Genomic DNA, 113,994 nt, shown 5'->3' on the forward strand with positions numbered 1-113,994 from the left:
TCGCCGCCGTCGCCGCGCCCCCGCCGGAGTCCGCCCTCGCCGCGTCCTGGTCCCGCCCGCGCCCCGGCGTCAACGGCGCCGACCCCGCCGTACCGGCCCCGTCGTCCCCCGCGCCCCCGGAGGCCTCGCCGGCCGGGTGGCGCCCCTGGCGGTTCCGGATGTCCAACGACGTCTGGGGCACGCCGCGGGTCGCCGAGGACCTGGTCTACGTCACCTCCTTCGAGGTGCACGCCCTGGACGTGGGCACCGGACGGCGCCGCTTCAAGACCCGGGACGTCGCCTGGTCGATGGCGGTCGCGGACGGCCGCATCCACGCCTCCGACGGACCCACCCTCTTCGCCCTGGACGCCCGCGAGGGCGCCGACCTCTGGCGCGTCCAGACGGACGCCTGGGTGTACTCGCTCCAGGCCGACCGCGGCACCGTCCTCACGGCCACCCGCGGCGGCGGCGTCCAGGCCTGGGAGGCGTCGGCCGGGCAGAAGCTGTGGGAAGTCACCGGTGCCCAGAGCGACTTCGAGTCCTCCGAGGCGGGCGCCGCGCTGCACGACGGCACGGCCTACGTCTGGCAGGACGCCCGCCTGCGCGCCCTGGACGCCCGGACCGGCGAGGAGCGATGGTCGTACCCGATCGGCGACGCGGCCTCCTGCGGCGGCGTCCCGGTCCGCCTCGGCCACGCCGCCGACGGCTATGTGTACGTCGCGGCCGGCACCCGGGTCCTCGCCCTGGAGGTCGCCTCCGGCCACGTCCGCTGGCACTTCGAGGCCCCGGCGGTCTTCCTGGCCCCGCCCACCTTCGTGCCGGGCCCGGCCGTGACCGGCGGCGGCGTCTACCTGGCCGACTACCTCGGCACCGTCTACGCCCTCGACGCCACCGACGGCCGCGACCGCTGGCGCATCGCGACCGAGGCCCGCTCCTCGACCGACCCGGTCCTGGTCGCCGCCGGACACGTCCACGTGGGCAGCGGCAAGGGCCTCTACACGCTGGACGCGGTCACCGGCACCCCCAAGTGGCGCTTCCAGGCGGGCGGCGACATCGTGGGCGCGCCCGCGGTCGCCGAGGGCCGCATCCACTTCGGCTCGACGGACCACCTGCTCTACACGCTGAAGGCCGACGACGGCCGGCTGCGCTGGAAGCTCGCCACCGGCGGCGAGATCACCGGCTCCCCGGTCGTCCGCGACGGCATCGTGTACGCGTGCAGCAAGGACCGCTGCGTGTACGCCCTGGACGCGGAGAAGGGCACGGGGACGGCTCGCACGACCTGAGTGTGCCGCGCCCGTACGGCGTGGGGGGCCGTGCCCGGCCGGTGACGTGTCCGTGACATCCGCGCACTAGCGTGATCTTCATGACGACACGGGGGCGAGCACTCAGGTTCACGGCGATCTCGGCACTGGTGGTCCTCAGCCTGACCGGCTTCTCGACCGGCCGCCACGGCCACGGTCACGGCGGCGACGGGGGCGGCGGCTGCAGCAGCTCCGGCCAGGACCACGACAGCTCGTCGTCCACGTCGGGCGGCGGAGACGCCTACAAGGACGACGACGACACCTACGGCACCGGCGGCAGCGGCTACCACGACGACGACACCTACGGCGACGACACGGGCAGCGGCGGCACCGGCGGCGGCGCCGAGGCCCAGGCCGCCGTCCTGAACCTGGTCACCTGCGTCAGGGAGGACCAGCCGTGGTCCACCGTCGAGGTCACCAACCCGAACGCCACCGGGTACACGTTCGCCGTCACGGTCCTCTTCAAGGACGCGGACGGGACGACGATCGGCGAAGGCACCGAGGAGGTCACCGTCCCCGCGGACGGGGAGACCGCCGTCCGCGTCCCCTTCGACGGCTCCGGCATCCCGGACCACTGCGAACTGGACACGACGGCGCCCGCACCGGTGTCCTGACCCCCCTGCGCGCACACGTCGGCCGCGGCGGCTCCCCTCCGCGCCGCCGCGGCCGATCCCCGTGTGGAGGAAGGTCTACTTGCCGTCGCCGTCCAGGTCCAGGGCGGGCGGGGCCGGCATGTTGTTGTCCATCGTCGTGATGGTGTCCTTGGCCGGCGGCGCGGGCATGTTGTTGTCCATCGTGGTGATGGTCTCGTCCTTGACCGGCGGGGTCGGCATGTTGTTGTCCTGCGGAGTGGCCACCACTTCCGCCTTCTTGTCGCTCATGCGTGCTCCTCTGCGATGGTGAACGAGTGTCGAACGCCCGTCCGGTGACTCCCCCGTGGCTCACCGGACGGGCGTTCGGAGCCGCACACTAACCCGTCGGCTCGCTGGTCACCCGTCTGCCCCCCGTTGCGACGGCGTGACAGGAACGAGTGTGCCGAAGGCCGATAAACGAACGCTGAACGCCTCCCGCCGTCCGCGTCAGGCCGCCGTCGCCGGCTTCAACAGGGCGCGTACGGCGGCGGCTTCGGGAGCGTCGTTCGCCTCGTAGAGGTTGAGCGCCTCACGCCAGCAGGCCCTTCCCCGGTCGACCTGTCCGAGTTCGCCCAGGGCCTGCCCCAGCAGCTTCAGCACGTTGCCGCGCATGCGGTCGCCGCCGATGCATCCCAGGGCCAGGGCCTGTTCGGCGTGCTGCGCGGCCGGCCCGGGGCGCCGCGCCGCCAGATGGGTCTCGGCGATCCTGAAGTGGGTGGTCCCCGCCCACAGCCGCTGCCGGTGGTCGACGAAGATCGTCAGGGCCCGGGAGAACTGCGCCAGGCCGTCCCGGTGCCGTCCGGCCGACGTCAGGGCCACGCCCAGGGCGTAGTGCCCGTTGGCCAGGCGCATGGTGCTGCCGACCCGGACGTGTACGGCGAGGCCGTTCTCCGCGAACTCGACCGCCTTGGCGGTGTTCCCCATCCCCATGTAGGCACGCGAGAGATTGCACAGGGCGGTCGCCTCGCACAGGCCGTTCCCGGCCGCCCGGAACCCCTCGATGGCCTGGTCGAAGAAGACCTTGCCGTCGGAGTACCGGTGCTGGTGGAGGGCGATGAGACCGCAGTCCTGCGCGGCCCAGCTCGCGGCCGTGGGGTCCGCGGCGGCACTCGCGCGCTCCATGGCGAGGCCCGCCTCCTCGGCGGCCTGCTGGATGCGTCCCGACACCAGCAGGAACCCGGTGAGGGCGATCCGCGCCCTCCCCTCCGCCCGGGTGTCGCCCACGGCCTGCGTGGCATCACACATGGCCAGGGCCGTCGCCTCGTACTGGCGGGAGTTGGCGCCCGACTCCGCCAGATCCCGCGAGGCCCAGAGCAGGTCGACGGCCCGGCGCAGTCGCGCGGTGCCGGCCGCCTGGCGGACACACGCCAGCAGGGACGACGACTCCGTGTACAGCCAGTCCAGCGCCGCGGGCCCGTCGGTGAAGCGGAGGCCGGGATACCGCGTCGCCTCCAAGTGGTCCACCAAACGGTCCCCGGGACGCTCGATCGCGTAGACCCCCGCCGCCGTCGCCAGGTAGAAATCCAGCAGCCGGGACAGCGCCGCCGCCCGCTCGCTCGGCGGGTTCTCGTCCCGTTCCGCGCACGCACGCGCGTAGAGGCGGACCAGGTCGTGGAAGCGGTAGCGGCCCGGGGCCGCCGATTCGAGCAGCGAGGTGTCCACCAGGGACTCCAGGAGGTCCTCCGTGTCCGCCACCGGGAGGTCCAGGACGGCCGCCGCCGCGGCCAGGGAGATGTCCGGGCCGTCGGCCAGGCCCAGCAGGCGGAACGCGCGGGCCTGGGCCGGTTCCAGCTGGCCGTAGCCCAGTTCGAAGGTGGCCTCGACCGCCTGGTCGCCCGCCTGCAGCTCGTCCAGCCGGCGGCGTTCGTCCGCCAGCTTCGCGGCCAGCACCGAGACGGTCCACGTGCGGCGGGCGGCCAGCCGGGAGGCGGCGATGCGGATCGCCAACGGCAGGAAGCCGCACGCGCCGACCACGTCCAGCGCCGCCTCCCGTTCCGAGGCGACCCGCTCCTCGCCCACGATCTTCGTGAAGAGGGCCAGCGCCTCCTCGGGCGACATCACGTCCAGGTCGACCAGGTGCGCCCCGGCGAGGTCCACCATCCGCACCCGTGCCGTCACCAGCGCGGCGCAGCCGTCCGTGCCGGGCAGCAGCGGCCGTACCTGGGCGGCGTCGCGGGCGTTGTCCAGCAGGACGAGGACGCGGCGGCCGTCCAGGACGGAGCGGTAGAGGGCGGCGCGCTCCGCCAGGGAGTCGGGGATGGCCGAGTCGGCCGTGCCCAGGGCCCGCAGGAAGGAGCCGAGCACCGCCTCCGGCTCCGCGGGCCGCGCGCCCGCGCCCTGGAGGTCGACGTACAGCTGACCGTCCGGGAAGGCGGCCCGTGCCTGGTGGGCGACGTGTACCGCGAGGGTCGTCTTGCCGACGCCGCCGATGCCGGCCAGCGCCGAGACCGCCATCACGCGGCCCCTCGTCGGCCCCCCGGACGCCGCGGACAGTACGCCGCTCAGCTCACGGACGAAGGCCGCGCGGCCGGTGAAGTCGGACACCGTCGCCGGGAGTTGCGCCGGGCGGACCGTCGCCGTCGCCGTCTCCGCGGCCGGGGCCGAGGGCTCGGCCAGGCCCGGGTCGGCCCGCAGGACGCGCTGCTGGAGTTCCTGGAGGCCGGGGCGCGGGTCGACGCCCAGCTCCTCGGAGAGCAGGCGGCGGGTGTCCGCGTAGACGGCGAGGGCCTCCGCCTGGCGGCCGCTGCGGTACAGGGCCAGCATCAGCAGCTCGCGCAGGCGTTCGCGCAGCGGGTGGGCCGCCGTGAGCGCCGTCAGTTCCGAGACCGCCTCGGCGTGGCAGCCCTGTTCGAGGTCCATGTCGAGGCGGGCCTCCAGGAGTTGGAGCCGCCATTCGTCGAGCCGCACGCGCTGCGTCTGGGCGTAGGGCCCCGGCACCCCGGCCAGTACCTCGCCGTCCCACAGGGCCAGCGCGCGGCGCAGCAGGTCACGGGCGTGGCAGAGGTCCCCGGCGGTCCTGGCCTTCTCGGCCCGGGCGGCCAGCTCCTGGGCCGCGGCCAGGTCCAGCGCCCCCTCGGCCAGGCCCCGTACGGCGTACCCGCCCGACTCGCTGACCAGCACGCCGGGGTCGAGGACCTTGCGCAGCCGGGACGCGTAGGTGCGCACCGCCGCCAGCGCCTGCGACGGCGGTTCCTCGCCCCACAGGGCGTCGATCAGCTCGGCCGCCGTGGCCGTACGACCCTCGCGCAGCAGCAGGGCGGCCAGCAGCGCGCGCTGCTGGGGGGAGCCGGTGGCCAGCGTCTCCTCGCCCCGCCAGGCGCGCACCGGCCCGAGCACACCGAAGCGCAGCGCGCCCGATTCCTCCCCTTCCGCCGGGAATCCGGGACGCCGCTGCTCCGGAACCCGCGGTCCACCGTCCATGCCGTCCCCCTAGACATCCTGAGCAACCACGTCAGTTTGCCTTGTTCATGCCGACCACGTCAGCCGTGGGAGACGCCGATCACAGGTTCTTCATGAGCTTGCCCATCCCTGCCCCTCCAGCTCCACCCGTACCGTCAGGTGCCCCGTCCCGACGCCCATCGCCCGTACCGCCATGCTGTTGAAGCGGGGGAGGCGGCGCAGGCGGGCCAGCGGGTCGTCGTCGGGGAGGAGGTGGGCCGTGCCCGGGTACCAGCGGCCCCGGATGCGCACCCGTACGCGCGGGTCGGCCCGGATGTTGCGGATGTACTGCGAGCGCTCGCCGAACTCCGAGACCAGCCAGAACGAGTCGCCCTCCCGGCGGCCGCCGACCGGTGTGCGGCGGGGGAGACCGGAGACGCGGCCGGTGGTCTCCAGGAGGGTCTGGCCGGGCAGCCGGCGCACGACGGCGTTCAGCCGGCGCTGGAAGGCCGTGACGGTCCGGTACTTCCGCTCGGGGTTCGGCGGTTTCGGCATCGTGGGTCCGCGCTCCGTCTCGCTCGGGGGCTCCGCGGTCGGTCCCGGGAGTCCGGTGGCCCCTGGAGACTAACTCCCCAGGAAGACCGGGTTGGTGAACGCCGCCAGCGCGCCCGGCACCGGGCCCGCCGCCGCCTCGTGCCGCACCTCCGCCCGTACGTAGGCCGCGTACGAGGCGGTCGTGCGCCACTCCACCACGCCCGCGCCGGACACCGGCAGCGGACCGCCGGTGAACAGCACGCCCTGGTCCGTGACGAGGCGCACCGTGCAGCGCGGGGCGCCCGTCACCTCCAGGCGGACGGTGACCGGGGTGTCGGCGGCCACGCGCAGCCGCTCGCCGATCCCGGCGTGTTCGCCCCGGCCGCCGGACGCGGTGAAGGACAGGGACACCTTGGAGGACTCGGCCACGTACGACCGGCCCGCCCGGATGCCCTCCTGGATCGCCTCGCGGGTCAGGTCGTCGGCGAGGACGACGGTCTGCGGGCGGCCGATCACGTCGGGGGAGCGGTGCGAGTCGCTGCTGCCCATCGCCGGGATCCAGTCCCGCCGCCCGTCGCGCACCGAGGCGACCAGCATGCCGTCCCAGTCGGCCAGCGCCACCTCGTCGTCGGGCGTGTAGGCGCCGTTCCACACCTCGACCGCGTCCGCCTCACCGAACCCGAACTTCCAGTTGCAGCCGATGCAGGTGGCGTGCGGGTGGGCCGGCACGACCAGGCCCCCGGCGCGGCGGATCTGCCGGGCGAAGCGGCCGAAGCGGTTGTCGCGGGCCCGGTAGCGCCAGTCGACGAAGGTGCCGGGGTCGGTGCCGAGGGCGACGACGTGGCCGTTGCGGGTCGTCACCTCCTCGCCGAGCAGGATCAGCAGGTCGTCCCCGGCGAGGCCGGCCCAGTGCGCGTGCGCCGAGTGCGTGTTGTGCTCGGAGGAGTTGATGAAGTCCAGGCCCGCCGCCCGCGCCAGCTCCGCGATCTCGGCGAGGGTGTAGCGGCCGTCGGAGTACTCGGAGTGCAGGTGGCAGTCGCCCCGGTACCAGGCCCGGCCCCGCCCCTTGGCCCGCTCGGGCGGGTAGACCGGCCGCGGGGCCTCGCCCTGCTCGCCGTAGGTCAGCGTGATCGTGATCTCGTACGACAGGCCCTGCGGGGCCACCGTGTACGGGCCGAGCGCGATGTGCCAGGTGCCCGCCCGCACCGGCCCCGGGAGATATCCGGGGGTGGCCTCGTCCGCGCGGACGAAGAACTCCGTGCGCGCCCCGCCCGACCAGCCGCGGAAGCCCCGGCCGCCCAGCTCGGTGCCGCGCTCGTCGAAGAGGCCGATGTCGAGCGCGTTGCCCTGGGTGCCGGCCGGGACGGCGGGGCGGTCGTAGGTGTAGGCGACGTGGATCTCGCGCACGCCCCGGGGGACTTCGACCGGGACGTACACGAAGTCGGGGGAGCCGGGCGGCAGGGTGCCGCGCACGGTTGTGGTCCGCTGTTCCCGGGGGGCCGCCGCGGCGAAGCTCACGCTTCCCAAGGTAAGCGCGGCGGCGGCGCCCGTCACGAACACCGCGCGTCTGTCGATCCCGGCGCGGTCGTGCCCGTGGTCGTGGCCGTGCCCGTTGTCGTCCTCGCACATGCTGCTGCTCCCAGTGTCGTCGGTGACATGACATCGGTGACATGACATCGGTGGTGCAGGGGGTGGTGCGTGCAACCCTCGTATTGAGCCGTGAACTCCCGGGCAAGGAAAGGGGTTCGACGCATAGCGGGCCGGGAACCGTGCGGTGGGCGGCCGGGACGGGACGCCCGGCTTGATCACGGCGCTCGTATGCTCGAAGGATGACGACTTCCGCGACCTCCGGAACCGGACCCGCCGACCCCACCGGCCCCACCGAGAACTCCATGCGTCGCGCCCTCAAACGCGCCCGGGACGGCGTCGCCCTCGACGTGTCCGAGGCCGCCGTGCTGCTCCAGGCGCGCGGCGAGCACCTCGACGCCCTCACCGCGTCCGCCGCCCGGGTCCGGGACGCGGGCCTGGAGGCGGCCGGGCGGCCCGGGGTCATCACCTACTCGAAGAGCGTCTTCGTCCCGCTGACCCGGCTGTGCCGGGACAAGTGCCACTACTGCACCTTCGTCACCGTCCCCGGCAAGCTGCGCCGCGCCGGCCACGGGATGTTCATGTCGCCGGACGAGGTGCTCGACATCGCGCGCAAGGGCGCCGCCCTCGGCTGCAAGGAAGCCCTCATCACCCTCGGCGACAAGCCCGAGGAGCGCTGGCCCGAGGCCAGGGAATGGCTGGACGCGCACGGGTACGACGACACGATCGCCTACGTCCGCGCGATCTCGATCCGCGTCCTGGAGGAGACGGGGCTGCTCCCGCACCTCAACCCCGGCGTCCTGACCTGGACGGACTTCCAGCGGCTCAAGCTCGTCGCGCCGTCCATGGGCATGATGCTGGAGACCACCGCGACCCGCCTGTGGTCCGAGCCCGGCGGCCCGCACCACGGCTCCCCGGACAAGGAGCCCGCCGTACGGCTGCGCGTCCTGGAGGACGCCGGGCGCTCCTCGGTCCCCTTCACCTCCGGCATCCTCATCGGCATCGGCGAGACCCACGAGGAGCGGGCCGAGTCCCTGTTCGCGCTGCGCAAGGTCTCCCGCGCCTACCACGGCGTCCAGGAACTGATCATCCAGAACTTCCGCGCCAAGCCCGACACCGCGATGCGCGGCATGCCGGACGCGGAACTGGACGAGCTGGTCGCCACGGTCGCCGTCGCCCGGCACATCATGGGCCCGTCCGCCTGCCTCCAGGCCCCGCCGAACCTGGTGGACGCCGAGTACGAGCGGCTGATCGGCGCCGGCATCGACGACTGGGGCGGGGTCTCCCCGCTCACCATCGACCACGTCAACCCCGAGCGCCCCTGGCCGCAGATCGACGAACTCGCCGCGAAGTCCCGGGCGGCCGGGTTCGAGCTGCGGGAACGTCTCTGCGTGTACCCGGAGTTCGTCCGGCGCGGCGAGCCCTGGCTGGACCCGCGGCTGCGCCCGCACGTGGCGGCCCTCGCCGACCCGGAGACCGGCCTGGCCCGCCAGGACGTGGTGGTCGAGGGGCACGCGTGGCAGGAGCCGGACGAGGCGTTCACCGCCACCGGCCGCACCGATCTGCACGCCACCATCGATACCGAGGGCCGTACGTCGGACCGCCGCGACGACTTCGACGAGGTGTACGGCGACTGGGGCGCCCTGCGCGAGGCCGCCGCCCCCGGCATGGCGCCCGAGCGCATCGACACCGACGTGCGCGCGGCGCTGGCCACGGCGGCCGACGACCCCACGAAGCTGACGGACGACGAGGCCCTCGCCCTGCTGCACGCCGACGGCCCGGCGCTGGACGCCCTGTGCTCCGTCGCGGACGACGTCCGCGAGAGCGTCGTCGGCGACGACGTGACGTACATCGTCACCCGCAACATCAACTTCACCAACGTCTGCTACACCGGCTGCCGCTTCTGCGCCTTCGCCCAGCGCCGCACGGACGCCGACGCCTACACGCTCTCCCTGGACCAGGTGGCCGACCGCGCCCGGCAGGCCTGGGAGGTGGGCGCGGTGGAGGTCTGCATGCAGGGCGGCATCCACCCCGACCTGCCCGGCACGGCGTACTTCGACATCGCGCGGGCGGTCAAGGAGCGCGTGCCCGGCATGCACGTGCACGCCTTCTCGCCGATGGAGGTCGTCAACGGCGCCACCCGCACCGGGATGTCGATCCGCGAGTGGCTGGGCGCGGCCAAGGAGGCGGGCCTGGACTCGATCCCGGGCACGGCGGCCGAGATCCTCGACGACGAGGTCCGCTGGATCCTCACCAAGGGCAAGCTGCCGACGGCCACCTGGATCGAGGTGATCGAGACGGCCCACGAGCTGGGCATTCGGTCCAGCTCCACGATGATGTACGGCCATGTCGACCAGCCCCGCCACTGGCTGGGCCACCTGCGCACCCTCGCCGGGATCCAGCAGCGCACGGGCGGTTTCACGGAGTTCGTGACGCTCCCCTTCATCCACACCAACGCGCCGGTGTACCTGGCGGGCATCGCCCGGCCCGGCCCCACCCTCCGGGACAACCGCGCGGTGACGGCGATGGCCCGCCTCCTCCTGCACCCGCACATCCCCAACATCCAGACAAGCTGGGTGAAACTGGGCACCGAGGGTGCGGCCGAGATGCTCCGCTCCGGCGCCAACGACCTGGGCGGCACCCTCATGGAGGAGACGATCTCCCGCATGGCCGGGTCCTCCTACGGGTCGTACAAGTCCGTCAAGGACCTGATCGCGGTCGCGGACGCGGCGGGCCGCCCGGCGAAGCCGCGCACCACGCTCTACGGCCCGGTGTCCGAGGAGCGGCAGCGCGCGGCGCGGGACTCGGACGGACACCTGCCTCAGCTGCTGCCGGTGCTGGACTGAGGAGCGGTGGGCGCGGGCGCGCGCTTCGGGGGTGCGGCGGGCGGGCAGTACGATGATCGGGCCCCCGGTGTGTCGGGGTTCTCGTAGCTGAGGAGATGCGTGCCCGTGCCTGCCCGACTTCCCTCATGGGCGTGGGTCTCCGGTCTGACCGTAGGCGCGATCGCGGCGGTGACCGTCCTGGCCGTGCAGGCGGACCAGGGGCCCCACCCCACCGCCGTGGCGACGAAGCCGAAGCCGTCGGCGTCGGCGGACGCGCACCCCACGCCGAAGGAGACCGCGCCCGCCCCGGTACCGGAGGGCTCCGGCACCGGACGGCGCGTCGTCTACTCGGTCGGCCAGGACCGGGTGTGGCTGGTCGACGCCAGCGACGCCACCCGGCGGTCCTTCAAGGTCTGGCCGGGCACGGTCGACCCCGACCCCGGCAAGTACAGCGTCGGCACCCGCCGCCAGGACCCGACGACCGGCTCCGACGGGGTGCGGATCGAGCAGATCCTGTACTTCACCCAGGAGGACGGCGTCTGGGTCGCCTTCTCCAACGCCGTGGACGGCTCCTCCCCGCCGCCGCCCGCCGGCGGCGCCAAGACGGGCGGCATACGGCTGCCCAAGGCGGACGGCGACGCGCTCTGGGAGTTCGGCACGTCCGGCACGACGGTCACCGTGGTCGCCTAGGTCACTGTGGGCGCGTAGGTCACCGTGGTCTCGTGGCCTCCGCCTCGCCGGACGGCAGGTGCGCCACGATCAGCACGACGCCGCTGAACAGGAGCACCCGGGTCGCCGCGTCCAGCCCGTTCCAGTCCTCCGACTGCCACATCGCGAACCACTCCCCGCCGATCGCGAGGAACCCGGCCCCGAACAGCAGCATCAGCATGAGCGTGCCGTACGTGGTGAAGCGCCGTGCGGGAGCGTGCTGCCGGCGTATCCAGAGCCAGGTCGCCCAGATCAGCACGAGCGCGGCCGCGGTCTCCCACACGATGATCGCCACGTAGGCGGTGTCCTGGAGACCCTTGCTCGTGATCGCCCGCCACATCAGGTCGTCGTCCTTGAACGTGGTGTCCATCGCGAGGACGTGCCGCACGTACTGCTGGTTGTTGTCGAAGTCGGTGATGTTCCCGAGGGCGACGAGGGCGATGTAGAGGGCGAGGACCGCGGTGAGCACGGTGGAGGCGAGTAACAGGGTGTTGCGGGGGATGTTGGTCATGGCAGCACTATCCCCAAGCCCGGAACCCCGCGAGTAGGTAGGGTCCGCGAACGTGATCTCTTCGAAGCGTTCCGGGCTCCCCGCCCGTGGCGAGGGAACCCTTCGCGGCCGCCCGCCCGTGCCGCGCGGTGTGTGTCGGCTCGTGAACGTTTCCACACCGTTCCGGCCCTGACCGACCACTTCCGTTCGCATACAGTGCTGGACGTCGTACATACGGACAGTGCCGAGGGGGGGTCCAGGTGGGCGGGACAGCCGGCGCCGTCTGGGGGCGTGCCGAACAGCAGGACTTCCGCAGCCGGGTGCGCGGGACGCTGCTCGGCGTGGCCGTCGGGGACGCCCTCGGCGCACCCGTCGCCGGCCTCGGCCTCGACGCGATCCGGGAGGAGCACGGCGCGGAGGGACTGTCCGACCTCGCCGCCGCCTACGGCCGGCGCGGTGCCGTCACCCACCTCACCCAGCTCACCCTGTTCTCCGTGGACGGGCTGATCCGCGCCCAGGTACGGCGGGACACCGGCGCCTGGCACCCGCCGACCGACCTGCACCGGGCCTACCGGCGCTGGCTCGCCACCCAGCGCGACTGGGGACCCGACCTGCGGCGCAAGGACGACGGCTGGCTGGCCCACGAGGAGTGGCTGTACGTCCGCCGGGACCCGCCGCGCGCGCTGCTGCTCGGCCTCGGCGACGAGACGATGGGCACCCCCGAGGCGCCCAAGAACCCCGGCGAGCGCGGCCCCGAGGCCGCCGCCCGCTCGGCGCCGTTCGGGCTCCTGGTCGGCTGGGAGCCGCAGCTGGTCGCCCAGCTCGCCGTGGAGTGCGCGGCGCAGACCCACGGCCACCCGACCGGCTACCTGGCGGCGGGCGCGTACGCCGTGATCGTGCACGGGCTGGCGCGCGGCGAGAGTCTGGACGCCGCCGTGCAGCGGGCCCTGGCGCTGCTCGCCGCCCGGCCGGGACACGAGCCCGTGACGGACGCCCTGCAGCACGCCCTCGGCTCGGTACGGCAGGGGCTGCCGGTCCCGGCCCGGGTGACCGGGCTGATCGGCGCGGGTACGGCGGAGGGCCTGGTCGCCGCCGCCGTGTACTGCGCCCTCGTCGGCGAGGACGTACGGCACGGGCTGCGGCTCGCCGTCAACCACGACGGCCCCTCGGCCGCGGCCGGCGCCCTGACCGGCGGCCTGCTCGGCGCCCTGCACGGCGAGACGGCCCTGCCCCCGGCCTGGCTGGCCGAACTGGAGGGCCGCCCGACCCTCCTGGAACTGGCCGACGACTTCGCCATGGAGATGACCCAGGGCCCCGCCCTGCACGGTCCGGCGGGCTCGTCCCCCGGGTGGCTGACGCGGTACCCGCGGGCGTAGCCCCTGCGAAGGCCCCGGCGGCGACGGTCAGGTTTCGAGAAGCGCCGCCCCGCGGGCCGCGGCTAGCGTGGCAGCCATGGACATCAGCATTCACACCACCGTTCTCCCGCACGACGACCCGGAGGCGTCTGTCGCCTTCTACCGGGACGTCCTCGGCTTCGAGGTCCGCAAGGACGTCGGGAACGGCAAGATGCGCTGGATCACGGTCGGACCGGCCGGCCAGCCGGACGTCTCGCTGCTCCTGTCGCCGCCCGCCGTGGACCCCGGCATCACCGACGCCGAGCGCCGCACCATCGCCGAGATGATGGCCAAGGGCACCTACGGGTGGATCCTCCTGGCCACCGAGGACCTCGACGGCACCTTCGAGAAGGTGCGCGCCGGACGCGCCGAGATCGTCCAGGAGCCGACCGAGCAGCCGTACGGCGTCCGGGACTGCGCCTTCCGGGACCCGGCGGGCAACCAGATCCGCATCCAGGAACTGCGCTGACCGGGGCGGCCGGTGACCACGAACCGTGGCCACCGGCCGGACACCGGTCGCACGCCGTCCGGGCGGGGGCTCAGTCGCCCACCCGGCTGCGCCCCACCGCGTCGTCCACCCCGCCCGCGGGCGCCGGGATCGCGGCCGCCGCGCCGGAGGCGTCGCCGTCCCCGTCCGTGTTGACGCGCTCGATGATCGCCAGCCGCTCCGGGGTGTCCTCCGGCTTCAGGTAGCCGACCAGGACGTAGAGAATCAGCGAGACCGCCAGCGGGACGGAGACCTGGTACTCCAGGGGCACCCCGCCGTCCACGTTCCAGTTGATCGGGTAGTTGACCAGCCAGAACGCGACCAGGCCCAGACCCCAGCTGGTGAGCGCCGCCGTCGGGCCCGAGCGGCGGAAGGGCCGCAGCAGACCGAGCATCATCGGGATCGCGATCGGGCCCATCAGCCCGGCGACCCACTTGATCACGACGGTGATGATGTCCTTGAACGTCGGCGAGTCGACCTGCGTCGCCACCGCCATCGAAAGACCGAGGAAGATCACCGTGGTCAGCCGGGCCGCCAGCAGCCCGGACCGCTGCCCCCAGCCGCGCGCCCGCTTCGACAGCACCGGCGCCACGTCACGGGTGAACACGGCCGCGATGGCGTTCGCGTCCGAGGAGCACATGGCCATGGTGTGCGAGAAGAAGCCGACGATGACCAGGCCGAGCAGCCCGTGCGGCAGCAACTGCTCGGTCATCAGGGCGTAGGAGTCGGAACCGTCCGGCTTCTGCGACTCCACCAGCAGCGGCGACATCCACATCGGGAAGAACAGGACCAACGGCCAGACCAGCCACAGGATGGCCGACAGCCGCGCCGACCGCGTCGCCTCGCGGGCGTTGGCCGTCGCCATGTAGCGCTGGGCCTGGTTGAGCATGCCGCCGTTGTACTCGAAGAGCTTGATGAAGAGGAACGCCAGCAGGAACACCGTCCCGTACGGGCCGACCAGCGGTTTTCCGTGTCCCTGGAGGGCGGGTTCGTCCCAGACGCCGAAGAAGCCGCCGTGGTCGCCGAGCTTCATGACGACGGCCACGAACATCGCGACGCCGGCCAGCAGCTGGATGATGAACTGGCCCAGCTCCGTCAGCGCGTCCGCCCACAGACCGCCGATCGTGCAGTAGAAACCCGTGATGACGCCGGTGATCAGGATGCCCTGGTTGAGCGTGATGCCGGTGAAGACCGACAGCAGCGTGGCGATGGCCGCCCACTTCGCGGCCACGTCCACGATCTTCAGCAGCATGCCGGACCAGGCCAGCGCCTGCTGGGTGGGCAGGTTGTACCGGTTCTTGAGGTACTCGAGCGGCGAGGCCACGTGCAGCCGTGAGCGCAGCCGGTTGATGCGCGGCGCGAACAGCTTGGAGCCGATGGCGACGCCGAGCGCGATCGGAAACGACCACGTCACGAAGGACGTGACGCCGTACGTGTAGGCGATGCCCGCGTAGCCGGTGAACATCACCGCGCTGTAGCCGGACATGTGGTGCGAGATGCCGGACAGCCACCACGGCATCTTGCCGCCGGCCGTGAAGAAGTCGCTGACGTCGTCGACGCGTTTGTGCGACCAGACACCGATCGCCACCATGACGGCGAAGTAGCCGATGAGCACGGACCAGTCGAGACCGTTCATGTGCCCCCTTCCGGGGTCCGCCTTGTGAACTCCGCTCAGCTGGCTGGCACTTCGCACGAGCGGGGTAGGGGCGTGGCAGGCCGCGAAGCGCCCGCTCATCGTGGGTGCGACGACGTGGGCACGACAAGGAAGCGGAAGGTCAAGAGGGAGTAAAAAGGTTCGACTTACTGACCTGTGTTCATCTACATGAACATCAGCGGAGGCGGCCCGCGAGGGCCGCCCGGTCCGCTACTTCAGCTCGTCGGGACACGGAGTGCCCCGCTTCAGCCCGTACGGCGAGGCCAGCCGGTACGTGCCCGCCTCGGGGGCGACGAGCGTGGTCCACACGTCGCCGTCGGCGGTCTCCTCGGTCTCCGTCAGACACCCGTTGACGTTCTCGTACGTCTTCGGCGTGCCCTCCGGCGCGTCCTTGGAGGCCTCCGTCTCCTGGGGCGGCTCCAGCTTGTTGCCCTCGTCGTCGACGAGGCTCAGCCACGGCGAGTACGGCATCCGGATCAGGACGCGGCCGGGCCGCCGCACGTCGATGACCCACTCGTCCTGCTCGGCCCGCTGGACGACCGCGTCGGGCTCCGCCAGCGGCGTCGGGTCGGTCACCTGGAACAGCTGCCAGTTGGCGTCGCCCCAGATCTGCTTCAGGTACGGCAGGCCGCGCTGCAGCAGCTCCCGCTCGCGCTTGCCGCCGTCGCCGTCCGGTTCGCCCTTGGGCAGCACCACGTAGTGCACCGCCCAGCGCTTCAGCCACTCGTGGTAGTTCGCCGAGTTGAGCGTGTCGTCGTAGAAGAGCGGGTTGCGCTCCATGTCCGCCTGGCGGGTCCAGCCGCGGGCCAGGTTCACATACGGCGCGAGCGCCGAGGCCTCCCGGTGGGAACGCGCCGGGACGGCCTCCACCCGGCCCTGCTCCGCACCGACCTCCTGCAACTCGTTGACGAGCGGCGCCAGCTCGCGCGCCCAGGACGCGGCGGGCGTGGTGTGCACGATGTCGTCGGCCGACTTGAAGCCGATCCAGCCCACGAAGCCGACGATCGAGACCACCAGCGCGTACCACTTGCGCGACTTGGGCACCGTGAACGGCAGCGCCGCCACCAGCGCCACCCCGGCGAACAGCATCGGCAGGCGCGTGATGTTGGAGCCGATCTGCGAGCTGATCAGCCAGACCAGCAGCACGGACAGGCCGTAGACCGCCGACGTGATCCGCACCGTCTTCCAGGTGCTCGGCACCAGCCAGTAGATCAGGCCCGCGTACAGGATCGGCAGCACCGCCGAGCCGAACCCCATCGGCTGCGTGCCGGAGAAGGGGAACAGCACCGCCGACAGCGCGACGACCACGCTCGGCGCCACGCCCAGCGCCCAGGCCCCCGGGCGGCGCTTCTGCAGGAACAGGGCGACCGCCACCAGGCCCACGAACAGGCCCGACACCGGCGAGGCCATGGTGGACAGCGCGGCCAGCGGCGCCGCGCACAGCCCCTTGGCCCAGCGCTCGTGCCGCCAGCGGTACGGCCAGCAGAACACGGCGGCGACCGCGCCCAGACCGAACATCATGCCGAGCCCGAACGTCACCCGCCCCGACGCCGCGTTGCCCAGCAGCGCGAACAGGCCCGCCAGCGACGCCCACAGCGGATTGCGGACCACCCGGCTGCGGATCAGGACCATCGTCAGCAGCCCGGCCGACACCGTCCCCGCGATCATCATCGTGGTGCGCACGCCGAGCACCGACATCAGGTACGGCGAGATCACGCTGTACGACACCGGGTGCATGCCGCCGTACCAGGCGAGGTTGTACGCCGAGTCCGGGTGCCGGCCGACGAACTCGGCCCACGCGTCCTGCGCCGCCAGGTCGCCGCCACTGTTCGCGAACGTGAAGAACCACGCTATGTGGAGCACCCCGGCCAGCGCGGTCACGGACAGCACGGGGTGGCGCAGCATGCGCTCGCGCAGGGCGAGGAAGGCGGCGTTCACCGCCGAGGGCGGCTTCGGCTCGGCAGGCCGGTGCCCGGCGGGACGGGGCTCACCGTCGTCCCTGCGGGGCGCGGGTACGCGTGGTCGCGGGCCGGCTCCCGAACCCGGATCGGCGTCGTCGGCGCGTGTCGGCTCCGCAGTGGCCACCTGAAGGCACTCCCCGTGTCCCGTCTTCTCCTTTGGGCCGTGTCCCGTTCCCGCGACCGGCGACTGCCCCGTTTGGCGACGCTAGCACGCGCCCCCGCACCGTCGCCTCCTCCCTTTCGCGGCCCCGCGGGAGGCCGCGGCACCGCCTAGGACGCGAAGGCCCCCGCGGCCGGGTGACCGCGGGGGCACGGGGCGTCGCTGCGGCCCGGACGGGCCGTCCGTCAGCCCACGCGGGTCAGCTTGTCCGACAGGGCCGGCTCGACGAGGTCGTCCCGCAGGGCCACCGGCACCTTGACCGCGCCGCTGGTGCCGCCGTCGCCGACGGTGAGCGTGCCGACCTTGGTCCCGGCCTTCGCCGTGTGCGGCACCTCGTCCGCCGTGAACGTCAGCTTCACGGTCAGCCCGCCCCAGCCGACGGCCTTGACGTCCTGCGTGGCGACGACCGGCGTACGGCCGCCGAGGCCGTCGTCGACGTACCCCACGACGCTGCCCTTCTTCAGGATCGTCGACGACTTCAGGGTGTCCTGCGCGGCCCGGATCAGCTTGTCGCTGGAGTCCAGCGCGGCACCGAGGATGGTGTTGTCCGCGCCGCCGGCCGGCTGGCGCACCACGGCACCGACGACGGTCCGGGTCTCGCCGCCGACCTCCTTCTTCGCCGCGAAGACGAGGTTGCCGAGGGCGGAGGTGGTGGTGCCGGTCTTGATGCCGACGACGTTGTTGTGGCCGACCAGGTGGTTCCAGTTGGAGTGGTTGACACCCTTGTAGTCGTCGTACGACATCATCGCGGCGACCTCGCGGAACGCGGGCTCCTTCATCGCCTCCTTGGCCAGCTTCACCTGGTCCACGGCCGTGCTCACCGTCGTGTTGTTCAGCCCCGACGGGTCGGTGTACGTGGTGTTGGTCATGCCGAGGTCCTTCGCGGCGGTGTTCATCTTCTCCACGAACGCCTTCTCGGACCCCGCGTCCCAGCGTGCGAGCAGCCGCGCCACGTTGTTCGCGGACGCGATCAGAATGGCCTTGAGTGCCTCGCGCTGGGAGATCGAGTCGCCCTCGTAGACGTGGACGGTCGACTCGTCACCCGCCTCCGACTGCTCCTCCGCCGCCCCGTCGATCTTGATCTTCGGACCCTCGGCGCCGCTCTTGAGCGAGTGGTCGCGCAGGATGACGTACGCGGTCATGACCTTGGCCACGCTCGCGATCGGCACCGGCTTCTGGTCGCCGGACGAGCCGAAGGAGCCGATGCCCTGCACGTCGAGCGCGGCCTGCCCGCTGGACGGCCAGGGGATCTCCGGCTTGCCGCCGTCGAACGTGAAGCTGTCCTGCGCCGTGAGGTCGAGGGTGGGCGCGGGCAGCGGGCGCATCGACTGCACGACGCCGAAGACGATCAGCAGCAGGATGACCAGCGGCGTCCAGATCTTGACCCGGCGCACCGTCGTGCGCAGCGGCGTCTCCGGCGGCGGCGGGGTGTTCGTCAGCTCCGCCAGCAGGTCGAGCGGCGGCTTGGGCGGCAGCGGCTGCTGGGTGGTCCGGTCGGGCCCGACGTGCGGCACGGGCGTGGTGGGGCCGGTACGGGGCGCCTGCGACGCCCTGGGGGCGTCGGCGGGGGGCGTCTGCCCCGGCGGGGGCTTGCGGGTCGCCGGGTCGTCCGGATTCCGCAGCGCCACGAACTTGCTGGTCCGCTCGGCGTCGTCGCCCGGTCCGGCCTTCCCGGCCTTCCCGGCCTTCTTGGACGCGGCGGCGGCATCGCCCAGCTTCAGCATGGTCGTCGGCTGATCCACGGCGGGCCGCGGCGCCTTGAACACAGCAGTGGGCTGATCAACCGGCGCCTCACCGTCCCCGTCGTCGCCATCGCCGGTGTCACCGTCGTCGCCACTGTCGTCTCGCCCGGCCCCGGCCCCGGCCCCGGCCTCCGGGTCCGCTTCCGCGGCCGGCTTCGGCTTCGCTTCCGCGACCGGCTTCGGGTCCGGGCCTGCGTCCGAGTCGGAGCCGGAAGCCGGGCCGGAGCCGGAAGCCGTGCCCGTGTCGGCGCCCGTGCCCGGGGCTGCGTCTGTGTCGGGAGCCGTGCCGGAGGCGGTGGCCGTGTCGCCGTCCGAGTCCTTGGCCGAGTCCGTGTCGGTGGTGCCGTCGGGGGACTCGGGCTTCTCGTCGGCCTGTGGGTCGTCCTTGGTGCCCTCGGCGGTCTGCTTGCCGCCGGGCTCGTCGTCGTTCCGGGACGGCTCCTCCGCGTCGTCCTGCGGGTCTTCGAGCCGTGCGTTGGCGGCGGCGCGCTCGTCCGCCGTGGCCACCCAGGCCGCGACGGCGTCCCGCAGCCGGCCGTCGTTGCCGGGGGCGGGCGCCGCACGGCCGCCCTCGGACTCCTCGGACGTGCCCGACGACGTGTCGGCCGCCTGGGACGTCCCGGTGTCGTCGCCGTCGCCGTCGCCGTCGCCGTCGTCGTCGCCGCCGGAGGCATCCGCCTCCGTCTCGCGGACCGACAGCACGCGGGTCGCCGTGTCGACGCCGCCGGGGGACCCGGCACCGGACCCCGCGGAGCGCTTCGCGTCCTCCCGTGCCACCGCCAGCCGCGGATCACTCCGCTCGCTCGCCTCGGTCCTGGCTTCGGGAACCGGACCCGCGCTCCCCGACGTCGGTTCTTCCGACGACTCGCGCTGCTTCGACCTGTCGGGGGACTCGCCCGCCACCGATGCCTCCTCCATGCGCCGCACGTCCGTGCGCGCTACCGAACCCGTACCGAAACCATTTACCAGTGTCCTGTGTACGGGTGGAACCCACGCGGTAGACGAGAACGACATACCTACTGGTTCCACTACGAAGCGGTCACGCACCCTCGACAGACCAATGTGAGAGGGGTCACCCTGTCTGTCATCCACGCGGGGAGGCATGGATGGGCAGGAGCCGCAGAACACTTCCGGAGGAGCTTCTGCTGCTGGCGTTGGACCCGACCACGGGTACCACCGCACAGCCGCAGTCGCTCGACCTCGGTCTGGCCGGAGCACAGCTGGTGGAGCTGGCGCTGGCCGGACGGATAGCCCCAGACGGGGATCGTATCGCCGTGGTGGCCCCACGGCCGACAGGAGATCCAACACTGGACTGCGCGTTGGAGTTGCTGCGAAGGCGTGGCGCTCCCGTACGCGCGGTCAACTGGATTGGCGGGCCCCGCCTGGGGCTGCGCCAGACCTACCTCTCGCATCTGGAGCGATGCGGCATGGTGCATGCCGTGGAGGGCCAGATGTGCGGGGTGCTGCCGACGACTCGCTACCAGGCGACGGAGACGGCGATCAGCAGGGAGATCAAGGCCCGGCTGGACTCGGCGATCCGCACCGGCGTCCCGCCGGACCCGCGGACCGCGGCGCTCGCCGCGCTGGCCCACGCGGTCGGACTCGGCAAGCACCTCTATCCGGGCAACGAAGGACGCTCGTCGCGGTCCCGGCTGCGGGACCTCATCAGGCACGACCCCATGGGCGGCTTGGTGGCGCACGCGGTGATGGACGTCCAGAACGGCGCTGCGGCACAGCCACGCCGCAGTCCGGCCCCGGTCGGCCGCCAGGCCCCGGGACCGGGGGGCAGGCCCGCCCCGGAACCCGCCCGCGGTGTTCCGGCGCAACCGCGCCACGGATCCATGGCGCGAGCGGTGGCCCACTAGCCCGAAGACCGCACCGCATCACAGCACCACGTCGCATCACAGCACGACCGCACCACAGCACCGCCGCACCACCAGTCCCCAAGCCCGGTCACGGGAGCCGCAGGTCCGCGCGGGGCGGCGGAACCGGCCGCGGGTCCGGCCCACCCGGACCCGCGGAAAGGTTCCGCCACCCCGCGCGGCCGCATGTGAGGGTGGCGTCCCGAACTGGCGTGTACGCGGCGCATATCGACCGTTTCCCAGCGGTAGAAAGCACCTTGGTGGCAGTCTGCTCAGCAGCAGATACACAAAGTGGCAAGTATGAGTCACGCAGCCGGAGGTGCACGTCCCGTGGCGTCGAGTGTCAATCCCACCGTAAGGCGGCGTCGGCTGGGCCAGGAGCTGCGCCGGCTCCGTGAGCTCAAGGGCATGACGGCCGAGGAGGTCGCCGAGCGGCTGCTGGTCTCGCAGTCGAAGATCAGCCGTCTGGAGAACGGCCGGCGCAGCATCAGCCAGCGGGACGTCCGCGACCTGTGCGGGGTGTACGAGGTCGAGGACCAGCGGATCGTCGACTCGCTGATGCAGATGGCGAAGGACTCGCGCCAGCAGGGCTGGTGGCACGCCTTCGGGGACATCCCGTACAGCGTCTACATCGGCCTGGAGACCGACGCGGAGTCGCTGCGGACCTACGAACCCCAGATCATCACCGGCCTGTTGCAGACCCGGCCCTACGCCGAGGCGCTCATCCAGGGCGCGTTGCCCGAGACGTCGGTCGCTGACGTGGAGAAACGGGTGCAGGTCCGCATACGGCGGCAGGAGCGCATCTCCGCCGACCACAACCCGCTGCGGCTGTGGGTGGTCCTCGACGAGGCGTGCCTGCACCGGGTGGTGGGCGGCAGGCAGGTGATGCGGGAGCAGCTGGAGCACGTCGCCGAGATGTCGCAGCTGCCGCACATCACCGTGCAGGTGCTGCCCTTCGACGTCGGGGCGCACCCCGGCATCAACGGCCAGTACTCCATCCTGGAGTTCGCCGACACGGCCGACTCCAGCGTGGTGTACATCGAGGGCGTGACCAGCGACCTGTACCTGGAGAAGGCGCCGGACGTGCAGAAGTACACGGTGATGTACGAGCACCTGCGGGCCCAGGCCCTCAACGTGGAGCAGTCGCGGCAGCGCATCGAGGACGTGGCGAAGGAGTACGCGCGCTGAGCCGCTGAAGCCCGAGAAACCGGGCGAACGCGGAGAGTACACCCCTGCCACGTTGTACTGGAAGACTCACCTGGAATATGCCACCCGGTCGAGTGAATGGCTGCTCCGTACGGGAAGGCCAGCGAGTAGCGTCGATCACGCCAAAGATCAAACGTCATTGGCGTAAACCACACTCGCGACTCGCCATCGGAGCAGACATGGCAATTCTTCAGGGCGCCCAGGAATCGTGGACCAAGTCCTCCTACTCCGGAGGGAACGGCGCGTGCGTCGAGGTCCGGTCACCGGTCGTGGCGGCGCTCGCCGTCCGTGACTCCAAAGTGACCGGCGGCCCGGTCCTCGCGTTCCCCGCCGACGCGTGGACCGCCTTCGTGACGTCGGTCAAGGAGTAGCGCCGCCCCGCACACCCGCCGGGACCACCGGCGGAGCCCTCTCGACCAGTTCGCCGACCTTGCCGAGAGGGCGCCCGCCGGCCGGCTCAGCTCAGCTCACCGGGAACGCCACGTCGCACACCGGGTCCTCGGGACCCGCGGCGTCCCAGTCGGCGAAGTACACCTCGCGGCACGGCCCCGCCACCGTCAGTCCCCGCGCGGCGATCCACTCCTCCACCGCCCCGAAGGCGGCCAGGATCTGCGGGTACGCCACCTGCGCCTTGGTGATCCGGGTGTAGGCCAGCCGCCCGGCCGGCTCCACCCGCACCCGCGTCTGCCGGGCCCGCCCCCGCTCCTCGCTCCAGGCCCGCGCCGCCGCCTCGTCGGCGACCGGCACGCAGGACTCGGCCGGGCCGTCGCTCTCCATCGACACGTCCGAGTGGTAGACGACGTACGGCGCCGCCGTCACGCCCCCGCAGCCCCGGGCCGCCTCCTCCAGGCGGCCCAGCGACGCACCGATCCACGCCGGCAGCTCACTCGCCAGCGTGTGCCGGGTCTCGCTGATCACCACCTGCTCGGGCACGTCCACCGTCTCGACCACGAACTTTCCGTACACGTCGGAATCCCTTCCCGTCAGCCGTCCACGGAGGTACGCGACGAGCGTGCGCTGTCCGGCCAGCCGGGCCTCCACGTCCGCCCAGTAGACGTCGAGCAGACCGGCCGCCCGGTCGCCGTCCGCGCCGACCACCTCGGCGACCCGCGCGAGCGGCATGTCCAGCCGGCGCAGCAGCGCCACGAGCCGGGCGCGTTCGGCCTGCCCGGCGCGGTAGTAGCGGTAGCCGGTGGCCTCGTCCACGTGGGCCGGGGCCAGCAGGCCCAGCCGGTCGTACAGCCGCAGGGCCTTGGCCGACAGCCGGGCCCGCGTGGCGAACGCGCCGATGGTCAGCAACTCGTCGTCGCCCACCTCGTCCACGCCGCCGCCCCCGTAGTCGTCCGCGTAGTCGTCCACGCCGTCATCCTCCGTCGCCGGGCGGCCGTTCCGCCCGGCGACGGAGACGCTGGGCCTTCCCCCAGGGGCAAGGTCAACCGGCGAGGCGCTCCTCGACGGCCGCCACGACCTCGGCCGCCTCCGGCTCGGTCTGCGGCGAGAAGCGGGCGGCGACCTTGCCGTCCCGCCCGATCAGGAACTTCTCGAAGTTCCAGCGGATGTCGCCGCTGTGGCCCTCGGCGTCCGCGAAGCCGGTCAGCCGGTCGTACAGCGGGTGCCGGCCCGCGCCGTTGACCTCGGCCTTCTCGGTCATCGGGAAGGTGACCCCGTACGTCGCCGAGCAGAACTCGGCGATCTCGTCGGCGCTGCCCGGCTCCTGGCCCATGAACTGGTTGCAGGGCACGCCCAGCACGGTGAACCCCTGCTCGGCGTACCGCTCGTGCAGCCGCTCCAGGCCGGAGTACTGCGGGGTCAGTCCGCACTTGGAGGCCACGTTGACCACCAGCACGACCCGGCCGGCGTACTGGGAGAGGTCCGCGGCCCCGCCCTGGAGGGCGCCGATCTCGACGTCGAGGGGAAGGCTGTCGTCGTTCCGCGTGTTCGGTGAGGTCGTCATGCACCGGATGCTAGTCCGGGCCCCTGCCGCCCCCGCCGCCCGCCTCGACGAGCACCTCCCCGGCCGGTGTCCGCGAGTACAGCACCGAGCGACCCGCGCGCCGCCGCTCCACCAGACCCGCGTCGAGCAGCACCCGCAGATGCCGTCCGACCGACCCGAGGCGCTGCCCGGTCACACCGACCAGCTGGCTGGTGCTCATCGGGGTGCCGAGCAGCGTCAGCACGCCCGCGCGGGCCGGGCCGAGCAGCGCGCCGAGGGCGGCGGGCGCGCGCCGGGCACCGTCGTCCGCGAGGGCACCCGCGCACGGGTAGACCACCGCGTACCGCTCGGGCTCCTCCCACGCCACCCAGCCGTGCCGCTGCGGGGTGATCGGGACGAGGATCAGCTCCGCCCCGGACAGCTCGCGCGGCGGGTAGGGGTTCAGGTTGATCTGGAGCCGGTTGTCGCCCAGCCAGCGGGTGCCGGGCCGCAGGGCGTCCAGCACCGTCGCCCAGCCGCCCCGGCTCACCTGCGCGGTCCGCGCGACGACGTCGGCCTCCAGGACCCGGCGGCGCCGGTCCCAGTCCGGCCGTACCGCCTCGGCCCAGACCTGCTCGAGGAGCGCGGCGGCCCGCTCCGGCAGGTCGTCGCGGTCCAGGGCGGCCGGCAGCGTGCCCCCGAGGGAGACGGCCAGGTCGGCGCGCGCCACCTCGGGACGGGTCGCCCGGATCCGCGCGACGCCCTCCGCGAAGCTCTGGCCCTCGGCCGGAGTGGGGGTGAGGAAGTCGGCGTTCCACTCCCGGCCGAGGCCCGCGGCCACGAGCAGCGCGGTGACCGGGTCGGCCGCCATACGGCGCAGATGGGCGGGCCGGTGGGTGGCGAGCCAGGTCCGCTCACCGGGATGCCCGGCCACTCCCGCGTGCAGCATCTTCAGACAGGCGACGGTCTCGTCGAGCGGCGAGACGACGAAACGGCTGCGCGCGAGGGTGTCGGCGTTGATCTCCCACCAGCCCATCCGGCCCCCGCCCCCCTCACCTTTCGCCTCCGCGCGAAACAATAACGACCGCGCCCGGCACCGCCCCAGACTCCCCGCATGCCGGACACACCGCGCAAGACCTACGCGGACCTCTTCCGCACCCCCGAGTTCAGCCCCCTCTTCCTCGCCTCCGCCGCCGGCATCGCCGCCCAGACGGTCAGCGGCCTCGCGCTCGGCACCCTGGTGTTCCGGGCGACGAACTCGCCGCTGCTGTCCGCGGTCAGCATGTTCGGTCCGGCGCTCGCCCAGGTGCTGGGCGCCACGCTCTTCCTCTCCGGCGCCGACCGGCTGCCGCCGCGCGCGACACTGGCGGGCCTCTCGCTCTCCTTCGCCGCCGCCACCGCGGCCCTCGCGCTGCCCGGCCTGCCGGTGTGGGCGATGCTCGTCATCGTCCTCGTCGAGGGGCTGATCGCCTCGCTCGGCGGCGGGGTCCGCTGGGGCCTGCTGACCGAGATCCTCGCCAAGGACGGGTACCTGACGGGGCGTTCGCTCTTCAACATGATGAGCGGCGTCATGCAGATCGCCGGTTACGCGACCGGGGGCGTCCTGGTGACCCTGCTGTCGCCGCGCCTGTGTCTGCTGCTCGCGGCCGCCCTGTACGGCACCTCGGCCGCCCTCACCCTCCGCCTGAGCCACCGCCCGCCCCGGGTCTCCGGCCGCCCCTCCGTCACGGCCACCCGGCGGGCCAACGCCCTGCTCTGGTCGGCCCGTCCGCGCCGCCACGTGTACCTGGCCCTGTGGATCCCCAACGGCCTCGTCGTCGGCTGCGAGTCGCTGTTCGTCTCCTACGACCCGCGCGCCGCGGGCACGCTGTTCGCCTGCGGCGCGCTGGGCATGCTCGCCGGGGACGTGACGATCGGGCGGCTGCTGCCCGCCCGGCTGCGCCCGCGCCTCGGCGTCCCGCTCCTGGCGCTGCTGGCCGCCCCGTACCTGGTCCTCTTCCTGCGCCCGCCACTGCCGTTGACGGCCGTACTGGTCGCCCTGGCGTCGGTGGGCTTCGGCGCGAGTCTGGTGCAGCAGGAGCGCCTGGTGGCCCTGACCCCCGACGAACTCTCCGGGCACGCACTCGGGCTGCACTCCGCGGGGATGCTCACCCTGCAGGGCCTCGCCGCGACCCTGGCCGGCACGGTCGCCCAGTTCACCTCACCGGCGACGGCGATGTCGGTGATGGCGCTCGCCTCGCTCGCGGTGACGCTCACGCTGACGGTCGCGAGCCGGCGGGACGCACCCGACGGCGGGCTGCTGCCGACGCGGGCGGCGGCACGGTCGGCGTGAGGTGCAGGTCCGAGGGGCGCGACTCGGCCTCGATTGGGTTGAGGACCGCTCGGGAACTCCTGCGCGCACCGCCCCTTGCCTAGGGTGTGAAGCTGGGGAGGGCGCCTGAGGACAGGGAGAGGGCGGCTCTTGAGCGCTGCGACACCGGAGTAGTAGTCATGACCGTCAAGAAGTCGCCGTCCGGTTCCGCGGCAGTCCTTTCCTGGATGCCCGTCGCCGCCATGGCCGTGATCGCCGTCGTGGACGTCACGATGGGACCCGGGGTCGGCCTGCTGCCGCTGGTGTCGCTGGGCCCGGCCTTCGCCGGACTGGTCGGCGGCTGGCGGCGCACCGCGGTGATCGGACTGGCCGCGCTGCTGCTCTGCGTCGGCCTCGGGATGTACAACGGGCTCTTCGACCGCCCCCGCGGGTACACGGCCATGCTGTCGGTGGCCGGTGTGACCGGCGTCGGCATCGCGGCGGCCGTGATGCGCTCGCGCCGCGAGGCGGAGCTGGCCAGCGTGCGCTCGATCGCGGAGGTGGCCCAGCGGGTGCTGCTGCGCCCGGTGCCGCTGACCGCGGGCCCGCTGCACGCGGCGGTCTCGTACACCTCGGCGGTCGCCGAGGCCCGGATCGGCGGCGACCTGTACGAGGTGGTCGCCTCGCCGCACGGCGTCCGCGTGATCGTGGGCGACGTGCAGGGCAAGGGCCTGGCCGCGGTGGAGACCGCGGCCCGGGTCCTCGGCGCCTTCCGGGAGGCGGCGTACGACGAGAAGGACCTGGTCAAACTCGGTGAACGGCTGGAACGCAGCGTCGCCCGGGAGCTGAAGGAGGAGAAGTTCGTGACGGCGATCCTCGCCGAGATCGGCTACGACCACCGGGTCGTCCTCCTGAACTACGGCCACCCGGCGCCGCTGATCGTCCACGCCGACGGCACCGCCGACTTCCCGGAGCCGCCCGGGTACGCCCTCCCGCTGGGCCTGGCCGCGGACGGCGGCCCCGGCCCGGACCCCTTCCCGGTGCCCTTCCGCCCCGGCGACCAACTGCTCCTCTACACCGACGGCGTCACGGAGGCCCGGGACGAGCGGGGCGGCTTCTACCCGCTCGCCGAGCGAACCCACCTCCTGAAGGAGCCCGACGTCCACCGCGCCCTGGAGGCCCTGCGCGAGGACCTGGTACGGCACGCGGCGGGACCCCACCACGACGACGCGGCGATGCTGCTGCTGCGCTACCAGGGCGGGGACGGCGGCGCGTCGGGCGCCCCGAGCCTCCCGAACGCTCCGGCGTGACGGCGGTCAGTCGTGGCGGCGGTCAGGCGTGGCGCGCACCGGCCGACGCCATGCCGAGCCAGGGGTGCGGGTTGCCCTCCCAGCACCAGCCGAGCTTCGGGGCGCGCTTGCTGGTCCAGAGCGCCGGGACCCGGCGGTCGCCGCACCGTGAACCGCCCAGTGAGAAGCACTTGTTCTTGACCAGGACCTCCGGGACCTGGGTCAGCAGGGCGATGCCCTCCGCGACGGTGAGCAGCGTGCGCCCCCGCTCCGCGGCGGTGGCCAGCGCGTCACCCGGCACGGCCCCGCAGAACTCCTCCCCGCGCTCGACGTCGAACAGCAGGTGGACACCGTCCGGTCCGGGCGGCCGGGTCGACTCGGTGCCGACGACCGTTCCAGGGAACCCGGTTCGAAGCTGCGGTCGACGAACCCGGGCAGCCGGCCGCCGTGCGGCGTGGTCAGCTCCATGGTCCGTTCGACCGGGGCGAGTTCGCGCCCCACGACCAGGACGAAGGGGATCCGGCCGCTGACGGCAGGCTCCCGTCCCGCGTACGGGCCTGCCGTGGGGCCGTTCGCGTGACGATCCTCGGGACCATCGGTGGTCAGGGGCGCTCCTTCGTGGCGATCGCCTCGATCTCGGCCGGGGTGCCCGACATGATCGTCCGTACGTGGCGGGTGACCAGCTCGACCGGCCAGTCCCACCACGCGGCCCGCCGCAGCCGCGCGACGTCCTCGGCGTCGTACCGGGTACGGATCGGCCGCGCCGGACTGCCGCCGACCACGGTGTACGGCGGTACGTCGGCGGTGACCAGCGACCCGGCGGCGATGATCGCGCCGTCCCCGATGCGCACACCGGGCATGACGGTGGCGCCGTAGCCGAACCACACGTCGTTGCCGACGACGGTGTCGCCGCGGCTGGGCATGCCGGTGACCAGATCGAGCGTGGCCTCGCCCCAGGCGCCGCCGAACATGGTGAACGGGAACGTCGACACGCCCATGGTGGGGTGCTCGGCCCCGGCCATCAGGAACCGGGTGCCGGTGGCGATCGCGCAGTACTTGCCGATGATCAGCCGCTCCGGGCCGTAGGCGTAGAGCACGTTGCGGGTCTCGAAGGCGGTGGCGTCGTCGGGATCGTCGTAGTAGGTGAAGTCGCCCACCTGGATCCGCTCGTCCGTGACGAGCGGCTTGAGGAGGACGACGCGCGGGTGCTGCGCGAGGGGGTGCAGCACGCCGGGGTCGGGGACGGCACCCGGATCGGGCGCGGGACCGGTCAGGACGGGACCTCGATTCTGGCCAGGGAGCCGGTTTCCAGGGCACACCACAGGGCGCCGCCGTGCGCGGCGATGCCGTGCGGTTCGCCGTCGGCACGGGAGAGCGCGTACGAGGTGAGGCGGCCGTCGACGGTGATCCGGCCGACCCGGCCACTGCCCCACTCGGTGAACCACAGCGCCCCGTCGGGCCCCGCCGTCACCGCGTGCGGCTTGGCCGCGGGGTCGGACAGCGGGTACTCGGTGATGTCTCCGGCCACGGTGATCCGGCCGATCCGCCCGGCGCCGATCTCGGTGAACCACAGGGCGCCGTCGGGCCCCGCGGCGATGCCCACCGGCGCGGCGCCCTCCGTCGGCAGCGGGTACGCGGTGCCGCGGCCGTCGGTGGTCAGCCGTCCGACGGCGTTTCCCTGGTTGAGGGTGAACCACAGGGCGCCGTCCGGTCCGGTGGTGAGGGCGGACGGGAAGGCGCCGGGCGCCGCGTACTCGGTGACGTCGCCGTCCACCGTGACGCGGCCGACGCGGTCGGCCGAGGAGAGCGTGAACCACATGGCCCCGTCCGGCCCGGCCGTGATCCCGAACGGTCCGCCCTCGGGCGTGAGGGGTGCGAAGGAGGAGTAGTCGCCGTCCGGGGTGATCCGGCCGATGCGGTGCGTCCGGTACTCGGTGAACCACAGGGCGCCGTCGGGTCCCGGCGCGATCACGGTCGGTCCGTCGCCGACCGGGTGGACGGTGACCCGCCCGTCGTCCGGGTCCCTGCGGGCGACGGCGCCCCGGTGGACGAGCGTGAACCACAGGGCGCCGTCCGGACCCTCGGCGAGTGCGTAGGGGCCGGCGTCCGCGTCGCTCACAGTGAACTCGCGTACGGAGTCGGTGCTGTCGTACCTCTCGGTGAATTCGTTCATCGAGAGTAAGTTTATCTATGGGCTATTCTTACCGTCAACGTAAAAATATCACCGAGGTAAGTTTTTCCCATGGACCCGAACGACACACCGGTTCTGGGCCTGCGCGAGGCCAAGAAGCGCGAGACGCGGCAGCTGGTCTCCGACCACGCCACCAGGCTCTTCATCGAGCGCGGCTTCGAGCAGACGACGATCGCCGAGATCGCCGACGCCGCACGGGTCGCCAAGAAGACGGTGACGAACTACTTCCCGCGCAAGGAGGACCTGGCCCTGGACCACCAGGACGAGTTCGTCGCCGCCCTGGCCACCACCGTGAGGGCGCGCGGCACCGACGAGACCCCCCTGACGGCCCTGCGCCGCGCCTTCCTGGCGGCGGTGGCGGCCCAGGACCCGGTCGCGGGCTTCGCCGGCCGGGCCTTCACCCGCATGATCGCCGACAGCCCCACCCTCACCTCGTGCCTGCGCGGCCTCCACGACCGGCGGGAGGAGGAGCTGACCGCGGCCCTGGCCGACACGACGGACACCCCGCCCGACGACATCACCCCCCGCACGGCCGCGGCCCTGCTGGGCGGCGTCCACCGCGTCCTGTTCACCCGCATCCAGGAACTGACCCTGGCGGGGCGCACCAACCCGGAGATCGCCGAGATGCTGGCACGGGAGGCTCCCCGGGCCTTCGGCCTGCTGACCCCGGCCCTCGCGGAGTACGGACGCCGGGCCTAGGAGTGTCGTACGGGGGCCGGTACCGTCCGGAGGCGGTCACCGGCGACGCGAGTTGAGGCGGGCGGCCTGGCGCGTGAGGTGGTCGCGTTCGGCGAGGTCGGGCGCCTTGTGGGCCGCCTCGGCGTACAGCCGCGCCGCCGTGTCCAGGTCGCCGTCGCGCTCGTGCAGGTACGCCGCCACCGCGGTGTGACGGGGCAGCGCGTCGTCCAGCGCGGCGAGCGCCGCCAGCCCGGCGCGCGGGCCGTCGGCCTCCCCGACGGCGACCGCGCGGTTGAGCCGGACGACGGGGTTGTCGGTGAGGCGCGCGAGTTCGTCGTACCACTCCACGATCTGCACCCAGTCGGTCTCCTCGGCGGTGGGCGCGTCGGCGTGCAGGGCGGCGATGGCGGCCTGGGCCTGGAACTCGCCCAGCCGGTCCCGCGCGAGCGCCGCCTGCAGGATCCGTACGCCCTCGGCGATGGACGCGGTGTCCCACCGGCCGCGGTCCTGCTGGGCGAGCGGGACCAGACTGCCGTCGGGCGCGGTCCGGGCGGCCCGCCGCGCATGGTGGAGCAGCATCAGCGCCAGCAGCCCCGCCACCTCCGGGTGGTCGACCGAGGCCGCGAGCTGCCGGGTGAGCCGGATGGCCTCGGCGGCGAGGTCGACGTCACCGGAGTAGCCCTCGTTGAAGACGAGGTAGAGGACGCGCAGCACGGTGGCGACATCGCCGGGCCGGTCGAACCGGACGCCGGAGACGGTGCGCTTGGCCCGGCTGATCCGCTGCGCCATGGTCGCCTCGGGCACCAGGTACGCCTGGGCGATCTGCCGGGTGGTCAGCCCGCCGACCGCGCGCAGGGTGAGCGCGACGGCCGAGGACGGCGTCAGCGAGGGGTGCGCGCACAGGAAGTAGAGCTGGAGCGTGTCGTCCACGTCGGGCGCCGGGCCGGGCACCGGCTCCTCCTCGACGCGGTCCTCGCGCCGGCGGCGGGCGGTGTCGGCGCGGGCCGCGTCGAGGAACCGCCGCCAGGCCACGGTGACCAGCCACCCCTTGGGGTCCCGCGGCGGATCGTCCGGCCATCCGCGGACCGCCTCGACCAGCGCGTCCTGGACCGCGTCCTCGGCCGCCGCGAAGTCGGCTCCGCGGCGGACGAGGACGGTCAGCACGCTGGGCGTGAGGCTCCTGATCAGGGCCTCGTCCATCGGTGGGTCACTCCGTGACGGTGGAGTGCGCGCCCATGAACGGACGCAGCTCCAGCCACTCGTGGATCGGCTTCCCGCCCGCGCCCGGGGCGGCGGACAGCTCCCCGGCCAGCTCGACGGCGCGCTCGTAGCTGTCGACGTCGATCACCATCCAGCCGGCGATGAGGTCCTTGGTCTCGGCGAACGGCCCGTCGGTGACCGGCGGCCTGCCCTCACCGTCGTACCGGACCCACGCCCCCTCGGGGGCGAGCGCCTGCCCCTCGACGAACTCGCCCGTCTTCTCGAGCCGGTCCGCGAAGTCCTGCATGTACTGCATGTGGGCGGAGATCTCCTCCGGCGTCCACTGGTCCATCGGCACGCCGTTGACCGACTCCGGGGCGCCTCGGTAGTGCTTGAGCAGCAGGTACTTGGCCATGATCGTCTCCTAGGTGCTGATGCGGCCCATTGTGGCCTCGTTCACCCCTGGGACGGAGCGGGGCGCGCGTTCTCGACACGGCGGGACGGCCGGACGGAATTTTTTTCCGGAACTTCCTCAGCCTGCCTCCGGGACGGGTGCCGAGACCTCCCTCAGCACCCCTTCCACGCCGTGCAGGAAGGTCTCGGACACCAGCTCCGGATCGAAGAGGCACCCGGCGGCCATCGCCCCGTCCCGGAGCATGACGAGGTGCCGCCCGGCGGCGTCGGCGGGCACGTCCCCGTCGCCGGCCCGTGCCAGCAGCTCCGTGACGGTCTCCAGGAACCACTGCCGGTGGGCCAGTACCGCCCGGTGCACCGGGTGGGCGGGGTCGGGGTACTCGGCCACGGCGTTGAGGAAGGCGCAGCCGCGGAAACCGGGGGACCGGATCCCGTCGACGAGGGACCGGGCGACGGCCCGGACCTGCCCGGCGGCCGAGGGAGTACTGCCCACGGCCGCGGCCACCTGCCCCCGGATGCCCTGGTCGGCCTGGCCGAGGTAGGCGAGGACGAGGTCTTCCTTGCCCGAGAAGTGCCGGTACAGCGTGGCCCGGGTGACCTGCGCCTCGGCGGTGATCCGGTCGATGCCGACGGAGTGGATCCCCTCGGCGTAGAAGATCTTCGTGGCCGTGCCGAGCAGGCGGGCTCGCGCTGCGGAGGTGGGGCGGGCTGCTGCGCTCGGACTCATGCGGCCACCGTACCAAGGTGGCGAGGTAGAACGTTCGGTCTTGACAGCGGCGGCGGGGAGGCCGTTGACTGCGTGAAGAGACCGAACGTTCTACCTCATCGCCTGCCGCATCACGTGTCTCCTCACGTGTCTCCTCCCCTTCCTCATCGCACGCCGCATGCACGCCTCACCGAAAGGCACTCCCGTGGACACCGTCGTCGTCGCACCGCCCGCCAGCGTTCCCGTCACCCTCCGGAAGCTGTACTTCCGCCGCTTCGCGTTCGCCGCCGTATGGGCCGCCCTGCTCTTCGCCACCGCCGACGAGCTGGGCCCGCTGAGCACCGCACTGCTGCTGGTCTACCCGCTGTTCGACGTGGCGGCCGCGGTCGTCGACGTCCGGTCGGCGAAGGCGAACGGCGGCCCGGTCACCCTCCTGTACGCGAACATCGCGATCAGCTCCCTGACGGTCCTCGCCCTGGCCCTCGCCGCGACCTCGGGCATCCCGGCCGTCCTGCGCGTCTGGGGCGCGTGGGCCGTCACCGCGGGCATCGTCCAGCTCGTCGCGGGCGCCGTCCGCCGGCACCTGGGCGGGCAGTGGCCGATGATCGTCAGCGGCGCCATCTCGACGCTCGCCGGCCTCTCGTTCGTCACCCAGGCCGGCGCCGACGACCCGTCGCTGGGCAGCCTCGCGGGCTACGCCTTCCTCGGCGGCGTCTTCTTCCTGGCCGCCGCCCTCCGTCTGGCCCGCGGGGCACGTCACCCGGCCTGAGGACGCGTGGTGTGACTCCGCGCCGGTCGAGCACTCGTGCGGTACGGGGGAGCCGCGAGCGACGGAGGGAGCAGACCGTGCCGCACCACTCACCCGCCCCGCAGAGCCGGCCCGGACCGCCCGAGGGCGCCGCGGACATCCAGTTCATCGGTAACGCCACCCTGCTGATCCGCTACGGCGGCCTGACGCTCCTGACCGATCCGAACTTCCTCCACCGAGGACAGCGGGCCCACCTCGGCTACGGACTGGTCTCGCGCCGGGTCACCGAACCGGCCCTCGACGTCACCGAGCTGCCGCACGAGGACCTGGACGCCGTGGTCCTCTCCCACCTCCACGGCGACCACTTCGACCGGGTGGCCCGGCAGGGGCTCGACCGGGGCCTGCCGTTCGTGACCACCCCGCACGGCTCCCTCCTCCTGCGGCGCCTGTACGGCTTCCGGCACGTCGCCGGCCTGCGCACCTGGCAGAGCCACACCCTGCGCCACGGCGACTCCACCGTCCGCATCACCTCGCTCCCCGGCCGCCACGGACCCGGCCCGGCCCGGTTCCTGCTGCCTCCGGTGATGGGCAGCCTGCTGGAGTTCGGCGACCGCGGCGGCGAGACCCGGCTGGTGCTCTACCTCTCCGGCGACACCCTGATGTACGAGGGTCTGCGCGAGATCGCCGTACGCCACCCGGACATCCACCTGGCCGTCCTGCACCTCGGCGGCACGACCCTGCCCGGGGGACTCGTGGTCACCATGGACGCCGAGCAAGGTGCCGACCTGCTCGACCTGCTGCGCCCCCGCCGGGCGTTGCCGGTCCACTACGACGACTACACGGTGTTCCGCTCCCCGCTGGAGGACTTCCTCGCGGAGGCCGACCGCCGGGGCCACGGCGCGCGCCTGGTGCGGTGCGCCCCGGGTGAGCACGTGACGGTCGGCGCCGGGGCGACGGCCTCACGGCGGGGCGCAGGACACCGGGGTTGTCCGGCCCGGGGTCGCCCCGGGAAGATCGTCACTCGTGCGCATCGACGAACTCAACGCCCATGAACGCCGGTTGTGGGACGCCTTCCCGCAAGGCCGCCCCGTCGACGTGTCCACCGACCCGGCCCCACCGGACTCGCCGCCTCCGCCGCCACCGGTGATCCGGTCCGACGCCGTCGCCGCACTGCTGCTGGGCGCCGCCCACGCCGAGCCCACCCCCGGCGACCGCCCCGCACTGCGTCTGACCGGTGCGCACATCACGGGCCGCCTGGACCTCGGCTTCACCGACGTGGCGGCACCGATCCTGCTGACCGGCTGCCGGTTCGACGAAGCACCGCTGCTGCAGGGCGCCCGGACCCGCCAGCTGGTCATGACGGACTGCGCCCTGCCCGGGCTGGTGGCCGACACGGCGCAGATCGACGGACGCCTGGTCGTCTCCCGCTGCCGCCTGACCGGCCCCCTGGTCCTCAACCGCACGCAGATCAACGGGGACCTGGACCTGCGGGACACGGCGGTCGGCTTCCCCGAGGGCGAGGCCATATCGGCCGTCCACGCCCACGTGGCCGGCGACGCCCTGTGCACGAACCTGGCGGTCGAGGGGACGTTCCGACTCTCCGGAGCGTCCATAGACGGCGAGTTCGACCTGGAGGGCGCCGCACTCCGCGCCCCCGGCCGGCACGCCCTGGACGCCTACCACGTCCGTGTCGCCGAGGACTTCACCTGCCACCCCGGTTTCAGCGCCGAGGGCCGGATCATCCTCTCCGGGGCCACCGTCGCGGCGGGCATCGGCTTCTGCGGGGCCCGGCTGAGCAACCCGGGCGACGTCGCCCTGGAGGCGGTGGACGTCACGGTCGACCGCAACTTCGACCTGGGCCTCGGGCTCACGGTCGACGGCGCGGTGAAACTCGACGGCACGCGCGTCGGCACCGAACTGAGCTTCCGCGACGCCGAACTGACCCACCAGGACGGCACCGCCCTGTCCCTACGGGCGACCCAGGCCCGCGAAACCGACCTCCGCACCCGCCGGCCGATCGACGGAGTGGTGGACGCACGCAACGCCCGGCTGGGCACGCTGTACGACGCCCAGGACACCTGGCCCACCGACCTGCGTCTGGCCGACGCGACGTACGAGACCCTCGCGTACCCGCTCCCCGCGGCGGAACGAGTCCGCTGGATCCGGCGCACGACCGTCGACTACCTCCCACAGCCGTACGAGCAACTGGCGGCGACCTACCGGCGTCTCGGCCACGAGGACGAGGCCCGCACGGTCCTCCTGGCCAAACAGCGCCACCGCCGCGCGACCCTCCCCCCGCACATCCGCCTGTGGGGCCACGCCCAGGACCTCTCCGTCGGCTACGGCTACCGCCCCCTCCGCGCCGGCCTGTGGCTCCTGGCCCTACTCGCCTGCGGAGCCCTCTACTTCGCCTTCCACACCCCCGCCCCCCTCGACCCCGGCAAGGCCCCGCCCTTCAACGCCGTCTTCTACACCCTCGACCTCCTCGTCCCGATCATCACCTTCGGCCAGGAGAGCGCCTTCGCCCCACGCGACACCGGGCAGTGGTTGTCCTACGCCCTGATCGCCTCCGGCTGGATCCTGGCCACGACGGTCACGGCGGGCATCTCCCGCGCGGTGACCCGACAGTGACCGAGCGCCCGTTCGGCTACCTCAGGAGGGAGGCGGATGCCTGCCGTGTCCTGGAAACGCCTCCTCCGCGTCCGCCCGGTGGGGCAAGATGAAACTGCTCCCATCGACGGGGGATGGGGCGCCGCGCATGCCTGCCGTGGACTCGCCATCCTGGTGCGTGCGATCACCGGTGTCCCATGAATGACGGCCAGGCCTGTATGGCCGTAAAACGCGTGGGTGTCGGGCCGGAGCCCGAAGCTCCGTGACCAGGAAGGAACCCTGCGCATGGCGAGCGCAATCGACCCGTGAGGGCGGGGCCGCTGCTAGGCCTGGTATCAGGAGGTCTCCTGGTACCCGTCACAGTGGCCTATCCGTGGATCGGCGTGATCGCGGTCCTCATCCCACTCGCCCTCCTGTGCTGCGTGGTCCTGCCCGGCGTGTGGTCAGCGAGCCCGACCCGCCGCCGCGACGCCCGCGTCATGGCCGAGCTACTGCTCGGTTCCCCCAGGCGGAGAAGGCAGTGACCCATCGACACCGGTGCCGCGCGCCTCCGAGCCGTACGGATCGGGTCGCCTCGGGCCTTCACCGCCGTGCCCGGGCAGAGGCGCCTGTCGGCAGTACCCGGCGCTCCCCTGGGCAGCGCCTGGTCAGACCTGCCCGAGGTCGACCTGCACGGGGAACGGGGCCACTACCTTGAGGACGCCGGTGAACACGTCTCCGTCCCGATAGCTCTTCGTCGCGGGGTCGAGAACGTAGGTGTACACGAGAGGAACGCCCGTCGCGGCCTGCTCGATCCTCCAGTAGAAGCCGATGCCTGCCTTGGCGTACTGGTCGACCTTCACGATCCGGTCGGTGGTCTCCGAACCCGGCGACACCACCTCCACGACCAGCAGGACGTGCTCAGGGCGGGTGGGGGTGATGTCGAGGGTGTCTGCCCGGTACACGACGACGTCCGGCCGGCGATTGGTGAGCGGGACGTCCTGAAGCCGGACGTCGAAGTCGGTGTCGGCATTCCACTCAGGGCCCGCGGCGGCATCCAGGGCGTTCGCCACAATCCGGGCCAGCCGGTTGTGCCGCTTGGACGCACTCGGGCTCACGACGACCATCCCGTCCACGATCTCGATACCGGCGCACTGTTCCTCGGACCAGGACTCGTACTCCTCCGCCGTGATCTGCTCATGCATCCACGCCGGGGCAACCATCTCGGCCGTCATGAAGCACCTCCCGGACAGTGTGGTGCGGGCCCGATCCCGCTGGCTTCAGCGTACTGTCTGCCGTCCGTACGGCACGCCCGTCCCGCTCACGCAGCCTGTGCTGGCACCGGATGCGGTAGGGGCTGCTCGGGCCAAGGCAGGGGGAGCAGTGCGCCTGCTGCGGCCTCAGCACGGGCCGGATGTACGCAGCGACCTTCTACTCCGCCCACGAGGTCAGCGGACGCTGCTGCCCGTGGTGCTGTCAGACGTGGATGTCAGAAGGGGCCTGCCTCCGAAAACCCGGAGGCGGGCCCCTTCTGAACCGGTGCCCCCGGCAGGATTCGAACCTGCGACACCCGCTTTAGGAGTTTTTCCTGGGCGGGGCCCTGACCTGCGAAATCGTCGGGCAGGTGTGCATGGCCTGGGAAAACACCCCTCCGTAGTTCTCACATGCTCGCGGTGCTTCCCGTCCTCGTGTGTGCCGAATGTGTTCTGCAGGGATGCCTTCCTGGCAAGACGTCAGTTGCCCATGCAGCGGCGCGGAGGCGGTGCCTGTTCAGGCGGCCCGAAGGGTCATACCCAGGTCTGACCCTGCAGTTCAGCTCCTGGTCCGACGCCCCGCAGGGATGGCGAAGGCATCGTCGTCGGCATGACGAACCCGACGACATCCATGGCCACCCCGGTCACAACGATCGGCGCCCGACTGCATGGCGCACTGCCTGTGGAGCAGTGGGAGGCCACCGGCTTCCCGGGACGTTGGGTGGGCGGCACTGCCATGGTGCTCGGCCCACTGCTGATGCTGGCCGGAGCGTTACTGCGGGCCCGTTTCCATTTCTTTTACCCCGATCAACTCGCCGCGTACGAGCGGCACCCCACCCTGCTGGCCACCGCATACGGCCTCTTTGCGGCGGGTAGCGTGCTGCTCTGGCCCGCCGTGGCCTTGGTGGCCGCGCGGATCGGGGCCCGCAGCGCCGGTTGGGGCCTGTGGGGCGGGGTGCTGGTGATGTTCGGACTGTTCGCCCGTGCCTTCCACGCGGGGGTGGACCATCTGGCCTTTCAGCTGGTGCGTTCCCAGGGGGTCGGGCCCGCCACCGACGCGGTCTCCGCCGGCTACGGTGCCTTCCACGTCTTCGCCACGCTGAACCTCGCCATCCTCGCCGGGTGGATCGTCCTTGCCCTCGGCGCCTGGCGCACCAGGTTGCTCGGCCCGGTCCGCGCCGCCGCGCTCGGCCTCACCTCGGCACTGCCTCTCGGAGTACTCAAGGGGACCACCCCTCTGTCGCTGGTGGCCCTGGCCGGACTGTGCGCCGCACTGGTGCCGCTGGGCCTGGCACTGCTGTGTGAAGCGCCCCGCCCCAGCCGGGCGGCGGTGCTGCGCTGGGTGCCGCTGACCCTGGTGACGCTCGGCCTGATGGTGCTGCTCGGACAGGCCGGTTGAGTGCACACGGACAGATACGGTCGGGCTATGAAGTCTAAGGGGCAGCGCCATCTCTACGCCCTCGACGCCGGCGTGGCCGTGGCCCTGACCGTCGTGTACATCGGCTTTGCCCGGCTTACCGCCGCCGACGACGGCCAGCCCGTCTACGCAGGACCGCTCTGGCTCAGCTGTCTGATCGCCGCCACGGTCGGCCTGCCCATAGCCGTACGCCGACGTTGGCCGCTCGCGGTCCTGGTGGCCGTGCTCGCCGCCCTTGCCACGGCATCGCTCCTCGACATCCCCCGCGAGCCGTACGCCGCCGCCGGGCTTGCGGCCTACCTCGTCGGACTGGCCGAGCCTGCCCGCCGGTCCGTGCCCGCCCTCGCGGTGGCGCTGCCGGTGGCCTGCGGTGCCGTCTATCTTGGCGAGGCCGTGGTCACTCCCGCCGAGGACTGGCGGGGCGCCGTCGGGGTGGCCGGGCTCGTACTCCTGGTGATCGGCGGGGCCTGGGGTCTGGGGTTCAGCGTGCGCGGCCGCCGGGCCGAGGCCGCCCGGGAACAGCGGCGCCGGTCGGAGCGCGCACTGGACGAGGAGCGCCTGCGGATCGCACGTGAGCTGCACGACATCGTCTCGCACAACCTCAGCCTGATCGCCGTCAAGGCGGGTGTTGCCGGGCATGTGGCGGAGGCCGACCCGCGCGAGGCGCGGGCCGCCCTCAAGGTCATCGAGGAGACAAGCCGTTCCGCGCTGGCCGAGATGCGGCGCACGCTCGGTGTGCTGCGCACCGAGGGCGCGCCCCTGGGACCCATACCGGATCTCGACCGCCTCGGGGCGCTCGCCGCGGAGGCACAACGGGCAGGGGTGGACGTCGACCTGACGGTGCACGGCACGGAGGGCCTGGCCGAGGGGACACAGCTGACCGTCTACCGAATCGTCCAGGAGGCCCTCACCAACGCGGTCCGGCACGCCGCCCCGACCCGCTGCCAGGTCACGGTGGAGGCGGATGCGCGAGAGATCCGCATCGACATCGCGGACCAGGGACGACCCTCCGCGCCCGGACAGCCCGTCCGCGCACTGCCGGGCGGGCACGGCCTCTTGGGAATACGTGAACGGGCGATGATGTACGGCGGCAGCTTCGAGGCGGGCCCCCGAGCGGAGGGCGGCTTCGCGGTCTCCGTCCGCCTGCCCGCCGAAGGGAACCAATGACCATGACCGAGGTGCGCCCGGTCCGGGTACTGATTGCCGACGACCAGGCGATGGTGCGAGGCAGCTTCCGTGTCCTCGTCGACCACACGCCCGGCATGACGGCCGTGGGCGAGGCCGCGAACGGAGCGGAGGCCGTCGAACTCGCCCGCCGCGAACGGCCGGATGTCGTGCTGATGGACATACGCATGCCGGACCTCGACGGCATCGAGGCGACCCGGCAGATTTGCTCGGACCCGGCCCTGTCCGGCGTCCGCGTCCTCATCCTCACCACCTTCGACCTCGACGAGTACGTCTACGCCGCCCTGCGTGCCGGCGCCGCGGGCTTTCTACTCAAGGACACCCCGCCGAGCGAGGTCCTCACCGCCGTCGGCGTCGTCGCCGCGGGCGAGGCGCTACTCGCTCCCTCGGTGACCCGCCGTCTGATCGCGGAGTTCGCCCGCCGTCCGGAGCCTGCGCGCCCGATCAGCCGCTCGCTGGACGGGGTCACCGACCGGGAGTTGGAGGTGCTCGGCCTGATCGCGCGGGGTTTGTCCAACACCGAGATCGCAGCGCACCTCCACCTGAGCCTGGCCACGGTCAAGACCCACATCGGGCGCCTGCTTGCCAAGCTGCGTGCGCGCGACCGTGCCCAGCTCGTGATCGTCGCCTACGAGACCGGGCTTGTGGACGACCACCGACGTGGAGTGTGAGGTGCACAGACGGGCAGCCCTCATCAGGAAGCCAAGACGTCGACCAGGACCTCATGTGTGCCGCAGGACCGAAAGCCCTGCCGCCCGCTAGGACGGCAGGGCCTCTGACCAGGCGTTTCTCTGTGCCCCCGGCAGGATTCGAACCTGCGACACCCGCTTTAGGAGAGCGGTGCTCTATCCCCTGAGCTACGAAGGCGTGCCGTCGCTGGGCGGCGGTGACAACAGGTTAGCGGATCGGGGGCCGGGGTGGAGGTGGAGGTGGGCGTCGGTCCGGGTCACGTCGGGGGGACGTGGACGAAGCGGCCCGCCACCGACAGGTCCGCCTCGATGTGGGTGGCCGTCCGGGACAGTTCCGGGAGGATTTCCGTGCGGCAGGACAGTGCCGTGCGGCGGGCCGCGTGCATCGCGACGTTCAGGGCCGCCACCACCCTGCCCGTGCGGTCGCGTACCGGGACCGCGAGGGAGCGCAGGCCGGCCTCCAGTTCCTCGTCGACCAGGGCGTAACCCTGCGTCCGGGCCTCGGGGAGGACCAGCAGGACGTGGCCCAGTGCCGTCGCCCGGGCCGGGAGACGGGTGCCGACCGTGACGCGGGCGCTCAGGACGCGGGTCGTGGACGCCCGGGCCGTGTACTGGATCTCCTCGCCCGACTCCGACAGGACGGCCAGCGACGTCGACTCGTGGACGCGGTCGGCCAGAGCGGTCAGGTGGGGCTGGGCGATCTCGGGGAGGGAGGTGCGGGAGAGGGGCGGGAAGCCGAGGGAGAGGACCCGGGGGGTGAGGGTGAAGGTTCCGTCGGGGGCGGGGGACACCAGGCCCGCGTACGTGAGGGTGATCAGGGCCCTGCGGGCGGTGGCCCGGGCCAGGCCCGTCGCCTTGGCGACCTGGGTCAGGGTCAGCGCGGAGCGGCCCTCGCCGAAGGCGGTCAGTACGGTCAGGCCGCGGGCGAGGGACTCCACGAACTCCCGGCCCAGTTCCTGCTTCGACGCGCCCGTCCAGGTGGCGAGGCCCGCCCTGGGCGGTCCCGGTTCCGGCGGCGGGGCGGTGCGCAGGTCGTCCTCCATCGCCGCGACCGCCGTGCGCAGGCGGGGGAGCAGGGCCGCCCGCAGGTCCGGTGCCGTGTGGCGGCTGGTGTGGCTCACCACGCTCGCCACGCAGGCCACCCGGCCGGTGCCGGGGTCCCGTACGGGGACCGACAGTGCCACCAGGCCCGGTTCGATGAGTTGGTCGTCCAGTGCGCAGTCGTCCGCTGCCGCCCTCGCCGTACGGAGGGTGAAGTCCTCGTCCGGGGTGAGGTGTTCGCGGGGCGGTACGGCGGGGAAGGTGTGGTCCGCCGGGTCCGCGGCCCGGCGGCTCCGCCAGCGGTGCCAGTCCGGGTCCGTCCACTCCGTGGCGAAAAGGGGGCCGGGGGCCGTGCGTTCGGCCGGGAGCAGGTCGCCGATGCGGAAGCTCAGGGACATGGCGCGGCGGCGGGTGGCCTGGTGGATGAAGCGGATGCCGTCCCGGTCGCCGACCGCCAACGAGACCGACTCGTCCAGTTCGTCGGCCAGTTCGTCGGCGCGGGCCGAGAGCAGGGCGGGGAGGCGGAGGGCGGCCAGATAGGCGTTGCCCAGTTCCATCAGGCGGGGGGCCAGGGTCACGTCGCGGCCGTCCAGGCGGACGTATCCCATGCGGGCGAGGGTCGCCGTGAGGCGGTCGACCGTGGAGCGGGCGAGGCCGGTGGTCTTCTCCAAGGCGCTGAGGCTGAGGGTCCCGTCGCTCGCCCCGGTCAGCCGGCGGAGTACGGCGATGCCGCGGAGGAGCGGGGTGACCGCCTCGGCCGGTGCGACCGTCTCCGCCGGTGCGACCGTCCCGGCCGGAGCAACCGTTTCGGCCGGTGCGGCCGTCCGCGTCGGTGCGATCGCCTCGGCCGGGGGGACCGGCTCGGCCGCGACGCCCGCGTCCTGCGCGGCGGCGATCCCGTCCCGGGCACCATCGGCACCGGGGGAGCCGTCGGCCCCGTCACGGGGGGCGTCGTGAGTGGTGTGGGCGGGCATCGACTCTCCGGTACGGCGATCACGGCAGGGCGCCTACGGTAGCCCGACACCCCGAGCGTCCACGTCCCGGTCGGTGCCCTGGGAGGTCCTCTCCCGCCCCGTCCGTCACTTCCGGGTGACGCGTACCCGGACGTCTCCCCTTCCGTCCTTCTCCGACACCTCGATCGCGACCCCCTTGCGCGGGTCCTTGAAGGTCTCGCCCGAGGCGAAGGTGGCGTCCGAGAGTTCGGCGTGGACGTTGGGGCTGCGGGTGCAGCCGCCGCTGTCGCGCCGGGAGTCGTAGACCCGTACCGGGCCCATGCCGGTGTCGACGTCCGCGTCGACCTTGTAGATCAGTACGCCGGGCCGGCACACCGTCTCGTCGTTGCCCTCGCGGGTGCGCAGCTCGACCGCGTAGCCGGACGTGCCGCTCAGCGGGAGGACGACCAGCTTGTCGCCGCCCTTGCGGGCCAGCGGCGTCAGCGTGTACTCCGTCGTCCCCGGCGCGGACGCGCAGTGCACCTGGGACGGGTCGAGCCAGCCCAGCTTCCACTTGTGCCAGCCGAGGAGGTCGTTGTTGGCGCCCCAGTCCTCGCTCATGATGTCCCAGTGGCCGACGGCGCCTCCGCCCTCCTGGGTGTAGAGGTCCGGGAGGCCGAAGACGTGGCCGTTCTCATGGGGGAGTACGCGGTAGCCGGTCTCGTCGTAGGAGCCGGAGCCGTCGTCCTGGCGGGAGTAGACGAAGGAGGCGTTGGCCACCGGGACGCCGTCGGCGACCGGGGCCTCCTGGTTCCCGGCGAAGGTCACGGACAGGACCGTGTCCAGGGCGGAGGGGCCCGCGTTCGGGGTGACCAGGACGTTCAGGAGGTCGTACGAGCGGAAGTCGACCTTCGCGTCGGCCGTCGCGACCAGGTCCTGGACCAGTTTGCGGTAGCCGGGTTCGAAGGGGGCGCCGCGTTCTATGCCGTACTCCGCGAAGGACTTGGGCATCCTGAGCCAGTCCCGGATCGGGGTCTCGGGGTGGTAGTCGAGGCGGCCGTAACTGCTGGTGCGGAACCACTTCTCGGTCTGCGGGAAGAACTCCGCGTACCGGTCGAGCGCCCTGCCCTCGCCGGGCGCGTCCGAGAAGTCGACCATCAGGTTGAGGGCGCGGACGGTGCCGGTCGAGCGGGCGTAGCCGGTCGAGGTCGGCACGCCCTCGGACATCTGGATCTCGGCGCCGCCGCTGATCATGCAGGGACCGTGCACGGAGGAGCGGGAGAGGGCGGCGGGGCCGGAGCCCGCGGTCGAGGTGCCGGGCGCGAGCCGGCCGGTGCCGGCCGAGGTGCTGAGCGCGAGGGTCAGGACGGCGACGGTCCCGGCCGCGGCCAGTCTGCGCGGGCGTATGCGACGGCTCGGCGGCTGCGCCTGCGGCGGCTGCATGCGGACCTCCCCGGCCACGGCAGCCGCCCGACACCGGCTGCACCCATGCGCTCACCCTGTGCCGAGGGGTGGGCGGGCGCGCGCTGGAGCGGCCGATCGTGGGTTTCTCGCCGGTAGCCGCCGACCGGGGGACGGGCCGGGGCCGCGATGTGACCCAGGTCACCAGAAAGTTCTTCGGGAGCGGGAAATAACCGGGGATCGTTTCCCCGTTTAGACCTGTGTCCGAGCGAAACGGGGATTCCCTCCCCGGATCGTGAACCCAGTCGTCACAACCGTGACAGACACCCTCACAGACACCACCGACATGGAGGAGTACGCCGTGCAGACCGCGATCCCCGATCAGCGCAAGGTGGCCCGGCCGCGCGCCGATGCTCTGCGCAATCGGGAGCGGATCGTCACCGCCGCCCGGGAGATGTTCGTCGAGAACGGGCCGGACGTGCCGCTCGACGACGTCGCCCGCCGGGCCGGCGTCGGCAACGCCACGGTGTACCGCAACTTCCCCGACCGTGACGCCCTCGTCCGCGAGGTCGTCTGCTCGGTCATGGATCGTACGGTCCGGGCGGCCGAGCTGGCCCTCGCGGAGACCGGTGACGCGTTCGAGGCGCTGGAGCGCTTCGTGCACGCCTCCGCCGACGAGCGGATCAGCGCCCTGTGTCCCATGGTGGCCAGCACGTTCGACCAGCACCACCCCGACCTGGAGGCGGCGCGCGGACGGTGCGAGCGACTCGTCGCCGAGGTCATGGACCGGGCGAAGGCGGCCGGTCAGCTCCGCGACGACGTGGGGGTGGGCGATCTGATGATCGCCGCGGCCCAGCTCAGCCGGCCCCCGGCCGGTACGGGGTGCGTGAGCGCCGACCGGTTCGTCCATCGCCATCTACAGCTGTTCCTGGACGGGCTGCGGGCTCCCGCCCGTTCCGCCCTCCCGGGTGCGGCCGTGACTCTGGAGGACCTGCGCCGGCCCTGCGACCAGTAGTTCAGCGACCAGTAGTTCAGCCAGTTCAGCCAGAGCGGCCAGTTCCGTCAGATCAGCCAGGTCAGCCAGATCCGTCAGGTCAGCCAGATCCGTCAGGTCAGCCAGATCCGTCAGATCAGCCAGATCCGTCAGTTCCACCAGTTCCACCAGTTCCGTCACCGAGGCCGAGCCGTCAGCGATGTGGCTGACGGCGGGCCGTCGGCGTGGGTTCAGTCGTCCCTTTTCTCGTCTTTTTCCGTCACGAAGTCCGAAGTGGGTATCCCCATGTCTCAAGCAGCCGTCAAGGCTTCCGGCGTCGCCGACGCCCCGGACGCCGGTCGCTGGAAAGCGCTGGTCTTCATCGCGCTCGCCCAGCTGATGGTGGTCCTCGACGCCACCATCGTGAACATCGCCCTTCCCTCCGCACAGCAGGACCTCGGCATCTCCGACGGCAACCGGCAGTGGGTCGTCACGGCCTACGCCCTCGCCTTCGGCGGTCTGCTGCTGTTCGGCGGCCGCATAGCCGACCTGTGGGGCCGCAAGCGCACCTTCGTCACCGGCCTGGCCGGCTTCGCCGTCGCCTCCGCGCTGGGCGGCGCGGCCACCAACGAGGCGATGATGTTCGGCTCCCGCGCCCTCCAGGGCGTCTTCGGCGCCCTGCTCGCGCCCGCCGCGCTCTCGCTGCTCGCCGTGATGTTCACGGACGCCAAGGAGCGCGCCAAGGCCTTCGGCATCTACGGTGCGATCGCCGGTGGCGGTGGCGCCGTGGGTCTGATCCTCGGCGGTTTCCTCACCGAGTACCTGAACTGGCGCTGGACGTTCTTCGTCAACATCCCGTTCGCCATCGTCGCCGCGGCCGGCGCGTACTTCGTCATCCGTGAGCCCAAGGGCGGCCGCAACCGCTCGCCGCTCGACATCCCCGGCGTGATCCTGTCCACCCTCGGCCTGGTCGCGCTCGTCTACGGCTTCACCCGCGCCGAGTCCAACGGCTGGAGCGACGCCCTGACGGTCGGCATGTTCGTCGGCTCGGCCGTGCTGCTGCTGGCCTTCGTGCTCGTCGAGTCCCGGGTCAAGGCTCCGCTGCTGCCGCTGCGCGTGATCACCGAGCGCAACCGGGGCGGGATCTACCTCTCGCTGGGTCTGGCCATCATCGCGATGTTCGGCCTGTTCCTCTTCCTGACCTACTACCTGCAGATCGTGAAGGGCTACACGCCGGTGAAGACCGGCTTCGCCTTCCTGCCGATGATCGCGGGCATGATCACGGGCTCCACCCAGATCGGCACGCGTCTGATGACGCGGGTCGCGCCCCGGCTGCTGATGGGCCCCGGCTTCCTGGTCGCCGCCCTCGGCATGCTGTTCCTCACCCAGCTGGAGGTCGACACCTCCTACGCCGCCGTGCTGCTGCCCGGCATGCTCCTGCTCGGTCTCGGCATGGGTACGGCGTTCATGCCGGCCATGTCCCTGGCCACCATGGGCGTGGAGCCGCGGGACGCGGGTGTCGCCTCCGCGATGGTCAACACCTCGCAGCAGGTGGGCGGTGCGATCGGTACGGCGCTGCTGAACACGATCGCCGCCTCGGCCACCACGTCGTACATCGCCGACCACATCGGGGGCGCGTCCTCCCGCTCCCAGCAGCAGCTGGTCCAGCTGCAGGGTCAGGTGCAGGGCTACACCAGCGCGATCTGGTTCGCCGTCGGCATCCTGGTCGTGGCGTCCGCGATCGCCCTGACCTTCGTCAACGCCGGGCGGCCGGGCAGCGGCAACGCCGTCGCCGGTTCCGGCGCGGGCGACGGGGCCGAGGACGAGCTGCGGGTGCCGGTCGTCGCCCACTGACGCCGCACCCGGTACCCGCTCGGGCCCCTGTTCCACCCGTGCGTACGGGGAGGGGACGCCCCGTACGCACGGTTCCCCCGGACCTGCCCCGGCCGCGCGCTCAGCGCAGCCAGGGCAGGTCCGCACCCGCTTCGCTCGGCTGAAGTCCCTCGGCGACGATCCGCATGATCTCGCCGAGGGACTTCTGCTGTTCCGGGGTGAGCCGGTCGAAGACCGCCTGGCGTACGGCGTTCACATGGCCCGGAGCGGTCCGGCGCAGCACCTCGTACCCCTCGTCCGTGAGGATGGCGAACTGGCCGCGCTTGTCGGAGGGGCAGTCCTCGCGGCGGACCCAGCCGTTCTTCTCCAGGCGGGCCACCGCGTGCGAGAGCCGGGAACGGGTGATCTTCGCGTACTTGGCCAGCTCCGTCATCCGCAGCCGCCGGCGCGGTGACTCGGCCAGCTTCACCAGCAGGCCGTAGTAGACGTGCGGCATGCCCGCGTCGCGCTGGAGCTGCCGGTCGAGGTGGTCCTCGAGGAGGGTGGCGGCCTCGATGTAGGAGCGCCAGACGAGCTGCTCCTCGGCGGTGAGCCAACGGGGTTCGTCGTTCATGGGTCCCACTGTACGAAACGACTCCTTGAATGTTAAACAAACTGCGCGTAGATTGGTGGCACGTAAAGATTGAGAGTTCAAGCATTGGAGTAGTGGCCATGACCGCCGCCCCGGAGCGCATGCCCGCCCTCTACCTCAGCCACGGCGCCCCGCCGCTGGCCGACGACCCCGTCTGGCCCGGCGAACTGGCCGCGTGGGCCGCGGAGCTGCCGCGCCCGAAGGCGATCCTCGTCGTCTCCGCCCACTGGGAGGAGGCCCCGCTCGCCCTCGGCGCCACCCGGACCGTCCCCCTCGTCTACGACTTCTGGGGCTTCCCGGAGCACTACTACCGGGTGCGCTACGGAGCGCCCGGCGCCCCCGCGCTCGCCGAGTCCGTACGCAAGCTGCTGCGCGCCCCCGGCACGCCCGTCCAGGACGTCCCCGACCGCGGCCTCGACCACGGCGCCTACGTCCCGCTGGTCGAGATGTACCCGGGCGCCGACATCCCGGTCCTCCAGGTCTCCATGCCGACCCTCGACCCGGCGCGGCTCATGGAGATCGGCCGCAGGCTCGCGCCGCTGCGCGACGAGGGCGTGCTGATCATCGGCTCCGGGTTCTTCACCCACAACCTCGCCGCACTGCGCCAGGGCGGCATCCCCTCGTGGTCCGCGGAGTTCGACGACTGGGGGCGGCACGCGCTGGAGGGCGGGGACGTGGACGGGCTGCTCGACTTCGCCCACAAGTCCCCGGCGGGACGGCTCGCGCACCCGCGCACCGAGCACTTCGCCCCCCTGTTCGTGACCATGGGCGCGGCGGACGCGGCCGGCGAGCTGGACTCGCGGCGGTCGGTGATCGACGGGTTCTGGATGGGACTGGCCAAGCGGTCGGTGCAGTTCGGCTGAGCGCGGGCGGGGGGCGTCCCGGTGGCGGCCGGTGGGCTACGGCCGGCCGCCGGTGGGCTGCAGCGGCTTCTCGTACCAGGCCACGTCCCAGTACCGCCCGAACTTGCGGCCCACCTCGCGGAAGGTGCCCACGTGCCGGAAGCCGAAGCGCGCGTGCAGCCGGGCGGACGCCTCGTTGGGCTGGGCGACGGCCGCGTAGGCGCGGTGGAGGTCCTCGCCGGCCAGGGCGTCGAAGAGGGACGTGTAGAGGAGCGAGCCGATGCCGCGGCCGCCGGCCCCCGGAGCGACGTAGACGGTGGTCTCCACGGAGGTCGCGTAGGCGGGCTTCGCGCGATAAGGGCTGGATGTGGCGTACCCCAGAATCTCCTGTGAGTCCGCGTCCGTGGCAACCCTCAGCCGGTGCGGACCGTCTTCAGGGTGGGAGAGCAGCCAAGGGCGGCGCTCTTCCGGGGTGAACGGTTCGGTGTCGAACGTGATGGGCGTCTCACACACGTAGTGGTTGTAGAGAGCGGTGAGGGCCTTGAGATCGTCCTCGCCTCCCGGTCTGACCTGGACCTCCGCAGTTCCCGACGGCATCGCCCCTCCTCATGTGGCGGCACAGGGTACTGCATGATCAGAAAAATTGAGGGGCGGGTTGGGAATTCTGTCCGGATTCCAGTCGTTGTTTCCATCGGATGCAGGGCACCCGAGGAGAGTCCCGAGAGGGGCTGGGGACACGGAGACAACCCCGTAAGGCGCCCGAGCGTCCACCGGACCACCCGCTGAACCACCATCGCAAGGGAGCACGCATGGCAACCCGTGCCGTCGCCCGTCGTAAGTCCGCCGCCGGCGAGACCTCCGGCTCGGCAACCAGCGTCCGCGCGAACGGCGGCGAGCTCGCCGACCGCGATCTGGTCGGCATGTACCTCGACGAGATCGCCCGGACACCGCTGCTCGACGCCGCCAAGGAGGTCGAGCTGTCCCAGACCATCGAGGCGGGTGTGTTCGCGCGGCAGGTCCTCGAAGGGTACGAGGAGACCGGGGCGGACGCCACCCGTGAGGAACTCCAGGCTCTGATCGACGAGGGCGAGCGGGCGAAGGACGTCTTCATCCGCTCCAACCTCCGCCTGGTCGTCGCGGTCGCCCGCCGCTACCCGCGCAGCGGTCTGCCGCTCCTCGACCTGATCCAGGAGGGCAACGCCGGCCTGGTCCGCGCGGTCGAGAAGTTCGACTACCGCAAGGGCTTCAAGTTCTCGACGTACGCGACCTGGTGGATCCGTCAGGCCATCACCCGCTCCATCGCCGACCAGTCGCGCACCATCCGGCTGCCCGTCCACCTGGTGGAGGAGCTGGGCCGGATCCGTCGTGTGCAGCGCGAGTTCAACCGGGAGCACGGCCGCGAGCCGGAGCCCGCCGAGATCGCAGCCGAGCTGGGCTCGACGCCGGAGCGCGTCACCGACGTGCTCGACTGGGCCCGCGACCCGGTCTCGCTGAACATGTCGGTGGACGACGAGGGCGAGACCCAGTTCGGCGACCTGCTGGAGGACACCTCGGCCGTGTCGCCCGAGCAGTCGGTGCTGACCCTGCTGCGCAGCGAGGAGCTGGACGACCTCATCGGCCGCCTCGACCCGCGCACGGCCTCCATCATCAAGATGCGGTACGGCATCGACGACGGCCGCGAGCGCACGCTGACCGAGGTCGGCAAGGAGCACGGCCTCACCCGTGAGCGCATCCGCCAGATCGAGAAGCACGCGCTGCTGGAGCTGAAGAAGCTGGCCCGCGACACCGGCTTCGAGGCTGCGGCGTAACGCGGCCGGGACGACGGCCGGGTGTGCGGCCCGGCCGCCGCGTGACGCGGGGGCGTGACGTGGCGGATGGGGCGTACGCCGGTGGTCGCACCCCGCGCGAACATGGCTGTACAACGCTGCTTCAACTCGCGGCGGCCGGGAACAAGACGTTCGGGGCCCCTCGGTCAGAAGCCGGGCAACGGCCCCGCACCCCCGCACCCGCGCCACCACCGCAGCGCACTGGACCACGTCCCGACGCACTCCCCCCGGCGCCGGGACTTCCCGAGCCGGGCTGCGGCGCCCCTCCCCCCGGGGTGCCGCAGCCCGGCTCCACTCCTTCTCCTGCGAGCACCAGGCCGGCCGCGAGCCGGGGCAGAGCGGAAGGCGGGCCACCCCGAACCTGAACCCCGGGGTGGCCCGCCGGATGGCAGATTCTGCCACAGCGGCATAGCCTGCCGAAGTGAGCAGCACGGTTCCAGCAACCCCCGCCCCCGGGCCGGGGTCGGTCCCGCCGGTCCCATCGATCGGATCGGTCGGGCCGGTCGGATCGGTCTCCCTGACCGAGCGGCGCAAGGCCGAGACCCGGATGGAGATCGCCCGCGCGGCGGCCCGCCTCTTCGCCGGCCAGGGCCTGCGGGCCACCCGGGCCGAGGACATCGCCAAGGCGGCGGGTGTCGCCCCGCGCACCTTCTACCGCTACTTCGCCGCCAAAGAGGAGGCGGTCGCCCCGCTCTATGCCCTGGGCGCCGAGCGCTGGGTACGGGCGGTGCGCGAGGCCCCGGCCGAACTGTCCCCGTCCGCGGCCCTGGAACACGCCGCGCGGCACACGCTGACCCCCGGCGCCGGTGTGTCGGCGCCCTCCTGGGAGTGGGCCCGCGCCCTCGTCCGCCTGGCCGAGGGCAGTCCGGCACTGCGCAAGGTGTGGGCGGAGGTCTGCCACTCCACGGAGCGGGGGCTGGTGGAGGCGCTGGCCGCGCGGATGTCCGGCGGCGACGACAACGTTGCCGCACGGCTGGCCGCCTCCCCCCGGCTGCACTTCGCGGCCGCGGTGGCGGGCGCGGCCGTCCGCGTCGCGACGGAGCACTGGGCGTCGTCGTCCTCCCAGGAGACACGCAGCCCCCTGGACCAGGCACTGCTCAACCTGGAGGTGCTGCGGGGGTTCGCGTGGGGGGACGGCGCCTCCGGACAGGGGTGAGAGGCCGGGGCGTGCCCCGCCCCCGGTCAGTCGGTGCCCGCCGCCCGGCCCAGTCGGGCGCCCAGCTCCCGTACGCAGTCCACCAGTTCCGCCGGTTCGCGGACGCGGAACTCCAGGCCGGTCGTCGCCAGGCGGGCCGCGATCCACTCCACCGAGCCGGACACCGTGGCCCGCACCACGCACGCCGAGTCGCCGTCCACCGCCTCCGGCGTTCCCAGCCAGTGGGGCAGCAGCGGGGCGACGGTATCGGCCGGTGCGTGGAAGACGACCACGATCTCGTAGGAGTCGTTCCGGCGCTGCATCGAGTGCCGTAGGTATTCGGCCGCGTCCCCGGTCGGCAGCTCCCGCGGAGCGAACCGCGCCCCCGTGGCGAAGGGCTCGCTCACCCGGTCGACCCGGAAGGTCCGCCAGTCGTCCCGGTCGAGGTCGTAGGCGACCAGGTACCAGCGCCGCCCCGTCGACACCAGCCGGTACGGCTCCGTCACGCGGCGCGTCTCGCTGCCGTCCGCCGCGCGGTAGGCGAACCGCAGCCGCTCGTGCCCGGCCACCGTCGAGGCCATCACGGTCAGCGTCTCGGGCGCGATGCTCGGCCCGTCCCCGCTGGTCAGCGGCGTGGTCGCGGACTGGAGCGTGGTGACCCGGTGCCGCAGCCGGGACGGCAGCACCTGCTCCAGCTTGGCGAGGGCCCGCACCGACGCCTCGTCCAGGCCCGCGACCGCGTGGCCCGCGCCGGCCCGCAGCCCGACCGCGATGGCCACCGCCTCCTCGTCGTCGAGGACGAGCGGCGGCATCGCCTTGCCCGCCACCAGCCGGTAGCCACCGTCGGCACCCATCGTCGCCTGGACCGGATAGCCCAGTTCGCGCAGGCGGTCGATGTCCCGCCGGACCGTGCGCCGGGAGACCCCGAGCCGGTCGGCCAGCTCGCCGCCGGGCCATTCGCGGGGCGTCTGCAGGAGCGAGAGGAGCGTCAGCAGCCGGGCTGGAGTGTCCGTCGTCATGTGTCCGAGGATGCCGCAGATCTAGGACACGATCCGACCTACTGGCCCCCTAGGTTCCTTCCATGACCTCCAAGCAGACCCCCGACCCGGCTCCCGACCCGGCTCCCGACCCGGCTCCCGTCCCGCCCGCCGTGCCCGCCGCGGGCGATCGGCGTCGCTGGTTCGCCCTCGCGATCGTGATGACCGCGGCGTTCATGGACCTGGTGGACGTCACCATCGTCAACATCGCCATCCCCTCCATCCAGAGGGACGAGGGCGCCTCCTTCAGCCAGATCCAGTGGATCACCGCCGGTTACGCCCTCGCCTTCGCGGCCGGTCTGATCACCGGCGGACGGCTCGGCGACATCCACGGCCGCAAGCGGGTCTTCCTCGTCGGCATCGGCGGCTTCACCCTGGCCTCGGCGCTGTGCGGCCTCGCCGCCAACCCGGAGATGCTGGTCGCCTCCCGCATCCTCCAGGGCGGCATGGCGGCGCTGATGGTGCCGCAGGTGCTGTCGATCGTGCACGCCACCTTCCCGGCGCACGAACGCGGCAAGGTCTTCGGGCTGTTCGGCGCGATCGTCGGACTCGGGGCCGTCTCCGGTCCGCTGCTGGGCGCCCTGCTCACCGAGTGGAACCTCTTCGGGCTCGAATGGCGGCCCATCTTCCTCATCAACCTGCCGGTCGGCATCGCGGGCCTCGTCCTCGGCAGCCGCTTCATCACGGAGTCGAAGGCGCCGCGCGCCCTGCGGCTCGACCTGGTCGGGGTCGCGCTGGTCACCCTCGGACTGCTGATGCTGATCTACCCGCTCACCCGGGGCGAGGAGCTGGGCTGGCCGCTGTGGGGGTACCTCTCCATGGCCGGGTCGGTCGTGGTCCTCGCGGTCCTGGTCGCCTACGAGCGGCGCAAGAGCGCCCGGGACGGCTCACCGCTGGTGGAGCTGTCGCTGTTCAAGGTGAAGAGCTTCGCGGCCGGGATCGCCGTGCAGACCGTCTTCGGCGTCGCGCTCGGCATCTTCTTCCTGGTGTGGACGCTGTACCTGCAGTACGGGCTCGGCTGGAGCCCGCTGCGGGCCGGCCTGACCGGCGTACCGTTCTCCATCGCCGTGTCCACGGCCGCCGGGATCTCGGTGCAGAAGCTGGTCCCGCGCTTCGGGCGCAAGGTGCTCCAGGCGGGCGCGCTGGTGATGGCGGCCGGAGTGCTCCTCTACGTGTGGGAGTCCGGGCGCTACGGGCTCGCCATCACGTCCTGGCAGATGGCCCTGCCGCTGGTCGTGATGGGGCTCGGCATGGGCCTGATCGTCGCGCCGCTGACCGACGCGGTGCTGTCCCAGGTGCCGCGCGAGCACGCCGGGGCGGCGTCGGGGCTCATCAACACCGTGCAGCAGATGGGCAACGCGCTCGGACTCGGACTGGTGTCGGTGGTCTTCTTCGGCACGATGAGCGACCACCTCACCCCCGCCCGCATCGGCCCGGCCTACGTGGACGCCTTCCAGAACGCGCTGGGGTGGGTGGCCGCGGTGCTGGCCGGCATCTTCCTGCTGATGTTCGCGCTGCCCAGGCGCCCGGCCCAGCACGTGGAAGGGGGCGGGGCGGAGGACCCGGCGCAGGAGAAGGAGCCCGCGCTGGTCTGAGACCGCGGCGGACGAGTCGGCGAAGGGGCGGGTCCGGCAGCACGAAGGTGCCGGACCCGCCCCTTCGGCACGCCGTCCCACCGTCACGCCGATCAGGCGCCCGACCCACACATGCCCGTTCATGTCTGTTTGAGTCCGAACGCTTCTGCTTGCTGTTTACATTCCGGAAAACCGGGCGTAGCCTCCGAGAGAAACCACAGGTTCGGGCACAGGTCGGAGGTGAACGGTCATGTACGCACCGGAGCGGCAGCAGGAGATCCTCCGGCTCGCCCGGGACGGCGGCCGGGTGGACGTGGTGTCGCTGGCCGAGGAGTTCCAGGTGACGGCGGAGACCATCCGCCGCGACCTCAAGGCGCTCGACCGCGCCGGTCTGCTCCGCCGGGTGCACGGCGGCGCGATCCCGGCCGGGCGGCTCGACTTCGAACCGGACCTCGCCGAGCGCGAGTCCACGGCCGCCGACGAGAAGGACCGCATCGCCAGGGCGGCCCTCGCGGAACTGCCGGCCGAGGGCACGATGATCCTCGACGCCGGTTCCACGGTGGCCCGCATGGCCGCGGCGATCCCGCCGGAGGCCTCGCTGACCGTGGTCACCCACAGCCTGCCCATCGCCGCCCGGCTCGCCGACCACCCCGGCATCCAGCTCCACCTGGTCGGAGGGCGCGTGCGGCACCGTACGCGGGCCGCCGTGGACGCCTGGGCGCTGCGCGCGTACGGCGAGATCCGCGCCGACGTGGCCGTGGTGGCGGCCAACGGCTTCTCCGTGGAGCACGGCCTGACCACCCCCGACCTCGCCGAGGCCGCCGTCAAGCGGGCCGCCCTGACCGCCGCCCGGCGCGTGGTGCTGCTCGCCGACTCCTCCAAGTACGCCCAGGAGCACTTCGCCCGCTTCGGCGCCCTGAGCGACGTGGACCTGCTGATCACCGACAACGGACTGACCCCCGAGGACGCGGGCGGCATCGAGCGCGCCGGCACGGAAGTAGTACGCGCATGATCCTGACCGTCACCCCCAACCCGTCGCTGGACCGCACCTACGAGGTGCCCTCCCTCGACCGCGGCGAGGTCGTCCGCGCCACCGGCGAGCGGGTCGACCCCGGCGGCAAGGGCGTGAACGTCTCGCGCGCGGTGACCGCCGCCGGGCAGCGCACCGTGGCGGTGCTGCCGCTGGGCGGGGCCCCGGGCGCACTCGTCGCCGACCTGCTCGACGCGCAGGGCATCGAGGTGGCGCCGGTGCCGATCACCGGGCCCACCCGTTCCAACATCGCGCTCGCCGAGGCCGACGGCGTCCTGACCAAGATCAACGCACCGGGCCCCGAACTCACCCCGGCCGAACGGGAACTGCTCCTGGAGACCGTACGGCGCCAGTCGCCCGGTGCGGACTGGATCGCCTGCTGCGGCAGCCTGCCCCGCGGACTCGCCCCCTCCTGGTACGCCGACCTGGTCGCCCGGGCGCACGCCGCCGGGGTCCGCATCGCCCTGGACACCTCCGGACCGGCCCTCCTGCGGGCCCTGCGCGAGCGGCCCGACGTGGTCAAGCCGAACGCCGAGGAGCTGGCCGAGGCCGTCGGGCGTCCGCTGGCCACGGTCGGCGACGCGGTGAAGGCCGCCGAGGAACTGCGGGAGCTGGGCGCCCGTTCCGTGCTCGCCAGCCTCGGCGCCGACGGGCAGCTGCTCGTGGACGACGCGGGTACCTGGTTCGGCACCGCCCGCGTGGACGCCGTCCGCAGCAACGTCGGCGCCGGTGACTCCTCCCTCGCCGGTTTCCTCGTCGCCGGGGGCACCGGCCCCGGCGCCCTCGCCTCCGCCGTCGCGCACGGCGCCGCCGCCGTCCAGCTGCCCGGCAGCGTGATGCCGACGCCGCACGACCTGGACCCGGCCGCCGTGACGGTCACCTCCGAGGTGCCTGTCAACCGCGCACTGAAGGAGCCGGCGTCATGAACCCCGCTCCCTCCCGCGGCCCGTCCCACGGCTCCCTCCCCAGGGCCGTCCCCGACCCCCACCGCTGTGCCCCCGTCCCCCTCCCCGCCCCCGCCCCTCACCCCACGTTCCGGGCGATACGCGAGCTAAGGAGCCCGCGATGAGCGACATGATCACCGCGGACCTGGTCGACCTCGACCTGTCCGCCGACACCAAGGAAGCGGCGGCACGCGCCCTCGCCGAGCGGATGGTGGCCCTGGGCCGGGTGACCGACCTGGAGGGCTTCCTCGCCGACGTGGCCGCCCGTGAGGCGCAGATGCCGACCGGCCTCGACGGCGGCATCGGCATCCCGCACTGCCGCAGCGAGCACGTCACCGAGCCGACGCTCGCCTTCGGTCGCAGCGCGGCCGGCGTCGACTTCGGGGCGGCGGACGGACCGGCCGACCTGATCTTCCTGATCGCCGCTCCGGCGGGCGCCGACGACGCCCACCTGACGATCCTCTCCTCGCTGGCCCGGCAGTTGATGAACGCCGAGTTCACCGACGCGCTGCGCTCGGCGGGTGACGCGGCGGCCGCCGCCGCGCTGATCCGCGGGGAGGAACCGGCACCGGCCGAGGACGCCGGCACCCCCGAGGAGCCCGCGGCCGACGCGGACACCCCGGACACCGGGGCGGTCCCGGCGGCGGCCTCCGCCGGGACCGCCCCGGGCAGCACCGGCCGGGATCCCGGCGGGCCCGACCGCCCGTTCCGGATCGTCGCCGTCACCTCCTGTCCCACCGGCATCGCGCACACCTACATGGCGGCCGAGTCGCTGGAGAACGCGGGGCGCGAGGAGGGCGTCGAGGTCGTCGTCGAGACCCAGGGCTCGGCCGGGTTCACCCGGCTCGACCCGGCGGTGATCGCGGCGGCGGACGGCGTCATCCTCGCCCACGACGTGGCCGTGCGCGAGAAGGACCGCTTCGCCGGGAAGCCCACCGTCGACACCGGCGTCAAGGCCGCCATCAACCGGCCCGGCGAGCTGATCGGCGAGGTCCGCGACAAGGCGGCCCGCGGCGAGGTCACGGCGGCAGCCGTCGGCGGCCGGGGCGGTGACGGCGGCGCGACGCCCGTCGAGCGCGGCGGCGAGTCCGGCGAGGGCTACGGAACCAAGCTCCGCAAGTGGCTGATGTCCGGCGTCAGTTACATGGTCCCGTTCGTCGCCGCGGGCGGTCTGCTGATCGCCCTGGGCTTCGCGATCGGCGGCTATGAGATCAACAAGGCGCCCTCCGTGATGGACCACTTCGTGTGGACCCAGGCGGACAGCTGGGCCGCGCTGCTGTTCCAGATCGGCGGCGTGGCCTTCGCCTTCCTCGTCCCGGTGCTGGCCGGCTACATCGCCTACGGCATGGCCGACCGGCCGGGCCTGGTCCCCGGCTTCGTCGGCGGCTCGATCGCGCTGACCATCAACGCCGGGTTCCTCGGCGGTCTCGCGGCCGGTCTGATCTCCGGCGCGGTGGTGCTGGCGATCCAGCGGGTACCGATACCGAAGGCGCTGCGCGGCATCATGCCGGTGGTGGTGATCCCGCTCGTCTCGGCGGCGGTCGTCGGGTTCCTGATGTTCGTCGTGATCGGCAAGCCCATCGCGTCCGCCCAGTCCGGGATGACCGACTGGCTCAACGGACTGTCCGGCGCCAACGCGGTCCTGCTCGGCGCGCTGCTCGGCCTGATGATGTGCTTCGACCTCGGCGGCCCGGTCAACAAGGTCGCCTACACCTTCGCCACCGCGGGCATCGCGGTCGCCAGCCCCAGCGACTCCGCGATGAAGATCATGGCGGCGGTGATGGCGGCCGGCATGGTCCCGCCGCTGGCGATGGCCCTGGCCACCACGGTGCGCGGCCGGCTCTTCAACGCCGCCGAGCGCGAGAACGGCAAGGCCGCCTGGGTCCTGGGCGCCTCCTTCATCTCCGAGGGCGCCATCCCGTTCGCCGCGGCCGACCCGCTGCGCGTCATCCCGTCCTCGATGGTGGGCGGCGCGGTCACCGGCGCTCTGTCGATGGCCTTCGGCGCGACGCTGCGCGCCCCGCACGGCGGCATCTTCGTGGTCCCGCTGATCGGCAACCCGCTGCTCTACCTGGTCGCCATCGCGGCCGGGGTCTGCGTCACCACGGCCCTGGTGATCGTCCTCAAGGGGCTGCGCAAGCCGGTGACGGGCACCTCGGCCCAGGGACCCGGCGGGGGCGCGGGCCCGTCGGCCCCGACGCCGGGGGCCGAACAGCCGGTGGCCGCGTAACGGGCCGGACGGGAGCGGGGCGCGCTACGGGAAGCAGGGCGCGCTACGGGGAGACCTGCGCCGCGCGCCGCTCCATCGCCCGGCGGGCCGTGTCCTCGCTGGCGTACACCTCGCACATGTGGCGCCCGTCCGGTGTGGCCGTGTGCTCCACCTCCCACAGGGAGACCTCCGCGCCGTCGCGCAGCAGGAACGCGTGCTCATAGAGCGAGAAGCCGATCCGGGCGCGGCCCGTGCGGCCGGGACCGCCGAAGGCCTGGGAGATCTGGTGCCCGCACGCCGTCGACAGCCGGTCGGCGAGGTCGGCGTCGGGCCGGTCCGCGTTCTCCGCGCGGCGCAGCAGCCGGCGGGCGTGGTCCGCGGAGGCGTCGGGGACGTAGGCGTGGCGCGGGGTGGGCACGGGCGAAAGCTGCACCTGCACCGGCAGCTCGAAATCGGGGGTGTCGGGCGGCAGGGCCAGCCGGGAGCCGGCGGCGCGCAGCTCCTCCTCGTCCACGTAGACCTCGTGCTGCGGCTCGCTGCCCGGGGCGGTGTTGTGGACCAGCTCCCACAGTGTGAGCGCCGAACCGTCGGCGAGCAGCCAGGTGTGCCGGTACGTCTCGCGGTGCAGCCCCGCGCTGTGGTGCGCGGAGTGCAGCGAACCGTCGTGCGCCAGCGCGCAGTCCAGTCGCCGCAGGGTCTCGTCGGGCAGCTCGAATGAGTTCAGGGCACGTCCGAGCAGCCGCATGAGGTGCTCCTCCGGAGACTCGGGCGACTCGGGTGGTTCGTACGCTGCCGCCTCGTACGGAACGCTCAAGGTTTCTCCCGGCGTTGCTGCATGTCACCTTGTGGGTGCATACCGTAGCCCCTCGGTCGGACATCATGTCCGGGAACCGAGAAAACGTACGCACGAAAAACGCGGGGGCCGCGCGAAAAGTTTCCGCGCGGCCCGACGAACCGTCAAAATTGCCTGCTCACAGGCCGATCAACCGGCGCTTTGGGCGGTCCACTCGCTCCAGGGCATGTTCCAGCCGTTGAGGCCGTTGTCCGGCGCGACCGTGTCGTCCGGGGAGTTCTTGACGATGACGACGTCCCCGATGAGCGAGTTGTCGTAGAACCACTTGCCCGGGGTGTCGCCCTGCGCGCCCTGGGCGTCCGCCAGTCCGACGCAGCCGTGGCTGGTGCCCTGGGCGCCGAAGGGCGGATTGCCGCGGTTGTACCAGTAGTTGCCGTGGATGAAGGTGCCGGACTGGCTCAGCCGCATCGCGTGGGGCACGTCCGGGATGTCGTACTCGCCGCCGAACCCGACCGTCGACCCGTTCATCCGGGTCTGCTCGGACTTCTCCGAGATCACCATCTGCCCGTTGTACGTCGGGTTCGAGGCGCTGCCCGCCGAGATCGGGACCGACTTGAGGGTCTTGCCGTCGCGCACCACCGTCATGGTCTGCGTGTTCACGTCCACCGTGGAGACCTGCGAGCGTCCCACGGTGAAGGTGACGGTCTTCTTCTGCACGCCGTAGATGCCGTTCGCGCCCTGCACCCCGTCCAGGTCGATCTTCATCGTGACCTTGGAACCGGCCTTCCAGTACTCCTGGGGCCGGAAGTCGAGCCGCTGCCCGCCGAACCAGTGCCCGACCACCTCCTGCCCGCTGCTGGAGGTGACCGTGATGTGCGACTGCACGCTCTTCCTGTCGCTGATCGCCTTGTCGAAGGTGAACGACACCGGCATGCCCACCCCGACCGTGCTGCCGCCGTCCGGGGTGTACGTGCCGACGAAGCTGTTGTCCGAGGAGACGGTCGTGAAGACCGAGTCGGCGGCGGCCGTGCGGCCGTTGTCGTCCTTCGCCTGCGCCGTGATCCGGTACTTCGTGCCCCGCTCCAGCTGCTCCTTCGGCTTCCAGTTGCCGCCGTCGCCGGACACCGCGCCCGGCACGGTGGCACCCGTCTCCGCGACGGTCATCTTCACCTCGGTCAGCTTGCCGTCGCTGACCTTCACACCGGTCGAGTTGATCGAGGCGCCGGTCGACCCGTCCTTGGCCGAGATCACGAGCTTCGCGACCGAGGTGTCGGCGGACCCGGCGCCGCCCTTGCCGTCGTTCTTGTCGTCGGCGCTGGCGCTTCCGCCGCAGGCGGTGAGGGTGAGGGCGCCGACCACCAGGGCGGCACAGGCCCCCAGTACGCGCCGCGTGGCTATGTCCGGCGTTGTCACGGGCTGCTCCAGGTTCGGATGTGGTGCGGGTGTTCGTTTCAGCCGTGTAGAGGTGTCCGGCGGCCCGTGGGGTTCCCACCGGCCGCCCGGAACGCCGACACGTGACAAAACCCGGACAATCGCAACGCGGCCGAGTCAACTGCCCCTGAACGCACCTCCGTAGGCCGCCGCGAGCGCCGCTCCTCACCCCTCTCGTCGCACCTCGCCGTACAGCTCCCCGTACGACGGCCAGGCCCCGCCCGGACCGTCCACCGGGTCGGCGGCCCGCACCGCGCGCACGATCGCCCGCGTCACCACGTCCGCGCCCGCCGCCAGCACCTCGTTCAGCGCGAGCGGCTGCCCGGCGTCGAGCGGACGCGCCCCGGTCGCCAGGGCGAACACCGTGTCCCCGTCGCTGAGCAGATGCACGGGCCGTACGGCACGCGCGATGCCGTCGTGCGCGGTGCCGGCCAGCTTCTGCGCCTGCGCCTTGGACAGGCCGGCGTCGGTGGCGACCACGGCGAGCGTGGTGTTCAGCGGCGGCGGCGCGTTCCTCGCCGCCACCTCGGCCAGCCGACGCCCCGCGGCCCCGTGGACCTCCGGCGCCGGATACTTGACCGGCCCGCCCCGGAACAACTCCCCGTACAGCACCCCCGTCTCCGGGTCCGTCACCGACCCCGCCGCGTTGGCCACCACCAGCGCCGCCACCGTGACCCCCGAGTCCAGCACGGTGCTCGCGGTGCCCACACCGCCCTTCAGCGTGCCGACCACGGCGCCCGTGCCCGCCCCGACACACCCCTCGGCCACTGCCGCGCCCGGCGTGCTCGCGTGCGCCGCCTCCGCCGCCGCGTAGCCGGTGGCCGCGTCCGGCCTGGCCCGGAAGTCGCCCCCGCGCCCCAGGTCGAAGACACAGGCCGCGGGCACCACCGGCACCACGTGCGCCGGGTCAGGACCGACCCGCACCCCGCGCCCCCGCTCCTCCAGCCAGGCCATCACGCCCGAGGCCGCGTCCAGCCCGTAGGCGCTGCCGCCGGTCAGCACCACCGCCTGGACCTTCTGCACGAGGTTGCGCGGATCGAGGGCGTCGGTCTCCTTGGTGCCGGGGCCGCCGCCGCGCACATCCACACCGGCGACCGCCCCGCCCTCCGGCGCGAGTACCACCGTCGTCCCCGTGAGCCACCCGTCCCCGGCACGCGTCGCATGCCCCACCAGCAGACCGGCGACGTCCGTCAATGCGTCAACTGTCATACCGCCAGTCTCGTCCAGCCACCGTTGAGAGGAAGGGAACCGGCGACGGGGCGGGAACCGACGGCGGCGCGGGAGCCGGCGGGGCCCGGCAGCGCCTCAGGCGGCCGGAGCCGTCGTGCGCCGCTCCCTCTCGGTACGCCGTGCGGTCAGCGCCACCCCGGCCGCCACGGTCAGGGCCAGGACGACCCCCGCCACGAGCACCGCCTCGGCACCGAGGAAGGTGCAGCCGAGCACCAGGACCGCGGCCGTCGGCAGCACGAGCTGCTCGGCGACGCCCACCTTGAAGTGCCGCGCGTGCAACGCCCACACCGTGATCAGGAACACCGCCGTCGGCAGGGTCACCGCGGCCGACGCCGCCGGTGTGGAGAGGTGCGCCTTGCCCACGGCCTGCTCCACCGCCACCTCCAGCCCCGCCCCGATCGCCGCCGCCGAGGCGAAGACCAGGTAGTGGCCGTAACCCCACAGGAAGGACTGTCTGCTGGACCTCAGATAACTGTGGACGGGCACCACGAAGTAGATCCACCAGGCCGCGAAGACGATCAGCAGTCCGCCGGCCGCGATCGGGAGCACCTCGCCCAGCGCGTCGTTCTCCTCGATGCCCGACTTCACCGCGACCGTGGCCGCGGCGATGGTCTCGCCGAGCACGATGATCGTGAGCAGCCCGTACCGCTCGGAGATGTGGTGCGGATGCCAGGACGACGAGTGCTTGCGCTCGGCGAACGCCGGCACGCACAGCTCCAGCACCACCATCACCAGGAACAGCCAGCCGCGGCCGCCCTCCGGCAGGAACAGCAGCCCCAGCCAGCCGATCTGGCAGAGCAGCACGCCGACCGAGTATCTCCGGGCCATGGTGCTCTCCGGCGGTGCCGCGAACCGGCCCGCCCTGAGCCACTGCGTCGCCAGGGCGACCCGCATGATCACGTAGCCGATGACGACGGCCACCCAGTCGTGGTCCTCGAAGGCCCGGGAGACCCCGGCCGCCAGGACCAGCACACCGGCGATCTGGAGCAGCGTGACGACCCGGTAGAGGACGTCGTCGTTGTCGTAGGCCGAGGCGAACCAGGTGAAGTTCATCCACGCCCACCAGATGGCGAAGAAGACCATCGCGTAGTTGAGGACGCCCTCGCCGGCATGCCCCTCGGCGACGGAGTGCACCAGCTGGACGCCCGCCTGGGCGATGGCGACGACGAAGCAGAGGTCGAAGAAGAGCTCCAGCGGCGTGGCGACGCGGTGCGGTTCGTGCCGGTGGCGGGCTTTCAGCCGGCGCACCGGAGGGTGGCTGTCGGGCGGCGGCCCGGCGGGCGCGCTCGCGGAAGAGGAACTGGACATCATGGCTCCCAGCACAGCAGAGACGGTGCGGACGTGCTTGCGGACCCCCACCGCCGGGACGAGCGGGGCGGACGGGACGTCGCCCACGGGGCGAGCCGTACCCTGGGAGCATGAGTACCACCCCCGAACCCGAGCCCCGCGCGCCCAGGCCCGCACTGGTCTTCGACGACCCGCTGGACCAGCAGAGCTCGGACGACACCGACCGCGGCTGGGGCGAGCGGCCCGAGGGCGACAGCGCGGCCGACCTGAAGCGCTTCCTCGACGAGAAGCCGCCCCACCACCTGTGAACCGCGGACGCGAGCGCTACGAGCGGTCGTGTCCCGAACCGCGCTGGGCGACCAGCGCGTCGCGGATCTCCTTGAGCACCTCCAGCTCGGAGACCTCGATGACCTCCTCGGCGCTCTCCTTCGCCTTGCGGCGGGCCTCCTGCCGGGCCAGGTACTTCGACATGGGCAGCACCATCAGGAAGTAGACGACGGCCGCGGTGATCAGGAACGTGAGGGTGGCACCCAGCACGTGGCCCCACAGGATCCGCACGCCCGTCGCGCTGTCGCCGGTCCCGGTGCACGGGCCCTTCAGACAGGAACTGTAGCTGTCCAGGCTCTGCGTGCCGAACGCCCCGACCAGCGGGTTGATGACCCCCTCCACCACCGAGTTGACGATCTTGGTGAAGGCGGCGCCGATGACGACCGCCACCGCCAGGTCGATGACGTTGCCGCGCATCAGGAAGGCCTTGAAGCCCTGCCAGACGCTCGGCTCCTTCTTCTCGCTCACGGTGGGAGCACTCCTCGCTTGAACAGGTGTAGGAACCAAACGCTCCGCAACCTACGACAGCGTTGGGCCGTCCTGTCCAATCCGATCCCTCGAACGAACGACTTGACCGGCTCAGCACAGGGTCACCGCCAGCCGTTCCGTGGTAGCCGCGCCCACCAGCCGGTGGGCGGTGGCGCGCGGCACCGAGACGACGACCAGCGCCCCGCCCGCCGACGGATCCGCCACGGGCTCCGGCACCTTCGTCACCCGCACACCGCGCGCGAGCACGGAGGCGTCGCCCGCACCGCCGTCGCCGGTCGCGACGACGTCGACCCGGTCGCCCGGCCTGAGCAGCCGCACCGTGCCCGCGTCGGCGATGCGCACCGGCGCCGCCACGAGCCGGGTGCCGTGCCGCTCGCCCACGGGATCGGCCACCGGGTGTCCGCGAGCCCGTCGCGTGTCCTGCCCGCCGGTCCCCGGATGCGGGCCCGCCGCCACCAGCGCGGCGGCGGTGACCGCGAGTCCGGCGGCCAGGGCACGCCGTCGGTGCGCCACGAGCCGGTGCAGGGCACGGTGCCCGCCGCGCACCCGCACCGGCGCGAAGTGCGGCACCTCGCGGGTGGGCGGGGCGTCGGTGCCGGGCGGAAGCGGGGGAGCGACCGAGGAGGGCAGGGCGGGACGGAACACGGTGACCACCACCTGTGACGAGGGACCGGCTTGCGCTCCCACGATGAGGCTTCTCGCCGCGTCCCGCCGAAGCCCGTGGATCACCCACCGGTTGTGGACAACTCCCTCACCGGAACGGGCCGTTCCAAGTCCCGTCCCCGCCCGCGGCCCCTACGGCAGCGCGATCCCCGGATCCATCCCGCCCAGCGCCGTCCCGCACGGGCAGTCCCGCTCCCCGGTCGCCGGCAGCGCGGCCACCGCGTCGAACAGCACGCCCCGCAGCCGGTCCACGTTCGCCGCGAACACCCGCAGCACCTCCTCGTGCGAGACGCCCTCGCCGCTCTCGGCGCCCGCGTCGAGGTCGGTCACGAGGGTCAGCGAGGTGTAGCAGAGCTCCAGCTCACGGGCGAGGGCCGCCTCCGGGTGGCCGGTCATGCCCACCACCGACCAGCCCTGCGCCCGGTGCCACAGGGACTCCGCGCGGGTCCCGAAGCGGGGCCCCTCGACCACGACCAGGGTGCCGCCGTCGACGGGTTCCCAGTCCTGACCCCGGGCCGCCTTCAGCGCGGCGGCCCGCCCGGTGGGGCAGTACGGGTCGGCCAGCGACACGTGCACCACGTTGGGCACCGAGCCGTCGGGCATCGGCAGCCCGTCGAAGTAGGTCGACGGGCGGGACTTCGTGCGGTCGACGAACTGGTCCGGCACCAGCAGCGTGCCCGGCCCGTACTCGGGGCGCAGGCCGCCGACGGCGCACGGGCCGAAGACCTGGCGCGCGCCCACCGAGCGCAGCGCCCACAGATTGGCGCGGTAGTTGATCCGGTGCGGCGGCAGATGGTGGCCGCGGCCGTGCCGGGGGAGGAAGGCGACCCGCCGGCCGGCGACCTCGCCGAGGAAGAGGGAGTCGCTGGGCGGCCCGTACGGGGTGTCCACCCGGACCTCGGTGACGTCGTCGAGGAACGAGTAGAACCCGGAGCCGCCGATCACGCCGATCTCGGCCTGCACATTCTCGGCCTGCGCGTTCCGGGCCGTCACCTTGTTCGCCATGCCCGCACCCTAACCGCCCCGCACCACGCCGAGGACCCCGTCGTCGGACGACGACAGGGTCTCGTAAGGAAGGGGTCCCGTGCGGGCGGGCAGAAGCGGGTGCTACGCGGCGGTGGAGCCCGCGGAGGAGCTGCCGGAACCCGAGGAGGACGACGAGGACGACGACGAACCCGAGTCCGAGGACGACGAAGAAGCCGAGGACGAGGCCGCCTTCGAGGACGACGACGCCGGCGAGCTGCTCGACGAGCTGCCGCGGCTGTCGTTGCGGTAGAAACCGGAGCCCTTGAAGACGATGCCGACCGCCGAGAACACCTTCTTCAGGCGGCCCTGGCAGTTCGGGCATTCGGTGAGGGCGTCATCGGTGAACTTCTGCACCGCCTCGAGGCCCTCGCCGCACTCGGTGCACTGGTACTGGTACGTCGGCACTGTCTTCCTCCTGGCACTCTCACTCGATGAGTGCTAACGACGGTCTATAGTGACCTATTCCTCGGGATCAGTCCACTGCGGCGGGCGCGCGGTGACCGACACCACGTGCGACCGTGCGGCCGTGGGACCGCGGCGCCAGCCGCGAGCGCAGCGCCACCAGGACCGCCAGCGCCAGGACCGTGCCGCCCATCGGCACCAGGAATCCGGCGCCGTCCCAGAACCGGTCCTCCAGCTGTCCGGCGACGGTCACGGCCGCCGCCTGGCCCAGTGCGACGGCACCGGTCAGCCAGGTGAAGGCCTCGGTGCGGGCGCCCGCCGGGACCAGGCCCTCGACCAGGGTGTAGCCGGTGACGATGGCGGGCGCGACACACATGCCGACCAGCAGACCGAGGCCCGCAAGGACGAGCACCGAGTGCGCGGCCCACAGGCCGGACGCGGTCAGTGCGAGAGCGGCGTAGCCGACCAGGAGGCGCTGCTGCGGGGCCACCTTCCAGGCGATGGCGCCGCAGGCCAGGCCGGAGATCATGTTGCCCGCCGCGAAGACGCCGTACAGGACGCCGTTCAGACCGGGCTCGCCGATCGACTCGGTGAATGCCGCCAGCGACACCTGCATGCCGCCGAAGACGGAACCGATGCCCAGGAAGGCGACGATCAGCACCCGCACGCCGGGGACCCGCAGCGCGGAAACGTGCTCCACGCGCGCGTGGCCGCCGTCGGCGCCGCCGACCTGCGGCTGGGTGCTCTTCTGCGCGGCGAACAGCAGACCGCCCACCAGGGTGAGCGCGGCCTCCGTGACCAGGCCCGCGGCGGGGTCGACGGCGGTGCACAGGGCGGTCGCCAGCAGCGGGCCGAGGACGAAGGTCAGCTCGTCGGTGACGGACTCGAAGGCGGCCGCCGTGCTCATCAGGGGGGAGTCCTTGAGCGTCACCGCCCAGCGGGCCCGCACCATGGGCCCGACCTGCGGCACCGAGGCACCGGTGGGCACCGCCGCGAGGAACAGCGCCCACAGGGGCGCGTCCGTGAGCGCGAGGGCGGTCAGGGTCAGGCCGGACGCCGTGTGCACGAGCACGCCGGGCAGCAGGACGGCGCGCTGGCCGTAACGGTCGGCGAGCCGGCCGCTGTACGGGGCGAACACGGCCATCGAGACGCCGGTGACGGCCGCGGCGGCGCCGGCGACGCCGTAGGAGCCGGTGGTGTGCTGCACCAGCAGCACGATGGAGAGCGTGAGCATGGCGAACGGCTGGCGAGCCGCGAAGCCGGGGAGCAGGAACGTCCAGGCGCCGCGGGTGCGCAGCAGCTGCCCGTATCCCGGACGGGTGACCGTGGATGCCACGGCCCGTGCCTTTCTGCCGCCTGGTAGCGCGAGCCCCGCTTCGTGTGGTCGTCGTGCGGGAGCGCCGAGAGCTGTCCACTTGCGCGGACTGCGGTAGATGCCGGAGCCCACGGGGATGAGGGGGCGATCCGACCGCCATACGGTCGCGCCAGCTCTGCTTCAGACAGAGGTGGTTCGATCAGGTGCGGCCTTCATCGTACAGGGGACAGGACGGGTGCGGCCTGTGAAAGGGGGCACCCCTCGTACGGTCACCTGCGATTGCCGCGGGCGTCTTCCGTACCCCCGGTGCCCAGCCAGCCGGCCAGCTTGCCGCCGTGGCCGACCGCGCGCAGCCGCGCCTCGGCGGCGTCCCGGACCGGGTCCGTGGCGACCACCAGGAGTTCGTCGCCGCGGCGCAGCCCCGTGGTCGGCAGCGGTACGAAGGACGTTCCGTCGCGGACGACGAGGGTGACGGCGGCCCCGGTGGGCAGCCGCAGCTCGCTGACCTCGACGCCGTGCATCTTCGAGCCCTCGGGGATCGTCACCGACAGCAGATGGCCGCGCAGCCGCTCCAGGGGAGCGGACTCGATGCCGAGGTCGGCCGCCTCGTCGCCCTTGCCCAGGTGCAGCTGGCGGGCCAGCCACGGCAGCGTCGGCCCCTGGACCAGGGTGTAGACGACGACCAGGACGAAGACGATGTTGAAGATGCGGTGGCTGCCCGTGACGCCCTCCACCATGGGGATCGTCGCCAGGATGATGGGCACCGCGCCGCGCAGCCCGGCCCACGACATCAGCGCCTGCTCCTGCCACGGCACCCGGAACGGCACCAGGCACAGTACGACGCTCAGCGGCCGCGCGACCATGGTGAGCACCAGTCCGATGACCAGGGCGGGCAGGATGTCGTCGCCCAGCTCGTGCGGGGTGACCAGCAGGCCGAGCAGGACGAACATGCCGATCTGGGCGAGCCAGCCGAGTCCGTCGGCGAATCCCCGGGTGGCGGGCCAGTGCGGCAGCCGCGCGTTGCCCATGACCATCGAGGCGAGGTAGACGGCCAGGAAGCCGCTGCCGTGGGCCATCGCGCCGGCCGCGTAGGCGGCGATGGCGATCGACATGACGGCGATGGGGTAGAGGCCGGAGGCGGGCAGCGCCACGTGCTTCAGTCCCCACGACCCCAGCCAGCCGATCGCGAGTCCGATGGCCGCGCCGATGGCCAGCTCCAGGGCGATCTCGCCGATGAGCACGTACCAGTGCTCGATCGGGCCGGCCGTGGAGAAGGCGACCACGAGGATGACCACCGGGGCGTCGTTGAAGCCGGACTCGGCCTCCAGCGTGCCCGTTATCCGCGTGGGCAGCGGAATCCGGCGCAGCACGGAGAAGACGGCCGCGGCGTCCGTGGAGGAGACCACGGCCCCGACGATCAGCGCCTGCCGCCATTCCAGCCCGGTCAGGTAGTGCGCGCCCGCCGCGGTCACGCCGACGCTCACCGCGACCCCGCCCAGGGCCAGCGCGGAGGCGGCCGGGAGGGCCGGTTTCGCCTCCTTCCACTTCGTGCCGAGCCCGCCCTCGGCCAGGATCACCACGAGGGCCCCGTAGCCGATGACCTGGACCAGTTCGGCGTTGTCGAACTTGATGTCGCCGATGCCGTCCTGGCCCATGGCGACACCGATGGCCAGGTAGACGAGCAGGCTGGGGAGCCCGCTGCGCGAGGAGATCCGGACCGCCGCCACGGCGATGAGCAGGACGAGCGAGCAGACGAGCAGGAGCTGGTTGAGGTGGTGGACAGTCAGCGGCCGTTCCCTTCCCTGGCGCACAGCATGAAGCACAGCGCGGACGAGCGCGCCCGCTCGGCGCGCGAGGCGTACACCGGCGCACCCCCTATGGCACACGAATCCGCCGTGCTCTGCGGGCAACTACTTCGTTACCTTACCTAACTCTTGACGCTTTCTTGACGCTCGGCTTGGCAAGATCGAACGCTCGTGCGTCCCGGTACCCGACTCCGCGTCAAGGCGGCGCCGGGTCTGCGCCTACAGTTGCTCCAGCGCTCGGCGCTCAGCGCTCAGCCTCCGTACGAAGCACAGCCCGCCCCTGCCGCTCGTGTTAGGACAGCAAGGACAGCGATGCCCCCCACCACCACCGCCTCCACGGGTCACCAGTCCGGCACGTCCCGGACGTCCGGCAGGAAGAAGGGGCGCAAGGGCCGGCTGCTCGTCCTGGTGCTGGTCCTGGCCATCATCGGCGGCCTCGCCTACGGGGGGTACTGGTCGGTCAGCACCGTCCGCGCGTCCTTCCCGCAGACCAAGGGCTCGATCACGCTGGACGGCCTGTCGGGTCCGGTCGACGTCAAGCGCGACGGGTACGGCATCCCGCAGGTCTACGCCTCCACCGACGAGGACCTGTTCATGGCGCAGGGCTACGTCCAGGCGCAGGACCGGTTCTACGAGATGGACGTCCGCCGGCACATGACCGCGGGCCGCCTGTCGGAGATGTTCGGCAAGAGCCAGATCGACAACGACGAGTTCCTGCGCACCATGGGCTGGCACCGGGTGGCGAAGAAGGAGTACGACGAGAAGCTCTCGGACTCCACCAAGAAGTACCTCCAGGCGTACTCCAAGGGCGTCAACGCCTACCTGAAGGGCAAGGACGGCGCGGACATCTCCCTGGAGTACGCGGCCCTCGGGTTCACCAACGACTACAAGCCCCAGGAGTGGACCCCGGTCGACTCGGTGGCCTGGCTGAAGGCGATGGCCTGGGACCTGCGCGGCAACATGCAGGACGAGGTCGACCGCGCGCTGATGACCAGCCGCCTCGGCCCCAAGCAGATCGCCGACCTCTACCCGGCCTACCCGTACGACCGCAACAAGGCGATCGTCCAGGAGGGCCAGTACGACGACCTCACGCAGACCTTCGACGGCGGCGGCGCGTCGAGCGGCGGCGAGGGCGACGGCACCGGCACGGGCACCGGAACCGGTACGGGCACGGGTACAGGTACGGGAACCGGCTCCGGGTCCGGGTCCGGGTCCGGCAATGCTCTCCAGGGGCAACTGTCCGGGCTCCAGGACGTCCTGGACGACGTCCCCACCGCCGTCGGTGTGAACGGCAACGGCATCGGCTCCAACTCGTGGGTCGTCTCCGGCAAGCACACCATCACCGGCAAGCCGCTGCTGGCCAACGACCCGCACCTGTCGCCGTCCCTGCCCTCGGTCTGGTACCAGATGGGCCTGCACTGCCGCACCGTCTCCGACAAGTGCCGGTACGACGTGGCCGGCTACACCTTCGCGGGCATGCCCGGCGTGGTCATCGGCCACAACCAGGAGATCGCCTGGGGCCTGACCAACTCCGGCGCCGACGTCACCGACCTCTACCTGGAGAAGATCACCGGCGAGGGCTACCAGTACGACGGCAAGGTGATCCCCTTCGAGACGCGCGAGGAGACCATCAAGGTCGCCGGCGGCGATCCCAAGAAGATCGTCGTGCGCGAGACCAACAACGGACCCCTGCTCTCCGACCGCGACGACGAACTGGTGAAGACCGGCAAGAAGGCCACCGTCGACAGCTCCGCCCCCGACCGCGGCGACGGCTACGGCGTCGCCCTGCGCTGGACGGCGCTGGAGGCGGGCACCAGCATGGACGCCGTCTTCGCGATCGACCGGGCCCAGAACTGGGACGACTTCCGCGAGGCCGCCGCGCTGTTCGACGTGCCCTCGCAGAACCTGGTCTACGCCGACAGCGAGCACATCGGCTACACGCTGCCCGGCCGGATCCCGGTGCGCGCCGAGGGCCACGACGGCTCGGTCCCGGCGCCGGGCTGGAACTCCAAGTACCGCTGGACCGGCGAGTACATCGACCAGGACGAGCTGCCCTACGAGTACGACCCGGAGCGCGGCTACATCGTGACCGCCAACCAGGCCGTCGTCGACGAGGACAAGTACCCGTACACGCTCACCACGGACTGGGGCTACGGCGCCCGCAGCCAGCGCATCACCTCCCTGATCGAGCAGAAGATCAAGGACGGCGGCAAGATCTCCACCGACGACATGCGCCAGATGCAGCTGGACAACAGCAGCGAGATGGCCAAGCTGCTCGTGCCCCAGCTGCTGAAGATCGACATCGCCGACAAGGACGTCCGCGAGGCGCAGAAACTGCTGGAGGGCTGGGACTACACCCAGGACGCCGACTCGGCCGCCGCCGCCTACTTCAACGCCGTCTGGCGCAACATCCTCAAGCTCGCCTTCGGCAACAAGCTGCCCAAGGAGCTGCGGGCCGAGGGCCAGTGCCTGTGGGTCGACCCGGTCAACACCACCGGCCCGGCGGACGAGACCAACAAGGTCCGCGAGTGCGGCCAGCGCGACGCCGGCCAGGCGCAGCCGGACGGCGGCGACCGCTGGTTCGAGGTGGTCCGCACGCTGATGGAGAAGCCCAAGAGCGACTGGTGGACGACGCCCGCCTCGGGCACCCGCAAGGGCGCCGACCACAACCGCGACGACCTGTTCAAGCGCGCCATGATCGACGCCCGCTGGGAGCTGACCGCCAAGCTCGGCAAGGACATCGACACCTGGAACTGGGGCCGGCTGCACCGCCTGTTCCTGAAGAACCAGACCCTGGGCACCGAGGGCCCCGGCTTCCTGAAGTACGCCCTCAACCGCGGCCCCTGGAAGCTCAGCGGCGGCGAGGCGGCGGTCAACGCCTCCGGCTGGAACGCGGCCGGCGGCTACGGGGTGATCTGGGTGCCGTCCATGCGGATGGTGGTCAACCTCGGCGACCTCGACAAGTCCCGCTGGATCAACCTCACCGGCGCCTCCGGACACGCCTACAGCGCCCACTACACCGACCAGACCGACAAGTGGGCGAACGGCGAACTGCTGCCGTGGTCCTTCTCGAGGAAGGCCGTCGACGAGAGCACGAGCGACACGCTGGTGCTCAAGCCGTAGCCCCGCACCCGTCGCACGAGAACGGCCTCCACGCGCGCGTGGAGGCCGTTTCCCGTCTCCGCCCGGCGGTCAGCGGAACCTGCGCACCCCCGACGGCGTCACCACCGCGTCCACCGGCCGGTCGTGCGGCTCCGCGGGGACGTGCGCGACGACCTCCCGGTCGTACAGCAGCACCAGCAGCGCGGGGCGCGCGCCCGCCGCCTCCAGCCGCGCCAGCACCCGGTCGTACGAGCCGCCACCGCGCCCCAGGCGCAGGCCGCGGCCGTCCACCGCGACCCCGGGCAGCAGCACGACGTCCGCCCGCGTCACCGCGTCCGGCCCCAGACGCTCACCGGCGGGCTCGTACAGCTCCATCCGCCCGCCGTGCCGCACGCGCGCGAGGGAGTCCTCTCCGGTGTACTCGCCCCAGTCCAGGTCGTTGTCCGGCAGCAGCGCGGGCAGCAGGACGCGCACCCCCCGCGCGCGCAGCGCGTCCAGGAGCGCGAGGGTGCCCGGCTCGGCGCCCACGGAGACGTACGCCGCCACGGCGCGCGCCCCCGCCACCTCCGGCAGCCCGAGCGCCCGCCCGGCCAGCGCCTGGGCGGCTTCCCGCAGGTCGTCCGGCGTCAACCTGTTCCTCGCCGCGAGGAAACCCCGCCGCAACGTCCGCTTGTCAGGTTCGTCCACAGGGCCGAGATGAGACATCGGTGACTCCCGTACCGCGCTAATGCGCTCATATGAGCGCCTATGATCCCGAGTCACAGATTCTCCCTATAGGCACCGGATATGGTGGCGCGCATGACTCAGTCCCACCCCAGGATCAGCAAGGCTGTCATCCCAGCAGCCGGTCTCGGTACCCGGTTCCTGCCGGCCACCAAGGCCACTCCCAAGGAGATGCTGCCGGTCGTCGACAAGCCGGCGATCCAGTACGTGGTCGAAGAGGCCGTGGCCGCGGGCCTCGGCGACGTCCTCATGGTCACGGGCCGCAACAAGCGCCCCCTGGAAGACCACTTCGACCGCAACTACGAACTGGAGTCCGCCCTCCAGAAGAAGGGCGACGCGGGCCGCCTGGCCAAGGTCCAGGAGTCCAGCGACCTCGCGATGATGCACTACGTCCGCCAGGGCGACCCCAAGGGCCTCGGCCACGCCGTGCTGTGCGCTGCCCCGCACGTCGGCCACGAGCCCTTCGCGGTCCTGCTCGGCGACGACCTCATCGACCCGCGCGACCCGCTGCTCCAGCGCATGATCGACGTCCAGGAGCAGTACGGCGGCAGTGTGATCGCCCTCATGGAGGTCGCGCCGGAGCAGATCCACCTCTACGGCTGCGCGGCCGTGGAGAGCACCGAGGACAGCGACGTCGTCAAGGTCGGCGGACTGGTCGAGAAGCCGGACCCGGCCGACGCCCCGTCCAACTACGCCATCATCGGCCGTTATGTCCTCGACCCGCACATCTTCGACATACTGCGCAAGACCGAGCCCGGCCGGGGCGGCGAGATCCAGCTGACCGACGCCCTCCAGCAGCTCGCTGAAGACGAGTCCGTGGGCGGCCCGGTGCACGGCGTCGTCTTCAAGGGCCGCCGCTATGACACCGGCGACCGCGGCGACTACCTGCGTGCCATTGTCAGACTCGCATGCGAACGTGAAGACCTGGGCCCGGACTTCCGGACCTGGCTTCGCAGTTACGTAGCCGAGGAGATGTAAGGACGTTGAGCAGCAGCGCACACCGTGACACCGGTCACGACCACGCCGCCGCGGGCCCCGGCCCGGACCGGCTGTGGTCGGTGCAGGATCACCTGGACGACGTCCTCGCCACCGTCCGCCCCCTGGACCCGATCGAGCTGAACCTGCTCGACGCCCAGGGGTGCGTCCTGGTCGACGACATCACGGTGCCGCTGTCCCTGCCACCGTTCGACAACAGCTCCATGGACGGGTACGCGGTGCGGGTCACCGACGTCGCGGGCGCCAGCGAGGAGTTCCCCGCCGTCCTGGAGGTCGTCGGGGACGTCGCCGCCGGCCAGGCCGACCTGATCACGGTGGGCCCCGGCCAGGCCGCCCGCATCATGACCGGCGCCCCGCTCCCGCCCGGCGCGGAGGCCGTCGTCCCCGTCGAATGGACCGACGGCGGACTCGGCGAAGGTCCCGTGGCGGGCATGCGCGCCCGCAGCCTCGCCCCGGAGGGCGCCGAGGGCCACGTCCACGTGTACCGGCCGGCCGAGGCACGCGCGCACGTCCGCGCGCAGGGCAGCGACGTGCGCTCCGGCGACCGCGCCCTGGCGGCCGGCACCGTCCTCGGCCCGCCGCAGATCGGCCTGCTCGCCGCGATCGGCCGGGGCACGGTACGGGTGCGCCCGCGCCCGCGCGTGGTGGTGCTCTCCACCGGCAGCGAACTCGTCCAGCCCGACGAGCAGCTGGCGTCCGGTCAGATCTACGACTCCAACAGCTTCGCCCTCACCGCGGCCGCCCGCGACGCCGGCGCCATCGCCTACCGGGTGGGCGCGGTCGCCGACGACGCCGAGACCCTGCGGTCCACCATCGAGGACCAACTGGTGCGCGCCGACCTGATGGTCACCACCGGCGGCGTGAGCGTCGGGGCGTACGACGTGGTCAAGGAGGCGCTGGCACACGTCGGCGACGAGGACGAGCCCGGCGGTGGCGTGGACTTCCGCAAGCTCGCCATGCAGCCAGGCAAGCCCCAGGGCTTCGGTTCCATCGGTCCCGACCACACCCCGCTGCTCGCCCTGCCCGGCAACCCGGTGTCGTCGTACGTCTCCTTCGAGCTGTTCGTGCGTCCCGCGATCCGCACCCTCATGGGCCTGCCCGACGTCCACCGTCCGACGGTCACCGCGTCCCTGGCCGCCGACAAGGCACTGACCTCGCCGAAGGGCCGCCGGCAGTTCCTGCGGGGCAGCCACGCCGACGGATCGGTCACCCCGGTCGGCGGCTCCGGCTCCCACCTCGTGGCCGCCCTCGCGCACGCGAACGCGCTGATCGTCGTCCCCGAGGACACCGAGTCCGTGGAGCCCGGCGCCGAGGTCGAGGTGGTCCTGCTCGGCTGAGCGGAGCCCGATGGCGGTACCGTGTCGCGCACAGCAGGCCCACGCGCCGCACCGCGCCGGGCCAGGACCGGGAGCGCCACACGAGCATGAGTACGCAGGACCGACCGCCGAGGAGCGGACAGGACCCGCAAGGCCGGCTGACACACATCGACGAGGCGGGCGCCGCCCGGATGGTCGACGTGTCCGGCAAGGACGTGACCGCACGCACCGCCCGCGCCACCGGACGCGTCCTCGTCGCGCCCCGCGTGGTCGAGCTGCTGCGCGGCGAGGGCGTGCCGAAGGGCGACGCCCTGGCCACCGCCAGGATCGCGGGCATCATGGGCGCCAAGCGCACCCCCGACCTGATCCCCTTGTGCCACCCGTTGTCGGTGTCCGGTGTGAAACTGGACCTGTCGGTCGCGGACGACGCCGTGGAGATCACCGCCACGGTCAGGACGACGGATCGCACGGGCGTCGAGATGGAGGCGCTCACCGCGGTCTCCGTCGCCGCGCTCACCGTGGTCGACATGGTCAAGGCCGTCGACAAGGGAGCGGTGATCACGGACGTGCGGGTGGAGCAGAAGACGGGCGGCAAGTCCGGCGACTGGACCAGGTCATGACGCTGGACGACGGCGCGGGAGGGGCCCTCCTCGGGCCGTACGCCGCCCTGGTCGTCACGGCGTCCAACCGGGCCGCCGCCGGTGTCTACGAGGACAGGGGCGGGCCGCTGATCGCCGAGGGGCTGCGCCGCTTCGGCTTCGACGTCGACGGACCCCGGGTCGTCCCCGACGGCGACCCCGTGGAGGCCGCCCTCCGCGCGGGCGCCGAAGCGGGCTACGACGTGATCGTCACCACCGGCGGCACCGGCGTCTCGCCCACCGACCGCACCCCCGAGGCCACCCGGGCGGTGATCGACTACGAGGTGCCGGGCATCGCGGAGGCGATCCGGGCGTACGGCCGGGACAAGGTGCCGACCGCGGCGCTGTCCAGGGGCCTGGCCGGAGTGGCGGACGGGACGCTGATCGTCAACCTGCCGGGCTCCTCCGGCGGAGTGAAGGACGGCCTCGCCGTGCTGGAGCCGCTGCTGAAGCACGCCGTGGACCAGCTCCGCGGCGGCGACCACCCGAGACCCGCCAGCGGTGGGGGTGCGAGCTGAACAGCCCCTCCTGGCCCGCCGAGCTGAGGGACGGCGACATCGTCCTGAGGCCGATAAGGCTGCGCGACCAGCGGAGCTGGCGCGAGGTCAACCGGCGCAACCGGGACTGGCTGCGCCCGTGGGAGGCCACCATCCCACCGCCCGGCCCCGGCGGCCCCATCGCGCACCGGCCCACCTACCGGCAGATGGTGCGGCATCTGAGGTCCGAGGCCCACGCGGGCCGGATGCTGCCCTTCGTCATCGAGTACCAGGGGCGGCTGGTCGGCCAGTTGACGGTGGCCGGCATCACCTGGGGCTCGATGTGCTCCGGACACGTCGGCTACTGGGTGGACGAGGCGGTGGCCGGCCGCGGGGTGATGCCCACGGCCGTGGCGATGGCCGTGGACCACTGTTTCCGCACCGTCGGACTGCATCGCGTCGAGGTGTGTATTCGCCCCGAGAACGCGCCCAGCCGCCGGGTCGTGGAGAAACTCGGATTCCGCGAGGAGGGTCTCAGGCCGCGATATCTGCACATCGACGGAGCCTGGCGGGACCACCTCGTCTTCGCGCTCACCGCGGAAGAGGTTCCGGAAGGCATGCTGCGGCGATGGCACCGGTCACGGCACCGCAGTGCGCCGAACGCCGGGAACAGCGGCACGACCGGCGGCACCGGCAGCACCGGCAGTCCCGGGAATTGAATAAACGTTCGAAATTGAGCGGGTCGCGACCATCCGGAAGCGGATAATTTCGCGGTCCTGGTGGTCGGCTGATCGGATCAGTCACAAGAAAAGTTCGAAATATCAGCCAGATCGTGCGACACACCGGCTCAATTGGCGGATGGCCTCACGCAAACCCCTCTACCGTGTGAGGCGTGAGCAGCAGCGGCCTCATCTACGCAGTCATCGTCGGGGCCTGGGCCGCCTACTTGGTGCCGATGTGGCTCCGTAGGCAGGACGAGCTGAACGAGGCCCGTCCGACGGAACGCTTCAGCACCGCCATCCGGCTCCTGTCCGGACGGGCGGGCATGGAGCGCCGGTACGCCAAGGACCTGCGGTCGCGCTCCGCCGACGAGGCGGGGCCCGACGCCGACGCCCCGGACGCCGTCACCGACTCGGTGGACGTCCGGGCCTTCGCCGTGTCCAGGACCCGACGCCACACCCGGCCCGCCCCACTGCGGCAGGCGGCGGAGCGGCCCGAAACGGCGCGCCCGCAGACCGGCGGACCCGAGCGCGGCCCGAGACCCGGACCGTCCCCGGAACCCGGCGACTCGGCCGGCACCGGCGCGGCACCGGCGCGGGCACGGGTGCCGCAGGCCCGGCGCGCACCCCTCTCACCGGCGGCCGCGGCACGGGCCCGGCGCAGCAAGGCGCTCGCACGCCGTCGGCGTACGACGGTGATGCTCTTCCTCGCCTTCACGCTCGGCGCGGTCGTCGCGGCGGTCGGCGGGCTCGCGTTCCTGTGGGCACCAGGAGTGCCCGCGGTGCTGCTCAGTGCCTACATTGCCCATCTGCGCGCACAGGAGCGCCGCCGCTTCGCCTTCCAGATGGACCGCCGCCAGGCCGAGATCGCCGCACAGCGACTGCGTGACCGCGACCCCCGCCCGCGTCGGCGCGGGCCCGCCCCCGCCGCCCCCGGCACCCTCGGCGACTTCGACGCCGAAGAGCCGGACGAGGGGCCCGAGGCGGAGCCCGGCGCCGGGATGTCGGCGCTCGCCGCGGACCGGCGGGCGCTGGTCGAGCAGACCGACCACGCCGAGTGGGTCGACCAGCAGCGCGAACGCCGCGGGCGCCCGCAGGGCGACAGCTGGGACCCGGTCCCGGTGCCCCTGCCCACCTACGTCACCGCCCCGGTCGCCCCCCGCGCCACGCCCGACGTGGACCTCGCGGCGCCGGACGCGTGGAGCTCGGCCCGCTCCAGCGCCGTCGCCCCCGACCAGGAGGACGCCGCCCCCGCCGCCCGGGCCGCCGACCCGGACCGGGAGCGTCCGGCGGCCGCACCGGCCGAGGAACGGGCGGAGACGCCGGGTCGCAGCGACGCCCGCCGCGCCGCGTCGGCCCGCCGGGCCAGGGAGCGGGGCCGCACGCCGCTCTTCGACCAGTACGAGGACGGCGACCGTCCCCGGGCGGCCAACGAGTAGCCGGAAGGGATTTTTGAGCAGGCCGGGCGGGGTGCTAGAGTTTCACTCGTTGCAAGGGCCTGTGGCGCAGTCCGGTAGCGCACCTCGTTCGCATCGAGGGGGCCAGGGGTTCAAATCCCCTCAGGTCCACGCACATTGACGAAGGTCCCGTCCGATCATCACGATCGGACGGGACCTTCGTCGTCTCCGGGTCCGCTCCCGGCCTCGGCCCCGGGCTGGTCCGTCCCGTGGCGCCGAGGCCCGTCCCTCGGCTACGGGACCTGGAGCGCCTTCGCGTAGCAGAGGCTCTCCTCGTGGAAGCGGTAGTAGCCGAACTTCGCGCACGGCTCGTAGCCGCTGGACGTGTACAGGGCCACGGCCTCCGGCTGCTTCGTGCCGGTCTCCAGCACCATGCGGGTCCGGCCCGCCGCACGGGCGTCCTCCTCCAGGGCGGCCAGGATGCGGCGGGCCAGGCCGCGCCCGCGCACCTGCTCGACCACGAACATCCGCTTGAGTTCGGCGTCCCCGTCGAGGTTGCCCTCGTCGTTGGCGTCCTGGCTGCGCCAGCCGCCCGAGGCGACCGGGACGTCGTTCTCGTCGTACGCGATCAGGTACTGGCCGTTCGGGGGTGCGAAGTCCGACGGGTCCAGATGCGTGGCGTCGCCGCCGTCGCCGTAGCGGACGTCGTACTCGGCCTGGACCTCGTCGTTGAGCTTCACGGCGTCGGGGTGGTCGAAGGGGACCCGGCGTATGTTCATGCTTCCTACCGTATATCGATGCGTATCCGGAGCGGGACACCGTCCAGTGTGCCGGTATCGTGCCCTGGTGCTCACCGTGACCTCCGTGAACGTGAACGGTCTGCGCGCCGCCGCGAAGAAGGGCTTCGTTGAATGGCTCGCCGACACCTCCGCCGATGTGTTGTGCCTCCAGGAGGTGCGGGCCGAACCCCACCAACTGCCGGAACACGTCCGTACGCCCGAGGGCTGGCACGTGACGCACGCCCCCGCCGCCGCCAAGGGCCGGGCCGGCGTCTCCCTCTGCACGCGCCGTGAGCCCGACGCCGTCCGCGTCGGTTTCGGCTCGACCGAGTTCGACACCGGTGGCCGCTACGTCGAGGCCGACCTGCCCGGTGTGACGGTCGCCTCCCTCTACCTGCCCTCCGGCGAGGTCGGCACCGAGCGCCAGGACGAGAAGGTCCGCTTCATGGACGAGTTCCTCCCCTACCTCAAGGGCCTGCGCGAGCGCGCCGCCGCCGAGGGGCGCGAGGTCGTCGTCTGCGGCGACTGGAACATCGCCCACCGCGAGGCCGACCTGAAGAACTGGCGCGCCAACAAGAAGAACTCCGGCTTCCTGCCGGAGGAGCGGGAGTGGCTGAGCCGCGTCCTCGACCCGGCCGAGGGCGGATACGTGGACGTCGTGCGCTCCCTGCACCCGGACGTCGAGGGACCGTACTCGTGGTGGTCGTACCGGGGGCGGGCTTTTGACAACGACTCGGGATGGCGCATCGACTACCACCTCTCCACCCCCGGGCTGGCCTCCAGGGCCCTCAAGGGCTACGTCGAGCGGGCCGCCACGCACGCCGAGCGCTGGTCCGACCACGCGCCGGTGACGGTGGTCTACGGCCCCTGACGAGCGGGGCGGAGACCTATTCCGACCCCTTCCGTGTCCGCCGGTCCAGTGCCAGTGACAGTTCCGCCTCCACCACGCTGCGGGCCAGCGGGCGCAGGCGGTGGAATTCCGGTTCCGGGGCGTGGCGCAGGATCAGGTCGGCGAAGAGTTCGGCGAGGGCGTCGGCGTGTTCGCGGACGCGGGCGCCGGCCTGGAGGACCTCGCCGAGCGGGATGCCCTCGCGGACCAGAGCGGAGGAGACCTCCAGCAGGCGGTGGCTGATGTGGACGAGTTCGTCGCCGTCGGTGCCGAGGTAGCCCAGCTCCATCGCGGTGGCCAGGTTCTCCGGGGTGACCTCGCCCTCGAAGCGGGCGGCGAGTTCCTCGGGGGTGAGGTGGACCGGGGTCTCCTCGGTGGGCTCGCCGAGGCCCAGCAGGTCGCCGACGTCGCGGCCGTGGGCGAAGGCGTCGGCCAGTTCCGCGATGCCGTTCAGGGTGTGGCCGCGGTCCAGCAGGGCGGCGATGGTGCGCAGTCGGGCCAGGTGGTGGTCGTCGTACCAGGCGATGCGGCCCTCGCGGCGGGGCGGCGGGATCAGTTTGCGTTCGCGGTAGAAGCGCAGGGTGCGCACCGTGATGCCGGCCAGCCGGGCCAGTTCCTCTATGCGGTATTCGCGCTTCTCCGTCACGTCCACGACCTTATGGCGTACCGCCGGTAACTTTCCTCCGCTCGACCCCTACCCATGAGTACGGACCTGCTCTACGCTCCCATTGCGCCAGTGTTCACTGGCATGGTTCCAGACGGTTCCAGGTTCCAGACGGTCCAGGCAAGCGTGGAGGCTCCGGGATGGCCGAGCACGAGCAGGTTCACGAACACGTACGGGTGGCGGTGATCGGGTCCGGCTTCGGCGGGCTGGGAGCCGCCGTACGGCTGCGGCGCGAAGGGATCACCGACTTCGTCGTACTGGAGCGGTCCGGCAGCGTCGGCGGCACCTGGCGGGACAACAGCTACCCCGGCTGCGCCTGCGACGTACCGTCCCACCTGTACTCCTTCTCCTTCGCGCCCAACCCCGAGTGGCCGCGCACCTTCTCCGGGCAGGAGCACATCCGCGCCTACCTGGAGCACGTCACCGACACCTTCGGGCTGCGCCCCCACCTCCGCTTCGACTCGGAGGTGAAGCGGATGGCGTGGGACACCGAGCAGCTTCGGTGGGAGATCGAGACCGTGCGCGGCACGCTCACCGCCGACGTCGTGGTGTCCGCGACCGGGCCGCTGTCCGACCCCAAGGTCCCGGACATCCCGGGGCTCGACTCCTTCCCCGGCAAGGTCTTCCACTCCGCCCGCTGGGACCACGACTACGACCTCACCGGCAAGCGCGTCGCCATGATCGGCACCGGCGCCTCCGCCATCCAGATCGTGCCGTCCATCCAGCCGAAGGCGGGCCGGCTCACCCTCTTCCAGCGCACCCCTGCCTGGGTGATGCCCCGCATGGACCGGGCCATCAGCGGCGCCGAGCGGGCCCTGCACCGGGCGCTGCCCGTCACCACCAAGCTGCGCCGCGGGCTGCTGTGGGGCATCCGGGAGCTCCAGGTGCAGGCGTTCACCAAGCACCCCGACGAGCTGGGCTTCGTCGAGCGGATCGCCAAGCGCAACATGGGCGCCGCCATCAAGGACCCGGCCCTGCGCGCCAAGCTCACCCCCGACTACCGCATCGGCTGCAAGCGGATCCTGCTGTCGAGCACGTACTACCCGGCGCTCGCCGAGCCCAACGTCGACGTGGTCGCGAGCGGGCTCAGCGAGGTGCGCGGGTCGACGCTGGTCGCCGCCGACGGCACCGAGGCCGAGGCGGACGCGATCATCTTCGGCACCGGCTTCCACGTCACCGACATGCCCATCGCCGAGCGCGTCGTGGGCGCGGACGGGCGGACGCTGGCCGAGACCTGGAAGGGGGGCATGGAGGCGCTGCGCGGTGGCACGGCGGCCGGTTTCCCCAACTTCATGACGGTCATCGGGCCCAACACCGGCCTCGGGAACTCGTCCATGATCCTGATGATCGAGTCCCAGCTGAACTACCTGGCGGACTACCTGCGCCAGTTGAACGTCCTCGGCGGCCGCACCGCCCTCGACCCGCGCCCCGCCGCCGTGCGCAACTGGAACCACCGGGTGCAGGAGCGCATGAAGCGCACGGTGTGGAACACCGGCGGCTGCACCAGCTGGTACCTGGACGCGAGCGGCCGCAACACCACCGTCTGGCCCGGCACGACCGCCGAGTTCCGGCGGGAGACACGGCGCGTGGACCTCGCGGAGTACCAGGTGCTGCGCCCGGGCCCCGCGAAGGCCGCCGCGGAGCCCACGGCCAAGGCCGCCGACGCGGACGCCGAGGTGAGCGCGTGAGCTGCCTGCTGCACGTCGCCGACGGGCCGTATGCCCCGCCCGTGCCCGCCCGCGAGCTGACCGTCACCGCCGCCGACGGGGCCCGCGTCCATGTCGAGGTGCACGGCCCCGACGACGCCCCCGCGGTCGTCCTCGCGCACGGCTGGTGCTGCTCCACCGCCTTCTGGGCGGCGCAGATCCGCGCACTGGCCGTCGACCACCGCGTCATCGCCTACGACCAGCGCGGCCACGGACGCAGCCCGGTCAACCCGGCGTACGGCACCGAGCCGCTCGCCGACGACCTCGAAGCCGTCCTCACGGCCACCCTCGCGCCGGGTGAGCGGGCCGTGATCGTCGGGCACTCCATGGGCGGGATGACGCTGATGGCCGCGGCGTCCCGCCCCGCGGTGCGCGAGCACGCGGCGGCCGTCCTGCTGTGCAGCACGGGCAGCGCACGCCTGGTGGCGTCCGCCACCGTGCTGCCGATGCGGGCGGGCCGGGTACGCACCTGGCTGACCCGGCGGATCCTCGGCTCCCGGGCACCGCTCGGGCCGGTCACACCGCTCGCCCGCCGGATCCTCAAGTACGGGACGATGGGCCCCGCTTCCGCCCCGCACATGGTCGACGCCTGCGCCCGCATCGTGCACGCCTGCCCGAGCCGGGTGCGGCACGGCTGGTCCCAGGTGCTCGACCTGCTCGACCTCGACCACGGCGTACGGGAGTTGCGGATGCCGGTGGAGATCGTGGTCGGTACGGCGGACCGGCTGACGCCGCCCGTGCAGGCCCGCGCACTGGCCGCCGCGCTGCCCGACTGCGTGGGCCTGACCGAACTCCCGGGGCTCGGCCACATGACGCCGGTGGAGGCCCCGGAGCTGGTCAGCGGGAAGATACGGGCCCTCGCGGCCACCTACATACCGAGCGCACGCGGTGAGCGTGCCGAAGCCGCCGTACACGCCGAGGAGAGCGCATGAGCAGGGTGAGCCTGGAAGGGCGGGTCGCCGTCGTCACCGGAGCGGCGCGGGGCGTCGGGGAGTTGATGGCCCGCAAGCTGTCCGCGCGCGGGGTGAAGGTCGCGCTGGTCGGCCTGGAGCCGGACGAACTCAAGCAGGTGTCCGCCCGGTTGCACAGCGACAGCGACCACTGGCACGCCGACGTCACCGACCACGAGGCGATGGCCCGGGTGGCGGCGGAGGTCGAGGAGCGGTTCGGGAAGGTCGACATCGTCGTCGCCAACGCGGGTGTGGCCACCGGCGGTCCCTTCGTCGACTCCGACCCGGAGTCCTGGCGGCGGGTGATCGAGGTCAACCTGATCGGCTCGGCCGTCACCGCCCGCGCCTTCCTGCCCGCCCTGCTGGAGAGCCGCGGCTACCTGCTCCAGATCGCCTCGCTGGCCGCCCTCACCCCCGCCCCGATGATGAGCGCCTACTGCGCCTCCAAGTCCGGCGTCGAGGCGTACGCGCACAGCCTGCGCGGCGAGGTCGGGCACCGGGGCGTGAAGGTCGGCGTCGGCTATCTGTCCTGGACCGACACCGACATGGTGCGCGGGGCGGACCAGGACGACGTCATGCGGGAGTTGCGGCAGCGGCTGCCCTGGCCGTCGAACAAGACCTATCCGCTGGGCCCGGCGGTCGACCGGCTGGTGGAGGGCGTCGAGCGCCGCTCCGCGCACGTCTACGGGCAGTGGTGGCTGCGCGGCATGCAGGGCGTGCGCGGCTACCTGCCGGCCGTCATCGGCACCGTCGGGCAGCGCGAGATGCGGCGCTTCGGCGACCGGCTGAACGGCCGGCGGATCGGCCTGGTCGGCGCCGGTGGAGCGGCCGACGAACAGCGTCCCACCAGGGCGACTACGGTCCGTAAGTGATCGACATGCGCACGGTCACGGCTCGTGTGAATCTGATCGAGCGCCCGGCCGAACCGGTCGGGCCCGATCACCACAGGAGTGAACCCACATGGGTATGAAGGACCAGTTCCAGGACAAGGCCGAGCGCATGCAGCAGCAGGGCAAGCAGCGTGCCGAGCAGGCGCGGGACCAGTTCCAGAACCGCGACCGCCGTCGCGACGAGGACGAGATCGACCCGTCCTCCCCGGCCTCGCGTCGCCGCGAGTCGGAGCACCAGGACCCGGCCTCGCGCCGTCGGGACGAGGACGAGCGCCTCCAGGACAGCTTCGACGCCTGACGCGCCGCCGCTGAGGTGAGAGGGCGCCCCCCGGGTCGACCGGGTGGGCGCCCTCCCCTGTGCCCTCAGGGCTTCTCGAAGGTTCTACGGTTCTACTCCCGCGGCGGCAGTGGCGGACGCGACCGGTCCGGTACGGCCTCATAACCGGGCGGCGTGGCGGGCGGGTTGGTCTCCAGCAGCTCCAGCGCCAGCCGTACCGCCTCGTCGAGGACCGGGTAGCGGCCCTCGGCCCAGTCCAGCGGGGTGCGCAGCGCCTCGACGTCGGGGGCGACGCCGTAGTTCTCCACGGACCAGCCGTAGGCGTCGAACCAGGCCGCGTTCATGGGCATCGTGATCACCGAGCCGTCGCCGAGCCGGTGCCGGCCGGTCATGCCGACCACGCCGCCCCAGGTGCGCTGTCCGACCACCGGGCCGAGCCGCAGCAGCTTGAACGCGGCCGTGATCATGTCGCCGTCGGACGACGTCGCCTCGTCCGCGACCGCGACGACCGGGCCGCGCGGCGCGTTGGAGGTGTACGACACCGGCTGGGCGTCGCGGGTGAGGTCCCAGCCCAGGATGGTCCGGGTCAGCTTCTCGATGACCAGCTCGCTGATGTGCCCGCCCGCGTTGCCCCGCACGTCCACGATGAGCGCGGGCCGGGACACCTCCATGCGCAGGTCTCGGTTGAACTGCGCCCAGCCGGAACCGCCCATGTCGGGGATGTGCAGGTAGCCGCACCGCCCGCCGCTCAACTCGCGGACCACTTCCCGGCGTTTGGCCACCCAGTCCTGGTAGCGCAGGGGGCGTTCGTCGACGAGCGGTACGACGGCGACCCGGCGGGAGGGGCCCTGGCGGCCCTCGGCGGGGGAGAAGGTCAGCTCCACCGTCGTGCCGCCCGCGCCCGCCAGCAGCGGGGAGGGGCCCTGGACCGGGTCGACCGGGCGGCCGTCGACGTGGGTCAGGACGGCACCGTCGCGGATGCCCGTGCCGGCCAGCGGGGAGCGGGCCTTGGAGTCGGAGGAGTCGCCCGGCAGGATGCGCCTGGCCACCCACCGTCCGTCCCGGCAGACGAAGTTGGCGCCGAGCAGGCCCTGCCAGCGCTGGTAGTGCGCCGGGCCCTCGTTGCGCCGGGCGGCGACGACGTAGGCGTGCGAGGTGCCCAGCTCGCCGAGCACCTCGCGCAGCAGGTCGGCGAACTCGTCCGGGGAGGCGACGCGTTCGAGCAGTGGGCGGTACTGGTCGAGGACCGCGTCCCAGTCGATGCCGCACATGCCGGGGTCCCAGAAGTGGGCGCGGATCAGGCGGCCCGCCTCGTCGTACGCCTGGCGCCACTCGGCGGCCGGGTCCACCTCGTGCAGGATGCGGCGCAGGTCGATCCAGGTGGTCGAGTCGCCGTCGCCCACCTCGGTCGCCGGTACGGCGCGCAGATCGCCCTCGTCGAGCACGACCAGGCGGCTGCCGTCGCCGCTGACCCGGAACCAGTCGAGGTGGTCGACCAGTTCGGACTTCTTCGCCTTGGCCAGGTTGAAGTGCTCCAGCGTGGGCCGCTCGCTCGGGTCGGCCGGGTTGGCGAAGGTCTCGCCGAGCGCGCCCGAGATCGGCCAGCGCAGCCAGACCAGGCCGCCGCCCGCGACCGGCTCCAGCGCCGAGTACTTGGAGGCGGTGACCGGGAACGGTGTCACCCGGTTCTCCAGCCCCTCGACCTCGACGGTCACCGCGCCGCCCTCGCCGGGCTCGTCCTCCAGCGGGTCGAGGCCCCCGGCCGCGGGGCGGCCCTCGGGGTTGAGGGCGAAGGGGGAGGGGGTCGCCGAGGACAGCGGCACCAGGTAGGGGCGGCAGCCCAGGGGGAAGGACAGGTCGCCGGTGTGCACGTCGTACACCGGGTCGAAGCCGCGCCAGGACAGGAAGGCGAGGTAGCGGCCGTCCCGGGTGAACACCGGGTTCTCGTCCTCGAAGCGGCCGTTGGTGACGTCGACGACGAGGGTGCCCTCCGGGCCGTCGATCCGGGCCATCTTGATCTGCCGCAGGGTGCGTCCGATGCCCGGGTGCGACCAGGTGAGCCAGGTCCCGTCGGGCGAGAAGGCGAGGTCGCGCACGGGGCCGTTGACGGAGCGGATCAACTCGGTGACCTGGTCTCCGGCGGTGGCGGGGGCGCCGGGGTCGCCGAGCGGGATGCCCGCCTCGGGGCCGCGTTCCTCGGTGGCGGTGTCCGCGGGGCCGCGTCCGGCCGTACCGGTGTCCGCCTGGGCCGCCGTGCCGGCCGGGCCCTGTTCCGCCGCGTCCGCCGGGTACCCGGCGTCCACCGCGTCCAGCGTCAGCGCCACCTCCGTGTCCGGCTCCGTGACGTCGAGGATCAGCAGCCGTCCGTCGTGCGAGGCGACGGCGAGCCGGTCGCCCGCCGGGTCCGAGACCAGCTCCAGGACCCGGCCGAGGCGCCCGGAGGCCAGGCGCCGGGCCGCGCGGCCGCCGGTCGCCCTGGGCAGGTAGGAGATCTCGACGGCGTCCTCGCCCTCCGCGTCCGTCACGTACGCGATCCGTCCGCTCTCCCCGAGCATCTCCGGCAGCCGCACCCGTACCCCCGGGGTGTCCGCGATGGTGCGGGCCGGGCCGTCGCGGTGGGTGAGCCAGTACAGGCTGCCGCGTACGACGACGGCGCTCGCGCGGCCCGTCTCGTCGACGGAGACGCCGCCCACGTGCTGCGCGGCGGGCACCTGGTAGGTACGCCGCCCCGCGCGCGGCCCGCTCAGCCGCACGTCGAGCCGGCGCGGCGCCGAGCCCGGCGCGAGGTCGTCCACGATCCACAGGTCGCCCGCGCACTGGTACACCACCCGGGTGCCGTCGCTGGAGGCGTTGCGGGCGTAGAACGCGTCGTGGTCGGTGTGGCGGCGCAGGCCGGTGCCGTCGTGGGCGCAGGAGTAGAGGTTGCCGACGCCCTCGTGGTCGGAGAGGAAGGCGATCCGGCCGCCGACGAACATGGGGGCGGCGAGGTGCCCGCCGAGGTCGGGCAGGAGCCGCTCGCCGTGCAGCCAGAGCCGGCCCGTGGCGCCGCCCCGGTAGCGCTTCCAGGCGGCGGGCTCGTGCGGCGGGGTGCCGGTCAGGAGAAGCGTCCTGCGCTCGCCGTCGAGGTCGGCGGCCTGGATGTCGGTGACCGGACCCCAGGGCAGCTTGCGGCCGGGGTCGCCGTCGGGGGTGACCTTGTAGGCCCAGGTGAGGTGCGAGAAGGGCTCGCCGTGCGAGGCCACGGCGAGGACGGCGGTGGTGCCGTCGGGGTCGGGGGGCGACCAGCCGCAGACCCGGGTGTCGAAGCCGCCCCAGTGGGTGAGCTGCCGTCCGGGTCCGCCGTCCACCGGGACGAGGTGGACCTCCGGCACCAGACTGCGCCAGCTGGTGTACGCGATGTGCCGGCCGTCGGGGGAGAAGCGCGGGGGACCGGCCTTGGTGCGGTCGACGGTGAGCCGCCAGGCCCGGCCCGGACCGTCGAGGGACGCGAGCCAGAGGTCGTCCTCGGCCACGAAGCACAGCTGGTCGCCACTGAGGTGCGGAAGGCGCAGATAACTCACCCACCCCATGCTTTTCCGGGCGCCGGGTACCGGCAACTTATGGGGAGCTGACAACCGTGACCCAGAACACGAACGAAACCGTTTCGTTTCGTTAGTCGGTGGGGTACATTCGTCATGTACGAAACGGTGTCGTTCCGGTCGAGTGAATCGGCCGAGCGAACCGGCCGAGCGAACCGGCCGACTCGACGGAGAGGAGTGAGCGAGATGACGGAGACCGCCACCGCGCGCCGCAGCCGGATCACTCCCGAGCGCGAGGCCGAGCTGTACGCGGCCGTGCTCGACCTGCTCCGCGAGGTCGGCTACGACGCCCTCACCATGGACGCCGTGGCCGCCCGCACCCGGTCCAGCAAGGCGACGCTCTACCGCCAGTGGGGCGGTAAGCCGGAGCTGGTCGTCAAGGCCATGCGGCACAACAAGCCGGGCAAGATCGGCGACGTCGACACCGGCTCGCTCCGCGGCGACCTGCACGCCCTCATGGTGCGCGAGGACGACTGCACCATGGAGCAGAACTCCGCGCTGATGCGGGGCGTCGCCATGGCGCTGCACCAGAACCCGGACCTTCGTCAGGCGTTCCGGGAACAGCTCATCGAACCGGAGATGGCGGAGTTCCAGCGCGTGCTGCAACGCGCCGTCGACCGCGGAGAGATCAGACCGGACTGTCCGGCGCTGGACTTCCTCGTCCACATGATGGTCGGCGGGTTCGCCACCCGCACGCTGCTGGACGACCAGCCGCCGACCCGGGCGTTCCTCGCCTCCTACATCGACGCCGTGATCCTCCCCGCACTCGGCGTCTCCACCCACTGACACGTCCCTGCACCCCTGTGACACCTGAGCCCCACCTGACGTAACCGCTCACGTCGTCGGGCTGATCACCCCTGCCCTGAAGACCCACGACCTGACCGGGAGTACGCCCTCGTGGCCACGTTCCTCTACAAACTCGGCCGGCTCGCCTTCCGCCGACGACACTTCGTCGCCCTGATCTGGGTGGCCCTGCTGACGCTCGCCGGCGTCGGCGCGGCCAGCGCCCCGCCCGCCGGCAACTCCTCCTTCTCCATCCCGGGAACGGAGGCCCAGAAGGCCTTCGACCTGCTGGAACAGCGCTTCCCCGGCCAGAGCGCCGACGGGGCGACCGCACGCGTCGTCTTCAAGGCACCGTCCGGCGAGAAGATGACGGACGCCGACAACAAGGCGACCGTCCACAAGACCGTCGACGAACTGGCGGACGGCTCCGAGGTCGCCTCGGTCGCCGACCCCTACAAGGGCAACGCCGTCAGCAAGGACGGCACGGTCGCCTACGCCTCGGTGAAGTACGACGTCTCCGGCATGGAGCTGGAGGAGTCCACCAAGGACGCCCTGGAGGACGCCGCCCAGCAGGCGCGCGACGCCGGGCTGACCGTCGAGATCGGCGGTGACGCGCTCCAGGCCGTCCCGGAGACCGGCGCCACCGAGGTCATCGGCATCGCGGTCGCCGCCGTCGTCCTGGTCATCACCTTCGGCTCCCTGGTCGCGGCCGGGCTGCCCCTGCTCACCGCCCTGATCGGCGTGGGCATCGGCGTCTCCTCGATCACCGCGCTGGCGAGCGCGCTCGAACTGGGCTCGACCACCTCGATCCTGGCGATGATGATCGGCCTCGCGGTCGGCATCGACTACGCCCTGTTCATCGTCTCCCGCTACCGCGCCGAACTCGCCGAGGGACGCGAACGCGAGGAGGCCGCGGGACGGGCGGTCGGCACCGCGGGCTCCGCGGTCGTCTTCGCCGGCCTCACCGTCGTCATCGCCCTGGTGGGTCTCGCGGTCGTCAACATCCCGATGCTCACCAAGATGGGCATCGCGGCGGCCGGCACCGTCGCCATCGCGGTCCTGATCGCGCTCACGATGATCCCCGCGCTGCTCGGCTACGCCGGTCGCCGGGTCAAGCCCGCGGGGGCGAAGGGCAAGCTGCTGGGCCGCTCCCGCAAGGGTGAGCCGAAGCCGGACCAGCCGGCCGGGCAGCCGAAGGCCAACCTGGGCACCCGCTGGGCGAGCTTCGTCGTCCGCCGCCCGCTCGCCGTCCTCCTGCTCGGCGTCATCGGCCTCGGCGCCGCCGCGATCCCCGCGACCTCCCTGGAGCTGGGCCTGCCCGACGACGGCTCCCAGCCGACGTCCACCACCCAGCGCCGCGCCTACGACCTGCTGTCGGAGGGCTTCGGCCCCGGCTTCAACGGCCCCCTGATGGTCGTCGTGGACGCCAAGGGCAGCGACGCCCCGAAGGACGCCTTCACCGACGTCGAGAAGCAGATCAAGGACCTCGACGGCGTCGTGGCGGTGACCCCGCCCGCCCCGAACAAGGGCGGCGACACCGCGACGATCACCGTGATCCCGGACTCCAAGCCGTCCTCCGTGCAGACCGAGGACCTGGTGCACGCCATCCGTGACGCGGGCGGCGACATCGAGGCGAAGACCGGCGCCGAGACCCTGGTCACCGGTTCGACGGCGATGAACATCGACGTCAGCCAGAAGCTCAACGACGCGCTGGTGCCGTACCTGGTCCTGGTCGTCGGCCTGGCCTTCCTCCTCCTCATCGTGGTCTTCCGCTCGATCCTGGTCCCGCTGAAGGCGGCCCTCGGCTTCCTGCTCTCCGTCATGGCGGCGCTCGGCGCGGTCGTCGCGGTCTTCCAGTGGGGCTGGCTGTCCGGCCTGATGGGCGTCGAGGAGACCGGACCGGTCATGTCGATGATGCCGATCTTCATGGTCGGCGTGGTCTTCGGCCTGGCCATGGACTACGAGGTCTTCCTGGTCACCCGCATGCGGGAGGCCTACGTCCACGGCGAGAAGCCGCACCAGGCCGTCGTCACCGGCTTCAAGCACGGCGCACGGGTCGTCACCGCCGCCGCGGTGATCATGATGGCGGTCTTCGCGGGCTTCATCGGCTCCAGCGAGTCGATGGTGAAGATGATCGGCTTCGGTCTCGCGATCGCCGTCTTCTTCGACGCGTTCGTCGTCCGCATGGCCATCGTCCCGGCGGTCCTCGCCCTGCTCGGCAAGAAGGCCTGGTGGCTGCCGAAGTGGCTGGACCGCGCGCTGCCGAACGTGGACGTCGAGGGCGAGGGCCTGCGCACGGCCGCCGAACGGGGTACCGGACCCGACGAGGACCGGGAGCTGGTGCGCACCTGACCAGCCGCCGCGGCCGCTGACAGGAGGACGGCACAGACCAGCCGGTGAGGGTTCCGTGGGGACGGGGCTGCCCTCACCGGCTTCCTCCGTTCCGGGGTCCCTCGGCCCGCCTCGCGCGGCCCCGTAACCCGGTCGCCTGTGGGCTACACGTACCGCTACGGTGCGGTCCATGACGACGACCGACGACGCCTCCGACCCCGCCGCCACCTCCGCCGCCCACCCGCGCTTCGCCGCCGCCCTGCGCGAACTGGGCCTCGGCGACCTGGCCGGACGGGCCCGGCGCTTCCCGGAGGCCACCCGCACCGCCACCGAGGCCGCCGCCGCCGTCGGGTGCGAGCTGAGCCAGATCTGCAAGTCGCTCATCTTCGCCGCGGACGGCGTGCCCGTACTCGTCCTCATGGACGGCGCCTCCCGCGTCGACCTGGACCGGGTCCGCGAGGAACTCGGCGCCCAGAAGGTCACCCGGGCCAAGGCCGACGTCGTACGGGAGACGACCGGGTACGCGATCGGCGGGGTGCCGCCCTTCGGGCACCGGACCAGGACCCGGGTGCTCGCCGACCGGTCGCTGCTCGCCCACGACGTCGTCTGGGCCGCCGCCGGCACGCCGTACGCCGTCTTCCCGATGGAGCCCAAGGACCTCGTCGCCACCGCCGGTGCCACCCTCGTGGACGTGCGCGAGCGCTCCGAGTGACCCCGCTGGTCACCGCCGCGGTCCTGCTCGCGGCGGTCACCCACGCCAGCTGGAACGCCATCGCCCACCGGATCACCGACAAGCTGACCGGGTTCGCGCTGATCTCCGGCGGCGGGATGCTCATCGGGCTCGCGCTGCTGCCGTTCACGGCGTTCCCGGCGGCCGGGGCGTGGCCGTACCTGCTGGTCTCCGCCGCCGTCCACATCGCGTACTACGCCCTGCTGATGCGGTCCTTCCGGCTGGGCGACTTCGGCCAGGCCTACCCGATCGCCCGCGGCAGCGCGCCGCTGCTGGTCACCGTCCTCGCGGCCGTCTTCGCCCACGAGGTGCCGGACGGCTGGGCGGCCGGGGGCGTCCTGGTCTCCTGTGCGGGGCTGACCGGCGTCGCCCTGTGGGGGCTGCGCGGACGCCGGCCCGACTGGGCGGCCATCGGCGCCGCCCTGGCGACCGGCGTGACCATCGCGGCGTACACGGTCGTCGACGGCCTCGGCGTACGCGCCTCCGGCTCCTCCCTCGGCTACATCGCCTGGCTGATGGCGGTGCAGGGCACGGTCCTGCCCGCGTACTTCCTCCACCGGCACCGCGCCGGGGCCTGGGCGCTGCTGCGGCCGCAGGCCGGTCTCGGCCTGGTCGGCGCGGCCCTGTCCGTCACCGCCTACGCGCTGGTCCTGTGGGCGCAGACCCGCGCCGACCTCGCGCCCATCGCCGCGCTGCGCGAGTCGTCCATCCTGGTCGGCGCCGCGATAGGGGCCCTGTTCTTCAAGGAGCGGTTCGGCGCGCCGCGGATCGCGGCGGCGGGCCTCCTGGTCGTCGGGATCGGGCTGATGCTGCACACGGGATAGCCGCAGTGGTGCGCCCCGCCGCGGACAGGCGCACCCTGGAAGGAGGTGTTCCGGAGGTGATCGTCATGATGCACACCACAGTGGGATGGCATGTCGAGCTGGAGTTCGTGGAGGACGACCAGCACACGCGGGCGGTCGCGATGGTGCGGCTCCCCGACGGCACCGAGGTCCGCGCGCACGGCCACGCCAGCCGGCACCGGGTCGACCCCCAGCAGCCACGCGTCGGCGAAGAGGTCGCGGGCGCACGGGCGTTGAACGAGCTGGCGATGCGGCTGCTCACCAAGGCCCACGACGAGATCGACACGGCGTCCGGACGGACCTCGCACCCGATCCACGTCTGAACCGGACCGGGTCTGTCTCTAGGACCGGAGTCTGTCTCCAGGACCGGAGTCTGTCTTCAGGACCGGCCCCGGGCGCGCTGGTCCGGGGTGCGGGTCCGGGGCGCGCTGGTCCTAGGGGAGCGACGCGCGGACCGCCCGTACCAGCGCCTGCGCCCGCGGGTCCGCCGTCACGGTCTTGCGGAAGCCGTTGGTGACGTAGCCCAGGGCGATGCCGGCCTCCGGGTCGGCGAAGCCCAGGGAGCCGCCGCGGCCCGGGTGGCCGAAGGAGCCGGGGGCCAGGAACGGGGACGCGCTGCCGTGCAGCATGTAGCCGAGGCCGAACCGGGTGCCGACGACCAGGACCCGGTCGGGCCCGGCGGACTCCTCGGCGCGAGCCAGCTCCATGGTCGCCGGGGTGAACAGCCGCACGCCGCGTGTCACGTCGTCGACCTCGCCGATCAGCGCCGCGTAGAAGCGGGCCAGGCCGTCGGCCGTCGCGATGCCGTTGGCGGCCGGGAGCGCGGCCGCGCGGTACACCGGGTCGTTCTGGTCGGGGAACGGGGTGATCGCGGCGAAGGCGCGGCGGGTGAGGGAGTCCGGGTTCTCGTACGCCGCGGTGACGGAGCGCTTGGGGCGCAGCCGCGGGCCGTTGCCGGACGGTCCGGCCCCGGACGGCTCGGGGTCCGGCAGTCGTCCGACGCGACCGGCCCGGCCCGCCGACTCCTCCGCCGCGGGCAGCCCCACCCACAGATCCAGGCCCAGCGGCCCGGCGATCTCGTCCGCGATCCACTGCCCGGCGCCCCGCCCGCCCGTCACCCGGCGGACCAGCTCGTCGAGCAGCCAGCCGTAGGTCAGCGCGTGGTAGCCGTGGTCGGTGCCCGGCTCCCAGACCGGTGCCTGGGCGGCGACGGCGGCGGGGCCCCGCAGCGGGTCCAGGGCGTCCTCGGGGGTGAGCGGGTGGTCCAGGACCGGCAGCCCGGCCCGGTGGTTCAGCACATGCCGGACCAAGACCCGTTCCTTGCCGTGCGCCTTGAACTCCGGCCAGTACTCGCCCACCGGCGCGTCCAGGTCCAGCTTCCCGCGCTGGTGCAGCAGCAGCGGTACGGCGGCGGCGACGCCCTTGGTCGCCGACCGGACCACCTGGGCGGTGCCCCGGCGCCAGGGCTCGGCGCCGGCCGTGTCGTCGACGTTCCTGGTCCCGCCCCACAGGTCGACGACCTTGCGCCCGTCCCGGTAGACGGCGACGGCCGCGCCCCGCTCGCCGAGCGCGGTGAAGTTCCGTACGAACGCGTCCCGCACCGGCTCGAAGCCCGCGGCCACCGTGCCGTGCACGTTCACGCTCACCTGTGTACGCCCCTTCCGGCCACTCGTGACAGTGGATGCAACCGCCACCGGCCGTCCACCATTCCTCACCCGCTCGCCGACACCGACCGCGGGTCGAAGCCGAAGGGCAGCTCCAGGCGGTGGGCGCGCATCAGGGCATCGTCGGACAGCAGCTCCGCGGTCGGTCCGTCGGCCGCGATCACGCCGTCGCTCAGGATCAGGGCGCGCGGGCACAGCTCCAGGGCGTAGGGCAGGTCGTGGGTGACCATCAGCACCGTGACGTCCAGGGAGCGCAGGATGTCGGCGAGTTCGCGGCGGGAGGCCGGGTCGAGGTTGGAGGAGGGCTCGTCCAGGACCAGGATCTCCGGCTCCATGGCGAGCACGGTCGCCACCGCCACCCGGCGCCGCTGGCCGAAGGAGAGGTGGTGCGGCGGCCGGTCCTTGAACTCCGCCATGCCGACCAGCGTGAGCGCCCGGTCCACCCGGGCCTCCAGCTCCGCCCCCTTCATCCCGGCCGCCGCCGGTCCGAACGCCACGTCCTCACGCACGGTCGGCATGAACACCTGGTCGTCGGGGTCCTGGAAGACGATGCCGACCCGGCGCCGGATCTCGGCCATGTTCCGCTTGTCGACCGGCAGCCCGGCCACGGTGACCGTGCCGGTGCCGCCGGTCAGGATGCCGTTGAGGTGGAGCACGAGCGTCGTCTTGCCCGCGCCGTTCGGCCCGAGCAGCGCGACCCGCTCGCCGCGCGCGACGGAGAAGTCCACGCCGAACAGGGCCTGGTGCCCGTCGGGGTAGGCGAAGGCGAGGCCGGAGACGTCGAGGGAGGCGGGGGCGTCGGGCACGGCGTCTGCCGCGGGGCCGGTCACGGGGCCTGTCACTGGGTCGGTCACAGGGTCCATCCCAGCAGACAGACCACCAGCGCCGCACACGGGAGGGCCAGCGCGTACGACCACTGCGCCCGGTCCGCGGTCACCTCGTCGATCACCGGCATCGAACCGGCGTACCCGCGACTGACCATGGCCAGGTGGACGCGTTCGCCGCGTTCGTAGGAGCGGATGAACAGGGCCCCCGCGGACTTGGCGAGCACGCCCCAGTGCCGTACGCCCTTCGCCTCGAAGCCCCGGGACTCCCGGGCGATCCGCATCCGCCGCATCTCGTCCGCGATCACGTCGCCGTACCGGATCATGAAGGAGGCGATCTGCACCAGCAGCGGCGGCAGCTTCAGCCGCTGGAGCCCGAGGAGGAGTTCCCGCAGCTCGGTCGTGGAGGCGAGGATCACGGAGGCGGCGACGCCCAGGGTGCCCTTGGCCAGGACGTTCCAGGCGCCCCACAGGCCGTTGACGCTCAGGGACAGGCCGAGCACGTCGACCCGCTCGCCCTCCGCCACGAACGGCATGAGCACCGCGAACGCGACGAACGGCACCTCGACCAGCAGCCGTTTGAGCAGGAAGCCGGCCGGGACGCGGGCCGCGTACGCCACCGCCGCGAGCAGCAGCGCGTACAGCCCGAAGGCCCACATCGCCTCGCGCGGCGTCGAGACCACGACGACCACGAAGCCGAAGGCCGCGGCGAGCTTGGTGTGCGGCGGCAGGCCGTGCACGGGGGAGTGGCCGTGCCGGTAGAGCCGGTGCGCGTGACCCGCACCCATGTCAGACGGTCGTTTCCGTGTTGGCCGGGGACGCGTCGTCGCCGCGGCGCCTGCGCACCGCCCAGAACACGGCGCTGCCCGCGACGACGGTGACGCCGACGCCGATCACGCCCGCGACGCCCCCGGAGACCCGGGCGTCGGTGATGTCCTTGACACCGTAGTCGGCGAGCGGGGAGTCGGCGGCGGCGTGCTCCTCGGCCTTCTTGTCGATGCCCTTGTCGGAGGCGACCTTCTCCAGGCCGTCGGGGTTGGCGGAGGCGTAGAAGCTGACGAAGCCGGCGAGGACCAGGGAGGCGACGAGGCCGGTGAGCCACACCTTGCAGTGCGAGCGGGCGGCGCCGGGGGCGGGAGCCGGTGCGGCGCCGGAGGGGGCGTCGACCAGCTCGCCGTTCACCCGCAGCTTGAGCCGCTGCTGGAGCCCGCGCGCCCCGTACACGAGGTCCGGGCGCACGGCGATGACGGCGCCGACGGTCAGCGCGGTGATCGCGGCCTCGCCGATGCCGATCAGCACGTGCACGCCGATCATCGCGGTGGCGACCTTGCCGATGGAGACGTCGGTGGTGCCGCCGATCCAGTACAGGAGCGTGAAGGCGAGCGCGGCGGCCGGCACGGAGACGAGCGCGGCGACGAAGGAGGCGACGGTGACCGAGCGGCGGGTGCGCGGCAGCACCTTCACCAGGCCCCGGAAGAGGGCGTAGGCGACGACCGTGGTGACGATCGCCATGTCGGTGATGTTCACGCCGAGCGCGGTCAGGCCGCCGTCGGCGAAGAGGATGCCCTGCATGAGCAGGACGACGGAGACACACAGCACGCCGGTATAGGGCCCGACGAGGATGGCGGCCAGCGCGCCGCCGAGCAGATGCCCGCTGGTCCCGGCCGCGACCGGGAAGTTCAGCATCTGCACCGCGAAGATGAACGCCGCGACCAGCCCGGCCAGCGGCGCCGTCCGCTCGTCCAGTTCCCGGCGCGCGCCGCGCAGGCTGACCGCGAGGGCGCCCGCGGCGACGACTCCGGTCACGGCGGAGGTCGGGGCGTTGATGAATCCGTCAGGTACATGCACGGTTCGATGATAGAGAACAGTTGCAACTCGTTCGCAAGAGCGAGGTAAAGGCTAATGTAAGGCCGATCTCACATGTGATATCCGGCTCACAGAGCGTAAGCCGGGAAATATGGGACATTGGAAGGGGGGTGGACCCGCAGCTTCAACAAAGGTGGCAGAGCGTAAGGGGCGACCCCATGTCCGTAGTCGAGCAGTACGCACCCGCCCACATCCTGACGGACGGGGACCTCCCCGACGAGGACGACGGCGGAGCGATACCCGTCGTCCTGCGCTACGACCCCGAGCTCGACCCCTCGATGGTGTGCGTCGCCCTGCCCGGCAAGGGCGGCCGCGCGTCCCGCACTCGCGAGTGGACCTTCTCCCGCGCGCTGCTGGAACAGGGCCTGCGCGCGCCCGCCGGGAGCGGTGAGGTGCGGGTGTGGCCGTGCGGGCGGGTACAGGCCGTGGTCGAGTTCCACTCCCCGCAGGGCTGCTCGGTGGTCCAGTTCGACAACAAGGCGCTGATCCGCTTCCTGCGCCGTACGTACCAGGCGACCGCACAGCCGGTGACCCACTGAGCCGCGTCGCGACGGAGGTGCGTGCCGGTCACGCGGGTGCCGGCCGCGTGGGTGCCGGCCGCGTGGGTGTCAGCCGCCCGCCTTGAGCAGGGCCGCGACCATCGGACCCGCGGTGTCGCCGCCGTGCCCGCCCTGCTGGACCACGCCCGCCGCCGCCAAGTCCCCCCGGTACGCGGTGAACCAGCCGTTGGGCTTCTCCTGGCCGTCGACCTCCGCCGAGCCGGTCTTCGCGCCGACGTCACCGCTCACCCCGGCCATCGCCTCCGCGGCGGTGCCGGACGCCGCCGTGTAGGACATCAGCTCGCGCAGCGCGCCCAGCGTCTCGCCGGACATCGTGCGGGAGGCCGTGGCGAGCGCCCGCCCGTCGACCGACGGGGCGACCAGGTACGGCTGGTGGAAGCTGCCCGACTTCACGGTCGCCGACACCGACGCCATGTTCAGCGGGTTCATCCGCACCCCGCCCTGACCGATGAGGGAGGCGGCCATCTGGGCCTTGCTCTCGACCGGCACCCTGCCGTCGAAGGTGGACACGCCGACCGACCAGTTGTTCATGGACAGGCCGAAGACCTCCTTCGCCTGCCTCGTCAGGTCGTCGTCCTTCAGCTCCGGGGCCTGGCTGATGAAGGCGGTGTTGCAGGAGCGCGCGAAGCTCGCCTTGAAGGTGCCGTCCTTGATCTCGAACTTGTCGTCGTTCTGGAACTTCCAGCCGCCGTAGCTGAAGAACTTGGGGCACGGGTGCTTCTCGTTCACGGACGCCAGGTCCTTCTCCAGCAGCATCGAGGCCGTGATGACCTTCATCGTGGAGCCGGGGGCGAGTGAGCCGAGGAAGGCGGTGTTGAAACCGTGCCCGCCGTTGGCGACCGCGAGGACCTCGCCGGTGGAGGCGCGCAGCAGCACCACCGACGCGCCCTTCTTGCCGTCCACCTGCTTCTCGGCGGCGGCCTGGAGGGCGGGGTCGAGCGTCGTCTTCAGCGTGCCGGGGGTGCCCTTGCTCAGCTCCAGCAGGGTCTTGTCGGCGACTTCGCCCGCCCCCGACTCCTTCGAGCCCTTGCCGTCACCGGCCGCCTCGCCGCGCACCACGCGCAACTCGACGCCGGGGGTGCCGCCGGCCTTCTTGCCGTACTTGTCGCGCAGGCCGTCCAGGACGGTGCCGAGGGACGGGTACTTCGCGGCGGTGATCTCCGCGCCGTCCCGGTCCAGCGCCTTGACCGGCGGGTCGCCGGCCTTCCCGGTGACCAGCTTGTCGCCGTCCCTCAACTCCGGGTGCACGACGGCGGCGTGCCAGTCGACGCGGGGTTCGCCGTCGCCGTCCCGGCGGACGACGGTGAGCGCACTGTCGTACGCCAGCGGCTCGGTCGCCTTCTCGTAGGCGACCGTGGCCTTGACGGAGAACGGGACCTTCTCCCCGGCCGGGGTGCCCGCGGTGAAGGTGGCGTCCTTGACGCGGGCGTCCTTGGTGTAGCCGGTGAGCAGGGCCTTGGCGGCCGCGGCGTCGTCGGTCGCGGCGGCCGCGCCGGACACGTCGCCCCGCTGCCAGGCGGTCAGGAACCGCTGGGCGGTCGAGGTGACTTCGGCCGCCGTCAGCGGGCCCGACTTCGCCTTCTCCTCGGCCGCCGCGGACTTCGTGCGCGCGGTGTCCTCGCCGTCGGCCCCGCCGCCGTACATCGCGTAGGCACCGAATCCGGCACCGGCCACGACCACGGCGGCGACACTGCCGATCACGGCGGGTTTCGTCCTGCGCCGCTCGGTGGCGGCGCCCCTTCTGCTGCCCACTGCGTCCCGTTCCTCGGTGCGTTCGGTGCGTTCGGTGCCTTCAGCGCGGGGTGTTTCCCGCGACGGCGACCACAGTAGGGCCATCGCGGCCGCCGGTTCGTGTCAGCCGCCGACTCGTAGCACGTCTGCGACGATCGGGCCGGCCGCGTCGCCGCCGTGACCGCCCTCCTCGGTCATGGCCGCCGCCGCGACGTCGTTGCGGAAACCGGTGAACCAGCTGTTGGAGACCGCCTGTCCGTCGACCTCGGCCGACCCGGTCTTGGCGCCGATGTCGCCGCCGAGCCCGGACATGGCGTTGACGGCGGTGCCCTGGGTGGCGGTGAGCCGCATCATCTGCTTGAGCTGGGAGGCGGTGCCCTGCGGCAGCCCCTTGGCGGTGGCCGGCTCGCGGTCGTCCAGGTCGAACGGCACCAGGTACGGCTGGCGGAACTCACCGGTGATGGCGGTCGCCGTCACCGAGGCCATGTTCAGCGGGTTCATCTGGACCTGGCCCTGGCCGATGGCGTTGGCGGCCCGGTCGGGGCCGCTCACGGCGGGAACCCTGCCGTCGAAGGAGGTGACGCCGGTCTGCCAGTTGTCCTGCCCGAGCCCGAAGCGCTCCTGGGCCTCCTCGGTCAGCGAGGAGTCGGTGAGCGGCTTCTCGTCGATGAGCTTGATGAAGCCGGTGTTGCAGGAGCGCATGAAGGTGTTGGCGAGCGTGGCGCTCTCGTTGGGCTTCATGCCGGTCAGGTTCTTGAAGGTCTGGCTCTGCCAGGTCGCCGTGTCGGGGCAGGGCGCCGGGCCGTTCATCGAGGTCACGCCGTTGTCGATGAGCATGGCCGCGGTGATGATCTTCATGGTGGAACCGGGCGCGACCGTTCCCTGGAAGGCAGCGTTGAACCCGTCCGTGCGGTTGTTCGCCACGGCCAGGACCTCACCGGTGCTGGGCTTCACGGCGACCACGGAGGACTCCCCGTACCGCTTCACCGCCTTCTCGGCCGCCGCCTGCACGCTCGCGCTGAGGGTGGTGCGCAGCTTCCCGGGCTTGCCTTCGGTCAGCGTGAGCAGCGGGGTGTCCGGCGCGTCCGCGGCCGTGTGCCGGACCGCCAGCTCGATGCCGGGAGTGCCGCCGGCCTTGTCGCCGTACTTCTCCCGGAGTTTGGCGAGGATCGGGCCGAGCGAGGGGTACTTCTCCTTGCTCAGTACGGCACCGTCCCGACCGACGGCCTGGATCTGCGGGGTCGCCGACTCCGCGGTGACCAGGCTGTCGCCGTCCTTCAGGGCCGGGTGGACGACGGACGGCTCCCAGTCCACCAGCGCTCGCCCGCTGGTCTCCCCGCGCACCACGGTCAGCGTGCTCTTGTAGCTGAGCGGCTTCGTCGTCCCCCCGTACGACACCTTCGCCTTCACCGTGAACGGCACGGAGGTGCCGGCCGCCGTGCCCGGCGTGATCTCGACACCGCCGATGTGCGCGTCCTCGCCGTAGGCCGTCAGCAGCGTCCCGGCGATCGAGGCGTTGTTGGTGTACGACGCGGCGGTGGTCGCGTCGCCCTTCTCCCAGGCGGCGAAGAACTTCTCGCTCGTCTCCCCGACCTCGTCCGCGCTCGGCGGCCCGCTCTTGGCCTCCGACCCGGAGGACCCGGATCCCCCGCCCCCGTCCAGCGCCGACACCACGTTGTAGGCGCCGTACCCGGCACCGCCCACCATCACGGCGCACACCCCGCCTATGACGGCGACCTTCACCCCCCTGCCCATCGGCAGTCCCCTCCCCGTCAGGCCTTCCGCCCGCCTTCTTGAACGCGTTCAGAAGTAGTTGTAGGTGCACTCTATGCGCAGGGGGTGACCAGCGGTACGGGTGTTTCCGATTGGTGTCCTAAAGGAGACCGGGGCGCGGTGCGACGCCGCCGACCGTACGCATGGGGGGAGGAACGGGCTGAGCTGAGTCTGTCGACGAAGCCGAGTCCCGCGATCGTGGCCAGGGGTGCCACGTTGTCGGGACTTATCGCCGCCCGCACAGTCGTCAACCGTGGGTTCTGCCGCCGCCCGGCGGAGCAACTCGATCAGTGCCGACCGGGCGTATCCCTGGCGACGACAGTCGGGGGCGATGGAGTAGCCGATCTCGACCATGCCGACCTCGTCCGGCGGCCCGTGGAAGCCCGCGTGCCCCACGACGAGACCCCTGTCGCCCACGACCGCTTGCCGCACCATCCACTGCGCGCGGCCGGGGTCGGCGGCCATCTGGTCGAGCCGGAACCGCCACAGCCACCGTGCCGCATCGGTCACGAAATACTCGGTCAGCGAAACCCCGGCCACCCTCCCGGCTTCAGGCAGGTCAAGGGGCGTCCAACGATTTCGAGGCACCCGTGAACCTTCCCGGTCACAGCAGGGCCTGTTGGGGAAGTCAGATGGCGGAGGCTTCACGGCTACTGGTACTCGTCGTCGGGGCAGTCGGTTCGCCGCAGGTGTCCCAACGCTTCGTGACGAACGGTTCGTGGCAGGGTCACCTCCGTCCAGTCCCCGTCCAGGAGCATCCACACCCCGAAGAGGGCGTCGTTCTCGTTGTGCAGCAAGAGTTGCACTGCATGGGGGCACTTCCATGGCAGCGCCCCTAGCGCTCTGCGCAGTTTCTCTGGGTTGAGGTGGTTGAACGTGCCTGCGGCTACAAGACATTCGGCGCCCTGGAGGCTGCCTCCCCAGTGTCCAAGCTGTTGGTCCCCGCTGACCCGTTTCAGGCTACCGCTGCCCAAACCAGCATCGAAGGTATCGAGACTGACGATGTCCTCCAGTACCGCGTCTTCCAGATAACTGAACAGCAGCATGACATCGGTGAAGTCGCTCATCAGTGATCTCTTCCGCGTTGAAGGCCCGGGTCAGCTTGCGCGGTCCTGTACACACTGACCACACCGTTCGTCATTGGAGCCACTACTGCCCGCCGGCCGGGATTAGCTGGGACCCCACGCAGACTTGCGGCCCGTCCCATTGACTGGCGGTTTCAAGGGGGCGGGCCGTTTACCTGACTGGGTCGATTGCAGGGCTTGCTAGGTATTTCGCAAGCTGGTGACTGCATAGATTTTGCGTTCGCGCCCGCCAGCGAATTGCACCTTAGTGACCTCGACTTCGGCTTCCACTCGCTTGTTGAAGAATTCATGCAGAAGGGGGGTCAACTCTTCATCTGTACTAGCGCGGATGAGTTCTCCGCCGTCGGATCGAATCTCAACCTTGCCGTTGAATGAACTGGCCGCCCCTAGCCATCCTGTAATGGTAACAGTTTCCGATTCGGTGAATTCGCTAACCTCGCAAAGGTAACGGACTCGCTGTACTCCCGAAGGGCTCCAGTCGCTCCGCCTTACTTGGCCGCCCTGGGTATGCCAGGCGACTCGCAGCCCCACGCTCGCTTCGCTTAGGCCTGACGTCAGTGCGCCGATGTGCTTGAGGGCCCGTTGTCCGAGCGGTACGAGCTGTTCCGCCAGCATGTCATTGGTCTGGCTTGGCCCCTCCGAGAGATCCACGATGTCGAGTACCGTGTCTACGGCATCATCGAGGACCGTGCGGTTTTCTCTCTGAAGGTCAGGGAAGAGGCTATTCTCTGCCCAGTCAGGCTCGGGTCCATAAATGGTCAAGCCGAAAGACGAGGGGAAGACTGTAGCTGCTCTGAGAGTAGTCGCGTCTCGAATATCCCGCGGGATGGAAGCGAAGCTGGTGGGTTTGCCAGTAAGGGCCTGAGCGACGGCGGCGACGGACTCTTGCAGGTTCGTCAGGAACGGGCCAAGCGTCGAAACGGGAACCGTGTGTTCGGCCGTAGTCGCGCCTGTTAGGGCTACGTCAAGACGGCGGCGCTCGATCTCTTCCTGCTCAACGTTCAGAGCCTGGAAAAGACGTCTACGCTGACGTGCAGAGAACTCTGCTGGTGTACTCGGCGCACCGTGTCCTTGATGCAGCGTGGCACTGCGAACCTGCCGCATCCAGTCTCGAAGGGCACGCTTGTCGGAAGGGTCGGGCATAGGCGCGTGTGACGTCACAGTCGCACCTCCACATAACCGCGCCGCATCTCACCCGGCAGTTCCCCGACTGAGTGAGCCTTTGTGCACTGCCATACTTCATCGTAGAGGCCAAGGTCCCTGTATGAGTCCCCTTCCCCTGGTTGGAGAAGGCTTGGAACCATCTGGGAGACGGGTACTCGCTTGGGGAGACGTAGCAAGAGGGCGTCAACGCGCATGTGGTGATCCACGCACCAGCCGCGCAGCGTGACGTCATCCAGGTAGGAGAGAGCTTCCGCGTCCAGGCGGTCGAAGACCTCAGCGCGCACCAGGTAGGTGACGTCCACGTCACTTGGGTCGGGCTTGCGCGAGACGAAGCTACCTCCTACCCACATGCGGCTGATCTCCCCTGTCCAGGCCTCGACGATGGCGCGATGCTGGGTCCATTCTTCCCAGATCGCCTGCCTGATCGCAGACCCTGTGGACGCAACGAACTCGTCGTGCATCTGTTCCAATGACATGGCGTAGCGGCCCGGCGGCAGCAACTCCGTGGCCAGGTCGGGCTCTGGCAGGTAACTCGTACTCAAGCGCACGACCCCCCTCACTCATGATCGGCCTTGCGATGTTACTGGGGATGAGTCACCTGGAGCCCTGACTCGGTGCATCTCGTTACGACCCTGTGTTAGTCGTTCCCCGCAGTAGGAGCAGCCGCCTGTTACGGATGCCTGAGGACCGAGACCGCCGGCGTGGGTCCGGAGGGTTAGAGCATGGCGTGGGGATACGCAGTGCGCAGATAAAGGGCGCTGGCCGGGGTCTGTGGCTCGCGCAGACCACAAATCTGCTGAGGGCCGGCTCCAAGGCCGTCTCCGGGCCGTACGAGGGGGGCCAGCGACGACCGCCAACGGCCGACATCGGCCATAGGGGCACGGCATGCCGCCATGCCTCACTGGCGAGTTTCCCCAGCTAAACCCACGTATCCAGCCACATCCGGGCCCGCCACTCCTCCATCGGGATCGCCGTGCCCGTGTACAGGGGCCAGAAGTAGATGAAGTTCCAGGCGATGAGGAGGACCAGGACGCCCGCGCCCGTCGCGCCCGCCACGCGGCGGGTGTCGGTGCAGCCCGGGCGGCCGATGATGGCCCCCAGCAGCATCGCCACCGCCAGGCACAGGAACGGGACGAAGACGACGGCGTAGAAGAGGAAGATCGTGCGCTCCTGGTACATGAACCAGGGGAGGTAACCGGCGGCCACGCCGCAGGCGATGGCGCCCGCGCGCCAGTCGCGGCGGAAGAGCCAGCGCCACAGGACGTACAGGAGGGCGAAGCAGCCCACCCACCAGAGGAGGGGTGTGCCCAGGGCAAGGACCTCGCGGGCGCACTTCTCGCCCGCGTCGACCGGGCAGCCGTCCGAGCCCGCCGACGGGGACTCGTAGAAGTAGGAGACCGGGCGGCCCAGGACGAGCCAGCTCCAGGGGTTCGACTGGTAGGTGTGCGGCGAGGTGAGGTGGGTGTGGAATTCCAGCACCTGGGTCTCGTAGTGCCACAGGCTGCGCAGCCAGTCGGGGAAGAGCCACGACCAGGAGCTGTGCGCGCCGTCCTTCGCCGCCCAGTCGCGGTAGTAGCCGCCGGTGCCGTCGGAGGGGGAGAGGATCCAGCCGAGCCAGGAGAGGACGTACGTGGCCAGGGCCACCGGGACCGTGGAGAGGAAGGCCCAGCCCAGGTCGTGGCGCAGTACCGCGCGGTAGGGGCGGTGGGCGCCCGCGACGCGGCGGGAGCCGACGTCCCACAGCACGGCCATCACGCAGAACGCCGCCATGATGTACAGGCCGTTCCACTTGGTGGCCGCCGCCAGGCCCAGCATCAGGCCCGCCGCCAGCCGCCAGGGACGCCACCCGAGGCGGAGGGTCTCGGCGATGTGCGCGTCCGGGCGGACCCGGCCGTCCTCGTCCACCGGGAGCGCGGCGGCGAGCCGGGCCCGCGCTCTGTCGCGGTCGACGACCAGGCAGCCGAAGGCGGCCAGCACGAAGAACATCAGCACGCCGTCCAGCAGCGCGGTGCGGCTCATCACGAAGTGCAGGCCGTCCAGCGCCATCAGGGCGCCCGCCAGGCACCCCAGGAACGTGGAGCGGAACAGCCGGCGGCCGATCCGGCACAGCAGCAGCACCGACAGCGTGCCGAGCAGCGCCGTCATGAAGCGCCAGCCGAAGGGGTCGAAGCCGAACAGCAGCTCGCCGAGGCCGATGACGTACTTGCCGACCGGCGGGTGCACGACGTACGCCGCGTCGGTCGGGATGGGGACGTTCCCGCCCGAGTTCAGGATCAGGTCGTTGGCGTTCTTGTCCCAGTTGACCTCGAAGCCGCGGTGGATCAGCGCCCACGCGTCCTTGGCGTAGTACGTCTCGTCGAATATCACCGCCTTCGGGCTGCCCAGGTTCCAGAACCGCAGCACCCCCGCGAGCAGCGCCACCAGCAGCGGTCCGCCCCACGCCGACCAGCGGATCATCCGGACGGTGAGCGGCTTCGACAGGCCCAGGAACGCCCACAGGCGCGGACTCGGGCTCGTGTACGGCGGCACCAGCCGGTCGCGGACGTCACCGGCCGCGGGCCCCGCCGCGTAGCCGAAGCGGCGCAGCCGCTGCTGCCAGGTGGGCGGCTCGTCGTGCGGGGCCTGGCCCTGCCGGGTGTCCGTGGAGGACGCGGTACTGGTCACCGCGCCATCGTAGGGAACCGCGCTGTGCACGTCCCGCGCATGGGCCTCCCGGGCGCGGATACGTTCCCCTTCCGGGAGGACAGGCCGGCAGGGCTGGGAGGATGGGGGCGTGACTGGAACCCTTGTACTCGCGGGCACTCCCATCGGCGACGTCCAGGACGCCCCGCCCCGGCTCGCCGCGGAACTGGCCGGCGCGGACGTCGTCGCCGCCGAGGACACCCGGCGGCTGCGCCGGCTCACCCAGGCGCTCGGCGTCGCACCCGCGGGGCGTGTCGTGTCGTACTTCGAGGGCAACGAGTCCGCCCGTACGCCCGAGCTGGTCGAGGAGCTGGCCGGGGGAGCGCGGGTGCTGCTGGTCACCGACGCCGGGATGCCGTCGGTGTCCGACCCCGGGTACCGGCTGGTCGCCGCGGCCGTCGAGCGCGGGGTGCGCGTCACCGCCGTCCCCGGCCCCTCCGCCGTGCTGACGGCGCTCGCCCTGTCGGGGCTGCCGGTCGACCGGTTCTGCTTCGAGGGCTTCCTGCCCCGCAAGGGCGGCGAGCGGCTGACCCGGCTGCGCGAGGTCGCCGAGGAGCGCCGGACCCTCGTCTACTTCGAGGCCCCGCACCGCCTCGACGACACCCTCGCCGCCATGGCCGAGGTCTTCGGCACCGACCGGCGGGCCGCCGTCTGCCGGGAGCTGACCAAGACGTACGAGGAGGTCAGGCGGGGCGGGCTCGGTGAGCTGGCCGCGTGGGCCGCCGAGGGGGTGCGCGGCGAGATCACCGTCGTCGTCGAGGGGGCGCCGGACAAGGGCCCCGAGGAGATCGGCGCCGAGGAGCTGGTGCGCAGGGTGCGGGTGCGCGAGGAGGCGGGGGAGCGGCGCAAGGAGGCGATCGCCGCGGTGGCCGCCCAGGTGGGCGTGCCCAAGCGGGAGGTCTTCGACGCGGTGGTGGCGGCGAAGAACGCGGGGAACTGAGGGGGTCCGAAGGGCTCGGCTTGACCCGGACCACCCCCGTCCTTGGCCCGGACCGCCCCGTCCTTGACCCGGGCCGCCCCGCCCTTGACCGGCCCCTGACCTTGCGGGCACTCCGGCCAAGGACAGTCCAAATCGGCTCAAACACTCGGCAGCGACTGGTGCTTTCCCGCTGGTGGAGGAGTCCACTGGAGGAAGGAACCGAACGAACCGAAGGAGCCGGGATGAGCATGAGTGAGAGCACCGTGCGGACCCGAGTGCGTGCCGGTGCCAGCGCCGTCGTCCACGAGTCGTACTCCTTCGCCTGCATGCGCTGCGGGCACGGCTGGGAGCAGTCGTTCGAGATCGAGCACCACACGGACACCGACGGCCACGCGTTCGTGCTCTACGTCGCGGACGGCCGCGTCGTGCCCTCCCCGCTGACCCGGCCGACCTGCGCCGCCTGCGACAGTCACGTCGTCCGCATCCTGCGCCCGGGCCGGGTCGCCTCCGTCCGCGGCACCGCCCAAGGCATCCACCGGGTGCCCCCGGCCGGCCCCCTGGAGGTGCCGCGGGTGCCCGAGGCGGGAGTGCCCGAGGTGCCGGGCCCGGGGGCGCCGGGACTGTCCGGTGCACGCCGGCACTGGCACCTGGCCGACCTGCTGCACGCCCTCCACCTCCACCGCAAGGCCGGCTGACCGGACTTTCGGGGGCGCGCGGGAGCTTCCGTAGGATCGAGGCATGCCTTCGAACGCCTCGGGCCGGTCCGACAAGAACGCCGCGCCCCCGCTGCCCGAGCCCCTGCGGGTACCGGTCGCCGACTCGCACACCCACCTCGACATGCAGTCCGGCACGGTCGAGGAGGCGCTCGCCAAGGCCGCGTCGGTCGGCGTCACGACCGTCGTCCAGGTCGGGTGCGACCTCGCCGGGTCCCGCTGGGCCGCCGAGACCGCGGCGGCGCACGACGCCGTCCACGCCACCGTCGCCCTGCACCCCAACGAGGCCCCGCGCATCGTGCACGGGGATCCCGACGGCTGGTCGAGGCAGGGCGCGCGCGAGCCCGGCGGTGCCGCGGCCCTCGACGACGCGCTCGCGGAGATCGACCGGCTCGCGGCGCTCCCGCAGGTCAGGGGCGTCGGCGAGACCGGCCTCGACTACTTCCGCACCGGCCCCGAGGGCAAGGAGGCGCAGGAGCGGTCCTTCCGCGCCCACATCGAGATCGCCAAGCGGCACGGCAAGACCCTCGTCATCCACGACCGCGACGCCCACACCGACGTCCTGCGCGTCCTCAAGGAGGAGGGCGCCCCCGAGCGCACCGTCTTCCACTGCTACTCCGGCGACGCCGAGATGGCCGGGGTCTGCGCCCGCGCCGGTTACTACATGTCCTTCGCCGGCAACGTCACCTTCAAGAACGCCCAGAACCTGCGCGACGCCCTCGCCGTGGCCCCGCCCGAGCTGGTCCTGGTGGAGACCGACGCGCCGTTCCTGACGCCGGCGCCCTACCGGGGGCGGCCGAACGCCCCCTATCTGGTGCCGGTGACGGTGCGTGCCATGGCGGACGTGCGGGGCGTCGACGAGGACACCCTGGCCACCGCCCTCGCCGCGAACACGGCCCGCGCCTTCGGGTACTGACACGCAGCGTAGTCGCGTCGCTTTGGAGAGTGACCGACCCTCCGCTAGGTTCTGGGGGCCCGATCCGGACCCCTGGAGCTGTCGGCGTGAGCACAACGCAGTTCGAGCCAGCAGAGGCATACGAGTACTTCGCACCGTACGACGTGCACAGCGCGCCGACCCTGCCGTACGGGTACGGCGGCGACCCGTACCGGCCCGCGCCGCCCGTCCACGAGCCGACCGCGCCCGCGCTGCCCCGGCAGGGCGCCGCGCAGCAGCCCCAGCAGCCGCGGCAGCCCCAGCCGTCCCGCGCGCCGGGTGAGGGGCGGGCCGAGCGCAGGCGCCGGGCGCGGGGCGCGGGGCGCGCGGACACCTCCCTGCGCAGACTGCTGCCGCGGGCGCTGGTCGTGGTCTTCCTCGCGGGCGGCACCACGGCCTTCGTCGCCAAGGACAAGGCCGTCGAGCTGACCGTCGACGGCACCCCCCGCACGCTGCACACCTTCGCCGACGACGTGACCGAGCTGCTCGCCGAGGAAGGCGTCCAGGTGGGCGCCCACGACGTGATCGCACCCGCCCCCGGCACGCCGCTGACCAGCGGCGAGGACGTCACCGTCCGGTACGGGCGGCCCGTGCTGCTCACCCTCGACGGCCACCGGCGCCAGGTGTGGACGACGGCGGGGACGGTGGAAGGGGCGCTGCGGCAGCTCGGCGTGCGCACGCAGGGCGCGTACCTGTCCGCCGAGCCCTCCCGGCGCATCGGCCGCGAGGGCCTCGCCCTGGTGGTGCGCACCGAGCGGGTGGTGACCGTGCTGGCGGACGGCCGGACCCGCACCGTCCGCACCAACGCCGCGACCGTGCTGGAGGCCGTCGAGGAGGCCGGCATCACCCTGCGCGGCGAGGACGCCACCTCCGTTCCCGGCACCGGCTTCCCGCGCGACGGGCAGACCGTCACGGTGCTGCGGATCACCGGGTCACAGGAGGTCCGCGAGGACCCGATCCCCTTCGACGAGCAGCGGGCCGAGGACGCCACCCTCCTCCGGGGCACCGAGGTCGTCCAGCAGGCGGGCCGGCCCGGACTGCGCCGCACCACGTACGCCCTGCGCACCGTCAACGGCGTCCGGCAGAAGCCGCGCCGCCTGCGCACCGAGGTGGTCCGCGAGCCCAGTCCGCGGATCGTGCGGGTCGGCACCCGGCCCCGGCCGGACTCCGTGCACGGCACCGACCACCTGAACTGGCCGGGCCTGGCCGCCTGCGAGTCGGGCGGCCGCCCGGACGCCGTCGACCCGTCCGGGACGTACGGGGGCCTCTACCAGTTCGACTCCGCCACCTGGCACGGCCTCGGCGGCGCGGGCCGCCCCGAGGACGCGTCGGCCGCGGAGCAGACGTACCGGGCGCAGAAGCTGTACGTGCGCAGCGGCGCCGGCGCCTGGCCGCACTGCGGCGCCCGGCTGCGGGAATGAGGCCGCCCGGCCCCCGGCTACCCTTGCGGGGTGAGCAGCCCCACCTCCGACGCCCTCCTGGGTCCCGCCGACGTCCGTGAACTCGCGGCCGCCCTCGGCGTACGCCCCACCAAGCAGCGCGGCCAGAACTTCGTCATCGACGCGAACACGGTCCGCCGCATCGTCCGCACCGCCGAGGTACGCCCCGACGACGTGGTGGTCGAGGTGGGACCGGGTCTCGGCTCGCTCACCCTGGCCCTCCTGGAGGCCGCCGACCGGGTCACCGCCGTCGAGATCGACGACGTCCTCGCCGGCGCCCTGCCCGCCACCGTCGCCGCCCGCATGCCGGAGCGCGCCGGCCGGTTCGCGCTCGTGCACTCCGACGCCATGCACGTGCGGGAGCTGCCCGGACCCGCCCCGACCGCCCTGGTCGCGAACCTCCCCTACAACGTCGCCGTCCCCGTCCTCCTGCACATGCTCGACACCTTCCCGAGCATCGAGCGCACCCTCGTCATGGTGCAGGCCGAGGTCGCCGACCGGCTCGCCGCCGGACCCGGCTCGAAGGTGTACGGCGTCCCGTCCGTGAAGGCCAACTGGTACGCCGAGGTGAAGCGGGCCGGTTCCATCGGCCGCAACGTCTTCTGGCCCGCGCCGAACGTGGACAGCGGGCTGGTGTCACTCGTCCGGCGGACGGAGCCGCTCAGGACGACCGCGTCCAAGGCGGAGGTCTTCGCCGTCGTCGACGCCGCGTTCGCCCAGCGCCGCAAGACCCTGCGGGCCGCGCTCGCCGGATGGGCGGGGTCCGCCGCGGCCGCCGAGGCCGCACTCCTCGGCGCGGGCGTGTCGCCGCAGGCGCGCGGAGAGGCCCTGACCGTGGAAGAGTTCGCGCGTATCGCCGAACACAAGGAGTGACGAGCAAGTGAGCGTGACGGTCCGCGTCCCCGCCAAGGTCAACGTCCAGCTCGCGGTCGGCGCCGCCCGCCCCGACGGCTTCCACGACCTGGCCAACATCTTCCTCGCCGTCTCCCTGTACGACGAGGTCACCGCGACCCCGGACGCCGACGGCCTCCGCGTCACCTGCGAGGGACCGGACGCCGACCAGGTCCCCCTGGACCGCACGAACCTCGCCGCCCGCGCCGCCCTCGCCCTCGCCGAACGGTACGGCCGCGCACCCGACGTCCACCTCCACATCACCAAGGACATCCCCGTCGCCGGCGGCATGGCGGGCGGCAGCGCCGACGGTGCGGGCGCGCTGCTCGCCTGCGACGCCCTGTGGGGTACCGGGGCCTCCCGCGAGGAGCTGCTGGACATCTGCGCCGAGCTGGGCAGCGACGTGCCGTTCAGCCTGGTCGGCGGCGCGGCGCTGGGCACGGGGCGGGGGGAACGGCTGACGGAGCTGGAGGTCGGCGGCGACTTCCACTGGGTGTTCGCGCCGGCCGCGCGGGGGCTGTCCACGCCGGCCGTCTACCGCGAGTTCGACCGGCTGGCCGAGGGCCGGGACATCCCGGAACCGGTCGCCGACCAGGCGGTGCTCGACGCCCTCGCGAAGGGCGACGCCGCCGCGCTCGCGGTCGCCGTCTCCAACGACCTCCAGCCCGCGGCGCTCTCCCTCTACCCGGAGCTGGGCGACACCCTCGCGGCGGGCCGGGCGGCCGGGGCACTGGCGGCCCTGGTCTCGGGCTCCGGCCCGACCACGGCCTTCCTCGCGACCGACGCGAAGTCCGCCTCCGACATCGCCGGGGTGCTGCGGGCGTCGGGGACCTGCCGTGACGTGCGGACGGCGGCGGGGGCGGCGGCCGGGGCCACCGTCCTGGACTGAGGCTCCCGGCGGCCGGACTACCCTGGAGGGTCGAGCGATCCCCCAGGCAGGAGAGAAATGGCCGTCAATCTGGTCAATGTCGAGAACGTCAGCAAGGTGTACGGCACCCGTGCACTCCTCGACGGCGTGTCCCTCGGCGTCTCCGAGGGGGACCGCATCGGTGTCGTCGGGCGCAACGGCGACGGCAAGACGACCATGATCCGGATGCTGGCCAGGCTGGAGGAGCCCGACACCGGCCGGGTCACCCACTCCGGCGGACTGCGGCTCGGGGTGCTCACCCAGCACGACTCCCTCGACCCCGGGGCGACCGTCCGGCACGAGGTCATCGGCGACATGGCCGACCACGAGTGGGCGGGCAACGCCAAGGTCCGGGACGTGCTGACCGGACTGTTCGGCGGCCTGGACATGCCGGGCTTCCCGCAGGGGCTCGACACCGTCATCGGGCCGCTCTCCGGCGGCGAGCGGCGCCGGATCGCGCTGGCCAAGCTGCTCATCGAGGAACAGGACCTGGTCGTCCTCGACGAGCCCACCAACCACCTCGACGTCGAGGGCATCGCCTGGCTCGCCCGGCACCTGCGCGAGCGGCGCTCCGCGCTCGTGTGCGTCACCCACGACCGGTGGTTCCTCGACCAGGTCTGCACCCGCATGTGGGACGTGCAGAAGGGCGACGTCTACGAGTACGAGGGCGGCTACTCCGACTACGTCTTCGCCCGCGCCGAGCGCGAGCGCATCGCCGCCACCGAGGAGACCAAGCGGCAGAACCTGGTCCGCAAGGAGCTGGCCTGGCTGCGGCGCGGGGCGCCCGCCCGCACCTCCAAGCCCCGCTTCCGCGTCGAGGCCGCCAACGAGCTGATCGCCGACGTGCCGCCGCCCCGGGACAGCAGCGAGCTGATGAAGTTCGCCTCCTCCCGGCTCGGCAAGACCGTCTTCGACCTGGAGGACATCACCGTCCAGGCCGGCCCCAAGGTGCTGCTCAAGCACGTCACCTGGCAGCTCGGTCCCGGCGACCGCATCGGCCTGGTCGGCGTCAACGGCGCGGGCAAGACCTCCCTGCTGCGGGCCATGGCGGAGGCCGCCCGCAGCGACGGCGAGCAGCAGCCGGCGGGCGGTCGGGTCCGGGTCGGCAGGACCGTCAAGCTGGCGTACCTGTCGCAGGAGGTCGCCGAACTCGACCCGGACTGGCGGGTGCTGGAGGCCGTGCAGCGCGTCCGTGAGCGCGTCGACCTCGGCAAGGGGCGCGAGATGACCGCGGGGCAGCTGTGCGAGACCTTCGGCTTCGGCAAGGAGAAGCAGTGGACGCCGGTCGGGGACCTGTCCGGCGGTGAGCGGCGGCGGCTGCAACTGCTGCGGCTGCTCATGGACGAGCCCAACGTCCTCTTCCTCGACGAGCCCACCAACGACCTCGACATCGAGACCCTGACCCAGCTGGAGGACGTCCTCGACGGCTGGCCCGGCTCTATGATCGTCATCTCCCACGACCGGTTCTTCATCGAGCGCACCACCGACCGGGTCTTCGCCCTGCTCGGCGACGGCGCGCTGCGCATGCTGCCGCGCGGCATCGACGAGTACCTGGAGCGGCGCCGGCGCATGGAGGAGGCCGCCGCGTCGAGCGCCCCGGTCGTGGCGGCCGGGCCCGCCGCCGCCGGGCCCGAGAAGAGCGCGGCCGACGTGCGCGCCGCCAAGAAGGAGCTCCAGAAGATCGAGCGGCAGCTGGACAAGGTCTCCGAGAAGGAGACCAAGCTGCACGCGCGGATCGCCGAGAACGCCACGGACTTCGCGAAGGTGGCCGAACTGGACGCGGAGCTGCGCGCGCTGACGGGGCAGCGCGACGAGCTGGAGATGCGCTGGCTGGAACTGGCCGAGGACGCCTGACCGCCTGCGCGCGGGGGGCGCGGGTGGTGTAAAGGGCGCGTGAAGGCTCGTAACAGAGGCATCACGGGCCGGTCCTCCCTTGGGAACAGGGGCGGACGCGGCCCGGTGGGCGGTTGGCCGTGGGTGATAGAAAGGCCGTCCGAGGACTGTCCCAGGGCGGTCCGAGGCATGTGGAACGAATGCCTACGACGACTCCGGGGCCAGCGCGTGACCCGGGGCGTGGCTAAAAATCAGTGAGTAATAAGGGGGAACGCGCTGATGAGCCAGCCGCCGAATCAGCCGCCGCAGCCGGGTGGCTTCGGAGCACCGCAGGACCCACCGCCGGGAGGCTTCGGGGCGCCGACCCCGCCGCCCCCGCAGGGCCCGCCGCCGCAGCAGCCGGGCTACGGCTATCCGCAGCAGCCCGGTCAGCCGGGGCAGCCCGCCCAGCCGGGGCCGTACGCACAGCCCGGACCGTACAACTCCGGTCCGTACGCCCAGCCGCAGCAGCCCGGGCCGTACGGCCAGCAGCCCGGCTACGGCTACCCGCAGCAGCAGTACCCCGGTTACCCCGGCGCCCCCGGTA

103 protein-coding genes and 2 tRNA genes (1 of these 105 only partly in view) are annotated in these 113,994 nt (G+C 72.4%); 56 read left to right on the top strand and 49 right to left on the bottom strand.

The genetic code is table 11. From position 1 onward, the window contains the following. A partial coding sequence (locus BZZ08_RS09710) for an outer membrane protein assembly factor BamB family protein (protein ID WP_157953331.1) occupies positions 1-1,262 on the top strand: 1,262 nt, incomplete at its 5' end. A gap of 80 nt (positions 1,263-1,342) precedes the next feature. Then, on the top strand, positions 1,343-1,894 hold the full coding sequence (locus BZZ08_RS09715) for a hypothetical protein (RefSeq protein WP_104631869.1): 552 nt from the start codon (positions 1,343-1,345) through the stop codon (positions 1,892-1,894). A gap of 75 nt (positions 1,895-1,969) precedes the next feature. On the opposite strand, the gene BZZ08_RS09720 is transcribed toward BZZ08_RS09715, so the two are convergent. From BZZ08_RS09720 to BZZ08_RS09735, 4 genes are all read right to left on the bottom strand, one after another. Next, complete coding sequence (locus BZZ08_RS09720) at positions 1,970-2,161, bottom strand: hypothetical protein (RefSeq protein ID WP_104631761.1); 192 nt, start codon at positions 2,159-2,161, stop codon at positions 1,970-1,972. Positions 2,162-2,359: 198 nt separating this feature from the next. Beyond that, positions 2,360-5,332: an AfsR/SARP family transcriptional regulator gene (locus tag BZZ08_RS09725; protein ID WP_104631762.1), complete on the bottom strand. Its 2,973-nt coding sequence runs from the start codon at positions 5,330-5,332 to the stop codon at positions 2,360-2,362. A gap of 90 nt (positions 5,333-5,422) precedes the next feature. Next, positions 5,423-5,845 (bottom strand): nitroreductase family deazaflavin-dependent oxidoreductase, encoded by a 423-nt coding sequence (locus BZZ08_RS09730; protein ID WP_104631763.1) that lies wholly within the window; start codon positions 5,843-5,845, stop codon positions 5,423-5,425. A gap of 69 nt (positions 5,846-5,914) precedes the next feature. Then, positions 5,915-7,453 (bottom strand): CehA/McbA family metallohydrolase, encoded by a 1,539-nt coding sequence (locus tag BZZ08_RS09735; protein WP_104631764.1) that lies wholly within the window; start codon positions 7,451-7,453, stop codon positions 5,915-5,917. Between the two features lie 200 nt (positions 7,454-7,653). On the opposite strand from BZZ08_RS09735, the gene BZZ08_RS09740 reads away from it, so the two are divergent. Together BZZ08_RS09740 and BZZ08_RS09745 are read left to right on the top strand one after the other, a co-directional pair. Further along, positions 7,654-10,257 carry a bifunctional FO biosynthesis protein CofGH gene (locus BZZ08_RS09740; RefSeq protein WP_104631765.1) on the top strand — a complete coding sequence of 868 codons (2,604 nt, stop codon included), beginning with the start codon at positions 7,654-7,656 and terminating at the stop codon, positions 10,255-10,257. 105 nt (positions 10,258-10,362) lie between these two features. Then, positions 10,363-10,926: a hypothetical protein gene (locus BZZ08_RS09745; protein WP_198601381.1), complete on the top strand. Its 564-nt coding sequence runs from the start codon at positions 10,363-10,365 to the stop codon at positions 10,924-10,926. 19 nt (positions 10,927-10,945) lie between these two features. Here the strand turns inward: BZZ08_RS09745 and BZZ08_RS09750 are convergent, their stop codons facing one another. Next, positions 10,946-11,455, bottom strand: a complete 510-nt coding sequence (locus tag BZZ08_RS09750; protein ID WP_104631767.1) for a DUF2165 domain-containing protein — start codon at positions 11,453-11,455, stop codon at positions 10,946-10,948. Positions 11,456-11,694: 239 nt separating this feature from the next. Between BZZ08_RS09750 and BZZ08_RS09755 the strand changes: the two genes are divergently transcribed. Further along, entirely contained in the window at positions 11,695-12,810 is a 1,116-nt protein-coding gene (locus BZZ08_RS09755) for an ADP-ribosylglycohydrolase family protein (protein WP_104631768.1), read from the top strand. 76 nt (positions 12,811-12,886) lie between these two features. After that, positions 12,887-13,297 carry a VOC family protein gene (locus BZZ08_RS09760; protein ID WP_104631769.1) on the top strand — a complete coding sequence of 137 codons (411 nt, stop codon included), beginning with the start codon at positions 12,887-12,889 and terminating at the stop codon, positions 13,295-13,297. Between the two features lie 70 nt (positions 13,298-13,367). Here BZZ08_RS09760 and BZZ08_RS09765 read toward each other — a convergent pair whose 3' ends face one another. The 3 genes from BZZ08_RS09765 to BZZ08_RS09775 form a co-directional block, all read right to left on the bottom strand. Further along, on the bottom strand, positions 13,368-14,951 hold the full coding sequence (locus BZZ08_RS09765; RefSeq protein WP_104631770.1) for a sodium:solute symporter family protein: 1,584 nt from the start codon (positions 14,949-14,951) through the stop codon (positions 13,368-13,370). A 228-nt stretch (positions 14,952-15,179) separates the two neighbouring features. After that, positions 15,180-17,054: an MFS transporter gene (locus tag BZZ08_RS09770; RefSeq protein ID WP_104631771.1), complete on the bottom strand. Its 1,875-nt coding sequence runs from the start codon at positions 17,052-17,054 to the stop codon at positions 15,180-15,182. A 221-nt stretch (positions 17,055-17,275) separates the two neighbouring features. Next, entirely contained in the window at positions 17,276-19,750 is a 2,475-nt protein-coding gene (locus BZZ08_RS09775; protein ID WP_241965416.1) for a D-alanyl-D-alanine carboxypeptidase, read from the bottom strand. A gap of 188 nt (positions 19,751-19,938) precedes the next feature. Here BZZ08_RS09775 and BZZ08_RS09780 point away from each other — a divergent pair, with 188 nt between their 5' ends. The 3 genes from BZZ08_RS09780 (at position 19,939) to BZZ08_RS09790 (ending at position 22,271) form a co-directional block, all read left to right on the top strand. Further along, complete coding sequence (locus BZZ08_RS09780) at positions 19,939-20,697, top strand: GOLPH3/VPS74 family protein (RefSeq protein ID WP_104631772.1); 759 nt, start codon at positions 19,939-19,941, stop codon at positions 20,695-20,697. Between the two features lie 327 nt (positions 20,698-21,024). Beyond that, entirely contained in the window at positions 21,025-21,882 is an 858-nt protein-coding gene (locus tag BZZ08_RS09785) for a helix-turn-helix domain-containing protein (RefSeq protein WP_198601382.1), read from the top strand. A gap of 197 nt (positions 21,883-22,079) precedes the next feature. Further along, positions 22,080-22,271 carry a DUF397 domain-containing protein gene (locus BZZ08_RS09790; RefSeq protein WP_059301326.1) on the top strand — a complete coding sequence of 64 codons (192 nt, stop codon included), beginning with the start codon at positions 22,080-22,082 and terminating at the stop codon, positions 22,269-22,271. A 91-nt stretch (positions 22,272-22,362) separates the two neighbouring features. Here BZZ08_RS09790 and BZZ08_RS09795 read toward each other — a convergent pair whose 3' ends face one another. The 3 genes from BZZ08_RS09795 to BZZ08_RS09805 form a co-directional block, all read right to left on the bottom strand. Then, complete coding sequence (locus BZZ08_RS09795; RefSeq protein WP_241965417.1) at positions 22,363-23,259, bottom strand: MerR family transcriptional regulator; 897 nt, start codon at positions 23,257-23,259, stop codon at positions 22,363-22,365. 73 nt (positions 23,260-23,332) lie between these two features. Continuing rightward, positions 23,333-23,854, bottom strand: coding sequence for a glutathione peroxidase (locus BZZ08_RS09800; RefSeq protein ID WP_104631774.1), 522 nt, complete (start codon positions 23,852-23,854; stop codon positions 23,333-23,335). Positions 23,855-23,864: 10 nt separating this feature from the next. Further along, complete coding sequence (locus tag BZZ08_RS09805; RefSeq protein ID WP_104631775.1) at positions 23,865-24,848, bottom strand: ArsR/SmtB family transcription factor; 984 nt, start codon at positions 24,846-24,848, stop codon at positions 23,865-23,867. A 78-nt stretch (positions 24,849-24,926) separates the two neighbouring features. Between BZZ08_RS09805 and BZZ08_RS09810 the strand changes: the two genes are divergently transcribed. Together BZZ08_RS09810 and BZZ08_RS09815 are read left to right on the top strand one after the other, a co-directional pair. Continuing rightward, positions 24,927-26,144, top strand: a complete 1,218-nt coding sequence (locus tag BZZ08_RS09810; protein ID WP_104631776.1) for an MFS transporter — start codon at positions 24,927-24,929, stop codon at positions 26,142-26,144. 158 nt (positions 26,145-26,302) lie between these two features. Then, positions 26,303-27,412, top strand: a complete 1,110-nt coding sequence (locus BZZ08_RS09815) for a PP2C family protein-serine/threonine phosphatase (protein ID WP_104631777.1) — start codon at positions 26,303-26,305, stop codon at positions 27,410-27,412. A gap of 22 nt (positions 27,413-27,434) precedes the next feature. On the opposite strand, the gene BZZ08_RS39465 is transcribed toward BZZ08_RS09815, so the two are convergent. The 3 genes from BZZ08_RS39465 to BZZ08_RS09830 form a co-directional block, all read right to left on the bottom strand. Then, a complete protein-coding gene (locus BZZ08_RS39465; protein WP_241965427.1) occupies positions 27,435-27,734 on the bottom strand; it encodes a DUF5701 family protein in 300 nt (99 codons plus the stop codon). Between the two features lie 259 nt (positions 27,735-27,993). Beyond that, positions 27,994-28,665: a CatB-related O-acetyltransferase gene (locus tag BZZ08_RS09825; protein ID WP_104631872.1), complete on the bottom strand. Its 672-nt coding sequence runs from the start codon at positions 28,663-28,665 to the stop codon at positions 27,994-27,996. Then, complete coding sequence (locus tag BZZ08_RS09830) at positions 28,662-29,564, bottom strand: Vgb family protein (protein ID WP_104631778.1); 903 nt, start codon at positions 29,562-29,564, stop codon at positions 28,662-28,664. The genes BZZ08_RS09825 and BZZ08_RS09830 overlap by 4 nt, the downstream gene beginning before the upstream one ends. 69 nt (positions 29,565-29,633) lie before the next feature. Here BZZ08_RS09830 and BZZ08_RS09835 point away from each other — a divergent pair, with 69 nt between their 5' ends. After that, the gene (locus BZZ08_RS09835) at positions 29,634-30,281 is read left to right on the top strand and encodes a TetR/AcrR family transcriptional regulator (protein WP_104631779.1); all 648 of its coding nucleotides are present in this window, start codon (positions 29,634-29,636) and stop codon (positions 30,279-30,281) included. 36 nt (positions 30,282-30,317) lie between these two features. On the opposite strand, the gene BZZ08_RS09840 is transcribed toward BZZ08_RS09835, so the two are convergent. The 3 genes from BZZ08_RS09840 to BZZ08_RS09850 form a co-directional block, all read right to left on the bottom strand. Further along, a complete protein-coding gene (locus BZZ08_RS09840; RefSeq protein WP_104631780.1) occupies positions 30,318-31,460 on the bottom strand; it encodes an RNA polymerase sigma factor in 1,143 nt (380 codons plus the stop codon). Between the two features lie 7 nt (positions 31,461-31,467). Further along, positions 31,468-31,875, bottom strand: coding sequence for a YciI family protein (locus tag BZZ08_RS09845; RefSeq protein WP_104631781.1), 408 nt, complete (start codon positions 31,873-31,875; stop codon positions 31,468-31,470). Between the two features lie 117 nt (positions 31,876-31,992). Then, complete coding sequence (locus BZZ08_RS09850) at positions 31,993-32,601, bottom strand: TetR/AcrR family transcriptional regulator (RefSeq protein WP_104631782.1); 609 nt, start codon at positions 32,599-32,601, stop codon at positions 31,993-31,995. A gap of 184 nt (positions 32,602-32,785) precedes the next feature. Between BZZ08_RS09850 and BZZ08_RS09855 the strand changes: the two genes are divergently transcribed. The 3 genes from BZZ08_RS09855 to BZZ08_RS09865 all read left to right on the top strand — a co-directional run bounded on the left by BZZ08_RS09855 (position 32,786) and on the right by BZZ08_RS09865 (position 35,959). Continuing rightward, positions 32,786-33,349: a hypothetical protein gene (locus BZZ08_RS09855; protein ID WP_104631783.1), complete on the top strand. Its 564-nt coding sequence runs from the start codon at positions 32,786-32,788 to the stop codon at positions 33,347-33,349. Between the two features lie 77 nt (positions 33,350-33,426). Beyond that, positions 33,427-34,380: an MBL fold metallo-hydrolase gene (locus BZZ08_RS09860; RefSeq protein ID WP_104631784.1), complete on the top strand. Its 954-nt coding sequence runs from the start codon at positions 33,427-33,429 to the stop codon at positions 34,378-34,380. Next, on the top strand, positions 34,352-35,959 hold the full coding sequence (locus tag BZZ08_RS09865; RefSeq protein ID WP_104631785.1) for an oxidoreductase: 1,608 nt from the start codon (positions 34,352-34,354) through the stop codon (positions 35,957-35,959). The genes BZZ08_RS09860 and BZZ08_RS09865 overlap by 29 nt, the downstream gene beginning before the upstream one ends. Positions 35,960-36,585: 626 nt before the next feature. On the opposite strand, the gene BZZ08_RS09870 is transcribed toward BZZ08_RS09865, so the two are convergent. After that, a complete protein-coding gene (locus tag BZZ08_RS09870) occupies positions 36,586-37,152 on the bottom strand; it encodes a Uma2 family endonuclease (RefSeq protein WP_104631786.1) in 567 nt (188 codons plus the stop codon). Between the two features lie 122 nt (positions 37,153-37,274). On the opposite strand from BZZ08_RS09870, the gene BZZ08_RS39935 reads away from it, so the two are divergent. The 4 genes from BZZ08_RS39935 (at position 37,275) to BZZ08_RS09885 (ending at position 40,443) form a co-directional block, all read left to right on the top strand. Continuing rightward, positions 37,275-37,496, top strand: coding sequence for a CbrC family protein (locus BZZ08_RS39935; RefSeq protein WP_342210983.1), 222 nt, complete (start codon positions 37,275-37,277; stop codon positions 37,494-37,496). 284 nt (positions 37,497-37,780) lie between these two features. After that, entirely contained in the window at positions 37,781-38,569 is a 789-nt protein-coding gene (locus BZZ08_RS39470; protein WP_241965419.1) for a hypothetical protein, read from the top strand. Between the two features lie 27 nt (positions 38,570-38,596). Further along, positions 38,597-39,754, top strand: coding sequence for a sensor histidine kinase (locus BZZ08_RS09880; protein ID WP_104631788.1), 1,158 nt, complete (start codon positions 38,597-38,599; stop codon positions 39,752-39,754). A 2-nt stretch (positions 39,755-39,756) separates the two neighbouring features. Further along, positions 39,757-40,443, top strand: coding sequence for a response regulator (locus BZZ08_RS09885; protein ID WP_198601383.1), 687 nt, complete (start codon positions 39,757-39,759; stop codon positions 40,441-40,443). Between the two features lie 123 nt (positions 40,444-40,566). On the opposite strand, the gene BZZ08_RS09890 is transcribed toward BZZ08_RS09885, so the two are convergent. The 3 genes from BZZ08_RS09890 to BZZ08_RS09900 form a co-directional block, all read right to left on the bottom strand. Continuing rightward, positions 40,567-40,639 (bottom strand) — tRNA-Arg (locus BZZ08_RS09890). A gap of 79 nt (positions 40,640-40,718) precedes the next feature. Beyond that, complete coding sequence (locus BZZ08_RS09895; RefSeq protein WP_241965420.1) at positions 40,719-42,476, bottom strand: IclR family transcriptional regulator domain-containing protein; 1,758 nt, start codon at positions 42,474-42,476, stop codon at positions 40,719-40,721. 105 nt (positions 42,477-42,581) lie between these two features. After that, a complete protein-coding gene (locus tag BZZ08_RS09900; RefSeq protein ID WP_104631790.1) occupies positions 42,582-43,877 on the bottom strand; it encodes a M6 family metalloprotease domain-containing protein in 1,296 nt (431 codons plus the stop codon). Between the two features lie 319 nt (positions 43,878-44,196). Between BZZ08_RS09900 and BZZ08_RS09905 the strand changes: the two genes are divergently transcribed. Further along, positions 44,197-44,850, top strand: a complete 654-nt coding sequence (locus BZZ08_RS09905; protein ID WP_446750246.1) for a TetR/AcrR family transcriptional regulator — start codon at positions 44,197-44,199, stop codon at positions 44,848-44,850. A gap of 264 nt (positions 44,851-45,114) precedes the next feature. Beyond that, positions 45,115-46,662: an MFS transporter gene (locus tag BZZ08_RS09910; RefSeq protein ID WP_104631792.1), complete on the top strand. Its 1,548-nt coding sequence runs from the start codon at positions 45,115-45,117 to the stop codon at positions 46,660-46,662. A 100-nt stretch (positions 46,663-46,762) separates the two neighbouring features. Here BZZ08_RS09910 and BZZ08_RS09915 read toward each other — a convergent pair whose 3' ends face one another. Beyond that, positions 46,763-47,254 (bottom strand): MarR family winged helix-turn-helix transcriptional regulator, encoded by a 492-nt coding sequence (locus BZZ08_RS09915; RefSeq protein WP_007388762.1) that lies wholly within the window; start codon positions 47,252-47,254, stop codon positions 46,763-46,765. 98 nt (positions 47,255-47,352) lie between these two features. Between BZZ08_RS09915 and BZZ08_RS09920 the strand changes: the two genes are divergently transcribed. Next, a complete protein-coding gene (locus BZZ08_RS09920; protein WP_198601384.1) occupies positions 47,353-48,135 on the top strand; it encodes a dioxygenase family protein in 783 nt (260 codons plus the stop codon). A gap of 36 nt (positions 48,136-48,171) precedes the next feature. Here the strand turns inward: BZZ08_RS09920 and BZZ08_RS09925 are convergent, their stop codons facing one another. After that, positions 48,172-48,711 carry a GNAT family N-acetyltransferase gene (locus tag BZZ08_RS09925; protein ID WP_104631793.1) on the bottom strand — a complete coding sequence of 180 codons (540 nt, stop codon included), beginning with the start codon at positions 48,709-48,711 and terminating at the stop codon, positions 48,172-48,174. A gap of 212 nt (positions 48,712-48,923) precedes the next feature. Between BZZ08_RS09925 and BZZ08_RS09930 the strand changes: the two genes are divergently transcribed. Then, positions 48,924-49,922 (top strand): sigma-70 family RNA polymerase sigma factor, encoded by a 999-nt coding sequence (locus BZZ08_RS09930; RefSeq protein ID WP_052839251.1) that lies wholly within the window; start codon positions 48,924-48,926, stop codon positions 49,920-49,922. 439 nt (positions 49,923-50,361) lie between these two features. Then, on the top strand, positions 50,362-51,096 hold the full coding sequence (locus tag BZZ08_RS09935) for a TetR/AcrR family transcriptional regulator (protein ID WP_104631794.1): 735 nt from the start codon (positions 50,362-50,364) through the stop codon (positions 51,094-51,096). A 26-nt stretch (positions 51,097-51,122) separates the two neighbouring features. On the opposite strand, the gene BZZ08_RS09940 is transcribed toward BZZ08_RS09935, so the two are convergent. Continuing rightward, on the bottom strand, positions 51,123-52,094 hold the full coding sequence (locus tag BZZ08_RS09940; RefSeq protein ID WP_104631795.1) for a helix-turn-helix transcriptional regulator: 972 nt from the start codon (positions 52,092-52,094) through the stop codon (positions 51,123-51,125). A 62-nt stretch (positions 52,095-52,156) separates the two neighbouring features. Here BZZ08_RS09940 and BZZ08_RS09945 point away from each other — a divergent pair, with 62 nt between their 5' ends. From BZZ08_RS09945 to BZZ08_RS09960, 4 genes are all read left to right on the top strand, one after another. Next, entirely contained in the window at positions 52,157-53,707 is a 1,551-nt protein-coding gene (locus tag BZZ08_RS09945) for an MFS transporter (RefSeq protein ID WP_104631796.1), read from the top strand. A 229-nt stretch (positions 53,708-53,936) separates the two neighbouring features. Beyond that, positions 53,937-54,698, top strand: a complete 762-nt coding sequence (locus tag BZZ08_RS09950; RefSeq protein WP_104631797.1) for a DeoR/GlpR family DNA-binding transcription regulator — start codon at positions 53,937-53,939, stop codon at positions 54,696-54,698. Then, a complete protein-coding gene (gene pfkB / locus BZZ08_RS09955; protein WP_104631798.1) occupies positions 54,695-55,642 on the top strand; it encodes a 1-phosphofructokinase in 948 nt (315 codons plus the stop codon). Before BZZ08_RS09950 ends, pfkB begins: the two co-directional genes overlap by 4 nt. Before the next feature lie 139 nt (positions 55,643-55,781). Further along, entirely contained in the window at positions 55,782-57,890 is a 2,109-nt protein-coding gene (locus tag BZZ08_RS09960) for a PTS fructose transporter subunit IIABC (RefSeq protein ID WP_104631799.1), read from the top strand. Between the two features lie 43 nt (positions 57,891-57,933). On the opposite strand, the gene BZZ08_RS09965 is transcribed toward BZZ08_RS09960, so the two are convergent. The 4 genes from BZZ08_RS09965 to BZZ08_RS09980 all read right to left on the bottom strand — a co-directional run bounded on the left by BZZ08_RS09965 (position 57,934) and on the right by BZZ08_RS09980 (position 62,631). After that, positions 57,934-58,683, bottom strand: coding sequence for a DUF6227 family protein (locus tag BZZ08_RS09965; RefSeq protein ID WP_198601385.1), 750 nt, complete (start codon positions 58,681-58,683; stop codon positions 57,934-57,936). Positions 58,684-58,851: 168 nt separating this feature from the next. Continuing rightward, the gene (locus tag BZZ08_RS09970; protein WP_104631801.1) at positions 58,852-60,075 is read right to left on the bottom strand and encodes a L,D-transpeptidase; all 1,224 of its coding nucleotides are present in this window, start codon (positions 60,073-60,075) and stop codon (positions 58,852-58,854) included. A gap of 183 nt (positions 60,076-60,258) precedes the next feature. Beyond that, the gene (locus BZZ08_RS09975) at positions 60,259-61,302 is read right to left on the bottom strand and encodes a P1 family peptidase (protein WP_104631802.1); all 1,044 of its coding nucleotides are present in this window, start codon (positions 61,300-61,302) and stop codon (positions 60,259-60,261) included. A gap of 96 nt (positions 61,303-61,398) precedes the next feature. Then, positions 61,399-62,631: a low temperature requirement protein A gene (locus BZZ08_RS09980; RefSeq protein ID WP_198601393.1), complete on the bottom strand. Its 1,233-nt coding sequence runs from the start codon at positions 62,629-62,631 to the stop codon at positions 61,399-61,401. Positions 62,632-62,741: 110 nt separating this feature from the next. Between BZZ08_RS09980 and BZZ08_RS09985 the strand changes: the two genes are divergently transcribed. Then, positions 62,742-62,918: a hypothetical protein gene (locus BZZ08_RS09985; protein ID WP_104631804.1), complete on the top strand. Its 177-nt coding sequence runs from the start codon at positions 62,742-62,744 to the stop codon at positions 62,916-62,918. 16 nt (positions 62,919-62,934) lie between these two features. Here the strand turns inward: BZZ08_RS09985 and mscL are convergent, their stop codons facing one another. From mscL to BZZ08_RS10015, 6 genes are all read right to left on the bottom strand, one after another. Further along, positions 62,935-63,405 carry a large conductance mechanosensitive channel protein MscL gene (gene mscL, locus BZZ08_RS09990; protein WP_104631805.1) on the bottom strand — a complete coding sequence of 157 codons (471 nt, stop codon included), beginning with the start codon at positions 63,403-63,405 and terminating at the stop codon, positions 62,935-62,937. A 111-nt stretch (positions 63,406-63,516) separates the two neighbouring features. Continuing rightward, the gene (locus BZZ08_RS09995) at positions 63,517-63,996 is read right to left on the bottom strand and encodes a hypothetical protein (protein ID WP_104631875.1); all 480 of its coding nucleotides are present in this window, start codon (positions 63,994-63,996) and stop codon (positions 63,517-63,519) included. A gap of 225 nt (positions 63,997-64,221) precedes the next feature. After that, on the bottom strand, positions 64,222-65,094 hold the full coding sequence (locus BZZ08_RS10000) for an S-methyl-5'-thioadenosine phosphorylase (protein ID WP_104631806.1): 873 nt from the start codon (positions 65,092-65,094) through the stop codon (positions 64,222-64,224). A gap of 102 nt (positions 65,095-65,196) precedes the next feature. Next, the gene (locus tag BZZ08_RS10005) at positions 65,197-65,520 is read right to left on the bottom strand and encodes an FmdB family zinc ribbon protein (RefSeq protein ID WP_104631807.1); all 324 of its coding nucleotides are present in this window, start codon (positions 65,518-65,520) and stop codon (positions 65,197-65,199) included. A 67-nt stretch (positions 65,521-65,587) separates the two neighbouring features. Beyond that, the gene (locus BZZ08_RS10010; RefSeq protein WP_104631808.1) at positions 65,588-66,853 is read right to left on the bottom strand and encodes an MFS transporter; all 1,266 of its coding nucleotides are present in this window, start codon (positions 66,851-66,853) and stop codon (positions 65,588-65,590) included. Positions 66,854-67,101: 248 nt separating this feature from the next. After that, on the bottom strand, positions 67,102-68,643 hold the full coding sequence (locus BZZ08_RS10015) for a potassium/proton antiporter (protein ID WP_241965421.1): 1,542 nt from the start codon (positions 68,641-68,643) through the stop codon (positions 67,102-67,104). Between the two features lie 306 nt (positions 68,644-68,949). On the opposite strand from BZZ08_RS10015, the gene BZZ08_RS10020 reads away from it, so the two are divergent. Continuing rightward, a complete protein-coding gene (locus BZZ08_RS10020; protein ID WP_104631810.1) occupies positions 68,950-71,760 on the top strand; it encodes a penicillin acylase family protein in 2,811 nt (936 codons plus the stop codon). A gap of 69 nt (positions 71,761-71,829) precedes the next feature. Here the strand turns inward: BZZ08_RS10020 and BZZ08_RS10025 are convergent, their stop codons facing one another. Next, positions 71,830-72,444 (bottom strand): 5-formyltetrahydrofolate cyclo-ligase, encoded by a 615-nt coding sequence (locus tag BZZ08_RS10025; RefSeq protein ID WP_104631811.1) that lies wholly within the window; start codon positions 72,442-72,444, stop codon positions 71,830-71,832. Between the two features lie 93 nt (positions 72,445-72,537). On the opposite strand from BZZ08_RS10025, the gene galU reads away from it, so the two are divergent. The 7 genes from galU (at position 72,538) to BZZ08_RS10060 (ending at position 78,175) form a co-directional block, all read left to right on the top strand. Further along, positions 72,538-73,440, top strand: coding sequence for a UTP--glucose-1-phosphate uridylyltransferase GalU (gene galU / locus BZZ08_RS10030; RefSeq protein ID WP_104631812.1), 903 nt, complete (start codon positions 72,538-72,540; stop codon positions 73,438-73,440). Between the two features lie 5 nt (positions 73,441-73,445). Continuing rightward, positions 73,446-74,795, top strand: a complete 1,350-nt coding sequence (glp, locus tag BZZ08_RS10035; RefSeq protein WP_446750245.1) for a molybdotransferase-like divisome protein Glp — start codon at positions 73,446-73,448, stop codon at positions 74,793-74,795. 86 nt (positions 74,796-74,881) lie between these two features. Further along, positions 74,882-75,394, top strand: coding sequence for a cyclic pyranopterin monophosphate synthase MoaC (moaC, locus tag BZZ08_RS10040; RefSeq protein WP_104631813.1), 513 nt, complete (start codon positions 74,882-74,884; stop codon positions 75,392-75,394). Next, positions 75,391-75,930, top strand: a complete 540-nt coding sequence (locus BZZ08_RS10045; RefSeq protein ID WP_104631814.1) for a MogA/MoaB family molybdenum cofactor biosynthesis protein — start codon at positions 75,391-75,393, stop codon at positions 75,928-75,930. Before moaC ends, BZZ08_RS10045 begins: the two co-directional genes overlap by 4 nt. Next, a complete protein-coding gene (locus BZZ08_RS10050) occupies positions 75,927-76,607 on the top strand; it encodes a GNAT family N-acetyltransferase (RefSeq protein WP_198601395.1) in 681 nt (226 codons plus the stop codon). The genes BZZ08_RS10045 and BZZ08_RS10050 overlap by 4 nt, the downstream gene beginning before the upstream one ends. A gap of 173 nt (positions 76,608-76,780) precedes the next feature. Beyond that, complete coding sequence (gene sepX / locus BZZ08_RS10055; RefSeq protein WP_104631816.1) at positions 76,781-78,046, top strand: divisome protein SepX/GlpR; 1,266 nt, start codon at positions 76,781-76,783, stop codon at positions 78,044-78,046. Between the two features lie 55 nt (positions 78,047-78,101). Then, a tRNA-Ala gene (locus tag BZZ08_RS10060) sits at positions 78,102-78,175 on the top strand. 122 nt (positions 78,176-78,297) lie between these two features. Here BZZ08_RS10060 and BZZ08_RS10065 read toward each other — a convergent pair. Next, positions 78,298-78,783 carry a GNAT family N-acetyltransferase gene (locus BZZ08_RS10065; protein ID WP_104631817.1) on the bottom strand — a complete coding sequence of 162 codons (486 nt, stop codon included), beginning with the start codon at positions 78,781-78,783 and terminating at the stop codon, positions 78,298-78,300. Positions 78,784-78,850: 67 nt separating this feature from the next. Here BZZ08_RS10065 and BZZ08_RS10070 point away from each other — a divergent pair, with 67 nt between their 5' ends. After that, entirely contained in the window at positions 78,851-79,654 is an 804-nt protein-coding gene (locus BZZ08_RS10070) for an exodeoxyribonuclease III (protein WP_241965422.1), read from the top strand. A 16-nt stretch (positions 79,655-79,670) separates the two neighbouring features. On the opposite strand, the gene BZZ08_RS10075 is transcribed toward BZZ08_RS10070, so the two are convergent. Next, positions 79,671-80,318 (bottom strand): MerR family transcriptional regulator, encoded by a 648-nt coding sequence (locus tag BZZ08_RS10075; RefSeq protein ID WP_104631877.1) that lies wholly within the window; start codon positions 80,316-80,318, stop codon positions 79,671-79,673. Positions 80,319-80,476: 158 nt separating this feature from the next. On the opposite strand from BZZ08_RS10075, the gene BZZ08_RS10080 reads away from it, so the two are divergent. From BZZ08_RS10080 to BZZ08_RS10095, 4 genes are all read left to right on the top strand, one after another. Further along, positions 80,477-82,024: a flavin-containing monooxygenase gene (locus BZZ08_RS10080; RefSeq protein WP_104631819.1), complete on the top strand. Its 1,548-nt coding sequence runs from the start codon at positions 80,477-80,479 to the stop codon at positions 82,022-82,024. Next, on the top strand, positions 82,021-82,974 hold the full coding sequence (locus tag BZZ08_RS10085) for an alpha/beta fold hydrolase (RefSeq protein WP_104631820.1): 954 nt from the start codon (positions 82,021-82,023) through the stop codon (positions 82,972-82,974). Before BZZ08_RS10080 ends, BZZ08_RS10085 begins: the two co-directional genes overlap by 4 nt. Beyond that, positions 82,971-83,864, top strand: a complete 894-nt coding sequence (locus BZZ08_RS10090; protein ID WP_052839279.1) for an SDR family oxidoreductase — start codon at positions 82,971-82,973, stop codon at positions 83,862-83,864. The genes BZZ08_RS10085 and BZZ08_RS10090 overlap by 4 nt, the downstream gene beginning before the upstream one ends. Before the next feature lie 88 nt (positions 83,865-83,952). After that, the gene (locus BZZ08_RS10095) at positions 83,953-84,180 is read left to right on the top strand and encodes a hypothetical protein (RefSeq protein ID WP_104631821.1); all 228 of its coding nucleotides are present in this window, start codon (positions 83,953-83,955) and stop codon (positions 84,178-84,180) included. 92 nt (positions 84,181-84,272) lie between these two features. Here BZZ08_RS10095 and BZZ08_RS10100 read toward each other — a convergent pair whose 3' ends face one another. After that, positions 84,273-87,728: a S41 family peptidase gene (locus BZZ08_RS10100; protein ID WP_104631822.1), complete on the bottom strand. Its 3,456-nt coding sequence runs from the start codon at positions 87,726-87,728 to the stop codon at positions 84,273-84,275. A gap of 195 nt (positions 87,729-87,923) precedes the next feature. Between BZZ08_RS10100 and BZZ08_RS10105 the strand changes: the two genes are divergently transcribed. The 5 genes from BZZ08_RS10105 (at position 87,924) to BZZ08_RS10125 (ending at position 92,746) form a co-directional block, all read left to right on the top strand. Beyond that, a complete protein-coding gene (locus BZZ08_RS10105) occupies positions 87,924-88,523 on the top strand; it encodes a TetR/AcrR family transcriptional regulator (RefSeq protein ID WP_104631823.1) in 600 nt (199 codons plus the stop codon). A 111-nt stretch (positions 88,524-88,634) separates the two neighbouring features. Beyond that, positions 88,635-90,872: an MMPL family transporter gene (locus tag BZZ08_RS10110; RefSeq protein ID WP_104631824.1), complete on the top strand. Its 2,238-nt coding sequence runs from the start codon at positions 88,635-88,637 to the stop codon at positions 90,870-90,872. A gap of 169 nt (positions 90,873-91,041) precedes the next feature. After that, complete coding sequence (locus BZZ08_RS10115; RefSeq protein ID WP_104631825.1) at positions 91,042-91,563, top strand: YbaK/EbsC family protein; 522 nt, start codon at positions 91,042-91,044, stop codon at positions 91,561-91,563. Further along, positions 91,560-92,405, top strand: a complete 846-nt coding sequence (locus BZZ08_RS10120; protein ID WP_104631826.1) for a DMT family transporter — start codon at positions 91,560-91,562, stop codon at positions 92,403-92,405. Before BZZ08_RS10115 ends, BZZ08_RS10120 begins: the two co-directional genes overlap by 4 nt. A 65-nt stretch (positions 92,406-92,470) precedes the next feature. Continuing rightward, entirely contained in the window at positions 92,471-92,746 is a 276-nt protein-coding gene (locus BZZ08_RS10125; RefSeq protein WP_104631878.1) for a DUF1876 domain-containing protein, read from the top strand. A 111-nt stretch (positions 92,747-92,857) separates the two neighbouring features. Here BZZ08_RS10125 and BZZ08_RS10130 read toward each other — a convergent pair whose 3' ends face one another. The 4 genes from BZZ08_RS10130 to BZZ08_RS10145 all read right to left on the bottom strand — a co-directional run bounded on the left by BZZ08_RS10130 (position 92,858) and on the right by BZZ08_RS10145 (position 96,759). Continuing rightward, positions 92,858-94,063: a serine hydrolase domain-containing protein gene (locus BZZ08_RS10130; RefSeq protein WP_198601396.1), complete on the bottom strand. Its 1,206-nt coding sequence runs from the start codon at positions 94,061-94,063 to the stop codon at positions 92,858-92,860. Between the two features lie 71 nt (positions 94,064-94,134). Then, on the bottom strand, positions 94,135-94,950 hold the full coding sequence (locus tag BZZ08_RS10135) for an energy-coupling factor ABC transporter ATP-binding protein (RefSeq protein WP_241965423.1): 816 nt from the start codon (positions 94,948-94,950) through the stop codon (positions 94,135-94,137). Next, positions 94,938-95,699: a cobalt ECF transporter T component CbiQ gene (gene cbiQ, locus BZZ08_RS10140; RefSeq protein WP_104631829.1), complete on the bottom strand. Its 762-nt coding sequence runs from the start codon at positions 95,697-95,699 to the stop codon at positions 94,938-94,940. Before cbiQ ends, BZZ08_RS10135 begins: the two co-directional genes overlap by 13 nt. A gap of 1 nt (position 95,700) precedes the next feature. Beyond that, positions 95,701-96,759: an energy-coupling factor ABC transporter permease gene (locus BZZ08_RS10145; protein ID WP_104631830.1), complete on the bottom strand. Its 1,059-nt coding sequence runs from the start codon at positions 96,757-96,759 to the stop codon at positions 95,701-95,703. A gap of 176 nt (positions 96,760-96,935) precedes the next feature. Here BZZ08_RS10145 and BZZ08_RS10150 point away from each other — a divergent pair, with 176 nt between their 5' ends. Continuing rightward, positions 96,936-97,316: an SsgA family sporulation/cell division regulator gene (locus BZZ08_RS10150; protein ID WP_104631831.1), complete on the top strand. Its 381-nt coding sequence runs from the start codon at positions 96,936-96,938 to the stop codon at positions 97,314-97,316. Between the two features lie 69 nt (positions 97,317-97,385). Here BZZ08_RS10150 and BZZ08_RS10155 read toward each other — a convergent pair whose 3' ends face one another. From BZZ08_RS10155 to BZZ08_RS10185, 7 genes are all read right to left on the bottom strand, one after another. Next, the gene (locus BZZ08_RS10155) at positions 97,386-99,089 is read right to left on the bottom strand and encodes a penicillin-binding transpeptidase domain-containing protein (protein ID WP_241965424.1); all 1,704 of its coding nucleotides are present in this window, start codon (positions 99,087-99,089) and stop codon (positions 97,386-97,388) included. 102 nt (positions 99,090-99,191) lie between these two features. After that, entirely contained in the window at positions 99,192-100,823 is a 1,632-nt protein-coding gene (locus BZZ08_RS10160; RefSeq protein WP_104631833.1) for a penicillin-binding transpeptidase domain-containing protein, read from the bottom strand. Between the two features lie 48 nt (positions 100,824-100,871). Next, on the bottom strand, positions 100,872-101,306 hold the full coding sequence (locus BZZ08_RS10165) for a GNAT family N-acetyltransferase (RefSeq protein WP_342210984.1): 435 nt from the start codon (positions 101,304-101,306) through the stop codon (positions 100,872-100,874). Between the two features lie 185 nt (positions 101,307-101,491). Next, positions 101,492-101,908, bottom strand: a complete 417-nt coding sequence (locus tag BZZ08_RS10170) for a hypothetical protein (RefSeq protein WP_104631834.1) — start codon at positions 101,906-101,908, stop codon at positions 101,492-101,494. Between the two features lie 198 nt (positions 101,909-102,106). Then, a complete protein-coding gene (locus BZZ08_RS10175; RefSeq protein ID WP_241965425.1) occupies positions 102,107-103,030 on the bottom strand; it encodes a hypothetical protein in 924 nt (307 codons plus the stop codon). 53 nt (positions 103,031-103,083) lie between these two features. Continuing rightward, complete coding sequence (locus BZZ08_RS10180) at positions 103,084-103,638, bottom strand: DUF6932 family protein (RefSeq protein ID WP_104631835.1); 555 nt, start codon at positions 103,636-103,638, stop codon at positions 103,084-103,086. A gap of 370 nt (positions 103,639-104,008) precedes the next feature. Then, on the bottom strand, positions 104,009-105,754 hold the full coding sequence (locus BZZ08_RS10185; RefSeq protein ID WP_198601386.1) for a dolichyl-phosphate-mannose--protein mannosyltransferase: 1,746 nt from the start codon (positions 105,752-105,754) through the stop codon (positions 104,009-104,011). Positions 105,755-105,863: 109 nt separating this feature from the next. Here BZZ08_RS10185 and rsmI point away from each other — a divergent pair, with 109 nt between their 5' ends. The 8 genes from rsmI to BZZ08_RS10225 form a co-directional block, all read left to right on the top strand. Next, positions 105,864-106,712, top strand: a complete 849-nt coding sequence (gene rsmI, locus BZZ08_RS10190) for a 16S rRNA (cytidine(1402)-2'-O)-methyltransferase (RefSeq protein WP_104631837.1) — start codon at positions 105,864-105,866, stop codon at positions 106,710-106,712. A gap of 227 nt (positions 106,713-106,939) precedes the next feature. Then, the gene (locus BZZ08_RS10195) at positions 106,940-107,386 is read left to right on the top strand and encodes a hypothetical protein (RefSeq protein ID WP_241965426.1); all 447 of its coding nucleotides are present in this window, start codon (positions 106,940-106,942) and stop codon (positions 107,384-107,386) included. Positions 107,387-107,429: 43 nt separating this feature from the next. Next, positions 107,430-108,320, top strand: a complete 891-nt coding sequence (locus BZZ08_RS10200) for a TatD family hydrolase (protein ID WP_104631839.1) — start codon at positions 107,430-107,432, stop codon at positions 108,318-108,320. Positions 108,321-108,382: 62 nt separating this feature from the next. After that, positions 108,383-109,759 (top strand): ubiquitin-like domain-containing protein, encoded by a 1,377-nt coding sequence (locus BZZ08_RS10205; protein WP_446750247.1) that lies wholly within the window; start codon positions 108,383-108,385, stop codon positions 109,757-109,759. Between the two features lie 30 nt (positions 109,760-109,789). Then, a complete protein-coding gene (gene rsmA / locus BZZ08_RS10210) occupies positions 109,790-110,650 on the top strand; it encodes a 16S rRNA (adenine(1518)-N(6)/adenine(1519)-N(6))-dimethyltransferase RsmA (protein WP_104631841.1) in 861 nt (286 codons plus the stop codon). Positions 110,651-110,657: 7 nt separating this feature from the next. Then, entirely contained in the window at positions 110,658-111,557 is a 900-nt protein-coding gene (locus BZZ08_RS10215; RefSeq protein ID WP_104631842.1) for a 4-(cytidine 5'-diphospho)-2-C-methyl-D-erythritol kinase, read from the top strand. Positions 111,558-111,614: 57 nt separating this feature from the next. Further along, positions 111,615-113,429, top strand: coding sequence for an ABC-F family ATP-binding cassette domain-containing protein (locus tag BZZ08_RS10220; RefSeq protein WP_104631843.1), 1,815 nt, complete (start codon positions 111,615-111,617; stop codon positions 113,427-113,429). Between the two features lie 258 nt (positions 113,430-113,687). Further along, on the top strand, positions 113,688-113,994 hold the 5' end (the start) of the coding sequence (locus BZZ08_RS10225; protein ID WP_104631844.1) for an outer membrane protein assembly factor BamB family protein. It continues 1,472 nt past the right edge of the window; the window shows 307 of its 1,779 coding nt (coding positions 1-307); it begins with the start codon at positions 113,688-113,690; its stop codon lies beyond the right edge, outside the window.

This window comes from Streptomyces sp. MH60 (assembly GCF_002939385.1).
GTDB lineage: Bacteria > Actinomycetota > Actinomycetes > Streptomycetales > Streptomycetaceae > Streptomyces.

Excerpts from the sequence above, each read along its gene's own strand:
- BZZ08_RS09715 (WP_104631869.1), top strand. The coding sequence starts at position 1,343 with ATGACGACACGGGGGCGAGCACTCAGGTTCACGGCGATCTCGGCACTG.
- BZZ08_RS09720 (WP_104631761.1), bottom strand. The coding sequence starts at position 2,161 with ATGAGCGACAAGAAGGCGGAAGTGGTGGCCACTCCGCAGGACAACAAC.
- BZZ08_RS09725 (WP_104631762.1), bottom strand. The coding sequence starts at position 5,332 with ATGGACGGTGGACCGCGGGTTCCGGAGCAGCGGCGTCCCGGATTCCCG.
- BZZ08_RS09730 (WP_104631763.1), bottom strand. The coding sequence starts at position 5,845 with ATGCCGAAACCGCCGAACCCCGAGCGGAAGTACCGGACCGTCACGGCC.
- BZZ08_RS09735 (WP_104631764.1), bottom strand. The coding sequence starts at position 7,453 with ATGTGCGAGGACGACAACGGGCACGGCCACGACCACGGGCACGACCGC.
- BZZ08_RS09740 (WP_104631765.1), top strand. The coding sequence starts at position 7,654 with ATGACGACTTCCGCGACCTCCGGAACCGGACCCGCCGACCCCACCGGC.
- BZZ08_RS09750 (WP_104631767.1), bottom strand. The coding sequence starts at position 11,455 with ATGACCAACATCCCCCGCAACACCCTGTTACTCGCCTCCACCGTGCTC.
- BZZ08_RS09760 (WP_104631769.1), top strand. The coding sequence starts at position 12,887 with ATGGACATCAGCATTCACACCACCGTTCTCCCGCACGACGACCCGGAG.
- BZZ08_RS09765 (WP_104631770.1), bottom strand. The coding sequence starts at position 14,951 with ATGAACGGTCTCGACTGGTCCGTGCTCATCGGCTACTTCGCCGTCATG.
- BZZ08_RS09775 (WP_241965416.1), bottom strand. The coding sequence starts at position 19,750 with ATGGAGGAGGCATCGGTGGCGGGCGAGTCCCCCGACAGGTCGAAGCAG.
- BZZ08_RS09780 (WP_104631772.1), top strand. The coding sequence starts at position 19,939 with ATGGGCAGGAGCCGCAGAACACTTCCGGAGGAGCTTCTGCTGCTGGCG.
- BZZ08_RS09790 (WP_059301326.1), top strand. The coding sequence starts at position 22,080 with ATGGCAATTCTTCAGGGCGCCCAGGAATCGTGGACCAAGTCCTCCTAC.
- BZZ08_RS09800 (WP_104631774.1), bottom strand. The coding sequence starts at position 23,854 with ATGACGACCTCACCGAACACGCGGAACGACGACAGCCTTCCCCTCGAC.
- BZZ08_RS09805 (WP_104631775.1), bottom strand. The coding sequence starts at position 24,848 with ATGGGCTGGTGGGAGATCAACGCCGACACCCTCGCGCGCAGCCGTTTC.
- BZZ08_RS09810 (WP_104631776.1), top strand. The coding sequence starts at position 24,927 with ATGCCGGACACACCGCGCAAGACCTACGCGGACCTCTTCCGCACCCCC.
- BZZ08_RS09815 (WP_104631777.1), top strand. The coding sequence starts at position 26,303 with ATGACCGTCAAGAAGTCGCCGTCCGGTTCCGCGGCAGTCCTTTCCTGG.
- BZZ08_RS09830 (WP_104631778.1), bottom strand. The coding sequence starts at position 29,564 with ATGAACGAATTCACCGAGAGGTACGACAGCACCGACTCCGTACGCGAG.
- BZZ08_RS09835 (WP_104631779.1), top strand. The coding sequence starts at position 29,634 with ATGGACCCGAACGACACACCGGTTCTGGGCCTGCGCGAGGCCAAGAAG.
- BZZ08_RS09840 (WP_104631780.1), bottom strand. The coding sequence starts at position 31,460 with ATGGACGAGGCCCTGATCAGGAGCCTCACGCCCAGCGTGCTGACCGTC.
- BZZ08_RS09845 (WP_104631781.1), bottom strand. The coding sequence starts at position 31,875 with ATGGCCAAGTACCTGCTGCTCAAGCACTACCGAGGCGCCCCGGAGTCG.
- BZZ08_RS09850 (WP_104631782.1), bottom strand. The coding sequence starts at position 32,601 with ATGAGTCCGAGCGCAGCAGCCCGCCCCACCTCCGCAGCGCGAGCCCGC.
- BZZ08_RS09870 (WP_104631786.1), bottom strand. The coding sequence starts at position 37,152 with ATGACGGCCGAGATGGTTGCCCCGGCGTGGATGCATGAGCAGATCACG.
- BZZ08_RS39470 (WP_241965419.1), top strand. The coding sequence starts at position 37,781 with ATGACGAACCCGACGACATCCATGGCCACCCCGGTCACAACGATCGGC.
- BZZ08_RS09880 (WP_104631788.1), top strand. The coding sequence starts at position 38,597 with ATGAAGTCTAAGGGGCAGCGCCATCTCTACGCCCTCGACGCCGGCGTG.
- BZZ08_RS09885 (WP_198601383.1), top strand. The coding sequence starts at position 39,757 with ATGACCGAGGTGCGCCCGGTCCGGGTACTGATTGCCGACGACCAGGCG.
- BZZ08_RS09895 (WP_241965420.1), bottom strand. The coding sequence starts at position 42,476 with ATGCCCGCCCACACCACTCACGACGCCCCCCGTGACGGGGCCGACGGC.
- BZZ08_RS09900 (WP_104631790.1), bottom strand. The coding sequence starts at position 43,877 with ATGCAGCCGCCGCAGGCGCAGCCGCCGAGCCGTCGCATACGCCCGCGC.
- BZZ08_RS09910 (WP_104631792.1), top strand. The coding sequence starts at position 45,115 with ATGTCTCAAGCAGCCGTCAAGGCTTCCGGCGTCGCCGACGCCCCGGAC.
- BZZ08_RS09915 (WP_007388762.1), bottom strand. The coding sequence starts at position 47,254 with ATGAACGACGAACCCCGTTGGCTCACCGCCGAGGAGCAGCTCGTCTGG.
- BZZ08_RS09920 (WP_198601384.1), top strand. The coding sequence starts at position 47,353 with ATGACCGCCGCCCCGGAGCGCATGCCCGCCCTCTACCTCAGCCACGGC.
- BZZ08_RS09925 (WP_104631793.1), bottom strand. The coding sequence starts at position 48,711 with ATGCCGTCGGGAACTGCGGAGGTCCAGGTCAGACCGGGAGGCGAGGAC.
- BZZ08_RS09930 (WP_052839251.1), top strand. The coding sequence starts at position 48,924 with ATGGCAACCCGTGCCGTCGCCCGTCGTAAGTCCGCCGCCGGCGAGACC.
- BZZ08_RS09940 (WP_104631795.1), bottom strand. The coding sequence starts at position 52,094 with ATGACGACGGACACTCCAGCCCGGCTGCTGACGCTCCTCTCGCTCCTG.
- BZZ08_RS09945 (WP_104631796.1), top strand. The coding sequence starts at position 52,157 with ATGACCTCCAAGCAGACCCCCGACCCGGCTCCCGACCCGGCTCCCGAC.
- BZZ08_RS09950 (WP_104631797.1), top strand. The coding sequence starts at position 53,937 with ATGTACGCACCGGAGCGGCAGCAGGAGATCCTCCGGCTCGCCCGGGAC.
- pfkB (WP_104631798.1), top strand. The coding sequence starts at position 54,695 with ATGATCCTGACCGTCACCCCCAACCCGTCGCTGGACCGCACCTACGAG.
- BZZ08_RS09960 (WP_104631799.1), top strand. The coding sequence starts at position 55,782 with ATGAGCGACATGATCACCGCGGACCTGGTCGACCTCGACCTGTCCGCC.
- BZZ08_RS09975 (WP_104631802.1), bottom strand. The coding sequence starts at position 61,302 with ATGACAGTTGACGCATTGACGGACGTCGCCGGTCTGCTGGTGGGGCAT.
- BZZ08_RS09980 (WP_198601393.1), bottom strand. The coding sequence starts at position 62,631 with ATGTCCAGTTCCTCTTCCGCGAGCGCGCCCGCCGGGCCGCCGCCCGAC.
- BZZ08_RS09985 (WP_104631804.1), top strand. The coding sequence starts at position 62,742 with ATGAGTACCACCCCCGAACCCGAGCCCCGCGCGCCCAGGCCCGCACTG.
- BZZ08_RS10000 (WP_104631806.1), bottom strand. The coding sequence starts at position 65,094 with ATGGCGAACAAGGTGACGGCCCGGAACGCGCAGGCCGAGAATGTGCAG.
- BZZ08_RS10020 (WP_104631810.1), top strand. The coding sequence starts at position 68,950 with ATGCCCCCCACCACCACCGCCTCCACGGGTCACCAGTCCGGCACGTCC.
- BZZ08_RS10025 (WP_104631811.1), bottom strand. The coding sequence starts at position 72,444 with ATGTCTCATCTCGGCCCTGTGGACGAACCTGACAAGCGGACGTTGCGG.
- galU (WP_104631812.1), top strand. The coding sequence starts at position 72,538 with ATGACTCAGTCCCACCCCAGGATCAGCAAGGCTGTCATCCCAGCAGCC.
- moaC (WP_104631813.1), top strand. The coding sequence starts at position 74,882 with ATGAGTACGCAGGACCGACCGCCGAGGAGCGGACAGGACCCGCAAGGC.
- BZZ08_RS10045 (WP_104631814.1), top strand. The coding sequence starts at position 75,391 with ATGACGCTGGACGACGGCGCGGGAGGGGCCCTCCTCGGGCCGTACGCC.
- BZZ08_RS10065 (WP_104631817.1), bottom strand. The coding sequence starts at position 78,783 with ATGAACATACGCCGGGTCCCCTTCGACCACCCCGACGCCGTGAAGCTC.
- BZZ08_RS10080 (WP_104631819.1), top strand. The coding sequence starts at position 80,477 with ATGGCCGAGCACGAGCAGGTTCACGAACACGTACGGGTGGCGGTGATC.
- BZZ08_RS10090 (WP_052839279.1), top strand. The coding sequence starts at position 82,971 with ATGAGCAGGGTGAGCCTGGAAGGGCGGGTCGCCGTCGTCACCGGAGCG.
- BZZ08_RS10095 (WP_104631821.1), top strand. The coding sequence starts at position 83,953 with ATGGGTATGAAGGACCAGTTCCAGGACAAGGCCGAGCGCATGCAGCAG.
- BZZ08_RS10100 (WP_104631822.1), bottom strand. The coding sequence starts at position 87,728 with ATGGGGTGGGTGAGTTATCTGCGCCTTCCGCACCTCAGTGGCGACCAG.
- BZZ08_RS10105 (WP_104631823.1), top strand. The coding sequence starts at position 87,924 with ATGACGGAGACCGCCACCGCGCGCCGCAGCCGGATCACTCCCGAGCGC.
- BZZ08_RS10115 (WP_104631825.1), top strand. The coding sequence starts at position 91,042 with ATGACGACGACCGACGACGCCTCCGACCCCGCCGCCACCTCCGCCGCC.
- BZZ08_RS10125 (WP_104631878.1), top strand. The coding sequence starts at position 92,471 with ATGATGCACACCACAGTGGGATGGCATGTCGAGCTGGAGTTCGTGGAG.
- BZZ08_RS10135 (WP_241965423.1), bottom strand. The coding sequence starts at position 94,950 with ATGGACCCTGTGACCGACCCAGTGACAGGCCCCGTGACCGGCCCCGCG.
- cbiQ (WP_104631829.1), bottom strand. The coding sequence starts at position 95,699 with ATGGGTGCGGGTCACGCGCACCGGCTCTACCGGCACGGCCACTCCCCC.
- BZZ08_RS10150 (WP_104631831.1), top strand. The coding sequence starts at position 96,936 with ATGTCCGTAGTCGAGCAGTACGCACCCGCCCACATCCTGACGGACGGG.
- BZZ08_RS10160 (WP_104631833.1), bottom strand. The coding sequence starts at position 100,823 with ATGGGCAGGGGGGTGAAGGTCGCCGTCATAGGCGGGGTGTGCGCCGTG.
- BZZ08_RS10165 (WP_342210984.1), bottom strand. The coding sequence starts at position 101,306 with ATGGCCGCCGACCCCGGCCGCGCGCAGTGGATGGTGCGGCAAGCGGTC.
- BZZ08_RS10170 (WP_104631834.1), bottom strand. The coding sequence starts at position 101,908 with ATGAGCGACTTCACCGATGTCATGCTGCTGTTCAGTTATCTGGAAGAC.
- BZZ08_RS10175 (WP_241965425.1), bottom strand. The coding sequence starts at position 103,030 with ATGCGGCAGGTTCGCAGTGCCACGCTGCATCAAGGACACGGTGCGCCG.
- BZZ08_RS10195 (WP_241965426.1), top strand. The coding sequence starts at position 106,940 with ATGAGTGAGAGCACCGTGCGGACCCGAGTGCGTGCCGGTGCCAGCGCC.
- BZZ08_RS10200 (WP_104631839.1), top strand. The coding sequence starts at position 107,430 with ATGCCTTCGAACGCCTCGGGCCGGTCCGACAAGAACGCCGCGCCCCCG.
- BZZ08_RS10220 (WP_104631843.1), top strand. The coding sequence starts at position 111,615 with ATGGCCGTCAATCTGGTCAATGTCGAGAACGTCAGCAAGGTGTACGGC.